The sequence below is a fragment of the Flavobacterium oncorhynchi genome, from assembly GCF_002217355.1.
GTDB classification, from domain to species: Bacteria; Bacteroidota; Bacteroidia; order Flavobacteriales; family Flavobacteriaceae; genus Flavobacterium; species Flavobacterium oncorhynchi.
The window spans coordinates 1-86,689 of the sequence record NZ_MUHA01000030.1; the positions used below are offsets into that span (position 1 = coordinate 1).

Here is an 86,689-nt window from a genome sequence, read left to right on the forward strand (position 1 = left end):
CACCTATTCTACTCAAGTGACATGAGTTAATCAAACTGATATATCAAAATTCATCAAAAAGAGAGATTTTTCTGTTATACAATTTTATGAATTACTTTCATAATTAAGGTTAAAGACCTAATTGCCTAATTTGTAAAGTTTTATTAAAAAAAAACTCCCAATTCTTTAAAATTGGGAGTTCTAAATTTTTGTTTAGAAATAATATCCATCGAAACTTAGCCTTTCAAAAACTCAGTTCCGCCATAAATCATTTTACCTTTATAAAATACACCTTCTCTTTTAGGCAAACGAGCTACAGCTTCGGCAGAGCAGCTTGCTTTTACAAGAATAAAATTAGCATCATTATTTTCTGCAGGCCAAACGCGAGTTCCAGAATCGTTTAAAGGCAATACTTCATCAGTTGTTGCAATATGAAGCGCACGACTTAAGCCAAACTCGTCTGTCCAGCCATATAATTGAGCGCATAATTTTGCCTTTTCAAGCATATCGCAAGTTCCGAAAGGCTGCCAATGATCAACAATACTATCCGTTCCAGTCATTAATTTTACACCGTATTTTTTCAAAGTCGGAATTGGCATAATCGTTCTCCCAATCGGAATTGTTGACACTACTCCTATTCCAAGATTACCCATTTGTTCTGCTATTTTTTCAAGATCTTTTGGATCCATTCTTGCAAGCGCAAAACCATGACTAATGTATGTTTTTCCTTGTAACTGCTTGTTTTCCTCAGTTTTCTTTATAATATATTCAATCGCTGCTTGACCAGACGGCGGTGATTCATGCAGATGGATGTCTATTCCTTTATTCGTATCAATTGCAATTTGAAACATAGCATCAAGCGATTTTTCCATATTACCATCAACATTTGTAGGATCAAGACCTCCAATAAAATCAACTCCCATTGCAGCAGCTTCTCTTAATAAAGGCTCTGATTTCGAGTACAAAATTCCATGCTGTGGAAAAGCAACAATTTCCCAGCCAAAACTATCTTTGTTATTATCCAAAGCCGCCAGCAAATGCTCCAAACTTTTTAATCCGCTTACAGGATCAATGTTACATTGACAACGTGCAAAAAAACTTCCTTGACTTTGCATTAGTTTAATCGCCTCTTCGGCTTTACGCTGAGAGTCTGGCAGTAATTGCGGAATTATCTTTTGCTCGAGCGTTATCATGTCTTTTACTGTATACCCTTTTCTTGGTGCAGCATTCCATGTTCCGCCGTAGTATGTTTTATCAATATGAATGTGCATATCTCGTAACCCTGGAAGCATAAGCATACCTTTAGCATCAACATTTTTAAGCTTTAAAGCAGGTTTATCTAAAGTGATGCTTTTAATCTTTCCATTAGCAATATGCAAATTATACAAACCCGTTTTAGTCGAAATAACTTCGTTTTTTTCGTTGTAATTAAAACCTTCTTCCAGACGTACATTAGTCAATAGGTAATCTCCTGAAACTTTTTCTTTACTTTCTTCAGGCAGCGATGCCGCATTTCCAGCAATTCCAGAGAATAAAGCAGCTCCAGTTGCAGCAGCTCCTAATCCTAAGAATTTTTTCCTGCTGATTATATTATCTTCCATAAGTTATGATTTGTTTTTTATTTCGATTTTAGAATATACTCTAAAATTGCTAGAGTATATGAATATGCAAAAATCGTTTAGAAATTAAAACAGCAACTGTAATATTACGGATAAGGATGGTAAAAATTATAACTTTCTTTAAAATCGCCTGGCGTTTTTCCTGTGTATTTTTTAAAAACTTTACTAAAATAACCATTGTCATTAAAGCCAAGTTGATACGCGATTTCTTTGATAGATAAATCTGTACTCGTAAGTAAACGTTTTGCTTCAAGAATTGTTCGCTCTTTTATAATATCTCCCGCTGGAGATTTTAAGTATCTCTGAGAAAGTATGTTGAGATAATTGGGAGTAATATTTAACTTATCGGCATAAAAGTTAACCGAGAATTCTTCATTGAAATGATTGTCTATCAAAGAATTGAATTTTTTAATCATTTTTTCTGGCTTAGTCGAAGAATCGTGCTGCGGAAATTGAATTAAATAATCCTTTTGTAATACTTTAAGTAATAAATGCAGTCGAAGCAATACAATTTCTTTCGTGCTTAAATCATTATCAGGCAAAATTAGTTCAATTTCATTCAAATGATTTTTTAAACCTTCAAACTGTTCCTGGGTTACAGAAAGACAGGAAGGTACATTTTGTTCAAAAAAAGGAAACGCTGACAAATTAGAAAATGCGTTAACAATTTCTGGCGAAAGCATAAGCTGAAAGCCAATTGTATCAACGTTTAACAGCCAATTGTGAACTTGTCCCTGCCTCACAAAATACACTTGATAATCATTGACTGCATATTGTGTAAAATCGACATTGTGCATTCCTGATCCTTTTTCAACAAAAAATACAAGGTGAAAATCGTGTTTATGCGGTTGTTCAAATGCATTTCGTCCTTTTACACTATGACGAAACAAAGTAATACCTAAAGTTTCTTCTCCAAGTATATTGCCAACAGATAAAACGGGAATTGGATGTTTTGTCAAAGGATAATGCAGTTAGTAATAGATTTTCAAAAATATAGAATTTAAGGATATAAAAACTATTTTGAGCCCTAGTTTCTTCGTTAAATAAAAAAGAGTTCACATCAATAAGACAGAACTCTTTCATTATTTACAATACTATAAAATTATAGTATTAATGTTATGTATTTTAAATATTATAATTTGAAGTTCCATAATATTCTTCATCATTAACACTTTCCAGCCAAACTCCTGTACCTTTATCAATTTCGGTAATAATGGCGATATAAGAAAATTTACTTAAAGGCGTCGCGCCGTACCAATGTTCTACTCCTGGTAAAATTGTGACTACTTCATCTTTATGAAGCGTTCTTATTTCACCTCCCTTTTCTTGGTAAAAGCCTGCTCCATTTGTTGCGATAAGCAAATGTAAACTTGCGTTGCTGTGCCATTTACTTCTTGCGCAAGGTTCAAAAGTTACTTCTTTAATAATGGTATTTTTAGGATGAATTTCGCTTGTTTGTTTTTTATAAGATACTTCGCCCGTCATATACGTATTCGGTACTTTTCCTTCTTCAATTACAGCTGTATAATTTGTTGACATAAGTTATTTTTTGAGATTAATTTTTATTTAAAACTATTGTATTCTTCATCAGTTACAGGTTCAAGCCAGTCTACAATTCCTGATTTAGTATTAGTACTGATGGCGATATGTGTAAATTCGCTGTTTGGTGATGCGCCGTGCCAATGTTTTACTTCTGGCTGAATATTCACTACATCACCCGCCTGAAGCAGCTGAATAGGTTTTCCCGCTTCTTGATAGTATCCAGTTCCCTGTGTTACAATTAAAATTTGTCCGCCTGGATGTGTGTGCCAGTTATTTCGTGCACCAGCCTCAAACACTACATTTCCAACAGCTGTATTTAAAACTGGATCGTTTGGAACCAACATTTTTACCCAAGCTTTTCCTGTAAAATAATCGGCAGAGGCTAAGTCTCCTTTTGGAAAAATACTTGTATTAAATTCATTTTCTGATGCTTTCATAATTTTCTTATTTGGAATTATCAGAATCAGAAAACTAAATCGAGAAAGCTAGAGTGCGCTTTATGAAGTATTATTTAGTCTATTAAAAACTGATAAAAGATTAATACTATAATTTCAAGGCAAAAGTAGTTCAAGCCGGCTTTTGCAAAATAACAATATTCAAACAAAAAATTAAGAAATTGAAACAATTTATACTCTCAATGATTTTGGAACCGTTCCCGTAAGTCTTTTAAAATAATTATTAAAATAACTCGGATATTCGAATCCAAGCGAATAACCAATATCCGAAATGCTCCAGTCTGTATGCTGTAATAACGCTTTTGCTTCGCCAATAATACGCTCTGTAATATGAGCCGTAGTTGGCTTACCTGTGACTTCTTTTACAGAACGATTTAAATGATTTACGTGCACAGCAAGACTTTGTGCGTAATCCTGAGGTGTTTTTAAAATCAGCGGTTCGTTTTTAGTCTCTATAGGAAATTGTCTTTCCAGCAGTTCTAAAAACAAAGAGGTAATTCTTGAAGATGCATTTTTATGTTTGAAGAAGTTTTCTGAAGGCTGCATTTTCATCGATTCGTGAATTATCAAATTGACGTAGCTGCGTATTAAATCATCTTTAAAAACATAATCCGTTTCATATTCTTTGATCATTTTTTGAAACAAAGAGTCGATAAAAATCTTCTGCTCAGCATTTAATGAAAATATTGGTGTTCCTCCTATTTTAAACAAAGGAGATTCGTGAAGTGTTTCCGAACGGTCTTTCGATTTTAGAAACTCTTCTGTAAAAACACAGGCGTAACCTTCGTAACCTTCGGAGATAGTTTCCCACGAATACGGAATAATTGGATTACCAAAAAACAAAATAGTTCCATCAGTCTCTATTCCGCGGTCAGCATATTGTATGATACTTTTACTGGTATTGATACAAATTTTATAAAAATCCCTGCGGCTGTAAACTGGAATTTTACTTTGATCTCCATTTATTTGATATACTTTAAAACCTTTAAGTTTTAAATCTGAAGTAAAATCGCAACTCTGAGTTTCTGTTTGATTATTCATTTTGCAAAGTTATGAAAATCAAATATATTTTTCAGCTGTTTTTCTTTGGACAAATCTTACTTAGAAATTTTCAAAGGCTTTTTTTTAAAAATAAACTGTGCTGAAAACAGAGTAAGGTTTGTGTCATTAAATTATATGTAAGCACTTCTTTATATGGCATGAAAATGGTTATTAAAAATTTAGAATCATTCTATTGGCTATACTTCATAAAATGATTTTGATTTGATGTAATTTTATATAAAAAATAAAAAAACAAAGATTATATGAGTGTTATTAAAGATGAAAAAAAGCTTCTTAATGCCATTAAACGGATCGATGAAAAAATCGATAAGAATAATGACCAAAAGATACTTGCCTTTTTTGAATCTCTTGGATTAACTGAAAGAGAGGACGTTCCCAAAAATTTTCTAGATTGGGACACGATTCTTATTGTTGTACCTGATCGCCACATTTCGCATGAATTAAAATATTATAAATTCTCTATATCAAGACTTTTTTTTGTTACAAATCCATATGCAGACCAAATTCATATTTATGATTTTGACGAATGGAAAAGTGTTACCCGAAACAAAACACAATTCCAAATTAGAGAAATGATGAAAACAAGTTTTGGCGGAGTTAAAAAATCCGCAGCAGATAACGACTAGTTTTAATTCTCTGAAAAGTAATGAAATGGATCACTCGTGAAAGACCAAAAATTGACAGGATAGCCAGTCCGTGGCTGATCAAAAAATTTGTTGACAGTGATGCCGAATTTATTTATGTGCCTTTTGATGAAGTTTTAGAAAAAGCAAAAGAATTAGATGCAATTCCTTTTGATATTCCCGAAGTAGAATTTACCCATTATAATGAAGAATGCACTTTTGATTATATTATAAAAAAATATAAAATTGTTGATCCTGCGGTTTTAATCATGGCAAAAATTGTTCGCGGCGCCGATACTGACCGCCACGATCTTGCAAAAGAAGCTGCGGGACTTTGGGCAATTTCTGCCGGGCTTTCTCATAACATTACTAACGATGCCGAATTATTAGAAACAGGACTAAAGCTTTATGATGCGCTTTACAGCTGGGCAAAACATTTATACAAACAAAATCATCTTCAAAATAGTCCATTTGAAAATCTGCTTCATGAAGTATATAAAAAGTTTTTAATCGAGAAAAAAACAAATCAAAAAACACCTTTATGGGTTAAAGATTTAAAAAACATAATTCAAGATCAAATCGATGCACAATTTACTTTTGATCTAAAGAAAATTTCAAATGATTTAGAGCTTAATCCTTCCTACTTATCAAGAGAATTTTCTAAGTATTTTGAAGATTTAAACTTTGGAGAATATGTCCGAAAGCTTAGAATTGAGAAAGCTATAAACCTTATTGAGTGTTCAACTTATACTTTAACTGAAATAGCCTATATGACCGGATTTTCAGATCAAAGTCACTTTACTAGAATATTTAAACTGCAAACAGGTAAAAATCCGTCGTCGTATCGTAAAAACGCACTTAAAAGTAATTCAAATACAAAAGGTAAATAGTGTACTATTTATAAAATTGCATTGTCTATAGTTTTGTTTTTTTTTAATAAACAAAACTAATATGATTTCATTCAAACACCTTTTTCCTGCTATTTTGTTTTCTTTAAATTTCAATGCGTTCTCGCAAACTGTTTATCCAAAAATTACGGGTTATTTTGGAATTCTTCATCCTATCGTGACTTTTAGCGATGAACAAACTAGTGTAAATTTTAGAGATTATTATGCTGTTGGTTTTCCTACCGGGATTAATATTTGGAAAAATCAAAAAATAGGATTTTCATTTGAAGTTGTTCCTAATATAAAAGTACAAGGAAACAGCGATAAAGTAACTAATTTATTGTTTCATCCCGGTGTTTTGGTTGCCTTAGGACATGGTTATACTTTTGCAGGAAGAGCCGCTTTTGAAAGCAGCGGCAGATACGGCATAACTCCTGTAATAAATAAAACCATCATAAAAAGTGACAATTGCAGTTATTTTGCGGCTGTTCCGCTGCCCGTTCGTTTTGGCAATAATCATCCCGCTTCTTTTACGATTGGTTTTCAATTTGGAATTGCTTTTTAAAATCTCTTAAAAAATAAGTTGAAATAAATTTATCTTTTTTTTTGACTCATCTAATTTCAAAAACTCTAATAAACTTTTTCTCTAATTTTTTTCTCTTTCTTTCTTCTTTCCATCTTGAATAGAATATAACAATAAGGAGAAACAAACTCACAATTGTAGTTGCCCGCCTGAGGCCTCTGCCAATGAAAAGAAAAAATATATTAATAAATATTAGAAAAACTACTGGAGAATATTGTGTCCAAAGCAATTGAAATTTGCTGTTTTCTTCAACAACATAATTTACATTAACCCTATTATTAATGTTTTTATAATTTCCTCTCACAATAAAAATTGTTGGAGATGCAGCTGAATTTATTGTTAACCGAAAACTGGTGTCATCAAAAAGTCCGTAAAAAGGTTTTACTCCACCAAATATGGGAAACAGTCTAAAACGGCTTAAATTCACTTTTAAAGAGCCAATTTCGGTGCTATTCTGCAATCTTGTACGAAAGTCTGATAAAGAAAGGTTTGATTCCATTTTATGAAGTATCATGGCGCTAACAAACTTTTAATTTTATTTTCCAGAGCCTGTCCGTGAATGTTTTTTGCTAGAATAATTCCGTTTTTATCCACTAAAAAGTTTAACGGAACAGATTGAAGCATATAATCGCCAACAACTGGAGACTGCCAGTATTTTAAATCGCTCACATTTACCCAAGGTAGTTTTCCTTTTGTTATGGCTGTCTGCCAAAGCGTTTTTTTAGTATCCATAGAAACACTGTAAATTGATAATTTGTCAGGATATGTATTGTATAATTTTAGCAGTAAAGGTTGTTCTTTTATACAAGGCCCACACCAAGATGCCCAAAAATTGACTAAGACTAGAGAACCTCTTAAAGAAGAAAGTACCACTAGATTGCCTTTTAAATCTGGAAGATCAATTTCGGGAGCAATGTCGCCAACATCAGTGCCAACAACTTGTGCTCTTGAACCCGTTATTATGCAAAATAGAAATATGGAAACGAGTAAAGTTTTTTTCATAGTTGATTAAGTTTAGTAGTTTGGAGCTTTTGAAACTAAAAGCAAATATAAATTTTCTAATTATTTTTTGATTCTTTTTATTGCACTTTCCTCTCCTCTGTCATAAAGTTTTGCTAAAAATATTTTGCTTAATTGGCATATCGGGAAAAGTCGATATATTTGCGTCATGGAAAATATAGAAATATTTAAGGCACTCTCTAACAAGTCTAGATTACAAATGCTGGAATGGCTGAAGGAACCCGAAATAAACTTTCCGGGACAGCTTGAGCATGGTGGATTTGAACACGGAGTTTGTGTGGGACAAATTCAAGCCAAAGCCGGCTTAACACAATCTACAGTATCTGAATACTTGTCTATTTTACAACGCGCCGGATTCATCGAAGCCAAGCGTGTTGGGCAATGGACTTATTATAAACGCAACGAAGGTGCCTTTGAAGCACTTAGTAAATTAATTCAATCTAATTTGTAAATTACTATGAGTACAAACAACCTGTTTTCGCCATTTAACTTAAAAACGTTAAATCTGAAAAACCGAATCGTAATGGCGCCAATGACGCGCTCTTTTTCTCCAAATGGAGTTCCAACTGACGAAGTAGCTTCTTACTACCAAAAAAGAGCTGAAGGCGAAGTTGGTTTAATATTATCTGAAGGAACTGTAATCGACAGACCTTCATCATCTAATGATGCAAATGTACCTCACTTTTACGGTGAGCAGGCTTTAAACGGCTGGAAAAAAGTGATTGACGAAGTTCATGCTGCCGGCGGACAAATGGGCCCGCAAATCTGGCATATGGGCGTTATGGACAATCACCATTCTGGATGGGTTCCTCCAGTTCCTTTTGAAGGACCATCTGGATTAAATCGTCCAGATTTTAAAAATGGAATTGCCATGTCTGAAAAAGATATTGAAGATACAATTTTAGCTTTTGGTAAAGCTGCTGCTGATGCCAAAAGATTGGGTTTTGATACTATCGAAATTCACGGTGCACACGGTTATTTAATTGATCAATTCTTTAGAGCCGAAACAAATTTGCGTACTGATATTTATGGTGGTAAAACATTACCAGAACGTAATCGTTTTGCGATTGAAGTAGTAAAAGAAATTAGAAAACAAGTTGGAAATGATTTCGCTGTGATCATGCGTTTTTCTCAATTTAAACCTTCTGATTATAACTATAAATTGGCTAAAAATCCACAGGAATTAGAAGCTTGGCTTACTCCTCTTGTTGACGCTGGTGTGGATATTTTGCACTGCTCTCAGCGCAGATTCTGGGAGCCTGAGTTTGAAGGTTCTGATTTGAATTTTGCAGGATGGGCTAAAAAAGTAACTGGAACGCCGACTATTACAGTAGGTTCTGTTGGACTTTCCAGTGATTTCTTTGGTGCATTTGCGGGTGAAAGTTCTGAGCCAACTTCTTTAGAGGAATTAAACAGACGTTTCGACAGAGGCGATTTTGATTTAGTTGCCGTTGGAAGACCGCTTTTATCTGATCCAAACTGGGTTGCTAAAATTAAAGAAGGAAAATTAGACCAATTAAAAGGTTTCAGTAAAGAAGCTTTAGGAGCATTAGTTTTAGAATAAGCTTTTTGTTTAGGTTCAAAGTTACAAAGGTTCAAAGTGGCAGAGTTTTTTTACTTTGTCCTTTGAACCTTTCTTTTTAGGTTCAAAGTTGTAAAGGTTCAAAGGAACAGAGTTTTTTTGTCCCTTTGAACCTTTGCTGCTATGAGCCTTTGTCCCTTTAAAAAACTAATTATTAGCTACAGCAACTTTTAACTTTTGGTATTTATTTGTAAGCCAATTTCGAACTGGTTCATCATAGAATTTCAAACATAATATTGCAATTACAATACTCGAAAATAAAACTACAATTCCTAATGGGTAACCTTCTTTCAAAGTAACTTTATTATTTGCAACCCAAGCCATATAACAGTAAACTAATGGGTAATGTATAATGTAAATTGGATATGAAATATCTCCTAAAGCTTTACACACTTTAAGCGATACAGGATTTGTGATCTGTCCTCCTGCTCCAATTGCAACAATTATTGGAAATAAAATGATAATACAAAACGATTCATATAAACCGTTCATCCACAAACTGTTTTCGTCGCCAAGTCTTGGAATGCTGAAAATAATGATGATTAAAAGGCTGCAAACCCAGAAAGCACCTTTGATATGAATTAGTTTTCCTAAACGTGATAATAAAACTCCTGCAAAGAATGGATACAACAAACGTGTAAAACCAATATTCATTTGCTCAAGATTTAACGACCAGCCTCCAATAACATCACCTTTTGGTCCAAAAACAGTTAAATTGATAAGCATTCCTGCAAATATCAAAACGAAGATTGATAAAACGGTATTTGAAAATTTACGAAAGAATAAAGCGTATAAAATATTACCAATATACTCGAAGAATAAAGACCATGCAGGCCCATCAAGCGGATGCATTTCTCCCCATCCTCTAATTTCTAATGATGGCGGAATTGGTAATAAGGTAAAACCAATAACCATGGTTAAAATTACTTTCCATACTTCCATTCCTGCAATCTGCGGGAACATAACATCTGAGGCTTGAAAATAATAGAAAATGGCTCCTATTATCATTCCCATAATTACCATGGGCTGCAAACGAATTAAACGGCGTTTGTAAAACTCCCATTGCGTCAGCTTGCCCCAACGATCATCATAGGCATATGCTACAACAAAACCTGATAAAAGAAAAAAGAAATCAACAGCCAAATAACCGTGATTCATAAGTTGTTTAAATCGGCTTCCCTCATTAAAAGCCTCAAAGATGTGAAAAATAACGACTAGAACTGCGGCTACTCCTCGTAAACCGTCTAAAATTTCATAATGTTTTTTTGGTTTAATGTCAATAGAAATTGAACTCATAAAATACTTTTTTTTGTGGTTAAAAGATTAATTTATGTTATTTGGCATTGGCTAAAATAGCGCTTTTTTTTACAATGAATGACAGGTTTTTGACTTAGTTGCAAATTTTCTGCGTTTTTTTTGCAATAAGAAGAAAAAATTTCACAACTTAATATTTATCTTTCAGTCTCTGCTTAAAGCGTACTATTTTTTTGACACTTAAAGTTAATTACCAAGAATAAGCTAAAATCAATAATTATTCAATTACTGATGATTTTTAAGCCATTCTGTCCTGCGTTGATCCGGCAAATGTTTTACAGAAAAATTTTCAAATTTTGCTTCAAAACCCTTTCCATCTGGAGAAGCGGCCATTAATCCAACCATAACAGGCGTATCATCTTGCAAAGGTGCATTTCTAGTCATTACATAATTTTTATCATCGTAAGAGAAAAATACTTCAACGGCATCTAATCTTCTCACTGCTTTTATCCAGATAAAAGGCGGTGCTTTTTCTAGCGTTGTAACACTCCAATCGCTTTTGTCGTGTGTAACTACAGTGCTGATATTAAATTTACCGTCTACAAACTCAACTCCAGTTTTGATATAATTTTTCTCATCAACACGAATCATAAGTCCCATTTGGTCGAAACGAGCAATATAATTTCCTGTCAATTTTACTTTTACTTCAAACTCTCCTCCGTAATTAGCATAATAAAAAGGGGCATCATCAACCGTAAATCCGTAATGAGAAATACGCCAGTAATCACTGTTTGCAGTAACATTCATAATTAAAGCATTGTTTTTAATTTCCCATTTTTCAGGTTCATTAAACCATTGCATTTTGTTTAAGCTTTGTGCCGATAGATTTTGGGCTAAAAACAAAGTCATGGCCCCAAGTAAAACTTTTTTCATAATAACTATTTAGATAATAAAGTATTTTTTTTTACGCTGTAAGATAATAAGTTCAATCCTTAATTGATTTCAATATCTTAAAGATAAGTTTAGTTAAAAAGCAAAGCTGCAACTTTTTACACTTGCAGCTTTACTAACCAACCAATTTAGAAATAATGAAATTATTTAAGTGAGAATCCCACTTTAGATTTTATATCTGTTGAAGAAGCTCCAATAATTGCTTCGAAATCTCCAGGTTCAGCAACCCAGTCATGTTTTTTATCATCAAAGAAACTTAAAGCTGTTTTATCAACCGTAAAAGTTACCGTTTTTTCTTCTCCAGCTTTTAGCGAGATTTTCTCAAAACCTTTTAGTTCTTTTATCGGGCGTGGTAATGAAGATTTCAAATCGCTTATGTAAAGTTGTACAACTTCTGAACCTTCTCTATTTCCTGTGTTTTTTACTTTTATAGAAAATGTAATTTGATCTCCCGTTGTCATTTGTTTTTTATCAGCAGTAACTTTTCCGTATGCAAAAGTGGTGTAACTCAAACCGTGACCAAACGAGAATAATGGTTTTGCTTTTTGTTTATCTGCCCATCTGTAACCAACAAAAATACTTTCGTTATATTTTACAGTATCTCCGCCCGGAAATTCTCCTAAAGCGTGGGCACCATTATCTGATAATTTTACTGGGAAAGTAAAGGAAAGTTTTCCTGATGGATTTGCATCACCAACTAAAATCGAAGCCAAAGCAGTTCCTGCTTCTGTTCCTAAAAACCATCCTTGTACAATTCCTGGAACTTCTTTAGTCCAAGGCATTGCAACTGCATTTCCAGATATATTTACAAAAACGATGTTTTTATTTACTTTCGCTAAATCAGTAATTAATTTATCTTGATTGTACGGAAGTCCAAGTTCTGTACGGTCAAATCCTTCGGCATCTTGTTTGTCGCTTTTATTTAAACCGCCAATGAAAAGAACGATATCTGCATCTTTAGCCGCTTTTAATGCCTCTGCAGTCAATTCTGCAGGAGAACGTTTGTCTTCTAAACTTACTTTAGCAATAACACCATTGTAATCGCTTGTTGGATCTCCTACATAACCACGAGCATATACGATTTCAGCTTGACTTCCAATTCTTTTCTTTAAACCTTCAAGAGGTGTAATTTCATATTTTGCTTTAAGAGAAGAACTTCCACCGCCAACAGTCATCATTTTGATTGCATTCTCTCCAATTACAGCAATTTTCTTGGTTTTAGAAAGATTAATTGGCAGGATGTTATTTGTGTTCTGAAGTAAAACAATTGCTTCTTCGGCAATTTTACGGCCGGCTTCAGCATGTTCTGGCGTTCCAAAAGATCCAAAAGGACGATTTCTATCCATTGTAGTCAAGAAAGATAAACGTAAAACACGACGTACTTTTTCGTCTAATTCTTTAGTTCCAACTTCACCTTTTTTTATCATTTCTGAGTAAGGTTTCGCTAGGAAATAATTATCATAAGCATTACTTGTTCCCCAAGAAAGACCGTTTGTCCAAGAACCAAATTCCATATCTAAACCATTATGAATAGATTGTTTTGTATCGCTCACACCTCCCCAATCTGAAACTACAGCTCCTTTAAAGCCCCATTCACCGCGAAGAATATCATTCAATAAAAATTCATTGTGGCAGCATTGTTGACCTTTGTATTTATTGTAAGCCCCCATAATTGACCATACATCGCCTTCTTGAACTGCGGCTTTAAAAGCAGGCAGATATATTTCGTAAAGAGCACGATCATCTACGATTACATCAACGGAATTACGTTTTGTTTCTTGATTGTTTAAAGCAAAATGTTTTACACAAGCTGCTACTCCGTTTGATTGTACACCTTTAATGTAAGGGACAACCATTTTTGAAGCTAAAAACGGATCTTCGCCCATGTATTCAAAGTTACGACCGTTTAATGGGCTTCTGTAAATATTTACTCCCGGTCCTAATAATACATTTTTGTTTCGGTAACGCGCCTCTTCTCCTAGTGATTTACCGTATAAATGAGCCAATTCTTTATTCCATGTTGCCGAAAGTGCTGTTAAAGCCGGAAATGCAATACAAGAATCATTTGTCCAGCCAGCTTGGTCCCATTCATCCCATTTTACTTCGGGACGAATTCCGTGAGGGCCGTCCGTCATCCAGTTTTCTGGAATCCCTAATCTCGGTACGCCTGGAGAACTGAATTTTGACTGTGCATGAATCATGGCGATTTTTTCGTCGATTGTCATTCGAGAAAGTGCATCTTCTACACGTTCACTAATTGGCTTTTTATCATCTAGATAAACAGGAACTTTATTTTGTGCATTCAATCCGAATGAACTCAATAAAACTAAAACAACGATTGTTTTAACGTTTTTAAACATAACTATTAATTATTTAAGCATTCAATTTATTTAAAGATACAAGCAATCATTTTGCACCATTTAATAATATTGTAAAACTAAAACGTTATAGTTAGTGTTAGATTTTTAAACGAAAAAAAGTAGTGACTTAAAAAGTTAAAGTATTAATTATTAGATAATTAAATAAAAATAAGAAGCAAAAAAAGTAGTGCTTTTAAAACCAAAAACTATATTTTTTGTGTAATTAAACCAATTTTTATGACCATTTCTTCAAAATCATTTCTCGAAACTGCTGCCTTATTACGAGCTCTTGTTCGATAATTATAAATTGTACTTAAAGAATAACGAAGAAATGCTGCAATCTTTACGCTGTCTGTAATTCCAAGGCGTATTAATGCGAAAATGCGAAGTTCAGTATTTAACAATTCTCCTTGCTTTAAAATGATCTGTTCTTCCTTTATCAAAAGTGCGTTGAAATCTTTTACAAACGTTGGATATAAATTCAAGAAAATAATATCAAAGTTTTTGTACAGTTCTTCAAGTTCATTATCAACGAGCGTTGTTGATTTTAGGATTTTATAAATTTCGTCAAACTGTTTTGCTGTTGCTTTCTTGTTCAGAATGATTCGGTAGTTTTCTAATTTATTGATATAAGTAGAACAAAGGCTGAAAAAATGAGCAATATACTCCTCTTTTACATGGTTTGATTCTGATAATTGTGCGTTACGTTCCTGAAGCTGTTTGTTGGTTTCAGATATATCTTGATTTAATTCTGCTAATTTTTGACTTGTTTCATACAATTCTCCCCGAATTTTAGAAACTCTTTTCATTTGTTTGTACACATAAATGACAGCCACAATCAAAAAAGCCGATAATAAGCTTATACATAATAAATACAACTGCAATTCGGTTTTACGTTTTGCTTCTTTTTCTAAATAAACGGTATTGATAATAGAATAAACTTCAGACATTAACAAGGTGCGAAATTGTACATTGCAATAAAGCGCATCTTCAATGGCTGATTGTGTAAGTTTATAGGCCATATCTACATCTTCTGTTTCATAAAAAACTAAAGCTAGTTCCTGAATTGAAGCATTGTCTTTGTTTACATTTTTTATATCTGCAGTGGCCGATAGCGCGTAGTATTTTTTCTGTAATTCGACTTGATGTGTTTTCTCATAAATTTTCCCCAATAAATAGGTAATCATTGCGTATTGAGGCTCTTCTTCTTTTGAGTTTTTCAATAATAACAACAATTCTTTTTGGGAGCTTACCAGTTTTTTATGATAAATATCTTGCTGGATTTTATTGATTTTGTAGGTTATTGATTTCGGGTCTAAAATTGTCAATAAAGAATCTCTGTATTTTTGTATTTGCTCAATGTAATGTATGCTATAACTATTAGCAGCATAATGCTCAAAGAATTCGCGATAAGCAATGAAATAATTTGCAAGTAAGTTTTTTGATAATTTATTCTTGTCAATGCTTCTTAAAATGGCTTCAGATTCACGATACTTTCCAGATGAGGAATAAAGTGTTACTAACTGTAATTGGGCTAAATGCAATAAATCTTTATTCTGAAGCTGATTGGCAATTTTTAGATTCTTTTTTACGTAGAAAATGGCTGAATCAGAATTAAATTTTTGATATTCTGTATATAAAGTTTTGTTGTAGTTGTACTCCTGCTCTTTTGTTAAACTGTCTGATTTAATTTTTTTGAAGTTTAAAATTCGTTCTTCTTTTAGTTTAACATAATGCTCTTTGTTTTCTAAAGCACGGTTTAGATTAGCTAAGATATCATCAATGCTGTCTGCAGCAAATACAGGAACGTTTACAAGAATGAAGAATAAAAACAGTACGTATTTTTTCAAGTTGATTTAAGGTAAATAAGAATTACAAATATAATAAAGTAATCACATTGGTCTAGTTCCTAAATATTTTATTTAAATAAACTAGGAGAAACATAGTTTCGATTCTGTTCTAAGACTTCGGGCAATGTCATTACGTTCAGCCACTTTTGATTGAATACCAACTGTTATCAGATTTTTATCTGTTGTGAAAGCTCCAGCGGAGCATTTTTTAATACTATAACTTAGAAATTGGTGCAGACAAACAACTTTCTGGAATGTCAAAAGCATTAACCAGAGCTAACGCATCTGGGCGGATATCCCAGCATAATTGATTTACCATTTTTCTGATTGCTTTTGTTTTTACAGCTTCCATATATCCATCTTCAAGAAACCAAGCCTTGTTTTTTTCTAATTGAGAAAGTGCATACAGCTGACTTAATTTTGTCAATATTTCTTTTGTTTTTAAATCTTCTACAGCTTTAACTGCGATTTGAAACTGTTCTAGAACTACTCTTTCTAAGTAAGCTTGAGACACATCTATCATTTGATGCTGCACTACATTAAAAGCATCATAAGTATCTAATCCGTCATCAATTAACCTTTTAATACGTTTAGCTGCTGATGCTAAAATTGTTTTCTCTCTGTGAATGAAAGCCTGCAAATGGAATTCTCCATCTAATAAATGTTCGTCTTCTGTTCTGCGAGTAGCAATTGGGTTCTTTTCAGTAATTGCGGTTTTTGCATTTTCATACACATAATTTATAATTCCGAATGATCCCATTTCACCAAAAGATTTTCTAAACTCAGATAAACGATTTTTGGCCGTTAACTGCATTAAAACAGTGTTATCTCCTTCAAAAGTGGTGTAAATTTCAGTGTCATTTTTTAAAGCATCGATTCTATTTTCAGACAAATATCCTTTTCCACCGCAAGCTTCACGGCATTCTTGCAGTATATCTCTTGTACTCCAAGTTGAATATGATTTCAATCCCGCAGCCAATGCTTCGATTTCCTGCATTTCGGCTTCTGTTCTATTCAAGAATCTATTAGTAAGATATTGCAGAGCAAAATGTACTGCATATATTTTTGCCAAATGCGGCAGTAAACGACGCTGATGAATTCTATAATTTAAAATTGGAACTTCTGATCCTCCTTCTGGGCCAAACTGTCGGCGTTGGTCACTGTATCGAATTGCAATTGTTAATCCCGATTTTGCTGCTGATAATGCAGAACGCGGAATCCCAATTCTTCCGCCGACTAGAGTTCCTAACATCGTAAAAAAGCGTCTGTTATCACTTGGAATCGGACTTTCAAATTCTCCTTTGTCGTTTACCGATGCAAAACGATCAAGCATATTTTCTTTCGGAATCACGACATTATCAAAACTTATGGTTCCGTTATCAACTCCGTTTAAGCCCATTTTATGACCGCAATCACCTATTGTAACTCCGTTTAGAATATTTCCATTTGCGTCTCTTAGTCCAACTACAAAAGCATTTACACCATAATCATGGCCGTCAATAATTAATTTTGCAAAAACAGTCGCCATTTGACCATGAACCGCGGCGTTGCCAATATATTCTTTTTGGGCATTTTTGTTTGGTGTATGAATTGTAAAGGTTTGATTGTTATGATTGTAAGTTGCCGTAGTTTCCAGTCCTTTTACATTAGATCCATGATGTGTTTCGGTCATTGCAAAACAGCCGGGAAGCTTTAAAGAACCAATATCTTTTAGATATTTGGCGTAATGTTTCTCTGTTCCAAGAGATTGTACACTCATTCCCCAAAGTCCAAATTGAACTCCAAATTTTATTACCAAACTCAAATCATGGTAACTTAATGTCTCCATTACAGCAAAATAATCTGCAATGTTTTCTCCGCCGCCATATTGCTTTGGATAAGCCATATTTCCTAAGTTTTCCTCCGCTAGAATTTTACACCATTTATATACTGTTTGACGGTAAATATTAATATCTGTCGAAGTTTCGTAAGCAAACTCGGGTTTCGAAATTATTGATTTTACTCTGTTAATAATTGGTGCTTCTTTACCATTTAGAATTGATGTTAATTGTTGAATATCAAAACTATTTGTTGTTTGAGAATTAGCGGTTAATGAATCTGATTTTGTTTTAAAATTCTGAATTACTTCTTCTCCCAGAATTCCAAGATCATTTTCCAGTTTTGTAAAATCTGATTCTAAAGCCGAAATGTCTAAGTCTTTTTCTGAAAGTGCAACCGCAATATCAAAAATAGATTTTATAGACGACTTGTCTTTTATATTAGCTTCAATGTCTGATTTCCATTGTGTGAGTTCATTTCGCGAAGGCGGATTTGAAATATCAACTTTTGAGAGAAGATATTCTTGCTCTTCAACTGAAAGTTTTTTTTGAGATTTTATAAACTCTTTTAGTGTAACAAATTCTTTTTGAGTTAAAAGATCATCGGACCACACTAAATAAAACAATGGAATAAAGGCTTGAAGTTTGGCGTTTTTCATAGAGAATAGGTTTGGAAATAGTTTTTTTTGCCACTCCGATAAAGATCTGAAGTGGTATTTTTCAATTTACTGCATAAAAAAACAGGAATGAAAAATACTCATTCCTGTTCAAACATCCTGTTAAGATTCTGGTAATTTATATTTTAAACCAATAAAAAATATAAAAAACGATTGTTATTTAGAACCTTTGGATACTGGGATTAATTTTTGCTTTATGGCAAAAATATGATGTGAATTAAAAACCAATACTGCAAGAAATACAATTCCGTATGCGATAATTTGAATAGACCCAATTGGCTCTTTATAAAAGAATGCTGCCAAAAGAAATGCAATCATTGGATTAATATTCAAAAGCATCCCCACTGTTGAAGAATTAATACCTGAAAGTGCGTATAAATTAAGGAATAACGGAAAGATCGTAAACAAAATGGCAATGGTTTCGATACAGAAATAAAACTTAAATTCTGTTGGAACCTGTCCGCTGTAAGCAGGATAAAAAGGCAGTAAAAATAAAGCCGCCAATGTAATATGGAAAGTTAAGACTATAAATTTATCAAAACCTTTATTTATACGCTGACTTACTAAATAAGAAGCATAAGTAAAGCCGATTATAATACTGAAAACCATATCCATAATATTGGTATAAGATAAAAGCAGACAACCCGAAATACTCAAACCAACAGCCATCCATTGTGTTTTACTTAGTTTTTCATGCAAAATAAAATAAGCCAATAAAGTGGTTAGAATTGGGCATACTAAATAGGCTAATGAAGTTGCTTTTACACTAACATGATTCATTACATAGATAAATGTAAACCAGTTTGCCATTAAAAAAACGCTTCCGCCAATATTTAGTAAAATACTTCTTCGTTTTTCAGAAATCGGCATAGCTTTAAAAGTAGCAATAGTTTCTTTTATTTTTTTTCTTCTAAAGGTAAAAGCAATCAACAGCATTAGAATACTACAGCTGAAAACACGATAAAACAATATGTCCAATGATGGATATTCATGTATTGGTTTTAAAACCAAACTAAAAAATCCCCAGATTACAAAACATGTAATGGCTGCGATGTAGTATTTTGTTGTTTTCATCTGGATATTATTTATACTTTTTTTGATGAAACAAATTTCTAAAAAATTATACAGCAATACAGATACAGTTTTTGTAAATTGCACCATAACAGTTTTTTTTATGAAAGATTCGAATTACTTGTATTTACAGTTTGCTGATCGTATTGAAAAACAGATTAAATCTGGTGTTTTAAACGTGGGTGACAAACTGCCCTCTATACGCGAAGTATGCGCAGAAACCGGCTACAGTATGAGTACCGTGAGCAAAGCTTATTATGAAATTGAGAGCAGATCACTTATAGAATCAAGACCGCAATCTGGATATTATGTAAGTAATATTTCGGCTAGAACAATTCCTGAGCCATCACCAAGTAGTCCTATTTTAAAATGTGAAAACATTGATCGAGAAGATTTGATCGATCAGGTTTATGGTAATATGACCGATAAAAATATTACGATGCTTTCTTTAGGATTCCCATCTAATGAGCTGCTTCCCATTGCTAAGTTGAATAAAGGAATGGTTCAAGCCATGCGACAGCTTCCAAACAGCGGAACGAGCTACGAACAAGTTCAAGGAAATTTAAATTTAAGAAAAGAAATTGCCCGCTGGTCCTACACTTGGGGCGGATCTTTGACTGAACATGATATAATTACAATGCCAGGCTGTACTAGTGCAATTTCACATTGTTTAATGACTTTGACAAAACCGGGAGATACTATTATTACTGAAAGTCCAGCGTATTTTGGAATTTTACAATTGGCAAAATCATTGGGTTTGTACATTATGGAACTGCCGACCAACATGACGACTGGCATAGAATTGGAAGCTTTAAAAAAGGCTCTTTCCTCAAAGAAAGTAAAACTTTGTTTGTTGATGAGCAATTTTAGCAATCCATCTGGGAGTATGATGCCTGCTGAACATAAAATAGAAGTAGTTCGATTAATGGAATTTTACAATATTCCGCTGATTGAAGATGATATTCATGGCGATTTGTACTTTGGCTCCAGCCGTCCTACAAACTGTAAAACGTATGACGAAAGCGGTATTGTGCTGTGCTGCAGTTCTGTTTCAAAAACGCTTGCACCAGGTTATCGTGTAGGCTGGGTTTCGCCTGGAAAGTTTAAAAAACAAATTTTGCGAAATAAAATTTACCACAGTCTCTCCTCGCCTACAATTACGCACGAAGTTGTGGGAGATTTTCTAAAAAATGGGCGCTATGAGAATCATCTTCGTAAAATCCGTCAAATTTTAAATCGTAATTGTAATAATTATATAAACACGGTTTTAGAATCTTTTCCAGCAGGAACAAAAGTAAGTCAGCCGCAAGGAGGTTTTTTTCTATGGATTGAGCTTGATAAAAGTATCGATACAGCTGCATTTTATCATTTAGCTATGAAACACAATATTAGTATTGCTCCGGGACGTATTTTCTCTTTTCAAGATCAATTTTCAAATTGTATGCGCCTGAGTTTTGGTCTTCCTTGGTCAAATGAACTTAGGGAATCAATACAAACTCTAGGAAAACTTGCTGGCAAATAATATAAAAAAGCTGGACAGCAAAAAAAAATATACTGTCCAGCCAACAATTAAGAGACCAAAATTAAAATTGTTATAAAACGAAATAAGCGTCTTTCTCGACTTTTACTGGTTCGTCTTTTAAATCAAATTCTTTTATAATATCAAATTCACTTTGATATTCGTTAAGCATTTGTTTGATATTTCTTTCTATTGTATTAGCAATAGTCGTTACAGGTGTGTCTGAAGGTCTATTTTCAAATGGATCCTGCAAGTGAATAGCCATTCTTTCTATTAAAAAGAAAGCTCCCGATATTGCAGTAATTAACGGAATCGCAAACCAGCTTAATACGCTTGTTAAACCAAATGGAAGCAGAAAAATAAATAAACACAGCGTCAATCTAATGTACATACTGTAAGTAGTTGGGAAAATAGTATTTTTAATTCTCTCACACTTACCCATCTCATCGCATAATCTTGACAATGTATTATCAATTTCTACTTGTTGATACATATTGATTCGCTTTTCGTTCTTAGCATTTCTAAGATCTCGCGCATGAAGCATTAAAATAGCATTTGGTATATTTTGATGGTTTTTGATGTAACGAAGCTCTTCTTCGCTTACCAAACCTTCAAGCGGTTTTATGGCGTCTTTGTTTCGCAGCGCTTGACCTAAACTATAACACCATGCAATCTGTCTTTTGGCAAAATTCTCCTTGAATTCGCTCGCTTTAACAGAAAAATCTGGATCTTTATAAAACGTCAATACTTGACGAATTAAGGTTCTTGAGTCGTTTACAATTGCTCCCCAAACAATTCTTGCTTCCCACCATCTATCATAAGCCTGATTAGACTTAAAGGCTAATAATAAGGAAATAATCGTTCCAATCATTGTTGGAATCGCAATTGGAATATCTACAGGAAGATTTATAAAATAGTGATGAAAAATTTCAAATAGTATGGTATAAGTCAATACCAAGGCAATTTCTACTTTAATTTTCCCGAGAACGTACTTCATTGGTATTCTTTTCTTTAATAACATATCGTCGGTTTTAATTAAATTAATTATTTAAAAGAGTGATTTGATTTAAACCAATTCTTCGTATAACGAAAGAACAGGAAGTCCTAGTCGCTCATTAATACTCTCTTTTTTAGTTTTCTTAAATTTGATTTTCTCACCTTTACGAGTTTCTACAAGCAAATCGATGTCATATTTTGAAATTGCTTCATTTAAATATGGAGCCATATCTTCATAGTTATCATCGATTTTTGAAGTTTGGCTTACAATTTCATAAGAGAAATTATCATTCAGAAATTGCTGAACATCTTTAATATGCATATTTGCCTTACCATTTTCGATATAAAGTGCCTTGTTGAAATCGTTTTTAGGCTGTTCAATTCCTAAGTGCAGAATTGGGCATTTTTGGTTTCCTGCCAGCTGAGTTAAATACTGATGGATACGTTTGGTCTCTTTTTTATAAGAGTGAGTTAAGATGACCAATTTAACAGAAAAGTTGTCTATAATACCTCTAAAAATTGGAGATGAAAGACCGTATTGATTGTGGATTTTTATTTTGCAGTTTTGCGTATGACCAATCATATATCTGCAAGTTTCTAAAACTTCTTCTTGGCTTCTTGTAAGTCCAGTTCTCATTTCACGTAAAAAATGAGAAGAAGAAAAAGTATCCGGAGTGTCAGAAACCATCATTAGAATGATTTCGCACTCCGATTCTTTTGCTTGATTAATAGCAGCATTTACTGCGCTGATTGTATCGTCTTTTAATGTAGTAGGTATAAGGAAATTTTTCATAAGTATATTCTTTTAGTTTATACATACAAAATAACTCCTTGGAAATTAGATCGTTCTTAAGCTCTAATTAGATTTTTCTAAGATTCAACATTAGAATTTTTAATGTTATTCTTTTTGATTTTTGATTTATTAAAGATTATAGTAACGATAGTTCCTTTGTTTTGCTCAGATTGCACTTGAATTTCTCCATCATGCATACGAATAATTTTTGAAGCTAAAGGAAGACCTAAACCGTAACCAATATACTTGGCAGCAATTTTTCCTCTAAAGAAAGGCTCATATAAATGAGGGATATCTTCAGGAGGAATTCCAATTCCGATATCATTAATAGAAATTTTAATAAAATCATGGTTAACTGTAAGTACCACAAAAACCTCATTATTATCAGAATATTTTACTCCATTGGTAATAATATTATTAATAGCGAGCTCTAAAAGAGGTTTATTGCAAGGCAGCAGCAGTAAACTTGAATCTTTTGGAGCAAAGTTTAACTTGATGCTTACGCGGTTATCAGGAAAAATTTTATCTAAATCTGATTTAACATCTAATAGCAATTCGTCTATTCTAGCAATATCTAAAACTTGTTTTTTACCGTCATAACCGGTTTGCGTAAGTTTAAGCAAACTTTCGGTTAAGTTTCCTAATCTTGATGCTTGGCTGTAAATATTTTCTAGAGATTGAACATACTCTTTTACCTCACGTTCTTTAAGAAGCATAATTTCTGCTTCGGCGATTATTGTCGTAATAGGTGTTTTTAATTCGTGAGAAGCATTATTTATAAAATTGGCCTGTATTTCAAAAGAGGTTTCTAAACGATCCAGCATATCATTAAAGGTTTCTGTAAGATCTGAGATCTCATCAGAATTCTTGACTTCAGGAAGACGATTGTGCAGGTTTGATGCACTTATTCGGTTTACCTCTCTAATAATTCTTGCTACAGGATTAATAACTCGTTTAGCTAAAAAACGACCTAAAAAGAAAGCCAAAAACATAAACGCAATACCTCCTACGATCAATATTTTTACAATATAAATAGAAGTTGTTTTTCCTTGACGATCTCGTGCACCAACAATTACTATGTATTTTTGATTTCCTTCTTTAAAAATTTGTCCTAAATAATATTTGCTGTTTATTTCATAATAGTTTCTTCCTGTCTCTAATATGGTAGAATAAAACTCATTAGGAAGATTTAAGTCTGTATTGTAATCAAAGCTGTTAGCGCTGTTTACTTTAAGCACATACTCTTCTTCCTCGATAAGTTCTTCGAGTCCGTTTTTCTTTAAATTACTATAATATTTTATCTTTTCAGGATCATTTTGAAAATGAATAGAAGACACAATTTTTGCTCTGTCATCTAATCGTTTCAAAAAATGATAACGATTATTTTCTCTAAACAAAACAAAAACAAGTACACTTAAAAGTAAGGTACTAAAAGTTGAAAGCGCTACATAAGTTAAAGTAATTTTTTTTCTTATATCCATTTTATGGTTTTATCACATAACCTAGTCCTTTCATCGTATGAATGAGTTTGGTTTTAAAAGGTTTGTCTACTTTTTTTCGTAAATATGTAATATAAACATCTACAACATTAGTGTTCATATCAAAATTAATATCCCAAACGTTATCTAAAATCTGATCACGAGAGACAATCATACCGGCATTTTTGCCTAAATAATACAATAATTTAAACTCTTTTGCAGTCAAAATTATAGATTCACCGTCTCTTTTAACTGTTTTTGCACGTCCATTTATCTCTAAATCTCCTACCGAAATAACATCAATTTTATCTGTTTCTTGATGTGCTCTACGATGTAAAGCGTTGACTCTTGCATCAAGTTCTCCAAACTTAAATGGTTTAACCAAATAATCATCAGCTCCTGCATTAAGGCCGGTTACGATATTTTCTGATGTTCCTAAAGCTGTTAAAAGCAAAACAGGCACAAAGTTTTTACTTGCGCGAAGTCTTCTGCATATTTCAATTCCATTAATATCAGGCAGCATTACATCTAGAATTACAACATCAAAATTATAGTTGTGAATCATTTCTAGTGCAGTTTTACCATCAAGTGCCACACTTACTTCGTTGTTATTTTCTGCAAATCCTTTGCGTAAAATCGACAAAAGATTTGGTTCGTCTTCGACTATAAGTAGTTTCATATTAATTTGTATCAACAACAAAAATAGGGATTGCCATTAAAAATACTATTCATAACTGTTATAAATTATGATTTTATTATGAACTCTTGCCTAAATTTTATGCAAAAAAAAAGCAACTTACAATAAGTTGCTTTTTTATATACTAAAATTAGGTTGTTTAGTACTAGTTTTTGAAATTAAAACTCAATACAGCTCCTAAACCAAACTGGAAAGTAGAAACATAATCGTCAACTGCAACTGGTCCATACCAATATGTCCAATAATAACTCTGACCAACTGCTGCTGACATAGATTGTAAATAGGCATTAATATTTACAGAGACTGTTGAAGCGGTTTTAATCTTTACCCCTCCTTTTATATCCCAGGCAAAATAAGTACCACTTCCGCCCTGAGGTGTTTCAATAATACCGACTCCCGCTCCAGCGCCTAAATAAGGCAAAAGATTTGAGCTTGTATCAAAATAATGAGTAAAATCGGCAAGAATGAAATTAAAAGCTCCTTTATCGTTTCCAGCATTGATTTGGTTTCCTGTTGGACCATAAAATGGAATTTTAGTATCAGCTCTTAAATACTTTAATTCAACTGAATTGTTTGTTGAGAAAAAATATTCAAAACCAGCGCCATATTGAAAACCATCTTCAACTGTTGCTGAATAACCATCGTAGTCGATGCTGTCAGAAAAATTGTAACCACCATACAAATTAAGAGAAAATGACCTCGCATCTTGCGCATTCATTCCTATTGCAAATAGGAAAAAAACTAAAAATAAACTGTACTTTTTCATAAATTTTGTTTTTGAAAGTTAATAGGGAAATCAAATTTAAGTTTTTTCTTCTAAATTTTAAATAAATTTTAACAAAAAAAATCAGACTAGTAATTTATTAAGTTATTAAAATACATTTGATTACAAATTTAAAATGTCTCGCCTGCATTCAAATAGAATCCTTTTGAACTATTTCCCCATGCATAATCCACAATTAAATTTGTCCGCGTTTTTTTATCAATTAGAATTCTTAATCCAATACCAGCTGCAGGTTGAATTGCATGAAAAAGAGATGTATTTGCATCATTATTACTAGCAGTTACAAAATTGGTAAAAACAGTACCGCTTATCATTTGATTGCAAGTAATGGGAAATCGAAGTTCTGTAGAGAGATAAATCAGTCCATCTCCTCTAAATAAGCCTTGTGTATACCCCTCTCCGCTCCTGCTGCGCTGATCCCAGCCAATTGCGGGTAAATTTAAATAAGGTACTTTGCCTCGTGTAACAAATTGTCCGTAAGCCCAAATTCCTAAAATATAACGGTCGTTTTTACTTGATAACGGAATAAACTGTCTGAATTCTGTATACAAAACATTACTGTATTGTTGATTATCAAATAAAACGGGATTAAAACGATAATTAACATTAGCGAACCAGCCACGGTTCGAATTCACTTGATTATCTCGTGAATCGTATACCATATTAAAACTTACTCCTGTTAGAAAATATTCTAAATTGTTAAATCCGTGCTGTTGGCTGTAATTGTAATGATAAGTCAAATTTCCATTTGCAAAATCCAGTTCTTTGTCGTTTATATTAGTGTACCAATCAATATTTACACCTCCGCCCACATAAAAATTCTTTCTTACTTCAAAAGAAGCAGTTTGATGAAACTTAAAATAATTATAATCCATTGATTGTGCAATCGAGTCGATACTAAAGCTTGGGTCTCGATCGCGTCGAGGCGGAATAATATCGGTGCCTAGACCATAATTAGGCTGTGAAAAAATATAAAGACGATAATCACCGCTTAGAAAAATTCTATTATTCTTCAACAAAATATTATTTTTCACATTGATCATCCATTGCTTTTTCAAAGTGTAAATAATTCCAAGATTTGCGACAGAATATTTATCAGCCTCTTGTTTGCCTTTAAAAGTGTATTGCGCAACTCCTCCAAAAAAAAATCCGGTCGCTGGTTGTGAGCCAATTGCCGGAATTACAAGAAAAAAATTGCTTTTAGTAGGTTTAACAATATAAATGGAATCTTTCTTTTTAAAGACTTCAAAAATAGTTTTTGGTGCACATATTTCTGAATTGTTTGTCTCATATTCCACTTGTGCAGTTAAATATAAAGGAGTAAAAAGAAGCAGGACTGCTAGTTTCAGGATGTGTTTAAAATAAGTATTTTCTAAGAATTTCACTCTTTAAAAGTTTTAATTTCTACTAAAATCATATTCAAACCTTCTGTAAATATAGCTTATTTTCAACACATTACTTAAATTTAATTCGTTTAATTGTATAAAAAAACCGTCAATTTGCATTGACGGTTTTTACTAACGAATTATATAGAATCAATTATTTCGTAATAAACTTTGGGTGAATTAAATTTTCTAATGAATAAATTTCATCCCATTTTTCCTGTGTAATCAGCTTTCTTTCTAAAACCGCAATTTGATGTACGCTTTTGTTCGTTTTCAAAGCTTCACCTGCGATACTTGCACTTTCTTCGTAGCCAATAATTGGATTTAATTGAGTTACGATTCCAATGCTGTTCATTACCATATTATAACAATGATCAACATTTGCAGTAATTCCGTTGATACATTTATCAATTAAAGTCTGAATAGCATTTGACAGATAATCAAGCGATGTAAACATTGCAAAAGCAATTACAGGCTCCATAACATTCAATTGCAATTGTCCTGCTTCTGCGGCCATCGTAACCGTTAAATCCTGACCAATTACATAAAAACAGGTTTGGTTTACCACTTCTGGAATTACAGGATTTACTTTTCCAGGCATTATAGACGAACCTGGCTGACGTGCCGGCAGATTAATTTCGTTTAAACCAGTTCTCGGCCCTGAGCTTAATAATCTTAAATCGTTACAGATTTTAGAAATCTTAACGGCAGAACGTTTTAAAGTTCCCATAATCTGTACGTATGCTCCTGTATCAACTGTTGCTTCGATTAAATCTGGAGACAGCGTTAATGCAATTCCAACTTCTTCAGCAAGATATTTCACGCAAATTTCAGGATAACCTTCGGGTGCATTTACTTTCGTTCCAATCGCAGTTGCTCCCATATTGATTTCTAATAATAATTCCTGAGCATTTCTTAAACGCTGAATGTCTTCGCCAATCGTAGTCGCATAAGCTTTAAATTCTTGCCCTAAAGTCATTGGCACAGCATCTTGCAGCTGCGTTCTTCCCATTTTTAGAACTTCTTTAAACTCCTCACCTTTTTTTGCAAAAGCAATTTCTAATCCAGAAAGCGTTTTAATAAAACTTTCCATTTTTAGATACAATGCAATTCTAAATGCCGATGGGTAAGCATCGTTTGTAGACTGTGAACAATTTACATGATTATTGGGATGCAAAAAGTTGTATTCACCCTTTTTATGTCCCAAATATTCAAGTCCAATGTTTGCAATAACTTCATTAGCATTCATATTTACAGATGTTCCCGCACCGCCTTGAATTAAATCACTCACAAATTCGTCATTAAATTTCCCCGCAATTACCTGATCGCTTCCATAACAAATCGCTTCGGCAATTTTAGGATCTAATGCACCACAGTCTTTGTTTGCCAAAGCAGCTGCCTTTTTTACATATCCTAAAGCTTTGATGAACAAAGGCTCTTTAGAAATAGGAATTCCAGTAATATTAAAATTCTCTACCGCTCTAAAAGTCTGGATTCCGTAGTATAAATGATTTGGAATTTCCAGCTCTCCCAGAAAATCATGTTCCTTTCTTGTTGATTCCATATAATAAAATTGCTATGTTTTTAACTTAAAAATAAATGTAAAGCTACATCAAATTATGCATTAAAAATGTGAATGAAATCAAAATGATTTGCGATTTGCATGGAATATTTTATTCTAAATTATTACCTTTTCACTCTCAAACAATTATCAAAACAGAGTTGAAAAAAGAAAGCGAATATTTTCTTGATAAAGAGTTTAATACGATTATTTACGCCAAAGACGATCTGAATTTTAAAGATTTTGAATGCTGCGTTTTTAATAATTGTAACTTTTCTGCTTGTACTTTTCTTGCTGTTACTTTTATTGACTGCGTTTTTAACGATTGCATTTTTAATGAAGCCAAAATTAATTATGTAGCTTTTAGAACAGCTTCTTTTAATCGCTGTGAAATTAAAGAAGTAAACTTCGCCATGTGCGACAAACTAATTTTTGAAGTCAGCTTCACAGATTGTATTTTGGACTTTTCAAAATTCTATACTTTAAAAATAAAGGGAACTCCATTTGTCAATTGCAGTTTAATTGCAGTCGATTTTATGGCCGCTGATTTAACCAATGTTATTTTTGATAATTGCGATTTATACCGTTCTGAGTTTGATAGAGCAATTGCCAACAAAGCCGATTTTAAAACGAGTTACAATTATACTATTGATCCATCTAAAACCAAACTTAAAAAAGCCGTTTTTGCTTTGAAAGAATTAAAAGGTTTGTTGTTTAAACATGATGTAATTGTGAGTTAATGAGTAACATTAATCTGCTTTTTTAGGAAGTACTGACTTTGGCAGATACAATAAAATCACTAACACACTTACCAAGCAAAAAAAATGAATAAGCATGCCATAGAAAAAAGCATTGTAGAAATGCTGAAAATCAATGGTACCTTTTGTTAAATAGTAAAATACACTTCCAGTAATAGCAATTCCTAAAGCCCCAAACAACTGCTGCAATGTAGAATAAACACCAGAAGCATTTCCGATAAGATTTTGTGGTAAATTTTTGAGAGCAATATTGGCAAATGAAGGCAAAACCAGTGCAACACCAGCGCCATGTAAAAACATTACTATATATCCTCTAAAATCAATTGTTTCGTAATAAAAAAGAACAAGTTGAAGAATAAGCACAAACATAAGTAACAGTACGCCAAATATCAATGCAAATTTCCCATAACGCAGCACTAATTTTGCAGAAAAAAATGAGGCAAGAATAAAACCGCTTCCTTGAAATACAATAAAATATCCTGCATGCATCGGAGACAGTCGAATTCCTTCCTGAAGAAAAATCGCAAGTACAAAAAAATAGGCATCCAGCATTAACATAAAAAGTGCTGACGCTGAAATTGCCATATTAAAGTTCCTATAGGTGAAAAGTTTCATATCTAATAAAGGTTCTTTTTCTTTAGATTTTCTTCTTATCTGTCTGAATATAAAAGCAAAAACAAACAAAATAGATAAAGGCAAACCAATTTTAATAGAGCCGTTTTGTTCTCCTCCAGTACTTAAAGAAAAAACTAATAGGGCTAGTCCTCCACATAAAATAAAAGCACTCAAATAGTCCATTTGCATAGAAGAATTATCCCTAGATTGAGTAAGATAGCGAGTCGCCAGCAATAGACCTGCTGCACAAATAGGAATGTTTATGAGAAATATATAACGCCAAGAATCGTCAATTAAAAACGGTTTAAGTTCTACCAAGAAACCACCTAAAAACTGCCCCAGCATAGTGCCAATACCTATAGCAATTCCGTACCAGCCCATCGCATAAGTACGTTCCTTATGATCAGTAAAAAGAACTTGTATATAAGATAAAACTTGTGGTGACATTAAAGCCGCACTTATTCCTTGAAAAAATCTTAGTAAAATTAGATAGTCAATTGTTCCCGCAAAGCCACATCCCGCAGAACAAATCATAAATAGAAACATTCCTAGAATAAAAATTCTCTTTCTCCCGTAATAGTCCCCTATTTTACCGCCAATTATTAAAAAAGAAGCAAATCCAACCATGTACATTGAAACTACTAGCTGTATTTTTCCATTATTGGAGACAAGCCCTCGTTGAATTGAAGGTATGGCGATGTTTACAATAAATATGTCTAGTATAGTTAGTAAATGTCCGAGTAACAATACGAGCAATGAAATGTGTTTTGTATTTTTCATAATATATAGAACGATCTATCTATTTTAGATTAAAAAAAATTAGAAAAGTTGTTTAATTGTATTTTTTAAAGTTTGGAGATCATTAGTATTTCCATTTATACTTGCTGACACTACTGCTCCTTCTATTGTTAAAAAGACGATATTTTGTAAGACGCTTTTTTCTACCGAAAGTTTTTCTACGGCACTTATTTCATCAATCAAGACATTAATATAATCTTTTTGACGCTTTTTATGTGCAGCAATAAATTGCTCAACTCTTTTATCTTCTCTACCAATTTCTGCATTTATTTTAATAAAATGGCATCCAGAACAATTAGAATCCTCTTGAAGTTTAATACGATAATTAACCAGTTTAAGTAGTTTTTGTATAGGATCTATCTCTTCTTTTAAATAGTTGTCAAGATCATTAAAATACTCTATTTCTTGTTGCTCTAAATAATGATACAACAAATCGCTTTTGGATTGATAATGCTTGTAAAGAGAACCAATAGCAATACCAGCTTCAGCAATAATCTGATTAATTCCTGTACTGTTATAACCTTGATGATAAAACAGACGAGAAGCTGTATCAAGTATTCTTTCTTTTACACTGGCTTTCTGTTCCATTCTTTTTTTTGTCAAAGATACAATAAAATAGATAGACCTATCTATATATCGCTCAAAATTAAAATTTATTCAAGTTTGAATTTAGTTTACTAAGAAGTTATAATGGTTTTCTCATTACAAAATCCTCCATTAAATAACCATTTCCAATTTCGATATCAACTTCTTCTTTTACGTCGAAACCAACTTTTTTATAGAAATTCAATGCCGTGTTAAAACGGTTTACATTTAATAAAAGCGCAGTCGAATTATTCTTTAAAGCTAATTCTTCAATTAAATCAAAAACTATTTTTCCGTAACCTTTTCCTTGCGTTTCTGGCAAAAGATATACTTTATGAATTTTAGTTACAGCTTCATTTTTGTAATTATGCTCAATTCCGATGAATCCTATAGTGGCTGCTGAATCTAAAATCAAGTAAAACAATTGTTCTTTAGTCTCGATTTGTTTACTTAAAGCTTCATCTGAATAAAAAAGCTTTAACATGTAGTCTAACTGAGCTTTAGATAAAATACTTCCATATGTAATTGGCCAGGTGATGTTTGTGATTTCTTGAATTATTTTAACATCATTTACATCTGCTTCTGAAATTGTAATCATATTATATTCTGAAATTTCTTTTAATTTGTAAAAACTTGATTTTCTTGTTCACTCACTCTTATAAATGTAGTTCGCTTAGAAAGTTCTTTTAATCTTGGAGCGCCAACATAAGTACAAGTACTTCGTAGTCCACCTAAAATATCCAAAACAGTCTGAATTACATTTCCTTTAAAAGGCACTTGAACTGTTTTTCCTTCGCTTGCTCTATATTCTGCAACTCCTCCAACATGTTTGTCCATTGCAGTTGCCGAACTCATTCCGTAAAATTGTTTAAATTTTTCGCCGTTTATTTGGATTAGTTCTCCTCCACTTTCAGTATGTCCGGCAAGCATTCCGCCTAACATTACAAAATCTGAACCTGCTCCAAAAGCTTTTGCAACATCACCCGGAGTTGTACAGCCGCCGTCACTTATAATATGTCCGCCTAAACCGTGTGCCGCATCTGCACATTCTATAATTGCAGAAAGCTGCGGATAACCAACGCCTGTTTTAACACGTGTTGTACAAACAGAACCTGGACCAATGCCAACTTTTACAATATCGGCGCCTGCCAAAAGTAATTCTTCTACCATCTCGCCTGTAACGACATTGCCAGCAATAATTACTTTATCTGGATATTGTTTTCGAGTTTGTTTTAAAAACTGGACAAAATGTTCTGAATATCCATTGGCAACGTCAATACAAATAAATTTTAAGAGCGGGTTTGCAGTAACTACTGTTCCAATTTTTTCAAAATCTTCTTTTCCTGTTCCTGTGCTTATGGCGATATAGTTATAGAAATCTGAAGTAACATTTTTCAGAAAATTATTCCATTCTTCTAAAGTATAGTGTTTATGAATTGCAGTAAAAAGTTTTTCCTTTGCCAGAACCTTCGCCATTTCAAAAGTACCGACCGTATCCATATTTGCTGCCATAATCGGAATTCCTGTCCAATCTGCCGTACTGTGTAAAAACTTGAAATTTCGTTCGAGAGAGACTTCAGATCTGCTTTTTAGTGTAGATCTTTTGGGGCGAATCATTACATCTTTAAATCCTAATTTCAGATCAGTTTCTATTCTCATAGTTCAAGATTTTGGTTACTCTCAAAGATAGGAAATTTTAAATTCTAGACTTTAGATTTTAGATTAACAAAAACTTGAACTTGTGAACAATTATCAGGCTAATTTACTTTCGCAAAAGCGTCGATCGAAAAGATTTTTGAACATCTGACCTACGATGCACCAGCTTCGACTTCGCTCAGCCTGACAAATCTAAAAATTGAAAACTGCTAATGCGACTGAGACTAAACACTCAAAAAAAACTGAACACTGAACACTAAAAGATTATCCGTGAATAGTTTCACCTTTTCCGTAATTGGTAATGATTGATTCTTCAAATTCCAACCATTCTCTCCAGCGTTTTTCAACATCTATTCCAACTCCATATTTTCTAGCATAAGTTATAAAAGTTGTATAATGACCTGCTTCGCTTTCCATTAATTCTCTATAAAAAACAGCCAGCTCTTCATCTTTAATATTCTCAGAAAGAACTTTAAAACGCTCACAGCTTCTAGCTTCGATCATTGCTGAAAATAATAATCGTTCTACTAAACCTGAAACACGACTTCCGTCTCCGCTTTTCTTCATATATAAATAAAGTTCATTTACATAATCGTCTTTACGTTCGCGCCCTAGTTTTAGTCCTCTTTTTATAATGATATTGTGAACCTGTTCAAAATGATCGATTTCTTCTTTGGCTAAAGCTAATAAATCTTGAACTAAATCTTGATGTTCAGAGTTGTTGGTAATAATTGTAATAGCATTTGTTGCTGCTTTTTGCTCGCACCATGCATGATCTGTTAAGATTTCTTCTATATTTTTCTCAACAATATTTACCCATCTTGGGTCAGTTGGCAATTGTAATCTTAGTACGCCCATTTTTTATATTTGTTTCAGGTTTATTTTGTTTAACGTTTCAAGTTTTCTATTCTAAACGAAAAAAGTTTAAAGTTTTAAACCGTCTTTTGAACAGTCCAAAACTTTAAACTTGAAACTTTAAACTTGAAACTATTTTTTAGTAAGCAAAAATTGGTCTTTCGCTCATCATTTCGTTTACTTGTTCAGCAACTTCTTCGATAACATCTTCATTTGTGTGATCTGTAAGAACTTTATCGATTAAAGCAACGATAGTTTCCATGTCTTTTTCAACTAAACCACGAGTTGTGATTGCAGCTGTTCCTACACGAATTCCAGAAGTAACAAATGGTGATTTATCATCAAATGGAACCATATTTTTATTTACTGTGATTTCTGCTTTTACTAATGCATTTTCAGCTTCTTTACCAGAAATATTTTTGTTTCTTAAGTCAATAAGCATCATATGGTTATCAGTTCCTCCAGAGATAATGTTGTAACCTCTTTTTACGAAAGCATCTGCCATTGCGTTTGCATTTTTTTGTAATTGCATTGCATATGTAAAGAATTCATCTTTAAGTGCTTCGCCAAAAGCAACTGCTTTTGCAGCAATAATATGCATTAAAGGTCCACCTTGATTTCCTGGGAAAACTGCTAAATCTAATAATGAAGACATCATTCTGATTTCTCCTTTTGGAGTTTTTAAACCTTGTGGGTTTTCAAAATCTTTCCCCATCAAGATCAAACCTCCACGAGGTCCGCGTAATGTTTTGTGAGTTGTTGTTGAAACAATATGACAATGAGGGATTGGATCATTCATTAAACCTTTTGCAATTAAACCTGCAGGGTGAGAAATATCAGCAAATAAAATTGCTCCTACGCTGTCAGCGATTTGTCTGAAACGAGCAAAATCCATATCACGAGAATAAGCCGAAGCTCCTGCGATAATTAATTTTGGCTGCTCTTTTGTAGCAATTTCTTGAATTTTATCATAATCTAAACGACCTGTTTCAGCATCTACACCGTAGAAAACTGGACGGTACAAACGACCAGAAAAGTTAACTGGTGAACCGTGAGTCAAGTGACCACCGTGCGATAAATCAAATCCTAAGATTGTATCACCAGGATTTAAACAAGCGTGATATACAGATGTATTTGCTTGTGAACCTGAGTGAGGCTGTACGTTTGCATATTCAGCACCAAACAATTCTTTTGCTCTGTCAATAGCAATTTGTTCAATAACGTCAACTACTTCGCAACCGCCGTAGTATCTTTTGCCAGGATAACCCTCGGCATATTTATTAGTTAAAACAGACCCAGCTGCTTGCATTACTTCATCACTTACAAAATTTTCTGAAGCGATAAGTTCTAATCCGTGAATTTGTCTATCTTTTTCCTCTAGGATAAGACTAAAAATTTGTTCGTCGCGTTGCATTTTTTCGTTTTTCGTTAATTTCCTGCAAAAATACAAAAAAACGTTTGTGATACTGTTAGATTATGATATATTTGACAAGTAATTTTTCAACAAATAATTAACATTCAACATGCCAATAACCGCTAACGATACCAAAAGAAAATCATGGTTAGAAGTACCAGAAAATAGCGACTTTCCTATTCAAAACATTCCTTTCGGTGTATTTCTTACTAAAGAAAATGTTGTGACCGTAGGAACAAGAATTGGTGATTACGCTATAGATTTAGGGGCTTTACAACAATTGAACTATTTTGCAGGAATTGATTTGACTGACGATATGTTCATGCAAGATACGCTTAATGATTTTATTTCTGATGGAAAAAAAACATGGCGTTTAGTTCGAAATCGCATTGCCGAGATTTTCGACGAAACCAATCCACAACTTAGAGATTCAACAAAAGACAGAGATATTGTTATTTTTAACATCGATGATGTAGAAATGCAGCTTCCTGTTTTAATTGGTGATTATACTGACTTTTATTCGAGCAGAGAACACGCTACAAACGTAGGAAAACTGTTCCGCGACCCTGAAAATGCGCTTTTTCCAAACTGGCTGCATATCCCAGTAGGTTATCACGGAAGAAGCTCAACAATTGTTCCGTCAGGAATTCCAGTTCACAGACCAATGGGACAAACTTTGCCGGCAGGTGAAAAATATCCTGTTTTCGGTCCGTCTCGTTTAGTTGATTTTGAATTGGAAACTGCTTTTATTACAACTGATGTCAATGTAATGGGAGAAAACATTTCAACGTATGAAGCTGAAGATTATATTTTTGGTATGGTTTTACTAAATGACTGGAGTGCGCGTGATATCCAAAGATGGGAATATGTGCCGCTTGGGCCATTTTTAGCTAAAAACTTTGCAACTTCAATTTCTCCGTGGATTGTTACTATGGATGCTTTAGAGCCTTTTAGAACAAAAGGACCTAAACAAGACCCTACTCCGCTTCCATACTTACAAACAAAAGGAAAAAAAGCTTTTGATATTCATTTAGAAGTTTCAATAAAACCAGAAGAAAAGGAAGAAACTGTGGTTTCTAAATCTAATTTTAAATATTTGTACTGGTCAATGAGTCAGCAGTTAGCGCACCATACTTCAAACGGATGCCGCGTTAATTCGGGTGATATGATGGGTTCAGGAACTATTTCAGGACCAACTGATGATAGTTTTGGTTCTATGTTAGAATTGACTTGGGGAGGAAAAAATCCAGTTAAACTAAATGATGGCAGCGAACGTAAATTTATTGAAGATAATGACACAGTAATTATTCGCGGTTTCTGCGAGAGCAATGAAGTACGAATTGGATTTGGAGAAGTTTCAAGCCAATTATTACCTCCATTTATCAGACAATGAAGAGCAGATCAATCTGAAGAGATATAGAAATAGAAAAACCTTGGTGAGAGCCAAGGTTTTTTTATGTTTATTTATTTACATTTCAATCTCGCAAGAAGTGATGCTTTTTCTCATTTTTGTCATTTCGACGCAAGGAGAAATCTTCGCAAGTGACTCCGTAACAATAAGACAATCTTTGTGGAGCTTCTCGTGGAGATTTCTCCTTGCGTCGAAATGACAAATAGTATGTATTTGCTGCTATTTAATTAAGCAGGAATTTGCTGGCTTAAGCAATGTAAAGTTCCAAATCCCCAAATAAAATCAATACAGCTTATTCCGATTACTTCTCTATCAGGGAAACACTCAGCTAAAATATTTAAAGCCACGCGATCGTTGCTATCGTTAAATGTTGGTACTAAAACGCAATTATTTAAGATTAAGAAATTAGCATAACTTGCAGGTAATCTTAAATCTTCGAAATCTACACGTTTTGGCATTGGAAGCGCTACAATAACCGGCGATTTTCCGTTTTCTAATTTTGCATTTTGCAAACGTTTCAAATTATCCTGTAAAGGTTTGTAATTTGAATCGTTTTTATCTGTTTCTACAATAGTTACAATTGTATCTTCATTTACAAATCGGCATAAATCATCGATATGACCGTGAGTATCATCACCTTCGATTCCATCACCCAGCCAAATTACATTCGTAACACCTAAATATTCTTTAAAAACAGCTTCGTAATCTTCTTTTGTAAAACCTTGATTTCTTACCTGAATCGTAGGATGCATCAAGCATTCCTCAGAAGTAAGTAAAGTACCTTTTCCGTTTACATCTATTGCTCCGCCTTCTACGATTACTGGTTTACCTTTGTACATAACCTGAGTTAAAGGCACATCAATAAAATCAGCTACTTTACCAGGAACGAACTTATCTAATTGATAGTTTTTGTATTTCGCCCAGCCATTAAAATTAAAATTTAACGCTTCTCGTTTTGAACCATTTTTTACAATAATCGGTCCAGAATCACGCATCCAGCTTCTGTTGGTTTTATGAATGATAAAAGAAACATTTTTAATGTTTACACGAGCTCTTTCAAGCATATCAGCCACTTTTTCTTTTAATTTCTCGTCGGCAACAACCAAAAAAACAGTTTCAAATGTTGCCACTTTTTTTATAAATTCTACAAAAGCCCATTGAACAGCTTCATATTTTCCTGGCCAGTCATTACCATTATGAGGAAAACATAATACAATTCCTTGTTGTTTTTCCCATTCTGCTGGAAATCTTCTATTATTTGTTGACATAAAAAGGTTCTATTTTGAAAGAGTACAAAGATAAACATTCGTTAGGATTTTAAAACATTTGAATAGAAATGATCTGATATTTAATACTTATTGCCTTCTAAAAATTAAGTTAAAGATTAAATAATGAAGGCTTAATATACTGCCGAGATCAGCTAATTACATTTGGCGAAACTAAAAAACTAACAAATGAAAAAATTAAGTATCACATTATTAGCAGTATTAGCTCTTATGACAAGCTGTAATAACGATGAAAACTCAAAAAATGAAGAAAACGAAGTTGTTGCAAATGAAAACCCAGCAACTTTTAAAGAAATCGGCTCAATTACAATTGGCGGAGAAGCTGCTGCCGAAATTTCTGCGTACTGCGAAAAAACAAAAAAACTTTTTACAGTAAATAACAGCGGAACAAACCAAATTGATGTAATTGATTTGTCTGATCCAACTAAACCTGCGAAAATTGGAAAGATTGATTTAACTCCTTATGAAGGCGCGTCAAACAGCGTTTCTGTTTTTAATGGTAAACTTGCTGTTGCTTTAGAATCAACAACTAATAAACAAGGAAACGGAAAAGTTGTAATTTTTAACACAAGTGATTATAGCTTAATAAAACAAGTTACTGTTGGAGCTTTACCAGATATGATCACATTTTCTCCTGATGGAAAGTTTATTATGACGGCAAATGAAGGTGAACCAAATACAGATTATTCTCAAGATCCTAACGGAACAATCTCTATTATTGATACTAATACGTATACTGTTACAACCCTTGATTTCAGCTCATTCAGCGGTCAAGCTGCATCATTAGCTAAAGATGGATTTAGAATTTCTAAGTTTGCTAAGAGTTTTGCTCAGGACATTGAACCAGAATATATTACTATTTCTGATGATTCTAAAACGGCATGGGTAACTCTTCAAGAAAATAATGGTGTTGCAAAAGTAGATTTGACTTCAAAAACGATTACTGCGATCTATCCGTTAGGTTTAAAGGATTTTAACACTGCTGAAAATGCGATTGATGTAAGCGATAAAGATGATAAAATTGCTTTTAATCCGTGGAAAGTTAAAGGAATGTATATGCCAGATGCAATTAGTCATTTTTCAGCAAATAATGTTCCTTATTTTGTTACAGCGAATGAAGGAGATGCGAGAGAATATACGGCTTACTCAGATATTAAACGAATGAAAGATATGAAACTGGATGCTGCTGTTTTCCCAGATGCTGCAACTTTAAAATTAGAAACAAATTTAGGAAGACTTAATCTTGTTGCTGATATGGGTGATACTGATGGAGACGGCGATTTAGACCAAATGGTAAGTTTTGGCGCTCGCTCTTTCTCTATTTGGAATGGAAATACTGGAAAAATTGTTTACGACAGCAAAAATGATGTTGATAAAAAAACAAATGAATTTGGAACTTATGATGATAAACGAAGCGATGACAAAGGATCTGAGCCTGAAGCTGTAGTTGTGGCTAAAATGGGAAATCAGAACATTTTGTTCGTTGGACTTGAAAGATCAGATGCTTTTATGACTTATGATGTAACAAATCCCGCTTCACCGCAATATTTGCAAACGGTAAAAACTGGAGATGCTCCAGAAGGACTTTTATTTATACCAGCTTCAAAAAGTCCTAATAAAAGAAGTTTAGTAGTCGTAAGCAGCGAAGGCGATGGAACCCTAAAGATCTATCAGCCAGATCTTAAGTAGTCAATTTTAACAAAATTATTGAGAGGGTAAAATATTAATTTTACCCTCTTTTTTTATCAAAAATTGAGTTTTTATTAACTAATTTACATAATTAAATGCCAAAATATGGGAATTATGTAAGACCCAATAGAACACAATCTAAAACATGAAGCATAATTTTGTCAGGAGTTTAATAATAAAAACAACTAAATTTTTGATATCATGAAAAAGAAATTAGCTTCCTTATCACTTTTATTCTTAGCATTTGCTGCAAGTGCACAAAATATGGCTACGACCTCTGCACAGTCGACAGTTGATCAACCTGCTTATAACAAATGGTCCATCGAACTTAATGGCGGTGTTAACAAACCAACGCGAACAATGACTCCTGGTTATTCTACATCAACTTTAAATCCGTTTCATGCTGATTTAGGCGTTAGATATATGTTTAATCCAAAATTTGGTGTTAAACTGGATGTTGGATACGATCAGTTTACAGAACGTGACAATACTCCAAATTTTGAAAGCAGATATGTTAGAACAAGTTTACAAGGTGTTGTAAATATTGGACGAGCTTTAAATTTTGAAACGTGGACAAATACTATCGGAATATTAGCTCATGGTGGATTTGGTGTTTCGCAAATATGTACTGAAACTGGTTTTGGCGGTCAGGATTATATGGCGCACGGAATTGTTGGTTTAACGGGACAAATTAAAGTAAGCAACAGAGTGGCTTTGACTGGTGATCTTACAGGAATTGTAAACGGAAGACAAAACTGGAACTTTGACGGAATGGGTAATACTACAACAGGTTCATTTGATGGTGTTTTACTAAATGCCTCTGTAGGTTTGACATTTTATTTAGGTAAAAATGAAAAACATGCTGACTGGGTAAGCGAAGAAGATCGATACGGAAAATTAGAAAAAAGAGTAGACTTGATAGAGAGCGGTCTTTTGGACACGGACAAAGATGGTGTTGCCGATTTGTATGATTTAGAACCAAATTCTATTGCAGGTGTTGCTGTTAACACAAAAGGACAATCAATTGATACAAATCAAAATGGAGTACCTGATGAAATGGAAAGTTATTTAGACAAAACTTACGAAAAGAAAGGCAACGGAACTGCAACAAATAATACTGTTGAAGAATTAATTAACGGTGGTTATGTAAATGTTTACTTTGACTTCAATTCGTCTAAACCTACAAACGCTTCATTATCTGGTGTTGATTTCTTAGTGAAATACCTAAAAAACAATCCAGGAAAATCTGCAGATATTATTGGATACGCTGATGAAATTGGGAACACAAGTTACAATCAATCATTGTCTCAAAAAAGAGCTGAAGCTGTCAAAAAAGTTGTTGTTAATGCAGGTATTGATGCTTCTAGGCTAAATGTAATTGGTAATGGTGAAGACACTTCTGTAAATAAAAAATCAAAAGAAGCGCGTCAAATCGTGAGAAGAGTTACTTTCCAAGTGAAGTAATACATATAAAGCTAAAAACAAGAAAAGGAGCTGTTTCATTTTTGAAACAGCTCCTTTTATGTTATAAATAGATAAATTAAAAAAAAAGATTTTATTGTTTATCTAAAGCTACATTTATTAGGTTTAAAAAAGATGTCGCTCTGCTGGAGCTTTATACTGTAACCATTCATTCTTTGCTATTAATATTTCGCTTCTTAGAAGCAAAAAGGGCAAAATAATATTACTTTGCCCTTTTTTATATTTATGATAAATCTAATTATCTATCTATTGCTCTTTTTGTAATATCTCCGAAAGCATCAATTCTTCTATCTCTAAAGAATGGCCAGTTTTGACGAACATTTTCTTGTAAATCTAGATCAACTTCTGCAATTAGAATTTCTTCTTGATCGTGAGAAGCTTGTGCTAAAATTTCACCTTGCGGACCAGCAATGAATGATGCTCCCCAAAATTGAATTCCTTCCGTTCCTTCAATGTACTTTTCAAGACCAATTCTATTTGCTGCTGCAACAAAAACACCATTTGCTACTGCGTGACCTTTCATTACATTCATCCAAGCACCATATTGGTTTTCACCATATTGCTCTTTTTCTTTTGGATGCCACCCAATCGCCGTTGGATAAAATAGAACCTCTGCTCCTTTTAAAGCTGTAATACGCGCTGCTTCTGGGTACCATTGATCCCAACAGATTAAAGTTCCTACAGTTCCTTTTTTAGTTTCTATTGCTTGAAAACCTAAGTCTCCAGGTGTAAAGTAGAATTTCTCATAAAAATGCGGATCGTCTGGAATGTGCATTTTACGATATAAACCAGCTTCTGTGCCGTCAGTATCAATAATATAAGCGCTATTATGGTAAATACCTGCCATTCTCTTTTCGAAGAAAGGAACAATAATTACTACTCCTAATTCTTTTGCCAATTCGCTGAAAGCAATAAACGAAGTGCTGTAAAGTGGTTCTGCTAGTGCAAAATTATCTACATCTTCGCTTTGGCAGAAATAATGACTGCTATATAATTCTGGAAGTAAAATAACTTCTGCTCCTTTTCCGGCAGCATCTCTTACCCAGCTGATACATTTTTTAAGATTATTTTCGGCTACGTCATTCAAGTTTAATTGAATAACCGCTATTTTATACTTTCTTTTCGGCATGACATAAAATTTAGAGTGCAAAAATAGTAAATTTTAGAGGAATGGCAAACTAAGCGTAATTAGCATTCCCAGAAAACTACAATAAAACATTTAAACAAAAATGGGTTTTAGAAAGTTTATTTTAAACGAAAACCATTTTACAATTCTCTATTTATATTTTGAATAAAACAGATATTTGCAAAATGGTCTTCCAACCTATTTTTCTTATAAGAAACTACTCAATAACTACTTTCTTAGTCAAGAATTCAGTTTCAGATTTTTTGAATTTAATTTCAAAAGTTCCTTTTTCAGCTGATTTAAATTTATAAACCGTTTTCTTAGGATCTGGAACTTGTTGTGTACAAAGTCCTGATGGGTATTTTACATCTATCTGCAGACCTTTTACTTCACCAATTTTTGTCTCAGAAATTTTTACAAATTCACCGCAAGCATTATCCACAAGATAAGTTACATCATAACTTAGTTCGTCATTTACTTTTCCTTTTTCTGGACCGTTAATTTCTGTTGCAAATACCGCTTTTATGTTTTCTGGTGCTGTTGCTTTATCATCATCGTTACTGCATGAAACAAATGCTGTTGTTAAAAATAATACTACTAATGCTGATGTTAATCTAATACTTTTCATATAAAATAATAATTAATTGTTAATTACTATGAAGATGTATCAAAATTGAGATGGTTGCTTTTAAAGAATGTTAAAAAAAACAGCAAGCAAATAAATAACTAATAATCAACGACTTATTTTTAATAATAATTTTAAAAAATAACCATATTTTCTATTAAAAACCAAAATATCTCGAATAGCCCCGGTAGAAACGGCATCCTTTTTCTTGCTTCTTTAGCAAGAAAAAGATAAAGTGGATAACGGGACAAATGGTCTTAAAAAAAAGCTTAGAACTGCTCCAAAAAAAAAACATCAGCCTCTCGACTGATGTTTCTTATAATGAGTAATACTTCTACTATTTTTTCTTTTTAAAGATCAATTTAAAAAGATTAACAAAACCTAAAACGACAAGTCCTAGCGCTAATCCAATTACAAATTCTTTTATAATTAATGGAATATTAATCGTTTCTGATAAGTGATGAAAATATGGAATATAGTGCACAAAGATACCTCCGGCAACTAATAATAAAGCTATTGTACCTATTACCGTTAAACTTTTGATCACTAATGGAAGTCCTTTTACTAAAAGATTTCCAATGAATTTAGAGATACTTTTTTCTCCTTTGCTAAATTGGATAAGCTTGTATCCTGCTTCATCCATTCTAACAATTAAAGCAACAATACCATAAACTCCAATTGTTGCTACCAAAGCAATGATTGACGTTACAGCTATCTGTTGTGAAATTGGTTTTCCTATAACAGTTCCAAGCGCAATAATTACGATTTCGACAGATAGAATAAAATCGGTTACAATTGCTGATTTTATTTTACCTTTTTCGGCTTCTAAAATCTGTTCTTCTGTAAAAGTTTCTTCTGTAATTCCTTCAGATTCTTCATGACTGTGAGGAAAAATAAACTCGTAAATTTTTTCAGCACCTTCATAAGCTAAGAAAAGTCCGCCTAGAACAAGAATTACAATGATTGCAATAGGAAAAAATGCACTTAACAAAAATGCAATTGGCAAAATGATAATTTTGTTAAGCAATGATCCCTTACTGATTGCCCACAATACAGGAAGTTCTCTTGAAGAAGCAAACCCTGATGCTTTTTCTGCATTTACTGCTAAATCATCGCCTAAAATTCCTGCTGTTTTCTTTGCTGCAACTTTACTCATTACGGCTACATCATCCATAATTGCTGCAATATCGTCTAGTAATACGAAAAAACCTGATGCCATTATATTTGTTTTTGTTTAAATTTAGTTGTGCGAATCTAAGACTTTTTATGCTAATCTTAATGCTGTAAAATCACAATTAATTCCTAACTGCATTGTCCTAACAGCACCCAAATAATTATAAAAATAAATACAGTGCTAAAACATCCGCATCCTAGTTTCTTAGCTCCATAACCCGCAATTAATCCTCTAACTATATTATTCATATTTATCTTTTTTTAAGCTACTGTAAATTTGAGAATTAAAGATCAGATTGGTTTATACTACTTTAAAAAAAAGTTTCATTATTTTATGGACATAAAAAAAACACCAGCATTTCTGCTGGTGTTTTTCTGGTGAGTAAAAAGGCGCGCAACAGTGCGTCTCTACCTTATTTGCTGGTACTAAATTATTTTACTTCATGGGTTTGATTTCTAAAAACCAATTTTCCATCAAAAGCATCAATTAAAATAATACTGTCTGTTGTAATATTGTTTGCCAAAATTTCTTTCGACAATTGGTTCAGTACCTCTCTCTGAACGATACGTTTTACAGGTCTTGCTCCAAACTGAGGATCATATCCTTTTTCAGATAAGTAAGCAACAGCCTCTGGCGTAGCATCCATTGTGATACCTTGCAAGGCAAGCATTTTTGTAACACTCTTAAGCTGCAGACTTACAATTTTCGAAATATTATCTACTGTTAATGGCGTAAATAACACAATTTCATCAATACGGTTTATAAATTCCGGACGAACTGTTTGTTTCAATAAGCCTAAAACTTCAACTTTTGCAGCCTCAGTAGTATCTTCAATGCTTCCTTTTAAATTTTCAAATTTTTCTTGTATAATCTGACTTCCCATATTAGAAGTCATAATAATAATTGTGTTTTTAAAATCGGCAAGACGACCTTTATTATCTGTTAATCGCCCTTCATCTAAAACTTGCAATAAGATATTGAAAGTATCTGGATGTGCCTTTTCTATCTCATCTAATAAAACTACAGAATACGGTTTTCTACGAACAGCTTCTGTTAACTGACCACCTTCATCATAACCTACATATCCTGGAGGTGCACCAACCAAACGGCTTACACTGTGACGTTCTTGGTACTCGCTCATATCGATACGAGTCATAGCATTTTCATCGTCAAAAAGATATTCTGCCAATGCTTTTGCAAGTTCTGTTTTACCAACACCAGTTGTTCCTAAAAATAAGAATGTTCCAACTGGTTTTTTCAAATCTTGTAAACCTGCACGGCTTCTTCGAACGGCATCACTGACAGCTTCAATAGCCTCTTCTTGTCCTACAACACGTTTGTGCAGCTCGTCTTCAAGATGTAATAATTTTTCTCTTTCAGTTTGAAGCATCTTCATTACAGGAATTCCTGTCCATTTTGCTACAACTTCGGCAATATCTTCTCTTGTCACTTCTTCTTTAATTAAAGAAGTTCCTGATTGAAATTCTTGTAGTTGTTTTTGCAGTGCTTCAAGACGTTCTTGAGCTTCTTTTATTTTTCCGTAACGTATTTCAGCCACTTTACCATAATCACCATCACGTTCTGCACGTTCTGCTTCATATTTAAAATCTTCAATTTCTAATTTTACAGCTTGAATTCCGTCAACAATATCTTTTTCAGATTTCCATCTTGCATAGATTTCGTTACGTTCTTCTTTTAAATTTGCCAAATCCATGCGAAGGATTTTCAGCTTACTTTCTTCTTTCTCACGTTTTATCGCTTCAATTTCGATTTCAAGCTGCATAATTTTACGATCCAAAACATCTAATTCCTCAGGTTTTGAATTAATTTCCATACGCAGTTTTGACGCCGCTTCGTCCATTAAGTCAATAGCTTTATCTGGTAAGAAACGGTTTGTAATATAACGCTGCGAAAGTTCAACTGCCGCAATAATAGCTTCGTCTTTAATTTGAACTTTATGATGCGTTTCGTACTTTTCTTTAATACCACGTAAAATTGAAACTGCACTTTCGGTATCTGGCTCATCAATTAATACCTTTTGGAAACGTCTTTCTAAAGCTTTATCTTTTTCAAAATACTTTTGATATTCATCTAAAGTAGTTGCTCCAATAGCTCTTAATTCACCACGAGCCAAGGCTGGTTTCAAGATATTAGCCGCATCCATTGCGCCTTCTCCTCCACCGGCACCTACAAGTGTATGAATCTCATCGATAAATAAAACGATATCACCTTCGGCAGACGTAACTTCTTTTACTACCGATTTCAAACGCTCTTCAAATTCTCCTTTAAACTTAGCTCCTGCAATCAAAGCTCCCATATCCAATGAGAAAACGATTTTATCTTTTAAGTTTTCAGGAACGTCTCCGTCAACAATTCTGTGTGCTAAACCTTCGGCAATTGCAGTTTTACCAACTCCAGGTTCACCAATCAACATTGGATTGTTTTTCGTTCTACGAGTTAAAATCTGCAATACACGTCGAATTTCTTCATCGCGTCCAATAACAGGATCTAATTTTCCTGTACGAGCTAATTCGTTTAAGTTCTTTGCGTATTTATTTAATGAATTATAAGTTTCTTCGGCAGATGCAGATGTTACTCTTTCGCCTTTACGAAGTTCTTCGATAGCGGCTTTTAAGCCTTTACCTGTAACGCCTTGATCTTTTAGTATTTGTGAAACTTTGCTTTTTGAGTCGAAAATAGCTAAGATTAAATGCTCAATCGAAACATACTCGTCGTTCATTTTTTGTGCTATAATTTCGGCTTCATTCAAAGCTTTATTTGCGTCTCTAGAAAGCAGAATATCGCCTCCTGAAACTTTTGGGAAACTCTGAATTGTGCTGTCTAATATTTGTAAAAACAACGGCACATTTACATTGAGTTTTTTCAGAATAAACGGTGCAACATTTTCATCTACTTCAAAAATAGCTTTAAAAATGTGTTCGTTTTCTATTTGCTGCTGACCATTTCGTTGTGCCAACTGTTGTGACAGCTGAATGGCTTCCTGCGATTTAATTGTAAATTTGTTTATGTTCATATTTTTTCGATTTGATTGATTTATTTGCTTGATTTTCAATAGGATTAAAGTTACAATTTATTAAGTTACATTTTTAACTCAAATAATTTAACTTTGCATTTTAACAAACAAATTATATTCCATAGTAACAAAACAGACAAAACGGCATTAAAAACAGTAAAACCGTCAATTTTAAATGCCAAAAAGTCATAAAATAAGCCAAATATGAGTTTTTTAAATTCAATCTTCGGAAGTTCAGAGAACTCAGAAGCTTCAAAAAGTAAAATAAACTGGACAGAATTAACAGACATTCTTCAATTATTGGAGATCGAAGCTATCTCAAATGAAAAACCAGTAGTTATTTTTAAGCATAGCACAAGATGCAGTATCAGCCGTATGGCTTTGAAACAATTTGAAAAAGAATTTGATCTTGAAAATGTAGTAGATGCATATTTTCTTGATTTGATAGCCCATCGCGATATATCAAATGAAATTGCTAGCAGATTTGGTGTTTATCACGAATCTCCACAATTGATTTTAATCAAAAACGGAAAAGCAGTTTACGATGTTTCGCACAGTGATATTGATGCTGAAGCTTTGAAAAGTAAAGTATAGTTTTTTTTTGCCGCGAATTACACAAATTTACACCAATTAATTAGTGAAAATTTGTGTAATTCGCGGCTTGAAAATTGCTTATTTTTTTGATAATGGCTAAATTTAAAAACTTCCCCCAGATCCGCCGCCGCTAAATCCACCTCCGCCAAAATCCATAGGAGAATCTGTTTTTACTTCTGGTTTCATACCAAAAGTTGAAGCAACAATTAAAGCTTCTGCATTTAAAATTGCATTAGAATTATTGATTCTGTCTGGTTTAAAAGTTAAACCTTCTTCTTTGTTTTTTAATTTTTGAATAGAAAAATAAGCTATCACAAACAGCACTAAACCGCCAAACGTTAATGCCACTTCGATTGGCAAAACAGAATAATAGAATCGTATAGTAAAAATTGAAAATCCTATTGCTGCAAAACTAATCCAAAGCATGATTCTGTCTTTTATTTTTAAAGCTTGAACCAAATAAACGATTGGGACTATAAAAGTAAAGGCGTAAAAGAAGAAAGCAAACGAAATGTCTTGACCTGGAAGTACATCTACTCCTAAAAGCTCAAAAGAAAGTTCTCTTACCACTAAATAATTGCAAGAAAGATAAAATAGAATCAAACAAAAACTATTAGCTAATAATAATCCATTGTAATAGTACCATTTTGTTAAACTTTTAATTCTGTTTTTTGTAAAAAAGTAAATTCCTGCTGATGCTAACATTGCAACAAAAGGCAAAATTGTTTTTCCTATATCGCCAATTTCAAACATTCCAAAGAATAAAACTGCAGAAGAAGCAAGACAAAAAACAAGCATCGATAATAAGTGCAGGTATCTTCTGTATGTAAGGAAAGAAGTAATAGCAACAAAAACGGCAATAATAATTTCATATCCTTCTGTAGTAATTGCGATTGCAAAACCAATATTTAAAAGGATTCCCAAAATAAAAGCATCATCTAAACCATGCCTGTAATATTTTTGATTAGCCAAAAATTCAGCACCTATAATACCAACTCCAGCAAAAAGATAACAGCAAATCTTAAAATAGAAATCTTCACCGCTGAGTCCAATTAAAGAAATAGCTCCGCAAATCGACAAATACAAAAATGATCCCAGTAGAAAAAAACCTAATCGAACCAAAATATTACTTTGACTTCTAAAGGAAGGCAATGCATTCTTAATTATTTTTGTTTGTTCTTTGCTTATAAAACCACCATTTTGCAAAGTTTCAGCTTCTTCGACTAAAGCCAAATTATTCAATAGATTTTTGTCGTGTAGTATCATTCAGCTATTTTTTTATGGAAGTTTTTAATCAGTTTTATAAATAGTACAATTGAACCAATGAAATATGCCGGCAAAAGGAAAATAAAAAGTTCCCAAATGTCTGAGAAATCGATGTGTTCAAAAATTCTAAACAAGACAATATTTAGTCCGATATAAGCATAAATAATCATAAAAACATACAATGACATTGCTTTCAAATCATGACTGACTTTATAAAAATAATAAGATGAAGCTGCCAAAATACAGGCAAAAATCATCCAGAAAAATTCATGATTAACTAGATTACTAATCGAAGCAATTGCTATAATATGCAAAGCAAATGTTTGAAAGATAATAGAAAAATGAGTTTTTAAATTGATTCTAAAACTATAAATCGTCCAAAGAATAAGCAAAACTCCGAGCATAATTGCCGAATAGCTTAAGTTTTGATTGTCATAGAAATTATTATTCTCATTAAAAATATCCTGCGGCGTTACGGAAAGTCCAACATAAGCCGCCAAACCTGTAACAGCAATTGTTAAAACACTTTTATTATCAAAATAATAGGCACAAACAAAGCTGACGATCGTTGGTACCAAAGTTGCTAAACCATAATGCTCTCCAAAAGGTTTATATTGAAACTGAAGATATCCAATAAAAATGCATGTCAAAATATTAGCCAATAAAACCAAATATTCTAAAACAGGATTATCAAAAGTAGTTTCTGTTTTTTGAAAGCCTTTTGAATTTTTAAAACAATAATAAAAACAGCCAGCAATAATTACAAGTAATATTGACAAAAGAGAAATATGCCCAATAGTATCACTATTATTATAAATTAAAATTCCAACTCCAGAAGTAAAAAGCAATACTGAAAAATAAAGCAATAGTTTTAATTCAGCATTTAAAGAAAATATATTTAAGCTTCTATACTTATTAATCTCTTGAAACTGATTTTCTGTAATTAGATTTTTCTCATAAAGACCTTGAGTTGCCTGTTCATCAAATTGCGTCATATTTTTAATTTAAAAATGATCAATTCTCAAATGTAAAGAATTAGGTCGAAATTTCTTAAATTCTTAAGAATATATTTCGAAACATAAAAAAACCGATTTGTATAATTTACAAATCGGTTCTATATACTTAAAAGGAAGAGCTCTTATAAAGCTGCTTTCATTTTATCTTTAATAGCATCAAGACATAAATTATTAATACTGCCTTCGTGCGTGTGTTTTGTTTCTTTTGGAGATTTATACGTTCCTGCTTCCAATTGCTCTGCAACGGCTTTGTAAGCATCTCTAAACGGCATTCCTTCAACAACCATTTCATTTAAAGTATCTACTGTAAACAAATAATCGTATTTTTTATCTTCTAAAATATGATCTTTAACTGTAATATCTTTTATAGAAAAAATCGCAATATCTAAACAAGATTTTAAAGTCTGAATTGCTGGAAACAAACCTTCTTTTAAAAGCTGCAAATCTCTGTGATAACCGCTTGGAAGATTATTGGTTATTAAAGTAATTTCGTATGGAAGCGCCTGAATTTTGTTGCATTTCCCTCTGATTAATTCGAAAACGTCTGGATTCTTTTTATGAGGCATAATGCTTGAACCTGTTGTAAGATGCGCCGGCAGACCAATAAAGTCGAAATTTTGACTCATATACAAACAAACATCCATAGCAAATTTTGATAATGTTCCTGCAACACTTGTCATCGCAAAAGCAACCGTTTTTTCTGCTTTTCCACGGCTCATTTGTGCTGCAACGGCATTGTATTTCAAAGTTTCAAAACCTAATTCCTGCGTTGTAAATGTTCTGTTGATTGGAAATGAGCTTCCGTAACCTGCAGCAGAACCTAACGGATTCTGATCTACAATTTTAGACGCCGCGTTTACCATTGTAATATCATCAATCAAGCTCTCAGCATAAGCAGAAAACCACATTCCGAATGACGATGGCATTGCAATTTGTAAATGTGTATAACCCGGCAATAATACATTTTGGTGTTTTTCTGCCGATTCCATCAACAAATCAAACAAGGTTTTTACCTGTTCTTTTATCGCTTTTAATTCGTCTTTTAAATACAAATGAACATCTACCAAAACCTGATCGTTACGAGAACGTGCCGTGTGGATTTTCTTTCCTGCATCGCCTAGTTTTACGGTTAGAAGATATTCGATTTTAGAATGCACATCTTCAAAACTGTCTTCGATTTCGAAATTTCCAACTACGATATCAGCGATGATTTCGTTTAATGCATCAACTAAAGAAGTTGTTTCTTCCTGAGTTAACAAACCAATTTGCCCAAGCATTTTGGCGTGAGCGATTGAACCTAAAGCATCATATTTTGCTAAAACCAAATCCAGTTCACGATCGTTTCCAACTGTGAATTGTTCGATTTGTTTATCTGTTGGTATTCCTTTTTCCCAAAGTTTCATAACTTAGATTTTTAGACTTCTTAGATTTTAGACTTCTTAGATTGTTTTCTAATTTAGACCTAATGTCATTGTTTATACTGATGGTGTTTCTAGCCCCGATAGTAGTGGAAATCCTTTTGTGCCGGGGTTCGGCACAAAAGATTGGAACGGATAGCGGGATTAGCTCCAAATCCTTCGTCTACGCTCAGGATTTATTATAATTTAAAGAAATCAGTTAGTATTTTGATGTACAAATCGACTCCTTCTTCAATTTCATTTACAAAAATAAATTCGTCTGCTGAATGTGAACGTAACGTTTCTCCTGGGCCTAATTTTAAAGATTGACAGCTTAAAACTGATTGATCTGAAAGCGTTGGTGAACCATAAGTTGTTCTTCCCAAAGCAATTCCAGCCTGAACTAAACCGTGAGCAACTGGAATAGACGATGCGTTTAAATGCATTGATCTTGGAGTTACTTCAGCGTTTACATTTGCTTTAACTACTTCTAGAATTTCAGCATTTGTATAGCGGTCTGTTACACGAATATCCACAACCAAATCACATTCTGATGGCACAACGTTATGTTGTTTTCCAGCATTAATTTGCGTTACGGTCATTTTTACAGGGCCTAAAACGTCTGAGATTTTATCGAATTTATAGTTTTTAAACCATTCCATTACTGGAATTGATTTGTATAATGCATTATCATCGTTTTGATGTGCGGCGTGACTTGCGGTTCCTTTTACTTTTACGTCCAAAACTAATAAACCTTTTTCGGCAACTGCTAATTGCATTAATGTTGGTTCTCCAACAATCGCACAATCTAATTCTGGTAAATGCTTTAAAACGCTGTTTAAACCATTTTTCCCACTGCTTTCTTCTTCGGCGGAAGCCACAATTACAATATTATGGGAAAGGTTTTGATTTTCATAAAAGTGAACAAAGGTTGCTAATAATGAAACTAAACAACCGCCTGCGTCATTGCTTCCTAAACCAAATAATTTACCGTCTTTTTCGATTGCTTTAAAAGGATCGTTGGTGTACGCCTGATTTGGTCGTACTGTATCGTGATGTGAGTTTAATAAAAGTGTTGGTTTGTTTTCGTCGAAATATTTGTTGAAAGCCCACACATTGTTGTTTTCTCTCTTGAAAGGAATTTCATTCTGATTGAACCAATTTTCGATTAAAAGAGCCGTCTGATCTTCTTCGCTTGAAAATGAAGGGGTTTCGATTAAGCTTTTTAATAAACTAATTGCTTCCTGAGTAAGCGTATCTATATTTTTCATTTTGTTGTGCTCTTGCCATAAAGGCGCTAAGTCGCTAAGTTTTTTTAAGCTTTTACTTTCTTAACTAAATAATATGCGACATTTTTAATTTGCGCAAATTTCTTAAATTAATATTTAAAAGCACTGCGCAGTTCTGTTTTTTTGCCACGAATTGCACGAATTTTCACAAATTTTTTTTTTATCACAGATTTAGAATCAAAATAAACTTTTTCATGTATGTTTAAAATTATTTTCTCTTTTTTAAACAGAAAAAAATTAGTGAAAATTCGTGTAATTCGTGGCTATATCTTTACAACGTAATTGTTGTATGCAGAATGTCTGAATTTTGAAGCATTCTGTGATGCCCAATTTTGATTTTCTGCACACCTCTTGATAAACTATTGAAACAGTTATCCAGTTTTGGAATCATTCCAGAATGGATTACTTTTTCTTCTTTTAGTTGATTGTATAATGTTTCGTTGATTTCTGTTATTACAGATGAATCGTCTTCTGAATCTTGCAAGACACCTTGTTTTTCAAAACAATATGTCAATGTAACATCAAAAACTTCAGATAATGCAATTGATAATTCGCTCGCAATTGTATCAGCATTAGTATTTAACAATTGTCCGTTTTTATCGTGTGTAATCGCACAGAAAACAGGAACAACTCCTGCTTCTAATAAAGTTGCCAGTAATTTGGTATTGACTTGTTTTACATCGCCCACAAATCCGTAATCGATTGTAGGATGATTTCTTTTTGTTGACTGAATTAAATTCCCGTCAGCTCCTGAAAAACCAATTGCATTATTGTCTTTTGCCTGCAATTGCGCCACAATATGTTTATTGATTTGTCCGGCGTAAATCATTACCACAACATCAAGCATTGGAGCATCTGTAATTCGGCGTCCGTCAATCATTTGCGGAGCTAAACCTATACTCTGCGCCATTTTTGTAGCCGATTTTCCACCGCCATGAACTAAAACTTTATAGCCTTCAATTTTAGAAAAATCAGTTAAAAATTGTTCTAATTCTGCTGGATTGTCGATGATGTTTCCACCTATTTTTATTACTGATACTTGCATAAGATTCTAAGGTTCTGAGATTCTAAGATACTAAGTTTTTTTCTACGCAAAGTTTCTTAGCATCTTAGTAGCTTAGAATCTTAGCAACTTTAAAAAAATTATATTTTTTTAAGAATCTTTTGTAAAACTAATTGTGCTGAATACGTTCTATTATTCGCTTGTTCGATTACGATTGAATTTTCTCCGTCAAGAACTTCGTCGCTTACAATTACGTTACGACGAACTGGAAGACAGTGCATGAATTTTCCGTTGTTGGTTAAAGCCATTTTTTCGGCTGTAACAGTCCAATTTGGATCGCTGTTGGTTACTTTTCCGTAATCATTGAAGTTACTCCAGTTTTTTACGTAAACGAAATCGGCATTTTCGAACGCTTTATTTTGATCGTATTCGATTTTGCAATCTTTTGTGATTTCTGGACTTAGTTCGTAACCTTCCGGATGTGTGATTACAAAATCCATATCTTTTTGCATCTGCATCATTTCTACGAATGAATTGGCAACTGCCTGTGGCAACGCTTTTGGATGCGGTGCCCATGAAAGCACTACTTTTGGTTTGTGCTTTGTTTTGTGTTCTTCCATCGTAATAGCGTCTGCCAAAGATTGCAACGGGTGACGAACCGCACTTTCCATATTCACGATTGGAACCGTAGCGTATTTTAGAAATCCTGAAATAACAGTTTCAGCATAATCTTTTTCTTTGTCAACCAAACCTGCAAAAGCACGAATTGCGATAATATCACAGTATTGAGAAACTACTTCTGCCGCTTCTTTGATATGTTCTGAAGCACCAGAATTCATAACGGCTCCGTCTTCAAATTCTAATGTCCATCCTTCGTTGGTAAAGTTCATTACCATAACGTTCATTCCCAAATTCAAAGCTGCTTTCTGAGTACTCAAACGCGTTCTTAAACTCGGATTGAAGAATAACATTCCAAGAGTTTTATTTTTACCTAATTTTTTATTTTTAAGCGGGTCTTTTTTGATCTTGATCGCGCTTTTTACCCATTTTGATAATGAGTCGATATCTTTTATTGAAATATAATTCATTGTTTTTTTGTTTAATCGTTTATTTGTTTAACTGTTTATTTGCTAGATCGATTAACCGAATTAACGATTAAACAAATAAACCTTTCTACACAATCTTGGTAAAAGGAATTTCGTCTTTTAATGCCTTTAAAATAAAATTATCATTCAGTCCATTCACAATCCAAGTTTCAATATTCGCAGCTTTTGAAATTGCGGCAGCTTCTATTTTGGATTGCATTCCTCCTGTTCCGTGTGATGATTTTGATTCGCCGATTTCTTTTTCGAGTGATTTTAAATCGTTTACCAATTTTATCGTTTCTGGATTTTCATCATGAATTGAATCTTTTGTGTAAATCCCATTTGTATTGGTGGCAATGATCAGAATATCAACATTTAAAAGAACTGCTGTTAAAGCCGCTAATTTATCATTATCTCCAAACCGAATCTCATCTGTAGCAACGGTATCATTTTCATTTATAATCGGAATATAATTGTTTTTAACCAATACATTAATCGTATTTACAATGTTCTTTTTGGTCTGCTCTTTTTCGAAATCAGAATAAGAAAGTAGACACTGGGAAGTATTTAATCCTAAATCCTTGAAGTTTTCATTGTAAATCCGCATTAAATGTGGCTGTCCGATAGAAGCCAAAGCCTGTTTTACAAAAACATCTTTGTCCTGATTATCCAACTTTACAAATTGTTTTGCTGCAGCAATTGCTCCTGAACTTACGATGATAAATTCATATTCGTCGTTTAGAGCTGCAATCTGAATTCCAAGGTCTTCAATCTTTCCCCGCGAAATATGATTGGTTTCTTTGGTTAAAGTATTACTTCCTATTTTTAATAAAATCCTTTTTTTGCTCATTGTTGTTGTTTTGCTGCGATTTTTTAACCGCAAAGTGCGCAAGGTTTTTTTATATTGTTTGTGTTTACAAAACGCTAAGTTCGCAAAGCTTTATCTTTAAATAAATTCCAATTTTCAAAGAAATCTGAAATCAAAAATCGTTAATCATCAATCTAAAATTCTAAGAAGTCTAACAATCTAAGAAAGTCTAACTATCTAATCTGTCCTTCTCCGTAAACGTACCATTTATTAGTTACTAAATGCTGTAAACCAATTGGGCCTCTTTGGTGGAGTTTATCAGTACTTATTGCTAATTCTCCGCCTAAACCAAATTGCCCGCCGTCTGTAAAACGAGTTGATGCATTTTGGTAAACTGCAGCAGCATCTACTGCTTCCATAAATTGCTGTGCAGCTTCGTTATCTCTTGTAATAATTGCTGCTGAATGTCCTCCGCAGTATTTATTGATCTTGTCAATTGCATAATCCTGAGAATCGATGGTTCCGATTACGATTTTATAATCCAGGAATTCTTCATACCAAATATCTTCATTTTGAAGTATTTTCGTGTTTTCAAAATTCTCTAAGGTCTTATCAACGATAACTTCCACTTTTGCTTCTATCAAAGCTTCAATCAGCATTGCTGTGAAACCTTCAAAATTGGGAAGTTTTGAATCGATTAAAACTTTATCTAAAGCATTACAAGCCGAAATTTTAGCAGTTTTAGCATTTAAAATTACTTTTAAAGCCAAATCGGTATCTGCTTTTTCATGAACATAAACGAAATTGTTTCCGCGTCCGCTTACAATTACGGGACAAGTGGCATGCGCTTTTACAAACTCAATTAGCTTTTCGCCTCCTCTTGGAACAATTAAATCAACTTTTTGAGTTGGTTTTTCTAAAAATGCCTGAGTTTCTATTCTGTTATAATTCAGATATTCAACCCAATCTTTTGAAACTCCATTTTCTTCTAAAGCTTTGTGCCAAAGACTTACGATTTTCAAATTTGATTTTAAAGACTCTTTTCCTCCTTTCAATAAAATTTTATTTCCAGATTTAAAAGCGATTCCGCCCGCTTCGATTGTAACATCAGGACGAGATTCGTAAATAATTAAAATCGTTCCAAAAGCCGCAGTTTTATTTATAACTTTAATTCCATTATCATGAGTAAAGTGAAAACGCTCAACGCCAACAGGATCTTCCTGTGAAGTTAATTGATTTAATGATAAAATCATTTCATCAACTTTTTTATCATCTACTTTTAAGCGCTCCTCCATTGCTAAATCTGAGCCGTTATAATCGGCAAGATCTTCCTGATTAGTTAGGATTATCTCATTCCGCTCCTGCTCGACCAGCTTTGCCATAGTCCGCAAAACCGCATTGCGTTTTTCAATTGATAATGGATTCATTTTTTTGGTTTAATTGGTTAATTTGTTTAATCGTGTAATCGTTATTTCGTTTAATCGATTAAACAGTTAAACGATTAAACGAATTAACATTATAGTTCTTCCAAACTTTCTTTTAACGCTTTTACAAACGTATCTATATCTGCTTTTTTCACAGTTAATGGCGGTAAAATTCTTAATAGATTTTTATTGTTGGCACTTCCTGTAAAAATGTGTTTTTCGATGATTAATTTCTTTCTTAAAGCTGCTACATCAAAATCAAACTCTACTCCAAGCATTAATCCTTTTCCTTTTACTTGTTTAATTCCGTCAACTTCTTTAATTTTTTCTAGGAAATATTCATAAACTTCATTTACATTTTTCTGTAAATCTAATTTTTCAATTACATCTAAAACTGCAATTCCAGCTGCACAAGATAAATGGCTTCCGCCGAAAGTAGTTCCTAATAAGCCGAAACTTGCTTCGAATTTTGGAGAGATTAAAATAGCTCCAACCGGGAATCCATTACCCATTCCTTTTGCAACTGAGATAATATCAGCGTTGATTTTGTGATGCTGGAATGCGAAGAATTTTCCGCTTCTTCCGTATCCTGATTGTACTTCATCTAAAATCAAAACAACATCGTGTTTTTTACATGCTTTTTCTAGAGCCTGAAAAAATTCGGTTGTTCCTTGGTCTAAACCTCCAACTCCTTGAATTCCTTCGATAATTACTGCTGTAACATCGCCTTTAGCTAATTCCGCTTCAACTAATTCAATTTGGTTAAGTGGTAAAAAAGTGACTACTTGTTGTGCGTTGATTGGCGCAACAATTTTTTTGTTGTCAGTAACGGCAACGGCTGCAGAAGTTCTTCCGTGGAAAGAATTATCAAAAGCCACAACTCTTGATTTTCCGTTATGGAAAGAAGCTAATTTTAAAGCATTTTCATTGGCTTCAGCTCCAGAACTGCATAAAAACAATTCGTAATCTTCAAGACCAGAAAGCTTTCCTAATTTCTGTGCCAATTCCACCTGTAAAGGATTCTGAATCGCATTCGAATAAAAACCTAAATGATCCAATTGATTTTTAAGTTTTGCTACATAATCCGGCTGTGTGTGTCCAATAGAAATCACACCATGTCCGCTATATAAATCTAAATATTCTACTCCCTTGTCATCAATGATTGTACAATCTACTGCTTTTACTGGAGTTATGTTGTATAATGGGTAAACGTTGAATAAGTTCATTTCTTTTTTAAAGTTAAAAGGTTATTTGTTAAAAGTTAAAAGTTCAATGCGATACGTTTCACACTTAACTTAGAACTTTTAAGCTTGAAAAAAGTTCACTGGTTATGAGTTAGAAGTTTTTAAATACAGACGTTAAAAAACGCTTAACATTTAACTCATAACCTTTTTTACTAAAATCCGCTTGGTTTCAAATGCAAACCTGTAGTTTCTTCTAATCCGAACATTAAATTCATGTTTTGAATCGCTTGTCCTGAAGCACCTTTGGTTAAGTTATCTATAATTGATGTTATGAGAACCCGGTTTCCTTTTTTCAATAAACTAATGATACATTTATTCGTCTGCACCACTTGTTTCATGTTGATGTTTGTTGTCGTAATGGTTACGAAAGGCTCGTTTTTATAGAACTCTTCATATTTAGCAACCAATTGTTCCAAACTATCATCACATAATGTATAAAGCGTTGCAAAAATTCCTCTTGGGAAATCTCCTCTGTTCGGAATAAAAAGCAATTCGCTGTCAAAATCGTCTTGCAACTGAACTAAGCTTTCTGAAATCTCACCTAAATGCTGGTGTTCAAAAGCTTTGTAATGCGACATATTATTGTTTCTCCAGCTGAAATGAGAAGTTTCTGAGAGACTTACTCCTGCTCCTGTACTTCCTGTAGTTGCATTAATATGTACATCATTATTCAACAGATTGTGTTCTGCTAAAGGCAATAAAGCCAATTGAATAGCCGTTGCGAAACAACCTGGATTTGCGATATAATTTGCTTTTTTGATTTCGGATTTATTGATCTCAGGCAATCCGTAAACAAAATCTTTTCCTTCGAAATGCGCGTCTTTATTCAATCTGAAATCATTTCCTAAATCAATGATTTTGGTGTGACTAGCAAACTGATTTTCTTTCAAAAATGAAATCGATTTTCCGTGACCTAAACACAAGAAAACAACATTCACATTTGGATTGATTTCAGCTGTAAAATTCATTTCAATATCGCCCATCAAATCGTGGTGCGCTAAAGAAAGCGGTTTGCCAGCGTTTGTTGTGCTGTAAACAAAATCAATGTTTACTTTTGGGTGATACATTAAAATTCTGATGAGTTCTCCGGCCGTGTAGCCTGAACCACCAATAATTCCGACATTAATCATGATCTAATTGATTTACAGATGAAAATATGTTTTGTGCATTTCCAAGAATTTTGATAAATCCTTTTGCATCGTCAGATGTCCATGCATTGTTCATTTCTCCGTATTGACCAAAACCTGTGTTCATCAAATCGTTTTTAGATTCGATTCCGTCAAGTGAGAAATGATATGGTTTTAATGAAACTGTAACCGTTCCGTTTACTGTTTTTTGAGTGTCTTGCAAGAAAGTTTCGATGTTTCTCATAACTGGATCCAGGAATTGACCTTCATGGAATAACATTCCGTACCAGTTTCCTAATTGTTCTTTCCAGTATTGCTGCCATTTTCCAAGAGTATGTTTCTCTAATAAATGGTGCGCTTTGATGATAATTAACGGAGCTGCTGCTTCAAAACCAACTCTTCCTTTAATTCCGATAATCGTATCTCCAACGTGAATATCTCTACCAATTGCGTAAGCATTTGCAAGTTTTTCAAGTTCTACAATATTATTAGATGGCTTATCCGTTTTTCCATTGATACCAACCAATTCTCCTTGTTCAAAATGTAAAGTCACTTTTTCTTCACCTTCTTTTTTTAATTGAGACGGATACGCTTCACTTGGCAATGGCTGACTTGAAGTTAAAGTTTCTTTTCCTCCAACACTTGTTCCCCAAAGTCCTTTATTGATAGAATATTGTGCTTTTTCCCAAGAATAGTGAACTCCGTTTTGAGCTAAATAATCCACTTCTTCTTGTCTTGACAATTTTAAATCTCTAATTGGCGTAATGATTTCGATTTCCGGAGCAATAGTTTGGAAAATTAAATCAAAACGAATTTGATCATTTCCTGCACCTGTACTTCCGTGAGCGATAGCGCTTGCCCCAACTTTTTTAGCGTATTTAATCGCTTCAATTGCCTGGAAAACACGTTCTGCACTTACTGATAACGGGTATGTATTGTTTTTTAATACATTTCCGAAAATCAAATATTTTATAGCTTTATCATAATATTTGTCCACGATTGTAAGGTTTGCGTGTTGTGCACTTCCTAATTCGTATGCTCTTTTTTCTATAGCTGATAATTCTTCTGCATCAAACCCTCCTGTATCAACAAGTACAGTATGAACTTCGTATCCTTTTTCGTTCTTTAAATATTTCAAACAATAAGAGGTGTCTAATCCTCCGCTATAAGCTAATACTACTTTTTTCATAATGTTACTTTTTTAAAAATAAGGCTTGTTTAATGGTTCTCAGTCTATTAAGAACTTTTTCGTTAAAAGGGTGTTTTGGCGGTATTTTTTGTTTTTCCTTTGGGTCATACAACATACCAGTGCATAAACACATTTTGTTTTCTTTACTTTGTAAAATTTGATAGTTGGTACAGGTTTTACAGCCTGCCCAAAAACTAGGATCAGTTGTTAATTCTGAGAATGGAACTGGTTTGTAGCCTAAATCCGAATTGATTTTCATTACAGCTAAACCAGTTGTAATACCAAATATTTTAGCATCTGGATATCTTTGTAACGAATAATCAAAAACTTTAGATTTGATTTTTTTTGCCAATCCTAAACTTCTATAATCAGGATGAACAATTAAACCAGAATGTGCTACGAATTTTCCGTGCTGCCAGCTTTCGATATAACAAAAACCTGCAAATTTCCCGTCTGCCAGAGCAATCATTGCATCACCATTCGACATTTTTTTCTGAATATACTCGGGAGTTCTTTTAGCTATCCCCGTGCCTCTTAACAAGGCCGATGATTCTATCGTATCGCAGATTTCTTGTGCGAATTTGAAGTGTTCTTCCTGAGTAACAACAATAGAGATCTTCATTTCAATAATTGAAGTTAGAGTTAAAAATTAAAGCATACTGTTTGGTTTGAAATTCAGAATTGAATCCAATAAAATTAAGCAAAATAGAAGTAACATTCTCAAAATCAAAATATTGATTAAGAAAATTTACAAAATAATAAATACTTTTAGGATATGTTTGTCCAATGGACAAATTATGTAATTTCAAAATGAAAAGGGAGTATGAATAAATATACGGCTAAAAACTCAGTGAATACTATATAGATAGTATCCGTACTTCGGGAGAAGTACTAAGTGAGTTTGTCCGTGACAAAGAAGTTATATGTAAACTTATTTTATTCATCGACGCAAAAGTACATAAAAATTTAATTCACAAAACAAAATTTTAAAAATATAACATTTTTTTATCTCAATGTTAAAACACATAAAAACAAAAACCCGATAGTTTTAATTAACTATCGGGTTTTTAACGTTTTAATTTCTTTATTTTTTAGTTCTTAGTAAACGGTATTACTTGTCCGTTAGCTAAAAGTGTCATATCAACCGCTGTTCGAGCTTCGTTAAATTTAAATTTTACTCCCGCACCAGTAGACTGAAATGTATCTTTTTCATTTTCAACAGCCGTTAAAGGAAATTTAGGATAGTTGGTGATTTCAACATTTAGGGCGCTGTTTTTTTCGCTAAAAATAAGTTTTAACGGCGCTCTGCTTGTTGAAAAATTCCCTAAATAACTATCCAAAATCACATCTTTCTCAATTATACCTTTTCCTGCTGTCCAAACATTATTTGCATCGTTATTATCTGGGAAAAGATGTTCTGGATCAAGTGTAATACTCTCAATTTCTTCTGTAGAATTATGTTTAAACGTCCAAACAGTATTACGCTGCCAAACTTCTACTGGTAATTGTACTCTTGAAACTTTACCGCTTTTTGTTTTTACATCTAGAATAATAGGCATTGGCATTTTATCGAAGTTTTCAACAGTAATTGCAACTCCTTTTGAAGGATCGTTTTTGATGTATTTAATTGAATTAATTCCTTGATCAAATCTCCAATTGTTTACAAACCAGCTTCTCCAAAACCAGCTTAAATCTTCACCAGCAACATTTTCCATTGATCTAAAAAAGTCATCTGGCTGCGGATGTTTGTACGCCCAACGTTGTATATAAGTACGGAAAGCATTATCAAAACGTTCTTTTCCTAATACTTGCTCTCTTAAGATAATTAAAGCCGAACTTGGTTTAAAATAACACAACATACCAATATTTGCTTCTTTCATATTATCAGGAGAACTCATTACAGTTTCTAAATCTGTACGTGTAAATGATTCTGCTCTTTTATGAAAATCTGTTGGTTCTTCTTTATATTCACCATTATTAAATGCCGCTGTACTTAATGAATTTATAAAAGTATTAAATCCTTCATCCATCCAACCGAATAATCTTTCGTTTGACCCAACAATCATAGGAAACCAAATATGCCCGAATTCATGATCTGTGACTCCCCACAAATCTTGTCCTTTCGATTCCCAGCTACAAAAAACAATTCCCGGATATTCCATTCCGCCTTCATTCCCTGCAACGTTTGTTGCTGCTGGATAAGGATATTCGAACCATTGTTTGGAGTAATGTTCAATTGATGCTTTTACATATTCAGTCGAACGTCCGTAAGCATCTTTACCAGCACTTTCTATAGGATAAGCTGATAATGCTAATGCTTTTTTACCACTTGGTAAATTAATTTTCGCACCATCTAAAATAAAAGCAGGAGAAGAAGCCCAAGAAAAATCACGAGCATTTTTAATTTGAAAATGCCATGTTTTTTCACCCGCAGCATTTTTATTAGCAGCTGCTGTAACTTCGTCGGCAGATCGAATAGTAACTGTTTTGTCACTTAAAGACGCTTCTTTATAACGCTTAAACTGATCAGCTGATAAAACTTCAGCTCCATTTAATAGTTCTCCTGAACCTACAACATAATGATTCGCTGGTACAGTAAGTTTTACATCAAAATTCCCGTATTCCAAATAAAACTCAGAAGCTCCTAAATAAGGCGCAGTATTCCAGCCTTTTACATCATCATAAACACACATACGAGGATACCATTGTGCGATGGTAAAAATTTTACCGTTTTTAGTTTCTAAAACTCCCATTCTGTCTGATCCTTCAAAAGGAGAAATGAATGAAAACTCAATCTTAATTTTTACTGTTCCACCTTTTGATGCTAATGCTTCTGGAAGAAACACTTGCATTCTGGTATCGGTAACTACATATTTTGCATCAACAGTAGTTGGTTTCTTTCCTCCAGTAATTACTTTTACAGATTTAATTTTATTTCCTCCTTCAAAAATCTGACCTTGAGCACCATTACGACTTCCTGTTAAAGGCACAACAGCATTTCCTCTAGAATCTTCTTTAAATAAGTTTTGATCTAAATTTAACCAAACAAATGATAATTTATCAGGGCTATTGTTGGTATATGTAATTTCATCTGTACCAACAATTTCGTTTGTAGTACCGTTTAACTTAGCAGTAATTTGATAGTCAGCTCTATTTTGCCAGTATTCAACTCCGGGCTGACCACTTGCTGAACGGGTTGGAGTGCCGTTTTTGGTATAAAAATTCGGCCCAAATGCATCATGATAATTGTAATTATTAACAGGATTTGTTGCTGTCGTTGCAGGCGTTTGTTGTGCCCAAACAGAAGAAATCCCAACAAATAAAGCCATGGTTAGAAAGGCTTTCGAAGATTGTATTTTCATATTTTTTTGCTGTTTATGCAACAAATTAATGAAAAAAAAAGCTATTTACAGAGAAAACCACATGTCTAAATTTAATTTTAGCAAAATTTTATCAGAAAAAATATTTTACGGTTTTTTCTTAAAAAAACGAATTTTATAAAATACATTTACATAAAGATTAAGTTTAATTTTATTCAACATTACTCCCTTGAACACAATCATCTCAAACTCAATACTTAAAGCTTCTATTAATCATGCAGGAGCAGAATTATTTTCTTTAAAGAATAATCAAGAAAAAGAATATATATGGGAAGGCAATCCTAGTTTCTGGGGCAAACACTCTCCTATTCTTTTCCCAATCGTAGGAACATTAAAAAACAATACTTATATTCTTGATCAAAAAGAGTATCAATTGTCTAGACATGGTTTTGCAAGAGATATGGAATTTCAATTGATTGAAAAAACAGAGAACAGCGCTGTGTTTTCTTTAGAATCAAACAATGAAACTTTAAAAAAATATCCTTTCGAGTTTGAACTGCAGCTGATTTATTCACTTGAAAAAACATCCTTGAATATTGAATATATTGTAATTAATAAAAGCGACAGAAAAATGCCATTCTCGATTGGCGCGCATCCAGCAATTGCTTTGCCTGAAAATTTTGAAAACTATTCTTTTAAATTTGAAAAAGAAGAAGTCTTGAAATTTAATCTTTTAGAAAATGATTTAATTTCTAACAAAACAGAGGTTTTAAAAACTTCAGATAATTTAGTTCGATTAAATTACAAACTTTTTGAAAATGACGCTTTGGTTTTCAAAAAGTTAGATTCAAAATCAATAACTATTCTAGAAAATGAGAAACCTTATATTGAGGTTGATTTCGAAGATTTTCCAAGTTTAGGAATCTGGACGAAGGATCAAGCGCCGTTTGTTTGTATTGAACCTTGGTTTGGTTATTCAGACACAGCAGATAATTCTGGAGACTTATATCAAAAAGAAGGCATCGTACTTTTAGATGCAGATCAAATATTTCACTCAAAATTCAGTATAAAAATTTTATAAAAAATGTTAGAATTTAATTTTCACCCTTTTCCCATAATTGAAACTGACCGTTTAGTTTTAAGAAGACTTACAAATGAGGATGTTAATGAGGTTTTCGAAATACGTTCGAATCCTGAAACTATGAAATATATTCCGAGACCACTGGCAAAAAGTAACGATGATGCGCTAGAGCTCATTTCACAGATTGAAGATAAAATCGCAACCAACACAGGAATCAATTGGGCAATTACTTTAAATGACAACCCAAAACTACTTGGCATTATAGGCTTTTACCGTACTCAATTTGAAAATTATCGTTCAGAAATTGGCTACATACTACATCCTGAATTTCATGGAAAAGGAATAGTTTCTGAAGCTGTAAACAGACTGGTTCAATTTGGCTTTGAAGATCTTAAGCTCCACTCTATCGAAGCAGTAATCGATCCTGAAAATATTGCTTCTGAACGAGTATTACAAAAATGCGGTTTTGTTAAAGAAGCACATTTAAAAGAAGCTGATTTTTATGAGGGTGTTTTTCTAGACAGAGTAATATATTCAATATTAAACAAATAGCTTTTAAACGTTTTTTTTACAAAAATTAATTCTTGTTAAAAGCAACATATTGCGCAATAGTCAATGATCTATTACGTTATATTTGTGCCGAAAATAAATTAAGCCCTATTGATCTTAAAAATTACCATGAAAAAAATACTTTTTTTAGCCGTTCTTCTCTTATCGATTCAATCTCAAAGTCAAACTTTTATTAAGTTCAATGCTGCAACAGCGTTATTAGCTGTTCCAAACATTGGTGTAGAAACCAGCCTTGGCGAGAAGACTACTTTCAGCTTTGATGTTATGGCTTCTTTTTGGGAGTCTTTTAATGGTCACAGCCCAATGAAATTTTACACTTTTACACCAGAGGTTCGTTACCATTTTAAAGAAAAATACAATGGTTTTTATGTAGGCGGACATGCAGGTGCCGATATGTACGACCTTCAAAAATGGAATTATTGGGATACTAATAAATATGAGCACGGATTTGGTTACCGTTTTGGAGTTACTGTAGGATACAATCTAAAATTAAGCGATAAGTTTTTACTTGATATTTTTGCAGGAGGTGGATGGCACCAAGGTTTTTATCATGGATATTATAATGATGGGACTCCTGGTCGATACGAAAAAGCACAACATTGGAACAAAAGTGGAGAATGGCTTCCTTATCGAGGCGGCGTAATGATTTCTTATAAATTATAATTAATTTGAAAGTTTAGGAAGCGTTTTTATATACAAATCTTCTACTTTTTTTCGAGCCCAATCTGTTTTTCTTAAAAAAGTAAGGCTTGATTTTATACTCGGATTAGAACTGAAACATTTTATTGGAATCAATTCAGCCAAAGTATCAAATCCATAAAAATCTACTAGAATTTCTAGAATGTTTTGAAGTGTAATACCGTGCAGCGGATCTTTAGATTTATTTTGCATTTCTATATATTTTAAAACAACAATAAAAAGACCGTACTTAAAAAAGCACGGTCTTTCTTTTTTACAAAACTAATAAATTGATTTAAAACAATTCAATATAATTAGAATACAAATTTAAATCCAACAGAAAGTGGAGTTGTTAAGTTTGGTGCGCTTCCGGCTAATGCTGTATTATAGTAAGAATCAACATTTGCAACATGAGCTAATCCAAAATTTGTAACCGTTGTTTTCTCACCGTTTTCTGGTTTTAGAGTTGTAGAAGTAAAGTTTGCTAAATCATAAGAAAACTCAACTGAGAAGTTTTTAGTTACAAAATAATCAAAACCTCCTGATACAGATAATCCAACTTGATTTACTTTTAAGTTACTTTCTTTTTCTTTTCCTGTAATAACAGGTAAAGCTAATTGTCCAAAGAAATATAGAGACCCGGCTACATTCCAGTATTTTCTAGCTAATGGCTGAATAACAAATAAGTTTGTGTTTGCAGCAGTTTTAACATCTGTTTCTGATTTAATATTAATGTAACCCAATCCTGCTCCAACTGCGATAGATGGTGTAATAAATGTTCCTACAATAGGCAGTACAGTAAGATTTGTGCCTTTTGTATCTCCACTTTTTGTCTGTTGATAACCAAATTGTGAGGTTGCAAACCAAGCTCCTTTTAACCCTTGACTAGCATCTTGTGCTTTTACTGATAATCCAAATAATACAATGGTTGCGATAGTTAAAATTTTCTTCATTTTTAATAGTGTTTTTAAATTATGAAGCAAACTTATGAGTAAGTTTTTTCCTTAAAACTGATTAAAATCATTGTTTAAAAGAAATCTTTATTTATTTTAGATTGCAGTAAAGTTTTTCAATTTTGTTTACATTTGCACTTATGTTAAAATCAGTCAATATACTTAATAAAAGAGCTAGGTTTGATTATGAAATAATCGATACTTATGTGGCGGGAATTGTCTTGACAGGAACCGAAATTAAATCTATCCGATTAGGAAAAGCTAATATTACAGAAAGCTTTTGCGAGTTTAATAACCTTGAACTTTTTGCCATCAATACTTACATTGAAGAATATTCTTTTGGAAATCAGTTTAACCACAAATCACGCAGCGAACGAAAACTTCTTTTGAATAAAAAGGAACTTAAAACACTGCATAAAAGTGTTCAAGCAAAAGGTCTTACAATTGTACCTTTAAAATTATTTACTAATGAAAAAGGTCTTGCTAAGCTGCAAATAGGTCTCTGCAAAGGAAAAAAGAATTACGACAAACGTGAATCGTTAAAAGAACAAGATACAAAACGCGACTTAGACCGTATTAAAAAAGCGTACAACTAAACTTTATTTTTATTTTTAATCTGCTTTATTATTAGTTTTTTATAGTTATTTTTACTACAAACAATATAACTATACCACATGAAAAAGCACTTAATTATGTTACTCGTTATTCTGTCACTTTCAAGCTGCGGCAGTAATACCTCTATTGTTAACAGTTGGAGAGATCCAAAAATAACTGTAGCTCAAGAACAATTTAAAAAAGTTTTAGTTGTTGCATTAGTTAAAGATGAAGCTTCTAGAAGAGTTGCAGAGAACAGAATTGCTGCCAGTAATCCTATTTTTAAAACTTCTTATCAGTATTTAAACGAAACAACTAAACAGCTTTCGCAGGAACAAAAATTAAAAATTTTACAAGACGAAAATTTTGATGGTGTTGTAACTATGCGATTGGTTAGTACGGAAAAAGAAACTAATTACGTTCCAGGAACTTACACAGGAATGTATTATGGCGGTTTTGATGGCTTGTACAGTGGAATGTATGGTTATGGTTTTGGAAATTGGTACGGAATGTATTCGCCAAATTTCTACGATCCTGGATATTATCAAGAAACAACATCTTACATGGTCGAAACCAATATTTTTTCATTAAAGGAAAACAAGTTAATCTGGACAGGAACCACAAAGTCTGATTACGTAACAGATTTAGGACAAACAGTAGATGCAATTATGCAGGCAGTTGTCAAAGAAATGAGAAAAGACGGTTCTCTTCCTCCTAAATAAAAGACACTTTAAAAAAGCAACAATTAAATGTTGCTTTTTTTACGATTAAAAAAATGACTATTTTTGTCAAGACTTAAAATTTCATTTACATGAAATCACTTTTAAAAAATGCACGAGAAGAAAAAGAATTAAAAACTCGCGAGGTGGCTCAACTTCTTGGCATTGATCAGGCTTTAATTAGCAAATTTGAATCTGGAACGCGAAAACCTACAAAAGAACAAATTTCAAAACTAGCTAATCTTTTAGAGATTGATTACGAAACTTTGATGATTGCGTGGTTAAAAGAAAAAATTCTTTATGAAATTGGAAACGAAGAGTTTGCCTTGAAAGCTTTACTTTTAGCAGAACAGGAAATTCAAAACAATAATAAAAAACTAAATCCTGAAACTTTCCCGTCTATAAAATCTTTATTAGACGAAATTGAGGCATTAAAAAATAAGATATTATCTTTTCAGCATTTTGATCTGCATAGAATTTCTAAAATTCTGGAACTTGAATTCATTTCAGAGATTAATAAAATGAATAGAAATTCTTTGACATTTCAGGAAACTAAAGCTGTAATAAATGAAGGTTTAATGATTCCCGGTAAAACCATGCAGGAACATCTTGAGGCTGTAAATCTTAATGATGCAATTGGCTATATAAAAGATATAAACCAGAAGAAACTTCCAATATCAGAGAAAGATCTTCTTGCGGTTCATAATCTAATTTTTAGAGGAATTAAAGTCGAAAATTCAGGAAAATATAAAGAGGACCCAATAATTATTAAGGAAATGAATTTGTTTTTTAATTGGTATGAAACCAATAAAAGCAATATGCATCCTTTATTATTAGCCACTGAAGCGCATCTTAAAATAATGTCGATCTGTCCTTTTGAAAATGGAAATATTCAAATTGCAAATCTTTTAATGAACTGGATTCTATTAAAAAGCAGTTTTGTTTTTGCAGTAATAAAAGGAAATGACGAAGAGATAAACAATTATTTAGCAACATTAGAATCAGCTCAGAATAAAAATGATAAGTCAGTCTTTATCAATTATATTCTTCAAAAAGAGAAAGAAAATCTAATTCATGCAATAACATTAGTCAATTAAAAAAGCCCGATCAAATCGGGCTTTTTACTAATTTTTATCTTCTAATAAAGGAACAAATCTAAACTCTCCAAATTCATGCTTTTCAAATTGTGTTTCGTTTTTTCTAATTAACAAGGTCATAATCTGAACATCTTCGCCTAACGGAATAACAAGCCTTCCTCCTATTTTTAATTGTGCCATTAATGGCTGCGGAATAAATGGAGCACCTGCAGTAACAATAATACTATCAAAAGGAGCGTAACCTGGTAACCCTTTATAACCATCACCAAAAGACAGATGCTTTGGGCGAATATTTAATTTTGGAAATAAATTAGACGTTTTCTTAAACAATTCGTTTTGTCTTTCTACACTAAAAACTTTTGCTCCCAGCATACATAAAACGGCTGTTTGATAACCAGAACCAGTTCCGATTTCCAGAATTTTGTGTTCTTTTTTTACTTCCAATAACTGTGATTGAAAAGCAACGGTGTAAGGCTGCGAAATAGTTTGCCCCGCGCCTATAGGAAATGCCTTATCTTGATAAGCATAATCTTCAAAACTTGAATTTAAAAAAAGGTGTCTTGGAATTTTTTTTATCGCCTCTAAGACTGCTCTATCAGTAATTCCTTTTTGTTCTAAAGTGCTTACTAATTGATTACGAAGTCCTTGATGTTTGGCAGTATCTTTCAAAATGGGTAGGTTTTATTTTGGCAAAAATAAGAAACTAAATAGGAAATCAAAATAATGATTTTTAAATATTAAATCGATAAATCTTTATTGCATTAACTTTCACTTTAAACAAATAAATTATATTTTTGTTTAAAATACATTCTCATGTTAAAAGTAGGAGTTTTAGGTGCTGGTCATCTTGGTAAAATACATTTACGCTTATTACAACAATCTGACCAATACGAATTAGTTGGATTTTACGACGAAAATCAAGAAAATGCCGAAAGAATTTCAAAAGAATTTGGCTATACAAACTTCAGCACAATTGCAAAACTTATTCACGCTGTCGATGTTATCGATATTGTAACACCAACACTTTCACACTATAAATGTGCAAAAGTGGCGATAAAATCTGGTAAACATATCTTTATTGAAAAACCAATTGCTAATACTGTAGAAGAAGCTGAAGAAATTATTGCTTTAGCCAAAGAATACAATGTAAAAGGACAAGTTGGTCATGTAGAGCGTTTTAATCCCGCTTTTATTGCTACAAAAGAAATGATCGAAAACCCAATGTTTATCGAAACACATCGTTTGGCCGAGTTTAATCCTCGCGGTACAGATGTTCCTGTAGTTTTGGATTTAATGATTCATGACATTGATGCAATTCTTAGTGTTGTCAATTCAAAAGTAAAAGATATTCATGCAAGCGGTGTTTCTGTAATCAGTGACACTCCGGATATTGCAAATGCTAGAATTGAATTTGAAAACGGTTGTGTTGCCAACTTAACGGCAAGCAGAATTTCGATGAAAAACATGCGTAAAACTCGTTTTTTCCAAAAAGACGCTTATATCTCAGTTGACTTTTTAGAAAAAAAATGCGAAGTAGTCCGTATGAAAGATGCACCAGAAACCCCAGGAGATTTTGATATGATCTTGCAAAATGCCGAAGGTGTAAAAAAGCAAATCTATTTCACAAATCCAGATGTTGAACACAACAACGCAATTCTAGATGAATTAGAATCGTTTGCAAACGCGATCAAAACAGATACAACTCCAGTTGTAACACTTGAACAAGCAACTGATGCTTTACGTGTCGCATATCAAATAATTGATTGTTTCGATAAATAAAATATAAATAAATTTTAAAATTTAAATTAGCCACGTAATTTGCTTCAAATAGTGAATTCGTGGCTAAAATCATAAATATAATATCAAAATTCAAATGAAAACGATAGCTGTAATTGGTGCTGGAACTATGGGTAACGGAATCGCTCATACTTTTGCACAAAGTGGTTTTGTTGTAAAACTAATTGATGTTTCAGAAAAATCATTAGATAAAGGAATGGCTACTATTGCGGCCAATTTAGACCGTATGCTTGCTAAAGGTTCTATAACTCAAGAGGACGTTGCAAAGACCATTACTAATATTATTACCTATACTGATATTAAAGATGGAGTTGTTGGTGCCGATTTAGTTGTTGAAGCTGCTACAGAAAATGTAGAATTAAAACTTAACATTTTTAAACAGTTAAACGAAGCTTGCTCCCACAATACCATTTTAGCAACGAACACTTCTTCTATTTCAATCACGCAAATTGGTTCTGTTGTAGCACATCCTGAACGTGTTATTGGAATGCATTTTATGAATCCTGTGCCGATTATGAAATTAGTCGAAATCATTCGTGGATACAACACGAGTGATGAAGTCACTAAAATCATCATGGATTTGTCTGTAAAACTTGGAAAAACTCCTGTTGAAGTAAATGACTATCCTGGTTTTGTTGCCAACAGAATTTTAATGCCAATGCTAAACGAAGCAATTGAAACGTTGTATAATAAAGTTGCGGGAGTTTATGAAATTGATACTGTAATGAAATTAGGAATGGGACATCCAATGGGACCGCTTCAATTAGCTGATTTTATTGGTCTTGATGTTTGTCTTGCTATCTTAAACGTAATGTACGAAGGTTTCAAAAATCCAAAATACGCACCTTGTCCATTATTAGTAAATATGGTAAGAGCAGGAAAATTAGGAGTGAAATCTGGTGAGGGTTTTTACGATTACAGCGAAAGCAAAAAAGCAGAGAAAATCTCTAAGCAGTTTTTATAAAAAAGAATTATCATGTCGATTCAATCGAATTTAAATACAATTGCGGCAAGTTTACCTGAACACGTTACCCTAGTTGCCGTTTCAAAAACAAAACCTGTTTCAGATTTGATGCAGGCTTATGAAGCCGGCCAGCGCATTTTTGGAGAAAACAAAATTCAGGAAATGACTGATAAATGGGAAGAAATGCCAAAAGATATTCAATGGCATATGATTGGTCATGTTCAGTCTAATAAAGTCAAATTCATGGCACCTTATGTAAGTTTGATTCATGGTGTCGACAGTTTGAAATTGTTGCAGGAAATCAACAAACAAGCTTTAAAAAACAATAGAGTTATGGACTGTCTTCTTCAGATTTATATAGCCGAAGAAGAATCTAAATTTGGTTTGGATGAAGCTGAATTAAATGAGCTTTTAGCATCTTCAGCATTTAAGGAATTAGAAAATATCCGAATTTTAGGATTGATGGGGATGGCTACTTTTACAGAAGATCAAAACCAGATTAAAAAAGAATTCACTCATTTGAAATCAATTTTTGATTCGATACAAGAGAAAAAGAATACATTCTCTGATGCCTCTAAATTAGATGATTTTTCAACAATTTCTATGGGAATGTCTGGCGATTACAAGCTTGCGATCGAATGCGGCAGTACGATGGTACGCATTGGAAGCAGTATTTTTGGAGGAAGATAAAAAAACAATAATTCTTAACTAAGAAAAAACAAACGAATTAAACACAAATAAATGAAATCGATCATTTTACGAGAAATAAAATCTTTTTTCGGCTCACCTATCGGCTATTTAGTTATTGCCATTTTCCTGATAAGCAACGGACTTTTTTTATGGGTTTTCGAGGGAGATTATAATATCTTAAATACTGGTTATGCTGATTTGACTCCATTTTTCACGTTAACTCCATGGATTTTAATCTTCTTAATTCCAGCCATTACAATGAGAAGTTTCTCTGACGAAAAGAAACAAGGAACACTAGAATTACTCTTAACTAAACCACTATCGATTTGGCAGATTGTAAACGGAAAATTCTTTGGTTCTCTAATTCTTATTATTCTGGCAATCATCCCTACTTTCATTTATGTAAAAGTAATTTCAGGTTTAGGTTCTCCAGAAGGAAATATTGACATGGGAAGCACGGTTGGTTCTTACTTTGGACTACTTTTTTTAATTGCTTCTTATTCTGCAATCGGAATCTTTACTTCTACCCTTTCAGAAAATCAAATCGTTGCATTTATCATTGCCGTTTTTTTATGTTTTTTCTTCTATTTTGGATTTCAAGGTTTAGCAGGATTACTTCCAGGTTCTTCAAGCATCATTGCAGCATTTGGTATGCAGGATCATTTTAAAAGTATAAGCAGAGGCGTTATTGATACCCGTGATGTTATTTATTTTTTAAGCATCACTATACTATTTTTATCCTTTACCGTTTACCAATTAAAATCTTTTAAAGCGTAATGAAGCTATATACTCAAAAAAACCTCAAAGCGTTAGGCATTACAATTTTTGTTTTAATTGTTTTAAATGTTCTCGGAAGCTTATTTTTTCATCGTTTCGATTTAACTAAAGACAAAAGATACACTTTATCTAAAACTTCTTTACAAATTGTAAAACAAGTTAAAAACCCGTTATCTATTAAAATTTATATGCAGGGAGATCTTCCTGCAGATTTTCGTCGTTTACAGCAAGAAACTAAACAGTTATTAGAAGAATTTCAAGCGTACAACAACAATATTGTTTTTGAATTTGTTAATCCAATGGAAAACGGAGAAGAAAGCATGGATGTTGTAAAATCGCTATATCAAAAAGGACTTACTCCAATAAACATTACTGTTGATGACAAAGGAAAACAATCTCAAGCGATGGTTTTTCCTTGGGCAATTGCTGTTTACAATAATAAAGAAGTCAACATTCCTTTATTAAAAAATATAATGGGAGCTTCAACTACTCAAAAAGTAATTGGTTCTATTCAGCATTTAGAATATTCGATTGCGGATGCAATTAATAAAATCACTAAAGACAGACAGAAAAAAGTAGCCATTATTAAAGGAAACGGCGAGTTATCTGAAATTCATATTGGTAAATTACTAAGACAAATTAAAGAAAGCTATTATATTGGTCCTTTTACATTAGACTCTGTTGCTAAAGATCCAAACGGAACATTAGCAGCTCTTAAAAAATATGATTTAGCGATAATCTCAAAACCAACTGAAAGATTTTCTGATGAAGAAAAACAGGTTTTGGATCAATTCATCATGAACGGAGGTAAAACGATATGGCTTATCGATCAGGTCGCTGCAGACATGGATAGTTTATACAATCAATCTGGTGCAATTTTAGCTTATCCAAGAGATCTGAATTTAAATGATATGTTCTTTAAATACGGATTTAGAATTAATCCTGATTTAGTAAAAGATGAGCAAGGAAGTCCAATAAAACTAGCGACTGGGGAGCAAGGAAGTGCAACGCAGTATCAAGATTTTATCTGGAAATTTGCTCCGCTTGTCCGCCCTAATTCCGAGCATCCAATTGTAAAACATTTGGGAGGTATTAAGTTCGACTTTGCAAATCCAATTGACACTTTGAAAAACGGAATTAAAAAGACTATTTTATTGCAGTCTTCTCAATATTCAAGACAAATTGGTTCTCCAGCTGAAGTTAATCTGAACGTTGTTGCTGAAAAAACATCTCCGCAAGATTATATCAATAAAGGATACTTAAACTTGTCTGTTTTATTAGAAGGAAATTTCCATTCTGCTTTTGAAAATCGTGTTTTACCATTCAAAGATGATTCATTTCAAGCAAAAGGAAAACCAACAAAAATGATTGTTATTTCTGATGGAGATTTAGCAAGAAATCAATTAGACAAAAACATGATGCCGGTTGAACTGGGTTATGATCAAAGAACTGGAAATCTTTACGACAATAAAGATTTTATGATGAATTGTATCAATTACCTGCTTGACGATACTGGACTTATTAACATTAGAAGTAAAGATGTAGAGCTGCCATTATTAGATAAAGAAAAAGTTTATGAAAATTACACCACAACACAATTCATAACTATCGGACTTCCAATTCTAATTTTACTGGTTTTTGGGCTTATATTTACATTTATAAGAAAAAGAAAATACAGTAAATAGATGTTGATAAAAAAATTGGAAAACTAAGAATGTTTACGATATATTTGTAATCTGTATCTTTAGAATATAAATACTAAAGAATACTCCAAAAAATAAAACAAAAGACGATGAAATTTATAGTATCGAGTTCGTACTTATTAAAACAATTACAAGTTCTAGGCAGTGTTATTAACAGCAATAATACACTTCCTATTTTAGATAACTTTTTATTTGAACTAGATAATAATGAGTTGACAGTTTCGGCATCAGATCTTGAAACGACAATGTCAGCTACATTAACAATCGATTCTACAAGTAAAGGAAGCGTTGCAGTTCCTGCAAAACTTTTACTTGAAATTTTAAAAACATTTCCTGAACAGCCTTTAACTTTTACAGTTGAAGATAACAATACGGTTGAGATCAGCTCTAACTCAGGAAAATATGCTTTAGCATATGCTGCAGGAGAAGAATTTCCTAAATCTGTAAATCTTGAAGAGCCTTCAGTAACTTTAGTTCCTGCTGATGTTCTAGCAACTGCTGTTAGTAAAACTATTTTTGCTGCTGGAAACGATGATTTACGTCCGGTAATGTCTGGAGTTTTCTTCCAGTTTTCGCCAGAAGGATTAACTTTTGTTGCTACAGATGCTCACAAACTAGTAAAATATGCACGTACTGATGTAAAAGCATCTCAAGTTGCGGATTTTATTATGCCAAAGAAACCTTTGAATATTTTAAAGAGTATTTTAGGAGCTTCTGACGCTGAAGTAAAAATTGAATACAACGACTCAAATGCAACTTTCTCATTTGACAATTATATTTTAACATGTCGTTTAATTGATGGAAAATACCCTAATTACGAAGCGGTAATTCCAAAAGAGAATCCAAACAAATTAATGATCGATCGTTCATTATTTTTAAGTTCTGTTAAGCGTGTTGCGATTTTCTCAAATAAAACGACGCACCAAATTCGTTTAAAAATTGCTGGAGCTGAATTAAATGTTTCTGCAGAAGATATAGATTACTCAAATAAAGCTGAAGAGAGATTGACTTGTGATTATCAAGGAGATGATCTTCAAATTGGTTTTAACTCGCGTTTTTTAACTGAAATGCTTACTAACTTACAATCAGACATGATTATGTTAGAAATGTCATTACCTAACAGAGCAGGAATCCTTACTCCAGTTGATGGTTTAGAAGAAGGAGAAACTGTTACTATGTTGGTAATGCCTGTAATGTTAAATAGTTAACATCAAAACTTCTTTTTGTTACAAGGATTTTTTTTAATTTCAAATTAAAGCCATATCATTGTAAAAAAAAATAATATCGCTATTAACCAACCATTTTTTATACCTAGAAACCGCAATTCTTTTTGAGAGCTGCGGTTTTTTAGTTTTACTATAAAATCTAGTTTTTCTTCTTTTTAAAACCAAAATAATAATTCAGTCCTAATCCTAGAGTTCTACTGTCATATCTCGTTTCACTCTTTTCTACTTTTCCTAAAGCTTTTCCCATATTTACGCCGGTATAATATAAGTTAACAGCCAAAGAGTCATAATTTTTATCAGAAAGAATAATATCTAAACCAACTCCAATCCCAATTGATCGCTGCCATTCTGTTACAGTTTCCTTCTCCGTTTTTATTTGAGCCTGACTATTTTGATTAATTGATGTATAATTTCCTTGAGCCTCAATTCTTGAAATGTTATAAATAGGCAGAATTTGCAAAAGTGCATCTCCTGCACTATACTCTCCACAAGAGATACATATTTTAGGCGTAAAACCAAAATTTAAAGCTGAAGCGTTCGCTGTAGATACGCTCGTAATATTTCCCTGATCATCTAATTTACTATAGTCTTCAAGTCTTCCGTAGTAATAACTAACACTTAATTCTGGTTTTAAAAACTTATAAACCTTAAATTCTAAGCCTAATCCGCCCTGAATATATACTGATTCTTGAAAATCTGTATGCCGATAAAGGCCTAAATCTATAGAACCTCTTACTTGTGCATTTAATGATATGGAAAGCAGAATCAATAAAAAGCCGTATGTTTTTTTCTTCATAGTAATAATTACAGTGTTTATAAATGAATAAATCTTTGCAGACTTATTTGTGCTAAAATACTTATTTCCTTTACATAAAAAACTTTTTCTTTAGGTCTCAAACAGAGATTATTTACTCAGAAATAAATATTTCTTATTTTTGTAATATGAAAATAGAAATTTGGTCGGACATCATGTGTCCGTTTTGTTATATCGGAAAAAGACAATTGGAAACGGCTTTAGAACAGTTTCCTAATGATGAAATTGAAATTGAATGGAAAAGCTTTCAGCTTGATCCAACAATTGAACCACAATCAGGTAAAGATGTTTACACATTTCTAGCGGAACGAAAAGGTATTTCTGTAGAACAATCTATAGAAATGCATAAAGGTGTCGTAGAGCGTGCAAAAAGTGTTGGCTTAGATTATCATTTTGATAAAGCAATTATCTCAAACTCTCTAACAGCGCATAGAATTATTCATTTGGCAAAAAAGAATAATCTTGGCGATAAAATGGAAGAAATCTTCTTCAAGGCTTATTTTACAGAAGGACGAGATTTAAACGATGCTCAAACTCTAATTGAACTAGGAACAAAAGCAGGTTTAAACTCAGATGAAGTTAAAGAAGTTGTTGAAAATGAAAATCTTTATTTAAACGATGTTCATTCTGACATACATGAAGCCAACCAAATTGGCGTACAAGGAGTTCCGTTTTTTGTTTTTGATAGAAAATATGCTGTTTCTGGCGCACAACCGGTTGAAGCTTTTGTTCAAACCATTAAAGAAGGACTTAAATAATGATTTTAGATTTTAGAATGTAGATTTTAGATTATTTCTCATATGATAGCGTTGCGCTCTTCGACTTCGCTCAGAGCAGCAAAATTTAAAATCTACATTCTAAAATTTAAATTTAAATAACTCCCATTTTCTGCATTAAAAAAGTAGCACTTTTATTTTTGCAGATTCCCGCGCGAAGTTTATAATCAAAGTGAAGTTCGTTATTTTTAATTTCAACTTCAAAACATTGATTTGTTAGAATCTCTGGATATTCATTTGTTGTTAAACAAACCTCAATATCATGTGTCGCAATTGCACCAATTGCTTTCTTAGCAATTACTTTCTTTACTACCTCAATAGTTCCATTTCGTTTATCGTCAGAGTTTGTACCTCTTAAAATTTCATCGAGCAGTACAAATGCAGGACGGTCTTCTAAAGCGTCCATAATTTGTTTTAGTCGCTTAATTTCAGCAAAAAAGTACGATTCGCTGTCTGCTAAAGAATCAGACAATCGCATTGAAACCAAAACTGGAAGTGGATGAATATTTGCCTTTGAAGCACAAACAACTGAACCAATTCCGCCAAGAACCATATTAATTCCTAAGCTTCTTAAAAAAGTACTTTTCCCAGACATATTTGATCCTGTTAAAATCATAAATGATTCCGGATAAAAGTATGTATCATTCCCTACTCTGCTTATCGGATTTAATAATGGATGGCTTAAATTTTCGAAACCTATTTTGTATTCTGTATTAATTTCAGGATATACAAAGTCTGGATTATTGTGTGCTAAATTTGCTAAGCTGTTCAAAGCTTCAAATTCGCCAATAATCGAAATCCATTTTTCAAGTTCTTCTGAATAATTTTCTTTCCATTTTAAAAGTGATCTCAAAACATGAAGATTAAACAAAAAGGTACCGTTAAAAACAATTGCAGTTACTAAATTATTTATCGTATCCATTCTTGAAAACAATTCAGATAATTGTTTTAGATGTGTGCTTGCGGTTGCATTTTTAAAAACCAACTGTTTCTGCAAATCGATTAGCTTCTTTGATTCAAAAGTTTCTTTTTCTATTTTTTCAACTAATAAACTATATTGTTTTATGATTTTATCAACGTTATCAGCCTTGGCAATTTCTGAATGAATTCGCTTGAAAGATTTTCCCATAACCATCATATTGAATATAAAAACATAGGTCAAATAGGACAATAAAATGGTTTTAGATGTAATAATATAAGCGATCAGAAAGCCAAAAAAAAGAGTTGGAAGAATAACTGAAAGTGCAATTAAAACTTTAGGTAAAGTATTGTTTTTAAATGAATTCCAATGAAGTAATGATTCATAAGAACTTTTAGAATCGTTGCTTACAATTGCTAAAGCGTGAAATTCCTGACGCCAATCGATCTTTTTATTTAATTCATCAATTGCCACTTGATTTTCAAGAATTGCTTCATTAGGAAACAGAATTAATAATTTTTCTGCTAATGTTTTCTTGCCAATAAAAGTAGCGGTTCGGTTTAAGTTTTGAAATAACGAATGCTCTCCAAAAATATCTAAATCGTACGCGTACGGATGATGAAAATCATTGAATTCAATTCCGTTTTCAAAAGGAAGTTTTTCCCTTTTTAAAAATGCGATTTCATTTTCATTGATTTTTAATATTGCTTTTGTGAGTTCCTTTCCAATTGATAATTTAGAATGGATTCTCATTAAAATAAGAAAACCAACAAAAGATAAAAAAGCAAAACCAATATAAAATAATTGATTTGTTTTGATGTAATAAAACAACATAAACAAGCATAGAAATACGCTTAACAGTCTTAAAACACTGATGCTGTTGTATCTTTTATTGATTTTATTAAAAACTTTTGTAAAGTGTTCAACTTTATTTTGATATAATTCCATCTTTATCTTTTAATGAAATACAAATATAGGTTTTACACTTACAAAAAGCTTGCGTTTAAGAGTGAATTCATTTTTCATGCATGATCAAAACAGGTATAGAAACTTCTTTGGTGATTTTTTTACTAAAACTTGATTCGAAAATCGACTCAAAAAAAGATCTTTTATGCGTGATAGTTGTCAGAATATCAATATCTTTATAAAGAATAAAATCAAGAATGGTTTCTTTTATTTCGTCGCTTGGCAGTACTAAAAATTCAACATTCTCAGCTGCAAATTCTTTATCCCATTCTTTAATAGTCGCATCATCGACATCGGTATCAGATGATCTTACGTACAAGCTTTTTACTTTTGCATCAGTTTTCTTAGCGATTTTTAATATTTTTCTAAGTACTTCTTTATCTTTTTCGCGATAACGGGTTGTGAAACCAATTGTTTTGATTTTCTTAAATTTAGCATCAGCTGGAACACATAAAACCGGTACATCAACTCCTGAAATTACAGAATTAGTATTTGATCCTGTAAAGAATTTTGTCCAATCTGAAGCTCCGCTTGTTCCCATAATTACAAAATCTATCTGATCTTCTTCTACTGCATTTTTAAGATTATAAATCAAATCCCCATCCATTAAACGGTGTTTGATAACAATATCTTCTAATTTTCGCTCTGCCGCAATAGCACGAAGTTTTGGAATTTCATCTTTAAACATTTCAAATTTTGCCAATTCTATCGAACTATAAATCGAGGCATAATTCTCTGGAAAAAACTGACTGTCGTAAACCGGAATCTCAAATGTATGAAGCAAAACAAGCTCGGCTTTGACAATCTTAGCAAATTCTAAAGCGTGTACAAACGCATTTGTTGCTGCTTCAGAAAAATCCGTAGGAAATAATATCTTTTTCATTTTATTTGAGTTTTATAGGTTTGTTACTCAAATTTAAACATTATAAAAACAAAAAGGCCTGATAATTATCAGGAATTTAACAGTTAATAATTCCTTAATACGATAAATAAAAACAGTTATTCTCAACTTTAATTCAAACGCTAAGCTCTTTTAATGATTTCCCCTTTTTTTATACCTTTGCACTATGATAAATCAAGATTCTATAGTTGCATTGGCTACTCCATCTGGAGCTGGTGCTATTGCAATAATTCGTATTTCAGGTGCTGAAGCCATTTCAATTGGTAATTCTGTTTTTAAATCTATTAAAAATAAAGATCTAACTAAGCAAAAAACACATACTTTGCATTTAGGGCATATTATAGATAATGAAAAAACACTTGACGAAGTTTTGATATCTGTTTTTAAGGGGCCCAATTCTTATACGGGCGAAGATACTATTGAAATTTCTTGTCACGGCTCTACTTATATTCAACAGCAGATTATTCAGTTATTATTGCGAAAAGGCTGCAGAATGGCTGATGCGGGAGAATTTACTTTAAGAGCTTTCTTGAACGGAAAACTTGATTTATCGCAAGCAGAGGCTGTTGCCGATTTGATTTCATCAGATAATGAGGCTTCCCACCAAATCGCTATGCAGCAAATGCGCGGCGGATTTAGTAATGAAATTGCAAAACTGAGAGAGGAACTTTTAAATTTTGCTTCTTTAATTGAGCTTGAATTAGATTTTGCGGAAGAAGATGTTGAGTTTGCTGATAGAACGCAATTCCATGAGTTACTGAACCGAATTGAATTTGTTTTAAAACGTTTAATTGACTCGTTTGCTGTTGGAAATGTAATTAAAAATGGAATTCCAGTTGCAATTGTCGGTGAGCCAAATGTAGGAAAATCGACTTTGTTGAATGCTTTATTAAACGAAGAACGTGCGATAGTTTCGGATATTGCAGGAACCACTCGTGATACTATTGAAGACGAATTGGTGATTGGCGGTATTGGTTTCAGATTTATTGATACGGCAGGAATCCGTGAAACTAAGGATATTGTTGAAAGTATTGGAATCAAAAAAACTTTCGAAAAAATTGATCAGGCTCAGGTTGTGATTTATTTGTTTGATGGTTTAAAATTCCAGGTTTCAAGTTCTGAGTTTGTTTCTGAAATTGAACAAATCAAGAATAAATACCCACTGAAACCTTTAGTAATTGTTGTAAATAAAAAAGATATACTGTCTGCTGACGAAGTTTCAAACATTACAAGTAAGCTTGAAAATTTAAATGCAACACTTTTATTGATATCAGCAAAAGAGAAAATTGGTGTTGAAGATTTAAAGAATGAATTGCTTTCTTTTGTAAATACTGGTGCACTTCGTAACAATGAAACTATAGTTACAAATACAAGACATTATGATTCTTTACTTAAAGCTTTAGATGAGATTCAAAAAGTAAAATATGGTCTTGAAACCAATCTTTCAAGTGATCTTATTGCGCTCGATATCCGTGAGGCTTTGTACCAATTTGGGTTGATTACTGGTCAGGTTTCTAATGATGAATTGCTTGGTAATATTTTTGCTAACTTTTGTATCGGGAAATAATTATACTTTCTTTAAGTTTCCAATACTTTCTATTACTTGACTGCCATTGATTTAGCTTGATTTTTACTTTCTAATATTATCTTTAGTTTGTACATTTGTTACACTCCTCGTACACCTTATTAAAAATTAGGTGTAAAAATGTACACCTTATGATAATCAGTTTAAAGAAGAAAAAATTACAAAATGGCAGATATAGTTTATATCTGGAATACTATAAGGGATCAACCACCAATGCAGTTGGCAAGCGTGTCCATTTGAGAGATTTCGAATATTTAAAACTATATCCTTATCAAGATCCTAAAAATGCTGCTGAAAAAAAAGAAAATAAGGAAATTGAAATTTTAAGTGAACAGATTTTATCTATAAGAAAAGCTGAATACTTTCAGGGCAAATTTGATATTAAAAACAATACCAAATCGAAGACTCTATTTTTAGAATATTACAGTAATCAAGCTGAAGAACGCATTGATTCTCCAAAGAATTACGGAAACTGGACAGCTTCTTTTCTACATTTAAAACGATTCTGTAGTCCAAATACAACTTTTAATGAAGTAGATGAAGAATTTGTAAAGGCATATCGAAATTACCTGGATAAAGATGCTAAAACCAAAAGCGATCTACCACTATCTCAAAACTCTAAATACTCTTATTATAATAAATTCAAAGCCGCAATACGTTCCGCTTTTGAAGATGGTTATCTTACGACAAACCCAGTCAAAAAAGTAAAAGGATTCGAACAAGGCGAAAGCCAAAGAGAATATCTAACTTATAGCGAGTTAGTAGCTATGAGTAAAGCTTATTGTAAACACGATGTTTTGAAAAGAGCCTTCATTTTCTCGTGCTTGGTTGGTTTAAGATGGTCTGATATCAATACACTAGTTTGGAAAGAAGTTAGAGATGAAGGAGATATTAGCCGAGTAAATTTTAGACAAGAAAAAACCGATGGGGTAGAATATTTATATATTTCTGCAGAAGCAAGAAAACTTTTAGGAGAAAGAGAAAATCCTTCTGATCGTGTTTTCAAAGGCTTGAAATACGGAGCTCATTTTAATGCCGAAATATTAAGATGGTGTATGCGAGCTGGATTAACAAAACACATAACCTTTCATAGTGCAAGACATACCAATGCAGTGTTGCTTTTAGAGAACGGAGCAGACATTTATACCGTTTCAAAACGATTAGGACATAAGGAATTAAAAACTACAGAAATCTACGCTAAAATCATTGATTCTAAGATGAAAGAAGCAGCTAACTTAATCCCTAACATTAATATTTGATTCATATGTTACATTCTTTCTTTAAACTTAAAAATAAACACTACAAATTTTCAAGCCACTTTACAAACGAACTAACTTTTTACACTAACAAAAATTTATTGACAAAAAAGAAACTTTCTAAACTGAACGAGTCGCAGTTCTTATTTATTCTAGGAAAATTACTGAGGTATCCTATTGATCAAATCGAAACAAACACTCTTAATTATTTTTTTTTTCATTTAGAAACTCAAAAACCTGAAGAATTTGCCTTACCGTGGCTAGATCAAGAAACTATTGCAATTAGTGACGAAAGATTTATTCCAGAAACATACGTTGAGTTAAATTGTAAAAAAGGACTTGAATCATTAGTTGATCATTATATCAATACCAAAGAATATGGAAAGGACACTCATATTAATAAGCTTTTAGTATTATTGGATTACATCTATAACGATATTTTGCAACCAGTGAATTTAAATAATTATAGTTTCTATGATTATATTGATAATTTAGAAGACATTACTGATATGAAAAGATTCATATACCTCAATGATATCAGAATTGCTTTAGATAATTATGCAGATATGGCTCAGCAATTATGTGATAAAATTAACATTAAGATTACCTTACTATCAAAACCTAATGTTAGTAATGAAAATTTCAGATTAGAAATAGATTCTAACATTTTGAAAAAAATATATTTTGGACTAGAGCAACAAATGTTTATTAATCAAGAAAAAACAACATGCGAACAGTTTCTTAACGTTTTGCAACTTGATTGGAAAGACCACAATTCAATTATCACCTTTGAAATGGATCATATCCTTTTTAAGCATTTTATCGATTTCCTTGATCTATATTTCAATTTAAAAATTCAATTATCAACTATTGAGTATTCTGCAAAAATTGCAAACAAAAATGGCCTTATAAAAGCTAGTCGAGTATCTGCTTCAATAGGACAATATCGTAAATTCATGAAAGATCGAGATGATATTAACGCCTTGAAATCGATGTTTGAAAAAATTAAAAATTATTAAGATCTTAATATATTAATATTTATCTATTACGCTTTAATGACTTTTGCTTCTATAACGATAAAATAAATCACTTATGGAAAGCAATGCTATTATTCAAAAATTAGCTCATTTAGAAAAACTTATTATTGGGACTAATAAACAAATCTTCACTGTTGATGATGTTGTAAACTATACTGGATTTTCAAAAAGTTATGTCTATAAATTAGTACATATGAATATCCTTCCCTATTCAAAACCAAACAATAGAACTCTCTTCTTCACTAAATCAGAGATTGATGAATGGTTACTACAAAACAAATCTAAATCTATTACTCAGATTCAAAACGAGGCTACTAATTATACTAATTCGCATAAAAAATAAAAGCGTCCAATTCCGCCGAATTGTAACGCCTTTTATTTTAATTCTAACCGTATTGTGTCTTACAAAGATACAATAAAAACCATATTGTATAATGAAAAACATGTATTTAAGAATAGGAACTACCTATTTTAAAAAATCCCTATACCCTTTACCTTCAGGAGATTTCATAGAAATTCTGGTTATTTGGTCAGCAGAATTAATTAGGCAAGATCATGGTAAAAATGCACTTTCAGAAATTGAAAGATTTGATGGTTTTATTTGTATTCCTGAAAATCATCCTCAGTTCTTCAAAAAGAGAGTTCAGGATTATTACAACACTTATCACCAAATAAGTAAATCACCCAAAGAAGGTGACATTACCAATACTCTTACGTTTTTAACACATATTTTTGGAGACCAATTAGATTTAGGTATTGATTATCTGCAGTTAATTTATTCTAAACCAACTCAAATTTTACCTATTCTATGTTTAGTAAGCAAAGAAAGATCAACAGGGAAATCAACTTTTTTAAAGTGGCTAAAAGAGATTTACGAATACAATCTTACTTTCTTAACAAATAGTGACTTCACATCAAACTTCAACTCAGACTGGAGTTCTAAGCTTCTAATTTGTATTGATGAAGTTCTATTTAAGACCGATGAACTTACAGAACGTATAAAATATTTATCTACAAGTAACACCCACAAAACAGAAGCCAAAGGAAAGGACAAAAAGGAAGCTACCTTTTTTGGAAAATTCATTTTATGCTCTAATAATGAAACTTCATTTATCAAAATTGATGCGGATGAAATTAGGTTTTGGATTATTAAAGTGCCTCGTTATAAAAAAGAGGATGTCAATTTCTTGAAAAAACTAATTGAAGAAATTCCTGCATTCTTATATTTTCTAACAAATAGGAAATTGTCAACTGAGAATCAATCTCGAATGTGGTTTACTCCAAAACAAATTAAAACTAAAGCTTTGGAAAAATTGGTTCTACATAAATCAAGTAAAATTGAGCATGAAATAGCAAGTACATTATTGAATGTAATGGAAAGTATCGATATTGAAATATTAGAATTTAGTATCTCAGATTTACTCAATATTCTAAATAAGTTTAAGGTAAAATATGATGCTATTGAAATAAAAAAAATCATACGAGAAAATTGGAAATTATCACCTTCACCAAACTCCAATAAGTACCAAAAAATCACAGTCACAAATGACCTGGATATTTATCAAAATCAAGCTAAAGGAAGGCATTATGTTATTTTGAAATTTTTTTTGGTTGAAAAAATGATTATTTGATGACAGCATAGGCTCAGCCCTTTATTTATAAGGCTTAAATCTGTCATCAAAATGTCATCAAAAATAAAAATGATGACAAGAAAATGATGACAGATAAAAAAAAGTATCAAGTTTTGATGATTTGATGACATTTTGATGAC

At 32.7% G+C, this 86,689-nt stretch carries 79 protein-coding genes; 29 read left to right on the plus strand and 50 right to left on the minus strand.

Annotated elements, in window-relative coordinates:
• Nucleotides 1-215: 215 nt before the first annotated feature.
• The 5 genes from B0A75_RS18620 to B0A75_RS18640 all read right to left on the minus strand — a co-directional run bounded on the left by B0A75_RS18620 (nucleotide 216) and on the right by B0A75_RS18640 (nucleotide 4,636).
• Nucleotides 216-1,580, minus strand: coding sequence for an amidohydrolase (locus tag B0A75_RS18620; RefSeq protein WP_089055770.1), 1,365 nt, complete (start codon nucleotides 1,578-1,580; stop codon nucleotides 216-218).
• A gap of 104 nt (nucleotides 1,581-1,684) precedes the next feature.
• Nucleotides 1,685-2,557, minus strand: a complete 873-nt coding sequence (locus B0A75_RS18625; protein ID WP_089055771.1) for an AraC family transcriptional regulator — start codon at nucleotides 2,555-2,557, stop codon at nucleotides 1,685-1,687.
• A 166-nt stretch (nucleotides 2,558-2,723) separates the two neighbouring features.
• The gene (locus tag B0A75_RS18630) at nucleotides 2,724-3,137 is read right to left on the minus strand and encodes a cupin domain-containing protein (RefSeq protein ID WP_089055772.1); all 414 of its coding nucleotides are present in this window, start codon (nucleotides 3,135-3,137) and stop codon (nucleotides 2,724-2,726) included.
• Between the two features lie 23 nt (nucleotides 3,138-3,160).
• Nucleotides 3,161-3,577: a (R)-mandelonitrile lyase gene (locus tag B0A75_RS18635; RefSeq protein ID WP_089055773.1), complete on the minus strand. Its 417-nt coding sequence runs from the start codon at nucleotides 3,575-3,577 to the stop codon at nucleotides 3,161-3,163.
• A gap of 189 nt (nucleotides 3,578-3,766) precedes the next feature.
• Nucleotides 3,767-4,636, minus strand: coding sequence for a helix-turn-helix domain-containing protein (locus B0A75_RS18640; RefSeq protein WP_089055774.1), 870 nt, complete (start codon nucleotides 4,634-4,636; stop codon nucleotides 3,767-3,769).
• A gap of 263 nt (nucleotides 4,637-4,899) precedes the next feature.
• On the opposite strand from B0A75_RS18640, the gene B0A75_RS18645 reads away from it, so the two are divergent.
• The 3 genes from B0A75_RS18645 (at nucleotide 4,900) to B0A75_RS18655 (ending at nucleotide 6,732) form a co-directional block, all read left to right on the plus strand.
• On the plus strand, nucleotides 4,900-5,283 hold the full coding sequence (locus B0A75_RS18645) for a hypothetical protein (protein ID WP_089055775.1): 384 nt from the start codon (nucleotides 4,900-4,902) through the stop codon (nucleotides 5,281-5,283).
• Nucleotides 5,284-5,303: 20 nt separating this feature from the next.
• Entirely contained in the window at nucleotides 5,304-6,170 is an 867-nt protein-coding gene (locus B0A75_RS18650) for a chromate resistance protein ChrB domain-containing protein (RefSeq protein ID WP_089055776.1), read from the plus strand.
• 61 nt (nucleotides 6,171-6,231) lie between these two features.
• Nucleotides 6,232-6,732 carry a hypothetical protein gene (locus tag B0A75_RS18655; RefSeq protein WP_089055777.1) on the plus strand — a complete coding sequence of 167 codons (501 nt, stop codon included), beginning with the start codon at nucleotides 6,232-6,234 and terminating at the stop codon, nucleotides 6,730-6,732.
• Nucleotides 6,733-6,778: 46 nt separating this feature from the next.
• On the opposite strand, the gene B0A75_RS18660 is transcribed toward B0A75_RS18655, so the two are convergent.
• Together B0A75_RS18660 and B0A75_RS18665 are read right to left on the minus strand one after the other, a co-directional pair.
• The gene (locus tag B0A75_RS18660) at nucleotides 6,779-7,249 is read right to left on the minus strand and encodes a hypothetical protein (RefSeq protein WP_123872412.1); all 471 of its coding nucleotides are present in this window, start codon (nucleotides 7,247-7,249) and stop codon (nucleotides 6,779-6,781) included.
• A gap of 11 nt (nucleotides 7,250-7,260) precedes the next feature.
• Nucleotides 7,261-7,752 carry a TlpA family protein disulfide reductase gene (locus tag B0A75_RS18665; RefSeq protein ID WP_089055779.1) on the minus strand — a complete coding sequence of 164 codons (492 nt, stop codon included), beginning with the start codon at nucleotides 7,750-7,752 and terminating at the stop codon, nucleotides 7,261-7,263.
• Nucleotides 7,753-7,918: 166 nt separating this feature from the next.
• On the opposite strand from B0A75_RS18665, the gene B0A75_RS18670 reads away from it, so the two are divergent.
• Both B0A75_RS18670 and B0A75_RS18675 read left to right on the plus strand, forming a co-directional pair.
• Nucleotides 7,919-8,221: an ArsR/SmtB family transcription factor gene (locus tag B0A75_RS18670; protein WP_012025367.1), complete on the plus strand. Its 303-nt coding sequence runs from the start codon at nucleotides 7,919-7,921 to the stop codon at nucleotides 8,219-8,221.
• A gap of 6 nt (nucleotides 8,222-8,227) precedes the next feature.
• Nucleotides 8,228-9,334, plus strand: a complete 1,107-nt coding sequence (locus tag B0A75_RS18675) for an NADH:flavin oxidoreductase (RefSeq protein WP_089055780.1) — start codon at nucleotides 8,228-8,230, stop codon at nucleotides 9,332-9,334.
• Nucleotides 9,335-9,499: 165 nt separating this feature from the next.
• On the opposite strand, the gene B0A75_RS18680 is transcribed toward B0A75_RS18675, so the two are convergent.
• The 6 genes from B0A75_RS18680 to B0A75_RS18705 form a co-directional block, all read right to left on the minus strand.
• A complete protein-coding gene (locus B0A75_RS18680; protein WP_089055781.1) occupies nucleotides 9,500-10,648 on the minus strand; it encodes an acyltransferase family protein in 1,149 nt (382 codons plus the stop codon).
• A 243-nt stretch (nucleotides 10,649-10,891) separates the two neighbouring features.
• Nucleotides 10,892-11,539 (minus strand): DUF1349 domain-containing protein, encoded by a 648-nt coding sequence (locus B0A75_RS18685; protein ID WP_089055782.1) that lies wholly within the window; start codon nucleotides 11,537-11,539, stop codon nucleotides 10,892-10,894.
• 161 nt (nucleotides 11,540-11,700) lie between these two features.
• Nucleotides 11,701-13,917, minus strand: coding sequence for a glycoside hydrolase family 3 C-terminal domain-containing protein (locus B0A75_RS18690; protein ID WP_089055783.1), 2,217 nt, complete (start codon nucleotides 13,915-13,917; stop codon nucleotides 11,701-11,703).
• Nucleotides 13,918-14,123: 206 nt separating this feature from the next.
• A complete protein-coding gene (locus B0A75_RS18695) occupies nucleotides 14,124-15,767 on the minus strand; it encodes a DUF6377 domain-containing protein (RefSeq protein WP_089055784.1) in 1,644 nt (547 codons plus the stop codon).
• Nucleotides 15,768-15,981: 214 nt separating this feature from the next.
• Nucleotides 15,982-18,243: an acyl-CoA dehydrogenase family protein gene (locus tag B0A75_RS18700; protein WP_089055785.1), complete on the minus strand. Its 2,262-nt coding sequence runs from the start codon at nucleotides 18,241-18,243 to the stop codon at nucleotides 15,982-15,984.
• A gap of 174 nt (nucleotides 18,244-18,417) precedes the next feature.
• Nucleotides 18,418-19,335 carry an EamA family transporter gene (locus B0A75_RS18705; RefSeq protein ID WP_089055844.1) on the minus strand — a complete coding sequence of 306 codons (918 nt, stop codon included), beginning with the start codon at nucleotides 19,333-19,335 and terminating at the stop codon, nucleotides 18,418-18,420.
• 100 nt (nucleotides 19,336-19,435) lie between these two features.
• Here B0A75_RS18705 and B0A75_RS18710 point away from each other — a divergent pair, with 100 nt between their 5' ends.
• Nucleotides 19,436-20,854, plus strand: coding sequence for an aminotransferase-like domain-containing protein (locus B0A75_RS18710; RefSeq protein WP_089055845.1), 1,419 nt, complete (start codon nucleotides 19,436-19,438; stop codon nucleotides 20,852-20,854).
• Nucleotides 20,855-20,924: 70 nt separating this feature from the next.
• Here the strand turns inward: B0A75_RS18710 and B0A75_RS18715 are convergent, their stop codons facing one another.
• From B0A75_RS18715 to aspA, 7 genes are all read right to left on the minus strand, one after another.
• Nucleotides 20,925-21,872 (minus strand): bestrophin family protein, encoded by a 948-nt coding sequence (locus B0A75_RS18715; RefSeq protein WP_089055786.1) that lies wholly within the window; start codon nucleotides 21,870-21,872, stop codon nucleotides 20,925-20,927.
• Between the two features lie 45 nt (nucleotides 21,873-21,917).
• Nucleotides 21,918-22,640, minus strand: coding sequence for an adenine nucleotide alpha hydrolase family protein (locus B0A75_RS18720; RefSeq protein WP_089055787.1), 723 nt, complete (start codon nucleotides 22,638-22,640; stop codon nucleotides 21,918-21,920).
• 77 nt (nucleotides 22,641-22,717) lie between these two features.
• The gene (locus B0A75_RS18725; RefSeq protein ID WP_089055788.1) at nucleotides 22,718-24,121 is read right to left on the minus strand and encodes a HAMP domain-containing sensor histidine kinase; all 1,404 of its coding nucleotides are present in this window, start codon (nucleotides 24,119-24,121) and stop codon (nucleotides 22,718-22,720) included.
• Between the two features lies 1 nt (nucleotide 24,122).
• Nucleotides 24,123-24,797, minus strand: coding sequence for a response regulator transcription factor (locus tag B0A75_RS18730; RefSeq protein WP_089055789.1), 675 nt, complete (start codon nucleotides 24,795-24,797; stop codon nucleotides 24,123-24,125).
• Between the two features lie 163 nt (nucleotides 24,798-24,960).
• Complete coding sequence (locus B0A75_RS18735) at nucleotides 24,961-25,581, minus strand: outer membrane beta-barrel protein (RefSeq protein ID WP_089055790.1); 621 nt, start codon at nucleotides 25,579-25,581, stop codon at nucleotides 24,961-24,963.
• A 128-nt stretch (nucleotides 25,582-25,709) separates the two neighbouring features.
• Entirely contained in the window at nucleotides 25,710-26,984 is a 1,275-nt protein-coding gene (locus tag B0A75_RS18740; RefSeq protein ID WP_089055791.1) for a BamA/TamA family outer membrane protein, read from the minus strand.
• A gap of 154 nt (nucleotides 26,985-27,138) precedes the next feature.
• Nucleotides 27,139-28,548, minus strand: a complete 1,410-nt coding sequence (gene aspA, locus B0A75_RS18745; RefSeq protein WP_089055792.1) for an aspartate ammonia-lyase — start codon at nucleotides 28,546-28,548, stop codon at nucleotides 27,139-27,141.
• A gap of 158 nt (nucleotides 28,549-28,706) precedes the next feature.
• Between aspA and B0A75_RS18750 the strand changes: the two genes are divergently transcribed.
• Nucleotides 28,707-29,285, plus strand: coding sequence for a pentapeptide repeat-containing protein (locus B0A75_RS18750; RefSeq protein WP_089055846.1), 579 nt, complete (start codon nucleotides 28,707-28,709; stop codon nucleotides 29,283-29,285).
• A gap of 9 nt (nucleotides 29,286-29,294) precedes the next feature.
• Here the strand turns inward: B0A75_RS18750 and B0A75_RS18755 are convergent, their stop codons facing one another.
• The 6 genes from B0A75_RS18755 to glyA form a co-directional block, all read right to left on the minus strand.
• Nucleotides 29,295-30,698 carry an MFS transporter gene (locus B0A75_RS18755; RefSeq protein WP_089055793.1) on the minus strand — a complete coding sequence of 468 codons (1,404 nt, stop codon included), beginning with the start codon at nucleotides 30,696-30,698 and terminating at the stop codon, nucleotides 29,295-29,297.
• Between the two features lie 39 nt (nucleotides 30,699-30,737).
• Nucleotides 30,738-31,304, minus strand: coding sequence for a TetR/AcrR family transcriptional regulator (locus tag B0A75_RS20810; RefSeq protein WP_089055794.1), 567 nt, complete (start codon nucleotides 31,302-31,304; stop codon nucleotides 30,738-30,740).
• 97 nt (nucleotides 31,305-31,401) lie between these two features.
• Nucleotides 31,402-31,899 carry a GNAT family N-acetyltransferase gene (locus B0A75_RS18765; protein WP_089055795.1) on the minus strand — a complete coding sequence of 166 codons (498 nt, stop codon included), beginning with the start codon at nucleotides 31,897-31,899 and terminating at the stop codon, nucleotides 31,402-31,404.
• 20 nt (nucleotides 31,900-31,919) lie between these two features.
• A complete protein-coding gene (locus tag B0A75_RS18770) occupies nucleotides 31,920-32,960 on the minus strand; it encodes a GMP reductase (protein WP_089055796.1) in 1,041 nt (346 codons plus the stop codon).
• A gap of 261 nt (nucleotides 32,961-33,221) precedes the next feature.
• Nucleotides 33,222-33,815 carry a tRNA-(ms[2]io[6]A)-hydroxylase gene (gene miaE, locus B0A75_RS18775; protein ID WP_089055797.1) on the minus strand — a complete coding sequence of 198 codons (594 nt, stop codon included), beginning with the start codon at nucleotides 33,813-33,815 and terminating at the stop codon, nucleotides 33,222-33,224.
• A 136-nt stretch (nucleotides 33,816-33,951) separates the two neighbouring features.
• On the minus strand, nucleotides 33,952-35,226 hold the full coding sequence (gene glyA / locus B0A75_RS18780) for a serine hydroxymethyltransferase (protein ID WP_089055798.1): 1,275 nt from the start codon (nucleotides 35,224-35,226) through the stop codon (nucleotides 33,952-33,954).
• 109 nt (nucleotides 35,227-35,335) lie between these two features.
• Between glyA and fahA the strand changes: the two genes are divergently transcribed.
• A complete protein-coding gene (gene fahA, locus B0A75_RS18785) occupies nucleotides 35,336-36,619 on the plus strand; it encodes a fumarylacetoacetase (protein ID WP_089055799.1) in 1,284 nt (427 codons plus the stop codon).
• 245 nt (nucleotides 36,620-36,864) lie between these two features.
• Here fahA and B0A75_RS18790 read toward each other — a convergent pair whose 3' ends face one another.
• A complete protein-coding gene (locus B0A75_RS18790) occupies nucleotides 36,865-37,905 on the minus strand; it encodes an agmatine deiminase family protein (RefSeq protein WP_089055800.1) in 1,041 nt (346 codons plus the stop codon).
• A 186-nt stretch (nucleotides 37,906-38,091) separates the two neighbouring features.
• On the opposite strand from B0A75_RS18790, the gene B0A75_RS18795 reads away from it, so the two are divergent.
• Together B0A75_RS18795 and B0A75_RS18800 are read left to right on the plus strand one after the other, a co-directional pair.
• Nucleotides 38,092-39,612, plus strand: coding sequence for a choice-of-anchor I family protein (locus B0A75_RS18795; RefSeq protein WP_089055801.1), 1,521 nt, complete (start codon nucleotides 38,092-38,094; stop codon nucleotides 39,610-39,612).
• Between the two features lie 201 nt (nucleotides 39,613-39,813).
• Nucleotides 39,814-41,076, plus strand: a complete 1,263-nt coding sequence (locus tag B0A75_RS18800; RefSeq protein ID WP_089055802.1) for an OmpA family protein — start codon at nucleotides 39,814-39,816, stop codon at nucleotides 41,074-41,076.
• Nucleotides 41,077-41,332: 256 nt separating this feature from the next.
• On the opposite strand, the gene B0A75_RS18805 is transcribed toward B0A75_RS18800, so the two are convergent.
• From B0A75_RS18805 to clpB, 4 genes are all read right to left on the minus strand, one after another.
• Nucleotides 41,333-42,223 carry a carbon-nitrogen hydrolase gene (locus B0A75_RS18805; protein ID WP_089055803.1) on the minus strand — a complete coding sequence of 297 codons (891 nt, stop codon included), beginning with the start codon at nucleotides 42,221-42,223 and terminating at the stop codon, nucleotides 41,333-41,335.
• A gap of 214 nt (nucleotides 42,224-42,437) precedes the next feature.
• Nucleotides 42,438-42,848: a hypothetical protein gene (locus B0A75_RS18810; RefSeq protein WP_089055804.1), complete on the minus strand. Its 411-nt coding sequence runs from the start codon at nucleotides 42,846-42,848 to the stop codon at nucleotides 42,438-42,440.
• Nucleotides 42,849-43,182: 334 nt separating this feature from the next.
• Nucleotides 43,183-44,064, minus strand: a complete 882-nt coding sequence (locus tag B0A75_RS18815) for a DUF808 domain-containing protein (protein WP_089055805.1) — start codon at nucleotides 44,062-44,064, stop codon at nucleotides 43,183-43,185.
• 385 nt (nucleotides 44,065-44,449) lie between these two features.
• Nucleotides 44,450-47,053 carry an ATP-dependent chaperone ClpB gene (gene clpB / locus B0A75_RS18820; protein ID WP_089055806.1) on the minus strand — a complete coding sequence of 868 codons (2,604 nt, stop codon included), beginning with the start codon at nucleotides 47,051-47,053 and terminating at the stop codon, nucleotides 44,450-44,452.
• Between the two features lie 204 nt (nucleotides 47,054-47,257).
• Here clpB and ytxJ point away from each other — a divergent pair, with 204 nt between their 5' ends.
• Nucleotides 47,258-47,647: a bacillithiol system redox-active protein YtxJ gene (ytxJ, locus tag B0A75_RS18825; RefSeq protein ID WP_089055807.1), complete on the plus strand. Its 390-nt coding sequence runs from the start codon at nucleotides 47,258-47,260 to the stop codon at nucleotides 47,645-47,647.
• A gap of 102 nt (nucleotides 47,648-47,749) precedes the next feature.
• Here ytxJ and B0A75_RS18830 read toward each other — a convergent pair whose 3' ends face one another.
• From B0A75_RS18830 to B0A75_RS18890, 13 genes are all read right to left on the minus strand, one after another.
• Entirely contained in the window at nucleotides 47,750-48,913 is a 1,164-nt protein-coding gene (locus B0A75_RS18830) for a hypothetical protein (RefSeq protein WP_089055808.1), read from the minus strand.
• Entirely contained in the window at nucleotides 48,910-49,908 is a 999-nt protein-coding gene (locus tag B0A75_RS18835) for a DUF2157 domain-containing protein (RefSeq protein WP_089055809.1), read from the minus strand. The genes B0A75_RS18830 and B0A75_RS18835 overlap by 4 nt, the downstream gene beginning before the upstream one ends.
• A 143-nt stretch (nucleotides 49,909-50,051) precedes the next feature.
• A complete protein-coding gene (gene argH / locus B0A75_RS18840) occupies nucleotides 50,052-51,332 on the minus strand; it encodes an argininosuccinate lyase (RefSeq protein ID WP_089055810.1) in 1,281 nt (426 codons plus the stop codon).
• Between the two features lie 194 nt (nucleotides 51,333-51,526).
• Nucleotides 51,527-52,597 (minus strand): M20 family metallo-hydrolase, encoded by a 1,071-nt coding sequence (locus B0A75_RS18845; protein ID WP_089055811.1) that lies wholly within the window; start codon nucleotides 52,595-52,597, stop codon nucleotides 51,527-51,529.
• Nucleotides 52,598-52,886: 289 nt separating this feature from the next.
• Nucleotides 52,887-53,660, minus strand: coding sequence for an acetylglutamate kinase (gene argB, locus B0A75_RS18850; RefSeq protein WP_089055812.1), 774 nt, complete (start codon nucleotides 53,658-53,660; stop codon nucleotides 52,887-52,889).
• 98 nt (nucleotides 53,661-53,758) lie between these two features.
• Complete coding sequence (locus B0A75_RS18855; RefSeq protein ID WP_089055813.1) at nucleotides 53,759-54,706, minus strand: N-acetylornithine carbamoyltransferase; 948 nt, start codon at nucleotides 54,704-54,706, stop codon at nucleotides 53,759-53,761.
• Between the two features lie 85 nt (nucleotides 54,707-54,791).
• Nucleotides 54,792-55,553 carry a glutamate 5-kinase gene (gene proB / locus B0A75_RS18860; RefSeq protein ID WP_089055814.1) on the minus strand — a complete coding sequence of 254 codons (762 nt, stop codon included), beginning with the start codon at nucleotides 55,551-55,553 and terminating at the stop codon, nucleotides 54,792-54,794.
• 191 nt (nucleotides 55,554-55,744) lie between these two features.
• On the minus strand, nucleotides 55,745-56,938 hold the full coding sequence (locus B0A75_RS18865) for a glutamate-5-semialdehyde dehydrogenase (protein WP_089055815.1): 1,194 nt from the start codon (nucleotides 56,936-56,938) through the stop codon (nucleotides 55,745-55,747).
• A gap of 89 nt (nucleotides 56,939-57,027) precedes the next feature.
• Nucleotides 57,028-58,161: an aspartate aminotransferase family protein gene (locus B0A75_RS18870; RefSeq protein ID WP_089055816.1), complete on the minus strand. Its 1,134-nt coding sequence runs from the start codon at nucleotides 58,159-58,161 to the stop codon at nucleotides 57,028-57,030.
• Between the two features lie 170 nt (nucleotides 58,162-58,331).
• Entirely contained in the window at nucleotides 58,332-59,309 is a 978-nt protein-coding gene (gene argC / locus B0A75_RS18875; RefSeq protein WP_089055817.1) for an N-acetyl-gamma-glutamyl-phosphate reductase, read from the minus strand.
• A complete protein-coding gene (locus B0A75_RS18880; RefSeq protein ID WP_089055818.1) occupies nucleotides 59,302-60,495 on the minus strand; it encodes an argininosuccinate synthase in 1,194 nt (397 codons plus the stop codon). Before B0A75_RS18880 ends, argC begins: the two co-directional genes overlap by 8 nt.
• Nucleotides 60,496-60,499: 4 nt before the next feature.
• Nucleotides 60,500-61,117, minus strand: coding sequence for a GNAT family N-acetyltransferase (locus B0A75_RS18885; protein ID WP_089055819.1), 618 nt, complete (start codon nucleotides 61,115-61,117; stop codon nucleotides 60,500-60,502).
• 469 nt (nucleotides 61,118-61,586) lie between these two features.
• A complete protein-coding gene (locus tag B0A75_RS18890) occupies nucleotides 61,587-63,857 on the minus strand; it encodes a M1 family metallopeptidase (protein ID WP_089055820.1) in 2,271 nt (756 codons plus the stop codon).
• A 187-nt stretch (nucleotides 63,858-64,044) separates the two neighbouring features.
• Between B0A75_RS18890 and B0A75_RS18895 the strand changes: the two genes are divergently transcribed.
• The 3 genes from B0A75_RS18895 to B0A75_RS18905 all read left to right on the plus strand — a co-directional run bounded on the left by B0A75_RS18895 (nucleotide 64,045) and on the right by B0A75_RS18905 (nucleotide 66,129).
• On the plus strand, nucleotides 64,045-64,896 hold the full coding sequence (locus B0A75_RS18895; protein ID WP_089055821.1) for an aldose 1-epimerase family protein: 852 nt from the start codon (nucleotides 64,045-64,047) through the stop codon (nucleotides 64,894-64,896).
• Nucleotides 64,897-64,899: 3 nt separating this feature from the next.
• Nucleotides 64,900-65,448 (plus strand): GNAT family N-acetyltransferase, encoded by a 549-nt coding sequence (locus tag B0A75_RS18900; RefSeq protein ID WP_089055822.1) that lies wholly within the window; start codon nucleotides 64,900-64,902, stop codon nucleotides 65,446-65,448.
• Between the two features lie 126 nt (nucleotides 65,449-65,574).
• Complete coding sequence (locus tag B0A75_RS18905) at nucleotides 65,575-66,129, plus strand: DUF3575 domain-containing protein (protein ID WP_089055847.1); 555 nt, start codon at nucleotides 65,575-65,577, stop codon at nucleotides 66,127-66,129.
• On the opposite strand, the gene B0A75_RS18910 is transcribed toward B0A75_RS18905, so the two are convergent.
• Together B0A75_RS18910 and B0A75_RS18915 are read right to left on the minus strand one after the other, a co-directional pair.
• Complete coding sequence (locus tag B0A75_RS18910) at nucleotides 66,130-66,357, minus strand: VF530 family protein (protein ID WP_089055823.1); 228 nt, start codon at nucleotides 66,355-66,357, stop codon at nucleotides 66,130-66,132.
• A gap of 101 nt (nucleotides 66,358-66,458) precedes the next feature.
• Nucleotides 66,459-67,097 (minus strand): outer membrane beta-barrel protein, encoded by a 639-nt coding sequence (locus B0A75_RS18915; protein WP_089055824.1) that lies wholly within the window; start codon nucleotides 67,095-67,097, stop codon nucleotides 66,459-66,461.
• A gap of 140 nt (nucleotides 67,098-67,237) precedes the next feature.
• Here B0A75_RS18915 and smpB point away from each other — a divergent pair, with 140 nt between their 5' ends.
• From smpB to B0A75_RS18930, 3 genes are all read left to right on the plus strand, one after another.
• On the plus strand, nucleotides 67,238-67,693 hold the full coding sequence (gene smpB / locus B0A75_RS18920) for an SsrA-binding protein SmpB (protein ID WP_089055825.1): 456 nt from the start codon (nucleotides 67,238-67,240) through the stop codon (nucleotides 67,691-67,693).
• Nucleotides 67,694-67,771: 78 nt separating this feature from the next.
• On the plus strand, nucleotides 67,772-68,413 hold the full coding sequence (locus B0A75_RS18925; RefSeq protein ID WP_089055826.1) for a DUF4136 domain-containing protein: 642 nt from the start codon (nucleotides 67,772-67,774) through the stop codon (nucleotides 68,411-68,413).
• An 89-nt stretch (nucleotides 68,414-68,502) separates the two neighbouring features.
• Entirely contained in the window at nucleotides 68,503-69,507 is a 1,005-nt protein-coding gene (locus B0A75_RS18930) for a helix-turn-helix domain-containing protein (RefSeq protein WP_089055827.1), read from the plus strand.
• Nucleotides 69,508-69,534: 27 nt separating this feature from the next.
• Here B0A75_RS18930 and B0A75_RS18935 read toward each other — a convergent pair whose 3' ends face one another.
• A complete protein-coding gene (locus B0A75_RS18935; RefSeq protein WP_089055828.1) occupies nucleotides 69,535-70,176 on the minus strand; it encodes a protein-L-isoaspartate(D-aspartate) O-methyltransferase in 642 nt (213 codons plus the stop codon).
• 144 nt (nucleotides 70,177-70,320) lie between these two features.
• On the opposite strand from B0A75_RS18935, the gene B0A75_RS18940 reads away from it, so the two are divergent.
• The 6 genes from B0A75_RS18940 to dnaN all read left to right on the plus strand — a co-directional run bounded on the left by B0A75_RS18940 (nucleotide 70,321) and on the right by dnaN (nucleotide 76,646).
• Entirely contained in the window at nucleotides 70,321-71,286 is a 966-nt protein-coding gene (locus tag B0A75_RS18940) for a Gfo/Idh/MocA family protein (protein ID WP_089055829.1), read from the plus strand.
• A 94-nt stretch (nucleotides 71,287-71,380) separates the two neighbouring features.
• Nucleotides 71,381-72,268, plus strand: a complete 888-nt coding sequence (locus B0A75_RS18945) for a 3-hydroxyacyl-CoA dehydrogenase family protein (RefSeq protein ID WP_089055830.1) — start codon at nucleotides 71,381-71,383, stop codon at nucleotides 72,266-72,268.
• Nucleotides 72,269-72,280: 12 nt separating this feature from the next.
• A complete protein-coding gene (locus B0A75_RS18950) occupies nucleotides 72,281-72,958 on the plus strand; it encodes a YggS family pyridoxal phosphate-dependent enzyme (RefSeq protein ID WP_089055831.1) in 678 nt (225 codons plus the stop codon).
• A gap of 51 nt (nucleotides 72,959-73,009) precedes the next feature.
• Nucleotides 73,010-73,735 (plus strand): gliding motility-associated ABC transporter permease subunit GldF, encoded by a 726-nt coding sequence (gene gldF, locus B0A75_RS18955; RefSeq protein WP_089055832.1) that lies wholly within the window; start codon nucleotides 73,010-73,012, stop codon nucleotides 73,733-73,735.
• Nucleotides 73,735-75,420, plus strand: a complete 1,686-nt coding sequence (gene gldG, locus B0A75_RS18960; protein ID WP_089055833.1) for a gliding motility-associated ABC transporter substrate-binding protein GldG — start codon at nucleotides 73,735-73,737, stop codon at nucleotides 75,418-75,420. Before gldF ends, gldG begins: the two co-directional genes overlap by 1 nt.
• A 107-nt stretch (nucleotides 75,421-75,527) precedes the next feature.
• Nucleotides 75,528-76,646, plus strand: a complete 1,119-nt coding sequence (gene dnaN, locus B0A75_RS18965) for a DNA polymerase III subunit beta (protein ID WP_089055834.1) — start codon at nucleotides 75,528-75,530, stop codon at nucleotides 76,644-76,646.
• A gap of 157 nt (nucleotides 76,647-76,803) precedes the next feature.
• Here the strand turns inward: dnaN and B0A75_RS18970 are convergent, their stop codons facing one another.
• Nucleotides 76,804-77,460 (minus strand): hypothetical protein, encoded by a 657-nt coding sequence (locus B0A75_RS18970; RefSeq protein WP_089055835.1) that lies wholly within the window; start codon nucleotides 77,458-77,460, stop codon nucleotides 76,804-76,806.
• Between the two features lie 146 nt (nucleotides 77,461-77,606).
• Here B0A75_RS18970 and B0A75_RS18975 point away from each other — a divergent pair, with 146 nt between their 5' ends.
• Nucleotides 77,607-78,236, plus strand: coding sequence for a DsbA family oxidoreductase (locus B0A75_RS18975; protein ID WP_089055836.1), 630 nt, complete (start codon nucleotides 77,607-77,609; stop codon nucleotides 78,234-78,236).
• Nucleotides 78,237-78,348: 112 nt separating this feature from the next.
• Here B0A75_RS18975 and B0A75_RS18980 read toward each other — a convergent pair whose 3' ends face one another.
• Entirely contained in the window at nucleotides 78,349-80,121 is a 1,773-nt protein-coding gene (locus tag B0A75_RS18980; RefSeq protein ID WP_089055837.1) for a MutS-related protein, read from the minus strand.
• Between the two features lie 67 nt (nucleotides 80,122-80,188).
• Nucleotides 80,189-81,022, minus strand: coding sequence for a universal stress protein (locus B0A75_RS18985; RefSeq protein ID WP_089055838.1), 834 nt, complete (start codon nucleotides 81,020-81,022; stop codon nucleotides 80,189-80,191).
• 184 nt (nucleotides 81,023-81,206) lie between these two features.
• Between B0A75_RS18985 and mnmE the strand changes: the two genes are divergently transcribed.
• The 5 genes from mnmE to B0A75_RS19010 all read left to right on the plus strand — a co-directional run bounded on the left by mnmE (nucleotide 81,207) and on the right by B0A75_RS19010 (nucleotide 86,549).
• Nucleotides 81,207-82,607 carry a tRNA uridine-5-carboxymethylaminomethyl(34) synthesis GTPase MnmE gene (gene mnmE / locus B0A75_RS18990; protein ID WP_089055839.1) on the plus strand — a complete coding sequence of 467 codons (1,401 nt, stop codon included), beginning with the start codon at nucleotides 81,207-81,209 and terminating at the stop codon, nucleotides 82,605-82,607.
• 149 nt (nucleotides 82,608-82,756) lie between these two features.
• Nucleotides 82,757-83,884: a site-specific integrase gene (locus B0A75_RS18995; protein ID WP_089055840.1), complete on the plus strand. Its 1,128-nt coding sequence runs from the start codon at nucleotides 82,757-82,759 to the stop codon at nucleotides 83,882-83,884.
• Nucleotides 83,885-83,889: 5 nt separating this feature from the next.
• Nucleotides 83,890-84,900, plus strand: a complete 1,011-nt coding sequence (locus B0A75_RS19000; RefSeq protein WP_089055841.1) for a hypothetical protein — start codon at nucleotides 83,890-83,892, stop codon at nucleotides 84,898-84,900.
• Between the two features lie 73 nt (nucleotides 84,901-84,973).
• Nucleotides 84,974-85,261: a helix-turn-helix transcriptional regulator gene (locus tag B0A75_RS19005; RefSeq protein ID WP_089055842.1), complete on the plus strand. Its 288-nt coding sequence runs from the start codon at nucleotides 84,974-84,976 to the stop codon at nucleotides 85,259-85,261.
• 91 nt (nucleotides 85,262-85,352) lie between these two features.
• Nucleotides 85,353-86,549: a primase-helicase family protein gene (locus B0A75_RS19010; RefSeq protein WP_089055843.1), complete on the plus strand. Its 1,197-nt coding sequence runs from the start codon at nucleotides 85,353-85,355 to the stop codon at nucleotides 86,547-86,549.
• Nucleotides 86,550-86,689 lie beyond the last annotated feature (140 nt).

Bases quoted from the DNA above. Each gene is read 5' to 3' on its own strand.
- gldF (WP_089055832.1), top strand. From the start codon at position 73,010: ATGAAATCGATCATTTTACGAGAAATAAAATCTTTTTTCGGCTCACCT.
- B0A75_RS18870 (WP_089055816.1), bottom strand. From the start codon at position 58,161: ATGAACTTATTCAACGTTTACCCATTATACAACATAACTCCAGTAAAA.
- smpB (WP_089055825.1), top strand. From the start codon at position 67,238: ATGTTAAAATCAGTCAATATACTTAATAAAAGAGCTAGGTTTGATTAT.
- B0A75_RS18730 (WP_089055789.1), bottom strand. From the start codon at position 24,797: ATGAAACTACTTATAGTCGAAGACGAACCAAATCTTTTGTCGATTTTA.
- argB (WP_089055812.1), bottom strand. From the start codon at position 53,660: ATGCAAGTATCAGTAATAAAAATAGGTGGAAACATCATCGACAATCCA.
- argH (WP_089055810.1), bottom strand. From the start codon at position 51,332: ATGAAACTTTGGGAAAAAGGAATACCAACAGATAAACAAATCGAACAA.
- aspA (WP_089055792.1), bottom strand. From the start codon at position 28,548: ATGGAATCAACAAGAAAGGAACATGATTTTCTGGGAGAGCTGGAAATT.
- B0A75_RS18680 (WP_089055781.1), bottom strand. From the start codon at position 10,648: ATGAGTTCAATTTCTATTGACATTAAACCAAAAAAACATTATGAAATT.
- B0A75_RS18675 (WP_089055780.1), top strand. From the start codon at position 8,228: ATGAGTACAAACAACCTGTTTTCGCCATTTAACTTAAAAACGTTAAAT.
- B0A75_RS18640 (WP_089055774.1), bottom strand. From the start codon at position 4,636: ATGAATAATCAAACAGAAACTCAGAGTTGCGATTTTACTTCAGATTTA.
- dnaN (WP_089055834.1), top strand. From the start codon at position 75,528: ATGAAATTTATAGTATCGAGTTCGTACTTATTAAAACAATTACAAGTT.
- B0A75_RS18940 (WP_089055829.1), top strand. From the start codon at position 70,321: ATGTTAAAAGTAGGAGTTTTAGGTGCTGGTCATCTTGGTAAAATACAT.
- B0A75_RS18995 (WP_089055840.1), top strand. From the start codon at position 82,757: ATGATAATCAGTTTAAAGAAGAAAAAATTACAAAATGGCAGATATAGT.
- argC (WP_089055817.1), bottom strand. From the start codon at position 59,309: ATGATTAATGTCGGAATTATTGGTGGTTCAGGCTACACGGCCGGAGAA.
- B0A75_RS18650 (WP_089055776.1), top strand. From the start codon at position 5,304: ATGAAATGGATCACTCGTGAAAGACCAAAAATTGACAGGATAGCCAGT.
- B0A75_RS18805 (WP_089055803.1), bottom strand. From the start codon at position 42,223: ATGCCGAAAAGAAAGTATAAAATAGCGGTTATTCAATTAAACTTGAAT.
- B0A75_RS18620 (WP_089055770.1), bottom strand. From the start codon at position 1,580: ATGGAAGATAATATAATCAGCAGGAAAAAATTCTTAGGATTAGGAGCT.
- B0A75_RS18685 (WP_089055782.1), bottom strand. From the start codon at position 11,539: ATGAAAAAAGTTTTACTTGGGGCCATGACTTTGTTTTTAGCCCAAAAT.
- B0A75_RS18645 (WP_089055775.1), top strand. From the start codon at position 4,900: ATGAGTGTTATTAAAGATGAAAAAAAGCTTCTTAATGCCATTAAACGG.
- B0A75_RS18735 (WP_089055790.1), bottom strand. From the start codon at position 25,581: ATGAAAAAGTACAGTTTATTTTTAGTTTTTTTCCTATTTGCAATAGGA.
- B0A75_RS18970 (WP_089055835.1), bottom strand. From the start codon at position 77,460: ATGAAGAAAAAAACATACGGCTTTTTATTGATTCTGCTTTCCATATCA.
- B0A75_RS18630 (WP_089055772.1), bottom strand. From the start codon at position 3,137: ATGTCAACAAATTATACAGCTGTAATTGAAGAAGGAAAAGTACCGAAT.
- B0A75_RS19010 (WP_089055843.1), top strand. From the start codon at position 85,353: ATGAAAAACATGTATTTAAGAATAGGAACTACCTATTTTAAAAAATCC.
- B0A75_RS18795 (WP_089055801.1), top strand. From the start codon at position 38,092: ATGAAAAAATTAAGTATCACATTATTAGCAGTATTAGCTCTTATGACA.
- B0A75_RS18725 (WP_089055788.1), bottom strand. From the start codon at position 24,121: ATGGATATAAGAAAAAAAATTACTTTAACTTATGTAGCGCTTTCAACT.
- B0A75_RS18885 (WP_089055819.1), bottom strand. From the start codon at position 61,117: ATGAAGATCTCTATTGTTGTTACTCAGGAAGAACACTTCAAATTCGCA.
- B0A75_RS18900 (WP_089055822.1), top strand. From the start codon at position 64,900: ATGTTAGAATTTAATTTTCACCCTTTTCCCATAATTGAAACTGACCGT.
- B0A75_RS18815 (WP_089055805.1), bottom strand. From the start codon at position 44,064: ATGGCATCAGGTTTTTTCGTATTACTAGACGATATTGCAGCAATTATG.
- B0A75_RS20810 (WP_089055794.1), bottom strand. From the start codon at position 31,304: ATGGAACAGAAAGCCAGTGTAAAAGAAAGAATACTTGATACAGCTTCT.
- B0A75_RS18985 (WP_089055838.1), bottom strand. From the start codon at position 81,022: ATGAAAAAGATATTATTTCCTACGGATTTTTCTGAAGCAGCAACAAAT.
- B0A75_RS18720 (WP_089055787.1), bottom strand. From the start codon at position 22,640: ATGAAAAATTTCCTTATACCTACTACATTAAAAGACGATACAATCAGC.
- B0A75_RS18980 (WP_089055837.1), bottom strand. From the start codon at position 80,121: ATGGAATTATATCAAAATAAAGTTGAACACTTTACAAAAGTTTTTAAT.
- B0A75_RS18905 (WP_089055847.1), top strand. From the start codon at position 65,575: ATGAAAAAAATACTTTTTTTAGCCGTTCTTCTCTTATCGATTCAATCT.
- mnmE (WP_089055839.1), top strand. From the start codon at position 81,207: ATGATAAATCAAGATTCTATAGTTGCATTGGCTACTCCATCTGGAGCT.
- B0A75_RS18810 (WP_089055804.1), bottom strand. From the start codon at position 42,848: ATGAAAAGTATTAGATTAACATCAGCATTAGTAGTATTATTTTTAACA.
- B0A75_RS18930 (WP_089055827.1), top strand. From the start codon at position 68,503: ATGAAATCACTTTTAAAAAATGCACGAGAAGAAAAAGAATTAAAAACT.
- ytxJ (WP_089055807.1), top strand. From the start codon at position 47,258: ATGAGTTTTTTAAATTCAATCTTCGGAAGTTCAGAGAACTCAGAAGCT.
- B0A75_RS19000 (WP_089055841.1), top strand. From the start codon at position 83,890: ATGTTACATTCTTTCTTTAAACTTAAAAATAAACACTACAAATTTTCA.
- B0A75_RS18880 (WP_089055818.1), bottom strand. From the start codon at position 60,495: ATGAAAAAAGTAGTATTAGCTTATAGCGGAGGATTAGACACCTCTTAT.
- B0A75_RS18830 (WP_089055808.1), bottom strand. From the start codon at position 48,913: ATGATACTACACGACAAAAATCTATTGAATAATTTGGCTTTAGTCGAA.
- B0A75_RS18925 (WP_089055826.1), top strand. From the start codon at position 67,772: ATGAAAAAGCACTTAATTATGTTACTCGTTATTCTGTCACTTTCAAGC.
- B0A75_RS18700 (WP_089055785.1), bottom strand. From the start codon at position 18,243: ATGAAAAACGCCAAACTTCAAGCCTTTATTCCATTGTTTTATTTAGTG.
- B0A75_RS18835 (WP_089055809.1), bottom strand. From the start codon at position 49,908: ATGACGCAATTTGATGAACAGGCAACTCAAGGTCTTTATGAGAAAAAT.
- miaE (WP_089055797.1), bottom strand. From the start codon at position 33,815: ATGGGCGTACTAAGATTACAATTGCCAACTGACCCAAGATGGGTAAAT.
- B0A75_RS18950 (WP_089055831.1), top strand. From the start codon at position 72,281: ATGTCGATTCAATCGAATTTAAATACAATTGCGGCAAGTTTACCTGAA.
- B0A75_RS18635 (WP_089055773.1), bottom strand. From the start codon at position 3,577: ATGAAAGCATCAGAAAATGAATTTAATACAAGTATTTTTCCAAAAGGA.
- B0A75_RS19005 (WP_089055842.1), top strand. From the start codon at position 84,974: ATGGAAAGCAATGCTATTATTCAAAAATTAGCTCATTTAGAAAAACTT.
- B0A75_RS18655 (WP_089055777.1), top strand. From the start codon at position 6,232: ATGATTTCATTCAAACACCTTTTTCCTGCTATTTTGTTTTCTTTAAAT.
- B0A75_RS18665 (WP_089055779.1), bottom strand. From the start codon at position 7,752: ATGAAAAAAACTTTACTCGTTTCCATATTTCTATTTTGCATAATAACG.
- B0A75_RS18945 (WP_089055830.1), top strand. From the start codon at position 71,381: ATGAAAACGATAGCTGTAATTGGTGCTGGAACTATGGGTAACGGAATC.
- B0A75_RS18690 (WP_089055783.1), bottom strand. From the start codon at position 13,917: ATGTTTAAAAACGTTAAAACAATCGTTGTTTTAGTTTTATTGAGTTCA.
- B0A75_RS18910 (WP_089055823.1), bottom strand. From the start codon at position 66,357: ATGCAAAATAAATCTAAAGATCCGCTGCACGGTATTACACTTCAAAAC.
- B0A75_RS18765 (WP_089055795.1), bottom strand. From the start codon at position 31,899: ATGATTACAATTTCAGAAGCAGATGTAAATGATGTTAAAATAATTCAA.
- B0A75_RS18865 (WP_089055815.1), bottom strand. From the start codon at position 56,938: ATGAATCCATTATCAATTGAAAAACGCAATGCGGTTTTGCGGACTATG.
- proB (WP_089055814.1), bottom strand. From the start codon at position 55,553: ATGAGCAAAAAAAGGATTTTATTAAAAATAGGAAGTAATACTTTAACC.
- B0A75_RS18855 (WP_089055813.1), bottom strand. From the start codon at position 54,706: ATGAATTATATTTCAATAAAAGATATCGACTCATTATCAAAATGGGTA.
- B0A75_RS18845 (WP_089055811.1), bottom strand. From the start codon at position 52,597: ATGAAAAATATAGATACGCTTACTCAGGAAGCAATTAGTTTATTAAAA.
- fahA (WP_089055799.1), top strand. From the start codon at position 35,336: ATGCCAATAACCGCTAACGATACCAAAAGAAAATCATGGTTAGAAGTA.
- B0A75_RS18790 (WP_089055800.1), bottom strand. From the start codon at position 37,905: ATGTCAACAAATAATAGAAGATTTCCAGCAGAATGGGAAAAACAACAA.
- B0A75_RS18670 (WP_012025367.1), top strand. From the start codon at position 7,919: ATGGAAAATATAGAAATATTTAAGGCACTCTCTAACAAGTCTAGATTA.
- B0A75_RS18975 (WP_089055836.1), top strand. From the start codon at position 77,607: ATGAAAATAGAAATTTGGTCGGACATCATGTGTCCGTTTTGTTATATC.
- B0A75_RS18800 (WP_089055802.1), top strand. From the start codon at position 39,814: ATGAAAAAGAAATTAGCTTCCTTATCACTTTTATTCTTAGCATTTGCT.
- B0A75_RS18660 (WP_123872412.1), bottom strand. From the start codon at position 7,249: ATGGAATCAAACCTTTCTTTATCAGACTTTCGTACAAGATTGCAGAAT.
- B0A75_RS18705 (WP_089055844.1), bottom strand. From the start codon at position 19,335: ATGAAAACAACAAAATACTACATCGCAGCCATTACATGTTTTGTAATC.
- glyA (WP_089055798.1), bottom strand. From the start codon at position 35,226: ATGCAACGCGACGAACAAATTTTTAGTCTTATCCTAGAGGAAAAAGAT.
- B0A75_RS18710 (WP_089055845.1), top strand. From the start codon at position 19,436: ATGAAAGATTCGAATTACTTGTATTTACAGTTTGCTGATCGTATTGAA.
- B0A75_RS18915 (WP_089055824.1), bottom strand. From the start codon at position 67,097: ATGAAGAAAATTTTAACTATCGCAACCATTGTATTATTTGGATTATCA.
- clpB (WP_089055806.1), bottom strand. From the start codon at position 47,053: ATGAACATAAACAAATTTACAATTAAATCGCAGGAAGCCATTCAGCTG.
- B0A75_RS18715 (WP_089055786.1), bottom strand. From the start codon at position 21,872: ATGTTATTAAAGAAAAGAATACCAATGAAGTACGTTCTCGGGAAAATT.
- B0A75_RS18770 (WP_089055796.1), bottom strand. From the start codon at position 32,960: ATGAGAATAGAAACTGATCTGAAATTAGGATTTAAAGATGTAATGATT.
- B0A75_RS18890 (WP_089055820.1), bottom strand. From the start codon at position 63,857: ATGAAAATACAATCTTCGAAAGCCTTTCTAACCATGGCTTTATTTGTT.
- gldG (WP_089055833.1), top strand. From the start codon at position 73,735: ATGAAGCTATATACTCAAAAAAACCTCAAAGCGTTAGGCATTACAATT.
- B0A75_RS18755 (WP_089055793.1), bottom strand. From the start codon at position 30,698: ATGAAAAATACAAAACACATTTCATTGCTCGTATTGTTACTCGGACAT.